The organism is Superficieibacter sp. 1612_C1, assembly GCF_015234305.1.
GTDB lineage: Bacteria > Pseudomonadota > Gammaproteobacteria > Enterobacterales > Enterobacteriaceae > Superficieibacter.
Genome location: NZ_JADGMI010000006.1, coordinates 323,932 through 438,433, shown reverse-complemented (window position 1 = coordinate 438,433; position 114,502 = coordinate 323,932). Strand labels below are relative to the sequence as shown.

The following is a 114,502-nucleotide window of genomic DNA, read 5'->3' as shown; positions in this document are numbered from 1 at the left end:
CTGACCGGAATTCACTTTATGTGTGTGAAGGACGGCGTAGTAAGGAGCTGCTACGCCGTAACGAAAGTAATAAAAAAGAGCTTATTTACTGAGCCATACTTCCATCTGCCGTATTTCTTCTTTCTAGGCGCTGATAATGCTTTCAGCCATCTTCCGCATTGCCGGTGATTTACCATAACGGAGTTCCGTTTCGGCCATGGCAATGGCTCCTTTGTGATGTTCAATCATGCTCCTGGCAAATGCCCTGTCTGCATCCGGGTCCTGTACGGCCTTTATCATTCCTTCGTGCATATTATTCATGCCGTCCATATAGGCCTCAGAAGACGGTGACATTCCGGCATGGTTTCCGTGTACTGCCTGCGCAGCCGTTGCCGGAAACACGACTGCGAGCATCAGCAATAAAATCATGTTACGCGGTTTCATACTCTCTTCCTTTATCGGAGTGCAGATTAGCGGCTATTTTCAGGTGCCTGTCTTTACCGGAAGAGCAGCCAGACAGGTTACTTACGCAACAGGCGCAGACCGTTTGCCACGACAAGCAGGCTTGCCCCCACATCCGCGAATACGGCCATCCACATGGTCCCCATACCTGCAATGGTCAGGGCCAGGAACACTGCCTTGATCCCAATAGCCATAACGATATTCTGAACCAGAATGTTATACGTCTGCCGGGAGAGTCGGACAAAAGCCGGAATTTTACGCAAATCATCATCCATGAGGGCCACATCGGCAGTCTCGATGGCGGTATCCGTGCCCATTGCACCCATGGCAAAGCCGATATCGGCGCGGGCCAGCGCCGGTGCATCATTGATGCCGTCGCCCACCATGCCGGTCGTGCCCTGCGCCGTAAATGTTTCTACAGCACGCAGTTTATCTTCCGGCAGTTGATCCCCCCGCGCCTCATCGATACCAACCTGACCGGCAATGGCCTGCGCAGTGTGCGCATTGTCTCCGGTCAGCATGAGCGTTTTAACACCCAGACTATGCAACTGACTTATCGCCTCGCGGCTGCTTTCCTTCACCGTATCAGCCACCGCAAACAGCCCTAGCACCTGATGAGTGTCACAGAGCATGATGACCGTTTTACCCCCGGTCTCCAGTTCCGTTAGTGCAGCCCTGACCGCTTCCGGACAGCGCACCGTTTCTTCAGCCAGCCTCAGATTGCCCAGACTGTAGGTTTGACCGTTGATGACGCCGCGCACGCCGCGGCCTGGCAGAGCCTCAAAGTTTTCCACTTCATAACGCTGAATGCCATCTGATGCCGCCGATACAGCCTGCGAAACCGGATGATCGGAGTAACCTGCCAGGCTCACAGCCAGACTGCGCCCCTCATCTTCTGCCACCCCGGTATAGATAATCGCATCCGTCTGTACCGGCTTACCGTGCGTCAGGGTGCCGGTCTTGTCGAGCGCCAGCCACTTCAGCTTTCGGCCTTCTTCAAGATAAACGCCGCCCTTGATCAATATCCCCCGGCGGGCTGCTGCCGTCAGGCCACTGACAATGGTCACTGGCGTGGAAATGACCAGCGCACAGGGGCAGGCGATAACCAGCATCACCAGCGCCTTGTAAATCCACTCCTGCCAGCTTTCACCTGCAATCAGCGGTGGGAGAACGGCAACTGCGACGGCAATAGCAAACACCACAGGGGTATAAATTTGTGCAAAGCGATCAACAAAGCGCTGCGTAGGGGCTTTTGCCCCCTGCGCTTCCTCCACGGCATGAATGATACGCGCCAGCGTGGTATTTCCGGCAGCGGCCGTTACACGGTACTCAAAGCCACCGGAGCCGTTGACCGTCCCGGCGAAGACCGGGTCACCTTCCCCTTTATCCACCGGCAGACTTTCGCCGGTAATAGGTGCCTGATTAATGGCGGTCCTGCCCCGGACCACCGTGCCGTCGAGAGCGATACGCTCGCCCGGTTTTACCCTGACCACGCTGTTAAGGGATACAGACCTGGCCTCAGTTTCTTTCCAGGAGCCGTCCGGTTGCTGAACCGTGGCCGTTTCAGGCGTCAGCTTCATCAGAGAGCCGATGGCATTGCGGGCGCGATCAAGAGATTTCGCTTCAATCAGTTCCGCAATCGTGAACAGCACCATTACCATGGCGGCTTCAGGCCACTGTCCGAGCGCCAGCGCCCCGGTGACGGCAATACTCATCAGGGCGTTGATATTCAGGTTGCCGTTGCGAAGAGCAATCCAGCCTTTTTTGTACGTGGACAGGCCACAGGCCGCAACGGCAGCCAGAGCAAGAGCCGCTTCCAGCCATTCCGGCATGCCCGCCCAGTGCATGGCTTCGGCGGCGATTGCCGCCACACCGGCAAGCGCGAGCGGCCACCAGTGTTTTTTCTTTTCCTCAGTGACCGCGTGCCGGCCATTACTGTCAGGAAGTTCAGGTTCAAAGCCCAGAGAACGAATGGCGGCCAGAACCGGCTCCAGCGTATCCGGTGCGTGAACCACCGTCAGTACACGCTGCATAAGATTGAAATCCAGTTCCTTGACGGCTGACATGCCGTCCAGCTTTTTACGGATCATGCCCTCTTCAACCGGGCAGTCCATCTGCATGATCCTGATACTGGTACGCACCCCGTCAGCGGTCACCTGCTGCGTCTGCAGCTCACCGAATGTGACAGGGGCAGGCGAGCAGCAGGAACCGCCGGTATTTTCCGCCTCACGGCCTGAGCAGCAGCTGCCTTCAGGCTGCATTGCTTTATCAATCGGTTCCGGGTCAAAACCCAGCGAGCGCACCGCCTGCAGAACCGGTTCCAGCGCCTGCGGTGTATGGGTCACGGTAAGCACCCTCTGTATCAGATTGAATTCAAGATTGCTGACGGCAGGTAATTTTGCCAGTTTTTTTCGGAGGAGCGTCTCCTCCGTCGGGCAGTCCATCTGCATGATGCGCAGACGCGTCTGAACGTCATCGTTGCGGGGAAGCTCTGCAACCGGTTCGGACATCTGGCTCAGGCCGTCCGTTGAGCAGCAGCTCCCGGTGCTGCAACAGGCCGGTGTGGTCTGAGTCGTTTTTGGTGGCATTTTCCCTGAAGCCTCAGTCGGGGCAGTGGCGGTATTTTTAACAGACGCCTCCTCTCCGGTTGCGGCTGATCCACATTTTTTATTACTGCAGCAGTCACTCATTTTTTTATCCCGTTCATAACGTATACTGGCATTAAAGACCCTGATGTAACTACAGGGTCAAGCTCAGAAGAGGTGTGATATGAAAATTGGTGAACTGGCCCGCCAGGCGGGATGTCCTGTAGAGACGGTACGTTATTATGAGCGAGAGGGGCTTCTGCAGGCCGCATTGCGGGACCAGACTAATAACTACCGCCATTACGATAGCGCACATCTCGAAAGGCTTATGTTTATCCGGCGCTGCCGGGCGCTCGATATGACCCATGAAGAAATCCGGGTGTTGCTGCAGGCGCGCAGCCAGCCAGACGCAGACTGCGGTACGGTTAATGCCCTGATAAATGAACATCTGAACCACGTTCAGGCCCGTATTCGTGAACTAAATATGCTGGAAAAACAACTATTTGAGCTCCACAGCCACTGCAATGCCAACCGGGCAACACGGGACTGCGGTATTCTGCGCGAACTGGAGCAGGCAGAAGAGCCTGAGGATATCGTGCCGGTTATCACTGCAGGTCATCTGGCCGGAAGCCACTCTTACTGATGCTGCTTTCTGCCATAAGTAGAACGGTTCACTAAAGAAACAGGCTTTTTTTGTGATGTTACTTCGTCATGCCCGACCATTAAGGCAGCTGAAAGTGTGCTGCCGTTAAAATCTGTGTGATATCGTTTAACCGCTATTCCCTCATTAAGCTGTACTGAAAAGCCTGTAAGCACGTCAAAACATATATGAATTTATAAATATAAAGTTGACCTTTCGTCTGCAGCAGACGAGACTTGTTGCTGTCCGCCACGAAGGAGAAATTATGCCGTCACTGCTGCCCCTGCAACTTTTTAAGAATCTTTCTGACGAAACCCGGCTCAGCCTGGTGCTGTTGTTGCGCGAAAAAGGGGAGCTTTGCGTCTGCGAGCTTGTATCTATCCTGAAAGAAACACAGCCAAAAATATCGCGGCACCTGGCCCTGCTCAGAGAGAGTGGACTGCTTATCGACAGGCGCGACGGCAAGTGGATCCATTACCGGTTATCGCCACACATGCCTGCGTGGGCAGCAGCGGTCATTGAGCAGGCATATCTGTGTCAGCGGGATGAAATTCTTCATCTCAGTCAGCAGGCTGAGCGTGATAACGCAACCACCAACGGCAAAGCTGTCTGCATGTAAAAATTTTATCTAAACACATTCGATTAAACGCATATATTTACAGGGTACAGTTAGCAGCCCGCTTCAACGGGCAGTTATAATTAAGAAGGAGAGGGTATGTTTCTGGCGGGTGCGATTTTTATTCTGACGCTGGTACTGGTTATCTGGCAGCCGAAAGGACTCAGTATTGGCTGGAGTGCCGTTATCGGCGCCGCGCTGGCGCTGCTGACCGGCGTAGTACAAATCGGGGATATTCCGGTGGTCTGGCAGATTGTCTGGAACGCCACGGCCACGTTTATTGCGGTCATCATTATCAGCCTGCTGCTCGATGAGTCCGGCTTTTTTGAATGGGCCGCGCTGCACGTTTCCCGCTGGGGAGGCGGCAGGGGCCGGCTGCTGTTCACGTATATCGTTCTGCTGGGTGCGGCAGTGGCGGCGCTGTTTGCCAATGACGGAGCCGCGCTAATTCTGACGCCGATCGTTATCGCCATGCTGCTGGCGCTGGGCTTCAGCCCCGGGGCCACGCTGGCGTTTGTGATGGCGGCCGGGTTTATCGCCGATACCTCCAGCCTGCCGCTCATCGTGTCAAACCTGGTCAACATCGTCACGGCAGACTTCTTTAAACTGGGTTTCAGCGAGTATGCCTCGGTGATGGTGCCGGTGAATATCGCGTCCGTGGCCGCCACGCTGGTGATGCTGCACCTGTTTTTCCGCAGGGACATCCCGGACACTTACGACCTGGCGAAGCTGAAGGCGCCGCGTGAGGCCATTCGCGATGCGCGTACCTTTAAAACCGGCTGGATTGTTCTCATCCTGCTGCTGATCGGCTTCTTTGCCCTCGAACCACTCGGCGTGCCGGTCAGCCTTGTGGCCGCGGTGGCGGCGTTTATTCTCTGGCTGGTAGCCCGGAAAGGCAATGTGATTGATACCGGAAAGGTACTGAAAGGTGCGCCCTGGCAGATCGTTATCTTCTCGCTGGGCATGTACCTGGTGGTATACGGACTACGCAATGCCGGGCTAACTGATTACCTTTCTGCCGCCCTGAACCGGTTTGCCGAGCATGGCGTCTGGGGCGCAACGCTCGGCACCGGCTTTCTGACGGCGGCGCTTTCATCAGTCATGAACAACATGCCTACCGTGCTGGTTGGCGCGCTCTCCATTGACGGCAGCACCGCTCAGGGCGTGGTGAAGGAGGCGATGATTTACGCCAACATCATCGGCTGCGACCTCGGTCCGAAAATCACCCCTATCGGTAGCCTCGCTACCCTGCTGTGGCTGCACGTCCTGGCACAGAAAAACATAACCGTCAGCTGGGGCTACTACTTCCGCGTGGGCATCGTGATGACCCTGCCGGTACTGTTTGTGACGCTGGCTGCGCTGGCCCTGCGCCTGTCTGTTTAACCTTAACCCCGGAGCTGTGCCTGTGCAGCGCCTTTATGGAGTAACGCTCATGACTGACATTACCATTTATCACAATCCGGCCTGCGGGACGTCCCGCAATACCCTGGCGCTTATCCGCAACAGCGGCACCGAGCCCACGGTGATTCTGTATCTGGAAACACCGCCGTCGCGCGACGAGCTGAAAAAGCTGATTACGGACATGGACATTAGCGTGCGTGCCCTGCTGCGTAAAAATACCGATCCCTACGAGCAGCTCGGCCTGGCTGAAGACCGGTTCAGCGATGAAGAACTGCTCGATGCGATGCTGGCTCATCCGATCCTCATTAATCGTCCGGTGGTGGTGACGCCGCTGGGAACGAAGCTCTGCCGCCCCTCCGAAGTGGTTCTGGGCATACTGCCGGACCCGCAGAAGGGAGCGTTTACCAAAGAGGACGGCGAAGCAGTCATTGATGAGCAAGGGAATCGCGTCAGCCACTGATGTTTCCCTTGGCTGTGACAGGGAAAATGTGAAAAAGCCGGCAGATGCCGGCTTTTTTATATGCTGCGCTGGTTTACCCGCTCAGAGAGCTGCGCAGCACTCTCCTTCCTTTCGCTGTAGCGGTCGGTGAGATAACCACTACGACCGCGCGTCAGCAGGGTGAACTTCATCAGTTCCTCCATGACGTCCACTATGCGGTCATAATACGGAGAAGGCTTCATGCGGCCGTCCTCATCAAACTCGGCCCAGGCTTTTGCAACGGATGACTGGTTCGGGATAGTGATCATCCGCATCCAGCGCCCAAGAATACGCATCTGGTTTACGGCGTTGAAAGACTGTGAGCCTCCGCTGACCTGCATGACAGCAAGGGTTTTCCCCTGCGAGGGCCGGACCGCCCCGGACGTCAGCGGTATCCAGTCAATCTGCGTCTTCATGATGCCGGTCATGGCACCGTGACGCTCAGGAGAGCACCAGACCATCCCTTCAGACCAGAGCACTAGCTGGCGCAGCTCTGCGACCTTCGGATGCGTCTCAGGTACATCATCCGGCAGCGGCAGGCCGGACGGATTGAATAACTTCACCTCCGCGCCCATGGCCGTCAGCAGCCGTGCGGCCTCTTCCGTGGTGAGTCGGCTGTAAGAGCGCTCCCGAAGCGAACCGTAGAGCATCAGTATGCGGGGCGGATGCGCCACCTCTTCGGCCTTTAATTTCTCTTCCGAAAGGGGCGTATCCAGGAGTGTCAGATCGATATTGTTCAGGGCATCATTCACGTTATTCACAATGGAGTCTCTTTATGGGAAATCTCGGTAGACAGGCTGCAGCTACTGCCACCGGCGCAGCACTCTTCAGTGAGAAAAGCCATCAGCTGCTCAAGCTGCGCATAGCAAGGTCTGCAGAACAAGGTACGACTCTGCCGTTCCTGGCTTATGAGTCCAGCGGACATCAGCGCTGAAAGATGATGGCTGAGCGTGGAGGCAGGAATCTCAAGGTGCTTCTGCAGTTCGCCAACCGGCAGGCCTTCATGACCAGCCCTGACCAGCTCCCGGTATATGCGGAGACGTGTCGGGTGGCCCAGTTCTCGAAGTGCGTTTGCTGCGGTGTGTAAATCCATGAGGCCTCCTTTAACTATATTTCCAGAATAATAGAAATATGGAAGCCGTCAAACATTTTTTTCGTGAAGGGTAGATGCTCCATGGTCCCGGTTCTGCACAACAGAGCCAGAATGACGCTGCCAGAGGACCACAGAAATCGCCGTAATGATCAGGGTCAGGATGAAGGAAAAAAGCAGCGTGCCGGGTATACCGTAGCGCTCCAGCAGTATGGCATACGCAGACGGAGCCAGTGCCGCGAGAAAAAATGCCGGCGACATCAGTATTCCTGTTTTGCGGGCGTACTGCTGCGGATCAAACAGCACAAGAGGAAGTACGGCCTTCACGATCGTATTCAGTCCGTTTACGGCCCCATAGCCCAGAACGAAAAAGGCTGTAGCCACAGGAGTAATGCTGCCTGCAAGGCCGGTCAGAAAACAGAGGGGAAGCAGGATACCGGTTATAAGGTTCAGGCGTATCGCGGAGATTCGTGCACCTGAAACTACACCCAGCAGACGGGCACCTAACTGCCCCACTCCCCACAGCATGCCAGCCAGAGCAGGCACGCCATAAGAGGCCAGTATCCGGGGAAAATGTGTGGACACGCCGGTGGAGACAAAGCTTATCAACGCTATCAGAGTGGCATACCACAGGCCGCTGATGAGTGCTTTTGTGTCCTCTGATGTTGCTGTTGCGTCAGCCGAATGGCCGGATCGCCCTGTTACGGGAAGTTTTACCCGACTGCCTGCCGGAACGGCAGTTAAAAAAAACAGGCTCAGCAGGCCCGCACAGCCATAAATGATGACGGCATGCCGCCAGTCGGTGACGTGAAGAAGCGCTGCGCCAGCAGGCCAGAAAGCGGCCGACGCGAGACCGCCCAGCAGGGTGACCAGAGAGATTGCCTTGCGAGCCTCTGCGCCTGCGGTTTCCACAAGCATGGCAAAAGCGGCGTCATACAGAGCAAGCCGCATGCCCGCGCCTGTCAGGATCCAGACGGCATCCCACGCTAATGTTGAATAGGTAAACGCCATCAGAAAACACCCGATGGTTATAGCCAAAGTTCCCGCCATCATCAGGGTGCGTCCACCGGTACGGGCCATTACGGGACCGATAAGCGGTGAAACCAGCCCCATAACGAGCATGGCAACGCTCAGGCCGGAGAATGTCTCACCGGAAGACCAGCCTGTTTCCGCCATGATGGCGGCTCCGAAGACACCCGGCATGTAGAACGTAATACCCCAGTTGATAAGCTGCGTCATGCCGATGCAGAAAATGGTGCGGCCTGTCAGATATCCTTGTGTCATTCTGTACTTTCCGGAAGCGTAGCGTCGCCATGCCCGAGCGTACGCTGCAGGATAACCGTATCGAGCCAGCGCCCATGCTTGAATCCTACAGACCTGAGGGTGCCAGTGATGCTGAAGCCTGCAGCGCGGTGAAGAGCAAGGGAGGCAGTATTTTCACTGTTCCCCACCACCGCTACAAGTTGCCGAAAACCACGGGCTTCTGCCCATCCTACTGCACGGGATAGCAGCATTTTTCCAATGCCCCGCCCCTGATACGTGGCATCAACATATACAGAGTCTTCCAGAGTAAAGCGATAGGCGCACCGTTCCCGGTATAGAGACAAATAGCAGTATCCTCGAACAATTCCTCCGTCAACCGCCACCAACCAGGGCAGTCCTGCTGCATGTACCTTTTTCAGCCGGGCTGCCATTTCAGCCTCACCCGGCGGTTCGGTTTCAAAAGTGGCGGTGCCGTGTAATACGTGATAAGCATAAATCTGTTGTATAGCGGGAATATGTCGTTCATCTGCTTCGGTTATTTCCATCAGTACAGCTCCCTTTCAGATCAGAAACAGAGACTAACCCGGATGAATCATTTCAGACAGGCAGCAGGGCTTATCAGCGTTATGAGGAAAACTTTGGCATGGCAACACTGAACCTCGATCATCTGGCTACCTTCAGGCTGGTCATCAGCCGGGGCAGTTTCTCGGGGGCGGCAGAAGTACTTGGCTTGTCGCAACCGGCAGTGAGCCTGCAGATAAGACAGCTGGAGCAGACGCTTAAGGTCAGGCTTATTGAGCGAACCAGCCGGGGAGTAAGACCAACGACTGCCGGTTTGACTCTCGCTGAACACTGCATGAAAATTGATGCGGTGGTAAGCGGAGCGGTTGAAGCGGTTTCCCTGCATTCAGACGAAATAACCGGCACCGTTACTGTCGGCACAGGCGCAACAGCCTGTATCCATCTGCTACCTCACTTACTGCAGCAACTTCGACAGACCCATCCCCTGCTGAAGGTGGATGTACGCACAGGCAATACTTCAGATATTGTACGGGGAGTGGAGGAAAACCGTATAGATATTGGTCTGGTAACGCTGCCGGCAGCCGGTAAATGCCTGAGTGTCAGCCCGCTGGGTACGGATGAGTTTGTTGTAATCATGGAAAAGGACACCTCGGAGCAGAGTGCAAAACCGCTGTCTCCTGATACCCTTTTGCCACTGCCGCTGATTGTATTTGAACCCGGAAGTGCCACACGCGATCTGATTGACGGATGGTTCAGCGATGCAGGGCATACTGTCAGCCCGGTTATGGAGCTTGGCAGTATTGAAGCCATTAAAAGGATGGTTCGTTCCGGCCTGGGTTACAGCATCGTTCCCCGTATGTCCGTTGCAAGTCATGAAGAAAGGCAGGGTCTCAGTCTTTACTCAGTAACGCCATCGCTTCACCGGACTCTGGGGACAGTGATGCGGGAGGATCGGATTGTCAGCAGGGGCATAAGTGAAGTACTGAACAGACTAAGTAAGATCTTTCCTGAATCAAAATAAATTTTTAACATGCCCTGACACAGAAAGTCCTGATAGCTGCTTGTTTTACGAGCTGTCGTTCCGCTATAAATTCAAATAAATCAATAGTCCATTATTTTAATGATATTTGTGTCGCCCCACGCTTCTTGCTTCGTCCGTAAAGTCAGACAATACTACTGTAAATACGTACAGCATTTTGACAGGGATTTTTGCTATGTTTCACGCCTTTGAGTTGATGCACCCGGCGGATAATCCGCCGCCCAGCTACAGGCCCCTTTTCCTGGAACGCGTACCCTGCGGTTTTCCCTCTCCTTGCCAGGACTATGCGGAGCAGGAACTCGACTTAAACGAATATCTAATAGCCCACAGGGCAAGCACCTTTTTCCTGCGCGCACAGGGCAACAGCATGCAGGATATAGGACTTTACGACGGCGATCTGCTGATAGTCGATCGGGCACTCAGGCCTGAGCACGGCGACGTGGTTATCGCTGTACTGTACGGCGAATTTACGGTCAAGCGCCTTCTTATTACCCAGAAAGGGCCGGTATTGCAGCCGATGAATCCCGCCTATCCTGTTATTATCCCAGACCCGGATACCCTGGAAATTTTCGGCGTAGTGGCGCACTTCGTGCACACTCCGCGCCGGAGAAACTGATATGTGCGGGTTATCTACACACGGCGGAGATCATGATGTCCATGTTCGGCCTGGCTGACGTTAATTCATTCTATGCCAGCTGCGAGACGCTGTTCCGCCCGGACCTGCGTGGCAGACCTGTGCTAGTGCTCAGCAACAACGACGGATGCGTCATTGCACGCTCCGCTGGCGCAAAAGCGCTTGGCATCAAAATGGGTGCGCCATGGTTTGAGGTAAAAACACAGGATTATCCGGAAAAGGTGCACGTGTTCAGCTCCAATTACGCGCTTTATCACAGCCTCAGCCAGAGAGTAATGACCGCGCTTGAAGAGATAACGCCACGCGTCGAGCAGTACAGCATTGATGAGATGTTTCTGGATCTCACCGGTATTGACGGCTGTGAGAACTTCGAAACTTTTGGCCGTCGCCTGCGTGCGCATGTCTTTACCACAACGGGTCTCACCGTCGGTATCGGCATGGGGCCGACCAAAACACTGGCAAAATCGGCCCAGTGGGCGGGCAAGGAGTGGAAGCAGTTTCGCGGCGTACTGGCGCTTACGCCAGGTAATCCGAAACGTACTGAAACCCTGCTGGCTAACCAGCCCGTTGAGGAAATATGGGGCGTGGGACGGCGTATCGGTAAACGACTCAACCTTATAGGCATCGAAACTGCTCTGCAGCTATCACGCGCGCGTCCGAAGTTCATTCGCGATAACTTTTCCGTGGTGCTGGAGCGCACCGTACGCGAGCTGAACGGTGAATCATGTATTCCGCTCGAAGAGCTGCCACCGGCAAAACAGCAGATTGTCTGTAGCCGCAGCTTCGGCGAGCGAATTACCTCAAAAGTCGCTATGCAGCAGGCGCTGTGTCAGTACGCTGCGCGCGCAGCGGAAAAACTGCGCGGGGAACGTCAGTACTGTCGCAACATCGGTGTGTTTATCCGGACGTCGCCACACGCAAACGGTGAGGTTTTTTACGGGAACAGCGCTGGTGAGAAACTGACGCTGCCAACACAGGACACGCGTGACATTATTGAATCTGCGATGCGATCACTTGACCGTATCTGGCTTGAGGGTCGAAGGTACATGAAAGCAGGTATCATGCTTGATAACTTCACTCCAAACGGTGTAAGCCAGCTCAATCTGTTTGAAGATAACCAGCCGCGGGCCAATAGCGCACAGCTGATGAAGGTACTGGATGATATCAACCAGTCCGGAATGGGAAATGTATGGTTTGCGGGCCAGGGCATTAATACCGAATGGAAAATGAAACGTGAAATGCTAAGCCCTGCTTGGACCACGCGCTGGTCTGACATACCTAAAGCGCGCGTGCTTTGAGTCGGTTACTAATTAAGCTGTTGAAATTGTATTCCACATAAATGCTGATATGTCAGACAGAGTGATGACTATTTTGCAGTTACTGACTCCGCGTGTGGAAATTTACAGTATCGATGAAGCTTTTTGTGATCTTACGGGTATGCGTAATCTGTTATCGCTTGAGGTGTTTGGCCATCAGATACGTGATCAGATTAAGCGAAGAACACATCTGACTGTGGGAGTGGGAATAGGCCCTACAAAAACGCTCGCCAAACTGGCTCAGTATGCAAGTAAGCGCTGGCCCGCAACGCGAGGTGTGGTAGATCTCAGTGACAGACAGCGTCAGCGTAAGTTAATGGCTTTAGTACCAGTTGAGGAGGTCTGGGGTATAGGACGGCGGCTGGGTAAAAAATTACAGTTTATGGGCATTAACAATGCACTTCAGCTGGCTGAGCTGTCGCCTTCATTCATTCGTAAACAGTTCTCAGTAGTTGTTGAGCGCACGGTCAGAGAGCTGAACGGTATTCCTTGCCTCGGTTTAGAAGAATTTACTGCCCCAAAAGAACAAATCATATGCTCCCGATCTTTTGGAGAAAAACCGTCGGACGAAGTCAGCCTGCATCAGGCCATTTGCGCTCATGCTGAACGTGCAGCAGAAAAACTCCGTGCAGAGCATCAATTTTGTAAACGGGTAGCAGTTTTCATCAGTACCAGCCCTTTCTCAGAAAATGAGGTGTTTTATAAGAATCAGGCGGTAACAGAGCTTGCTGTACCCGCTCAGGATTCACGGGATATCATTAACGCGGCTATAAAGGCATTTGATACGATATTTGTACCAGGGCACCGTTATCATCGTGCTGGCGTGATGCTCACTGATTTCCGAAGCGCTGCCGTATCTCAATTGACCCTTTTTGATGACTTTCAGCCTCATCGTAACAGCGAAGAGCTGATGACATTAATAGACAGCATTAACCATTCAGGCAAAGGCTCTGTTTGGTTTGCAGGGCAAGGTATTAAAGATGCATCTATGGGCTGGAAGATGCGCAGAGAAAGGCTTTCCCCCGCCTTCACGACTAAGCTAAGTGATATAATTAAAGTGAAGTGAGCTTCCTTTTTACGCCCAGCCATTTGGTATACCTCATCATTGACTTTCATTATACAATACGGCAGGGTTTTACAGTCTGTTACAATGTGACGGAATAGTAAGTCGTACTAAAGCTGTTATTTTCACGGTAAAAATAGGGAGAAAAAAGGAATATGAAGGGTCTATATACTATTTTAATACTACCTGTTCTCGTAACAGCTTGTAGTATGAATGATATAGCAACTACAAACCAGAAAATCAGTGATGGTGCCTCAGGAATAATGAATTCCCTGAGAGGTAACTCCTCAGGAAATGATGAGCAGCGTATGAAAGTATCTCCTTCAGAAAAAAAAGAATCGACCTCTAAAAGTTATACTGTACCAGTAGATGTTGATACTGCAGCAGCAAGAATTAAAAGGAAGTTTAAGTTTATCTCTAATGATGAACTGAGATCAATTAGAGAAAAAAATAACGATGGCGAATGGACTGCCAGCGCAATTACCGATAGTAATCAGGAATGGGATGCGATGACTGGAAGTTATTATAAAATGGGCTCAGATTGGGGCGACTATGATGATCACCTAACTATTGAGCTAGAAAAAAATGGGTCAGGTAGTCGTATTCATATAACGTACAGTTCTTCTTCAAAGCAAAGACTCGCAAGTAGCGGCTTGCAGGATTTAATGCAAAATATTAAGAATGTAGCTGAAGGGAAGTAACTAATTATTAAGGGTGTGGATATTGCTATATCCGCACTCATAAATCTATAAGGAGTAAGTGTGTTTAATCTCTTGTCCTATTTCCATAATAAATATAAAGGCCGAATTATAGAGTGTGACGAAACTCTGGATTACAGAGCCAACTTTGAGCATGCATTAAAATTTACAAAAGGGCTGGGCTTTAATGAAGGTTCAATAACGGATTTGAAGGATGGTGAATTGGATTATCATAATATGATGGCAAAAGTGTGTCATGAAGCAGAAGTGGATAGCTTCTCTTTTTCAGCAGGGCAATGTCTCAAGTGGTGTCATTTCCTTCAGCCATATTTTGAATCCGCACTTGGCTGTAAAATTTGGACGACAGTCGGTCAATTATGGAAGGGAGATAAATGGCTTTATAATCCCACATATGATGAATTTGAAAAATGGTCCAACAAGGGATTTCAGCCCGAAGATTTTTCTGAGACGCCTGCTCTAAATCTTCATGCCTGGTATACAACAGATACTGGTCATTTGATTGATATTTCATATCTGAGTACTCTTTCAAATGTATTTCCTGATTGCCATGAATATACTGGAGGTGTGCTGGTAGGTAAGCCAAATGATATTTTTCCTGGCTATCAATACGTACCTATAGTCGTTGGGCAAGGTATAGTAGAAAAAATTCAAAGCAAATCTTTTATACCTTTTCTTGCTAATGACGTTGAGGATCTAATGTCTGTTGGAATGGTGATATATGCAGACCCTAACAATGAATAATATAAGAAAGTTGACGATCATCTGAGGCGTTGCTAACATCACCAGTGCATTAGAAGTCGCTACGGCGACCATCCAAAACCCCTGTAACCTGAGAGGGGTGCCTTCGGGCGGTTACCAGCCAATGCTTCAGCGGTCTGAGAGAAGCGCCTTCGGGTGACTGCCAGCTAATGTCCCACATACCTGAGAGGGACGCCTTATGGCGGTAAACCCGTTTAACCTTTGAAAACGGGGGCCACTAATGTGGATAAGGTCACCGACCAAAAACTGGCCGGCTAACGCCTCAATGATTCACATCTTCCTGATGTTGAATTGTCATTAAAGGAGCTGAATCAGGCTCTGATCTTTCACTACGTTATGATTCTTGCCAGGGATACGCCCTGAGTTTCGTACGACTTTTGCATCGACGGATAAGGCCATTTGGCACATTTGGCCGCTTACGGAGTTGCATTAGGAGCACGAAGCTGCGCGGCGTCACTTGTGAAGTGGCGAAGACACTACCAAGTGACGCGCGCAGCGCATAACGTCTCAACCCACGTACGACGTGGTTTTCAACGTTTTACTACCATCTGACCAACATGTAGTCCGTGTTAGTACGGTATTAAACTCACTTTTACATCAACGTAAGCACGACGGAAGGCCGTCTGAACGTTCAATTATCAGTAAGGAGGAAATCGACTCGGTATCGATGGCGACACTACGAACAGTAGTGTTGGAGGCAGCTTGACGTAAGTCAGCTCTGCATAAGCAGCAAACAGATCAGAGATCTGGGGTGCCTCGCAAGAACTCAACAATTCGCCGCCCCGATGCACAGATACCAGTTGAGACGCAGGAAGCGCAAAAGCAACCGTGTCGTCGGGGATGAATTACTGGGGTACAGATCCGTCCGCTTATTTACAAGCCGAGGGACGTGTATCCCTGTGGAGATATAGGAATGTCCAGATTCAGTAAACAGCTGTGCAAACAACTTGTCACACTTGCTCGTCAGGGAAGGGGAAGTTATAAAACTGTGGCTGACCGCTCAAGAATTGCAGAACGTTTTTCTGAACGTCTGTCTGAACTGAATATTCAGATTAGGGACGTAAAACATATCAAAACTTCCCATATTGAAAAATATATTGAGAGCAGGAAGGCAGACAGTTTGTCTCTCAGGACGTTACAGAATGAGATGTCTGCTATCCGCTCTGTTTTATTATCAGCAGGAAGAAATAAACTGGCCGATCCCAATCATACCAGCCTGAGTAATCAGGCCCTGGGAATTTCTGGTGCTAACCGGGATGGCACTAAACTTCCTATTACAGATGAAAAACTTAATGCGGTTGTGAATTTTGCGCTTAAAAAAGATGAAGGTGTTGCGCTCGCGGTACAACTTTCAAGATACCTTGGATTGAGAACAGAAGAAACCGTGCAGTCCGCAAAGTCGTTAAAAACATGGAAGCAGTCATTGATTAACAATAATGAGCGTGTCCGTGTTGTTTTCGGGACTAAAGGCGGGCGGCCGAGAGAAACAACAGTTTTCAATCGTGAAAAAGTTTTATCAATTCTTGATAAGGCAATTCATTATGTCAGTGAACATAACGGAAAACTGATTGATAAACCTTCTCTGCATACTGCAATAGATCGTTACCGAAATATTGTACGAGAGGCAGGGATGAATGGTAAAAATGCCCCGCATAGTTTGCGTTACGCTTATTCACGTGATGCTGTAAATCATCATATTAAAAATGGAATGAGCCGCGACGAAGCTGAAGCATTAGTATCGATGGATTTGGGGCATGGAGATGGCCGTGGTCGTTATATTAAACAAGTTTATTTTCGCGGTGAAACAGAATAAGTTGTTTCTTTACTGAATTTTCAGGACGTAGCGCCACAGCTCATTCAGGGCTGTGGCTTTTCTAAATTTCAATCCGTATCTTTACATGCTCGAATAACTGTCATGCGTGAAACGCCGGCGAGCCTTGCCGTTTCATTTATTGATTTTCCGTTTTTCTTGCGAAGCGTTCTAATTAACTCATGTTTTTCCTTATCTGCTAGCCTCCCCCTGTATTTCCCTTTTTCCTTGGCGGCTGTAATTCCTTCCATCTGCCTTCTGCGACGATCTTCATAATCTTTACGGGCGATAGCAGCTAACATGTCCAGCATCATATTATTCACTGCCCGGAGCATACTATGAGTAAAGTCATAAGCTGATGGTGTGGACAGGGCAATGTGACTTGTAGGCAAATCAAGGCTTATTATTGAAAGCGATTTCTCATTAATCATCTTTTTTAAAGATTCCCAGCCATTATCATCCAGGCGTGAAAGCCGATCTACTTGTTCTATAAGTATCGCATCCCCTGGCTCTGTATCCTGAAGCAGTCTCATCAGTTCCGGTCGGTGCAATGCTGCGCCTGAAGCATTTTCAACATACCAGCCAGCAATGCGATGATTGTGTTGTTGAGCAAAGTCCTTGAGCCTCGATTTTGCACGCAGTGCATCCTGTTCCTGAGTTGAAGCACGAAGATATCCAAATATAAACAAAGTTCCTCCGGCAGTAACATTAAAATAGTCACATTCCAATCGGTATCATTTAAGTGGTAACTTATTTATATTCTACCAATAAACTGGATAGTATTTAATAGGTATACCCATTTGATACCCAGGTTGACATAATCACTATTTGCTCTGAAAATAGACAGGCTTACTTGTTGCTACATGCAACCAGCTAATGCTCCGGCAGTCTGAGAGGAGCGCCTTCGGGTGACTGCCAGCCAACGTTTTACCGGTCTGAGAGAAACACCTTCGGGTGACCGGAAAATCCTCGCAGCCTGAGAGAGGATACCTTCGGGTGGTAAATCCGTTTAACCTCTGGAAACGGATATTGAATCGCCATGGGTTTAACAGACACCTCAGAGTCATTTAAGATGGCTTAAAGAGAGGTGCCCATGAGCGGTAAGCGTTATCCCGAAGAGTTTAAAACTGAAGCAGTCAAACAGGTTGTTGATCGCGGTTATTCTGTTGCCAGCGTTGCAACACGTCTCGATATCACCACCCACAGCCTTTATGCCTGGATAAAGAAGTACGGTCCGGATTCTTCCACTAATAAAGAACAGTCAGATGCTCAGGCCGAGATCCGCCGTCTCCAGAAAGAGCTGAAACGGGTTACCGACGAACGGGACATATTAAAAAAAGCTGCGGCGTACTTCGCAAAGCTGTCCGACTGAGGTACGCCTTTATCCGTGACAACTCCTGTTGCTGGCCTGTTCGCCTGCTCTGTCGGGTGCTGGATGTTCATCCCAGTGGTTTTTACGCCTGGCTTCAGCAGCCGCATTCACAACGCCATCAGGCAGACCTGAGACTGACAGGACAGATTAAACAGTTCTGGCTGGAATTGGGATGCGTCTATGGTTATCGCAAAATCCATCTGGATCTGCGTGACAGCGGGCAACAGTGCGGAGTAAACAGAGTCTGGAGACTGATGAAACGTGTCGGAATAAAGGCTCAGGTCGGATACCGAAGCCCGCGGGCACGTAAAGGCGAGGCCAGTATCGTGTCACCCAACAGGCTCCAGCGACAGTTCAATCCGGATGCTCCTGATGAGCGTTGGGTAACGGACATAACCTACATCAGGACCCACGAAGGCTGGCTGTATCTTGCCGTTGTTGTTGATCTGTTCTCACGCAAAATTATCGGCTGGTCCATGCAATCCCGGATGACAAAGGACATTGTCCTGAACGCACTGCTGATGGCTGTATGGCGGCGTAATCCCGAAAAACAGGTGCTGGTTCATTCGGATCAGGGCAGTCAGTACACAAGCCATGAGTGGCAGTCGTTCCTGAAATCACACGGCCTGGAGGGTAGCATGAGCCGTCGCGGTAACTGCCATGATAATGCGGTTGCAGAAAGTTTTTTCCAGTTGTTGAAACGTGAACGGATAAAGAAAAAGATCTACGGAACGCGAGAAGAAGCCCGCAGTGATATTTTTGATTACATCGAAATGTTTTATAACAGTAAGCGTCGGCATGGTTCTAGCGAACAGATGTCACCGACAGAATATGAAAAACAGTATTATCAACGGCTCGGAAGTGTCTAGATTATCCGTGGCGATTCAGTACGTTATGTCACCAGAAATGAGACAGGTGAACCCGTTGTAAAAATGCCGGATGACGATGTGCTGAAGGAAGCAACTGAAAGCCTGGGGGTGTTGCCAGAGACTGGTATGGAAAGGGCTAAAGGCATTGTTCTGGTAGAAGGAAAGTCGGATGTCACTTTCCTGAGGCATGCGGCCAGTTCATTTAAACAATCAGGTGTGCTGCCAGCCTCTCTTGAGGACGTGAAAATTGTGCCAGTCCTCATAGGAGGATGCGGGAGCGTCAAACACTGGGTTACCTTAAATCTGGCCAACGATCTGGGGCTTCCCTGGTGCGTATTTCTGGACTCCGATATTGGGGGAGACCCTGCACAGGTTCTGTCCATTCAGAAACGTAAAAAAGAAGTGGAGGAAGCCGGTAAGGTATTCTTCGCCACGCGCAAACGTGAAATAGAGAACTATCTCTGCCCGGATCTGATCGAAGAAATTACCGGTGTAGCAGTCACGTTTACGGACACCTGTGACGCTAAAAAAATAATCGGCCGGGCTGTGGGAATGAAACCCGATAATGTGCTTGATAAATTCTGGCCCCAGATGACAGCGGAAAGAATAATCTCAAGATCAACCTATCATGACGGAACGCAGGAAAGAATTGAACTGATTGAGATCCTGAGCGACATTATTTCCATGACGAGATAATGTGTTAAAATAATCGCAGCTGCATATATTCCGGTCCACAGCAAAGGACCGGAGTATAGAATATAAAAAACCCGAAATTAATCGGGTTTTAATTATTTAACGTTTAACAGGATCCCGTGCCCGGGAGTGATTTAAAATTACGCTTATCATGGCGTTTTTGCAATCTTTATTTTTGACTGCCAAGCCATTTATTCATCTGCTCGATTTCACCTTTCTGAGCTTTAATGATGTCCTGCGCAAGCTTTCTCATTTCGGGATCTTTTCCGTATTTAAGCTCGGTCTCAGCCATTGCTATTGCTCCTTCATGGTGTGCGATCATACCTTTTGCAAAGGCCTTATCGGGATCGGGCTCATTAACGGCGGCCATCATTTTTTCATGCATGTCTTTCATGCCAGCCATATATTCCTGTGACGATGCCGATGAGTGCATATCTGACATTTTCATTTCCGAATGTTCGGCAGAAATTGCTGGCAGGGATAACATTAATATAACAAAAAGGGTGTTTTTGATTTTCATTTAATAAATCCTTTTCAGGTAGGTACCGGTTAATTGTAGCTGAGTCATATAAAAAAGCCCCCTGATGGGGGCAAAAATGTCACAACATATCCGGTTAAGGAATAATCTATCAAGGAAAGGGTAAAAAGCACGGATACTACAGTCGCATTCAGCCTACATTGATCATGCGGCGGTGCGCTTCGGCCATGGCCTGATGTGGGCCGGACTGACCGTTATTCATGAATTCATGGGCAACCGCTGCTCTTTCATGCTCATCCATCGCCGCGTAAGACGTTGAAGGGACGGTCGTGGATACTGTGTTATTTCCCATCATCTTCTGATGACTTTCCACCATTTTCTGGTGCGCATCTGCCGATCCGTTCGTCATGGTTTCATGAGCAATAATGGCCTGTTCATGCTGGTCCATACCGGTCATACGGGGAGCAGTCCCCTGGATCCCGACAGGAGCCGCAGCAGACTGCATCTGGTGAGCAGGGGCCTGTGCATTGTTGACGCGCTCATGGATATTCACGGTTTCAGTGGCCCAGGCCGAAGAAATTAAACCAAAGCCCAGCAAAGATGCTAATACGATATTTTTCATGATAACTCTCCATTTCTCAATTAATGATGTCCGGGGAAGTACAACCGGTGTTTTCAGTTTCATAACTTAAACAGGTTCGGCAGTTCTTATTTCTCCGGGAGATGGCTGGATATTCATTCCTGGCGTACTCTGACGCCGGGTATTGATGAAGCAATCCAGCCTTCCTGATAAGTTGCACTAATTATATCGAATGGCTTCTGTTTGCTGCATGACAGGCTAATGACATCTTTGTCATTTAAATCTTTATTCTCAGTGTTGGGGATCCGGAATCATTTTCTCCAGTCTGGGTACGGATAAAATAAAACGTGTCGAGCGTATATCCGATTCCACATGCACTCTTCCGTGATGTGCTTCCACGATTGACTTCACAATCGCAAGACCGATGCCGCTGCCTTCTCCTTTTCGTTGTCTGGACGGATCCACCCGATAAAAACGGTCAAACAGCCTTGATAAATGCTCTTCAGGGATTGGTTTCCCCGGATTTTCAATCACAAGGTCAAAAAAGCTCCCCTGTTTTCTTATTGAGACGGTGATTGCCTGTCCCTCAGGGGTATAACGCAGGGCATTGGATAACAGATTATTGATCGCTCTTCTAAACATTTGTGGATCTCCCTCGACCAGACAGGGCATCCCGTTAAATTTGAGCGTGATATTGCGTTCTTCGGCCCAGGCTTCGAAAAACTCGAAGACTTTCATGACTTCCGCTCTGAGGTCAAACATGACCCTGTCAGGTATCAGCTGATTATTATCTGCCTGTGCCAGGAACAGCATATCGCTGACCATTTTGGTCATCCGGTTATACTCTTCAAGACTGGAATAGAGGACATCCTCAAGTTCCCTCTGTGTTCGATCCTGACTCAGTGCGATTTCAGTCTGCGTCACCAGATTGGTGATGGGCGTTCTGATCTCATGCGCGATATCGGCAGAGAAATTGGCCTGGCGGGTAAAGACATCCTCAATCTTTCCAATCATATGATTGAACGAGATAACCAGTTGCTCCAGCTCAATGGGAACGCGTGTCGGTTCCAGTCGCGCATCAAGATTCTCGGAGGTGATGTTTTTAATGGCATTGCTGACATTACGAAGGGGCAGGTGCCCCTGACGGACAGCGATTCGAATGATCAGAACAATCAACAGGCTTATCACGACGGCAATCGCAATCAGGTTCTTTTTCAGCGCATCGAGGTAATGGAGATGGAAATTAATGGATAGGCCAGTCAGCATGACATAGTTCTGCTGTTTGCCCTGAAATATCGCCTGACCAGAGGAGGCGATAATCCTGTATGTTTCCATCTTCATTTCGGACCCGGTATCCATCGGTCCCGCAGGATCCTCCACCGTCCAGAGAAAGACATCCCGTGCGCGGCTGTGCTCGCTAAAATCTGCTGAATTCACTGCCGGGCGTAGTGCCGCCCCCTGAGCTGAGCTAAAGAGCACTTCACCCCTGGGATTGAGGAGCAAAAGGGCAACGTTGCGGTAGCTGGCAATTGATTCCTTTATTTTGCTTATTTTTTTATCATCCGGATCCACCGGGGACTGCAGTATACGGTTCAGTGTGGTGCTGATTTGTTGAAGATCGCTGACATCCTGCTCGGCAAAATGATTTTCAACAGAATGCAGCATAAACCAGGTGAAGGCGATAAAAGCCAGTATCGTGGACAGGCTGATAAAAAAGGTCAGCCGCAGAGCGAGTGAGAAAGGGCGTCTGGAAGGTTTGCTATGCATCCGGGACCTCCAGCATGTAGCCCACGCCCCGGACTGTCTGGATCAGCTTTGTCTCGTAATCGTTGTCTATTTTAGCGCGGAGTCGCTTTACTGCGACATCGATCGCATTAGTGTCGCTGTCAAAATTCATGTCCCAGACCTGAGAGGCAATCAGGGAGCGGGGAAGAACCTCTCCCTGATGGCGAATGAAGAATTCCAGCAGGCTGAACTCTTTACTGGTGAGCACAATGCGGTTTCCGGCGCGACTGACTTTTCTGGATACGAGATCAATCGAGAGGTCAGCCACCTTAAACTGGCTTTCCGTGATCATCGTGTTTCCCCGCCTCAGAAGGGTTCTCACCCGGGCGAGCAGTTCGGCAAACGCAAAGGGTTTAACCAGATAATCGTCCGCACCCAGTTCCAGTCCTTTGACCCTATGTTCGATCGTGCCGAGGGCTGTCAGCAGTAAGACCGGCATACCCTTTCCGGCAGTGCGCAGCATGCGGATGATATCCCAGCCGTTCACATCAGGTAGCATGATATCCAGAATGACTAAATCATACTCGGCTGTCATGGCGAGATGATATCCGGTAAGACCATTATCAGCGTGATCCACTACGAACCCTGCCTCTGTAAGCCCTTTGCTGAGATATTCACCTGTTTTAATTTCGTCTTCGACGATCAATATTTTCATCTTGCTCCCCGGCTGGCTGCTAATGTCATTCTATTGCGCCCACGATCGTTATCAACGGATTACAGCAAAAATGACAACATTGTCATTATCCTGTCACTCGGCAAACAGAGAGCGTTAGGTAAAGTACCCCTATCAATACTCTGGACTTCATTTGAACCATTTACCAGGTCTGCCTGGACGAGAAGCGTTATGTTCAAATTAAAATTACTCAGCATTAGCACGATATTCATCCTGGCAGGCTGCGTGTCGCTTGCGCCTGAATATCAGCGGCCCGCAGCACCGGTACCCCAGCAGTTTTCACTGTCCCATAACAGCCTGACGCCAGCGGTAAATGGCTATCAGGATACGGGCTGGCGTAACTTTTTTGTCGATCCCCAGGTTACCCGGTTGATCGGTGAAGCTCTGACTAATAACCGTGATTTGAGAATGGCTGCCCTGAAGGTTGAAGAGGCCCGAGCCCAGTTCAACGTCACGGATGCAGATCGTTACCCCCAGCTGAATGCCTCATCCGGGATAACATACAGCGGTGGTCTGAAAGGTGACAAGCCGACCACACAGGAGTACGACGCGAGACTGGAGCTCAGCTATGAGCTCGATTTTTTCGGCAAACTTAAGAACATGAGTGATGCTGACCGCCAGAACTACTTTGCCAGCGAAGAAGCCCGTCGGGCCGTACACATCCTGCTGGTCTCCAACGTTTCACAGAGCTATTTCAGCCAGCAACTGGCGTACGAACAACTCCGTATTGCGCGGGAAACGCTGAAAAATTATGAACAGTCCTATGCTTTCGTTGAGCAACAGCTCGTGACCGGGAGTACGAACGTTCTGGCACTTGAACAGGCGAGAGGACAAATCGAAAGTACCCGCGCCGAAATAGCCAAACGAGAAGGCGATCTGGCTCAGGCAAACAATGCCCTGCAACTGGTGCTGGGAACGTACCGCGCACTTCCGTCAGAAAAAGGGATGAAAGGCGGGGAGATCGCACCAGTAAAATTGCCACCAAATCTATCTTCACAAATTTTGCTGCAGCGACCGGATATTATGGAAGCGGAATATCAGCTGAAAGCGGCTGATGCCAATATTGGCGCAGCGCGAGCGGCCTTTTTCCCCTCCATTACCCTGACCAGTGGTCTTTCCGCAAGCAGTACGGAGCTGTCAAGCCTGTTTACGTCAGGAAGTGGAATGTGGAATTTTATCCCTAAAATTGAAATTCCTATTTTTAATGCTGGCAGGAATAAAGCCAATCTGAAGCTGGCTGAAATTCGCCAGCAACAATCGGTGGTTAATTACGAACAAAAAATTCAGTCAGCCTTTAAGGATGTTTCCGACACGCTTGCGCTGCGCGACAGCCTTAGCCAGCAACTTGAGTCACAGCAGCGTTATCTTGATTCACTTCAGATAACTCTCCAGCGTGCCAGAGGATTATATGCAAGTGGTGCTGTCAGTTACATCGAAGTGCTGGATGCAGAACGTTCCCTCTTCGCTACGCAGCAAACCATTCTCGATCTTACCTATTCCCGACAGGTTAACGAAATTAATCTGTTTACCGCGCTGGGTGGCGGTTGGGTAGAGTAAATTTATTTAATTAATCAGGAAATTAAAAATGCGTAATTCACTTAAAGCCGTTTTATTTGGTGCCTTCTCTGTCATGTTTTCTGCCGGTCTTCATGCTGAAACACATCAGCATGGCGATATGAATGCTGCCAGTGATGCTTCGGTACAGCAGGTTATCAAGGGCACCGGTGTCGTTAAAGACATTGATATGAATAGTAAAAAGATTACCATTTCGCACGAAGCAATCCCTGCTGTGGGCTGGCCTGCAATGACCATGCGCTTCACTTTTGTTAATGCAGACGACGCTATCAATGCCCTGAAAACCGGCAACCATGTCGATTTCTCGTTTATTCAGCAGGGCAATATCTCCTTACTCAAAAGCATTAACGTTACGCAATCCTGATTATCAGTCCGGAGCGAATACATCCAGTGCGCCTGAACATTCATTAAGGGATTACTGTGAATGAATGATCGGGCGCATATGCCAGGTGTTTTGATTTTTCAGCGAGAAATTGTATGGCTTCTTTAAAGATAAAATATGCTGCAATAATTATCAGCAGCCTCATAGCAGGAGGGCTGATATCGGTTACTGCCTGGCAGTATGTAAACTCATCACAAAAAACAGTACAAACCGAACAAAAGGCACCGGAGCGAAAGGTACTTTTCTGGTATGACCCGATGAAACCGGATACCAAATTTGATAAACCCGGAAAATCTCCCTTTATGGATATGGACCTGGTGCCAAAATATGCTGATGAAAGCGGCGATAAAAGCAGTGGCGGGATCCGTATCGATCCAACGCAGGTTCAGAATCTGGGATTAAAAACGCAAAAAGTCACGCGAGGAATGCTGAATTATTCTCAGACAATCCCGGCTAATGTCAGTTACAACGAGTATCAGTTTGTCATTGTGCAGGCGCGCTCTGACGGTTTCGTCGAAAAAGTGTATCCCCTGACGATTGGCGATCATGTGAAGAAAGGCACTCCGCTTATCGATATCACCATTCCTGAATGGGTTGAGGCACAAAGTGAGTTCCTGCTGTTATCCGGTACAGGCGGTACGTCAACCCAGATAAAAGGGGTTCTGGAGCGACTTCGTCTAGCTGGTATGCCGGAAGAGGATATTCAAAGGCTGCGTTCAACCCGCACAATCCAGACCCGTTTTACCATTAAAGCACCTATTGATGGTGTCATTACTGCGTTTGACCTGCGCACCGGAATGAATATTTCGAAAGATAAAGTAGTGGCTCAGATTCAGGGGATGGACCCGGTCTGGATCAGCGCTGCAGTGCCAGAATCTATCGCATATCTGCTGAAAGATACGTCGCAGTTTGAAATTTCGGTACCGGCTTATCCGGATAAAACATTCCATGTCGAAAAATGGAACATTCTTCCCAGCGTGGATCAGACAACCCGTACGCTTCAGGTCCGTCTCCAGGTTTCTAATAAGGATGAGTTTCTCAAGCCGGGCATGAATGCCTATCTGAAACTGAATACCAAGAGCCAGGAGATGCTGCTGATACCAAGCCAGGCCGTTATCGATACCGGCAAAGAACAGCGCGTGATTACTGTTGATGATGAAGGCAAGTTTGTGCCGAAACAGATCCACGTTCTGCATGAATCACAGCAACAGTCCGGCATTGGCTCCTGCCTGAATGAAGGCGATACCGTGGTGGTCAGTGGCCTGTTCCTCATTGACTCCGAAGCCAATATTACGGGCGCGCTGGAACGTATGCGCCACCCTGAAAAAACAGAAAACAGTATGCCAGCAATGTCTGAGCAGCCTGTAAATATGCATTCAGGGCACTGAGGAGACGACGATGATTGAATGGATTATCCGGCGCTCTGTCGCCAACCGTTTCCTGGTCATGATGGGCGCACTGTTTCTCAGCATCTGGGGCACATGGACGATAATTAACACGCCGGTCGATGCGCTGCCTGACCTGTCAGATGTGCAGGTCATTATTAAAACCAGCTATCCCGGACAGGCCCCGCAGATTGTAGAAAACCAGGTCACCTATCCGCTTACCACCACCATGCTGTCCGTACCTGGCGCAAAAACCGTGCGTGGCTTTTCACAGTTCGGTGATTCGTATGTGTATGTCATTTTTGAAGACGGCACCGATCTGTACTGGGCCCGTTCGCGCGTGCTGGAATACCTGAATCAGGTTCAGGGCAAACTGCCTGCGGGTGTGAGCTCTGAAATCGGCCCGGACGCCACGGGAGTGGGCTGGATATTTGAATATGCCCTTGTCGATCGCAACGGAAAACACGACCTTTCAGAACTGCGCTCTCTGCAGGACTGGTTCCTGAAATTTGAGCTGAAAACCATCCCGAACGTGGCTGAGGTCGCTTCGGTTGGCGGCGTGGTGAAACAGTACCAGATTCAGGTCAATCCGGTAAAACTGTCCCAGTACGGTATCAGCCTGCCCGAAGTGAAACAGGCACTTGAATCGTCTAACCAGGAGGCCGGTGGCTCATCCGTTGAAATGGCCGAAGCGGAGTATATGGTCCGTGCCAGCGGTTATCTTCAGAGCATTGATGATTTTAATAACATCGTCCTGAAAACAGGTGAGAACGGCGTGCCGGTTTATCTGCGGGATGTTGCCCGCGTGCAGACCGGGCCCGAAATGAGGCGTGGTATTGCCGAGCTGAACGGCCAGGGAGAAGTCGCTGGCGGCGTGGTGATCCTGCGGTCGGGTAAAAATGCGCGCGACGTTATCACGGCAGTGAGGGATAAACTGGAGACGCTGAAGGCCAGCCTGCCGGAAGGCGTTGAAATCGTGACCACCTACGATCGCAGCCAGTTAATCGACCGGGCGATTGATAACCTCAGTTCCAAACTTCTGGAAGAGTTTATCGTGGTGGCCATCGTCTGTGCTCTGTTCCTGTGGCACGTACGTTCTGCCCTGGTGGCGATTATCTCTCTGCCGCTTGGCCTGTGTATCGCCTTTATCGTCATGCACTTCCAGGGACTGAACGCCAATATCATGTCGCTGGGAGGGATAGCGATTGCCGTCGGTGCGATGGTGGATGCCGCCATTGTGATGATTGAAAATGCGCACAAACGGCTTGAGGAGTGGGATCATCAGCATCCGGGTGAGCAGATTGACAACGCCACCCGCTGGAAGGTGATTACCGACGCCTCCGTGGAAGTGGGACCCGCGTTGTTCATTAGCCTGCTGATCATCACCCTGTCCTTTATTCCTATCTTTACCCTGGAAGGGCAGGAAGGTCGTCTGTTTGGCCCGCTGGCATTCACGAAAACGTACTCCATGGCGGGAGCGGCCGCACTGGCCATCATCGTCATTCCTATTCTGATGGGATTCTGGATCCGGGGGAAAATTCCTGCCGAGACAAGTAACCCCCTGAACCGGGTGCTGATCAAAGCGTATCATCCTTTGCTGCTGCGGGTCCTCCACTGGCCAAAAACAACCCTGCTGGTTGCGGCCTTGTCCATTTTCACGGTTATCTGGCCACTGAGTCAGGTGGGCGGTGAATTTCTGCCGAAGATTAACGAGGGCGATCTGCTGTATATGCCGTCGACCTTGCCTGGCGTCTCTCCGGCAGAAGCTGCAGCGCTCCTGCAGACAACAGACAAGTTAATCAAAAGCGTTCCTGAAGTGGCTTCTGTATTTGGCAAGACCGGTAAAGCAGAGACCGCAACGGATTCCGCGCCGCTCGAAATGGTGGAAACCACGATCCAGCTCAAACCTGAGGATCAGTGGCGTCCCGGCATGACAATTGACAAGATTATTGATGAACTCGACAGGACAGTCCGTTTACCGGGTCTGGCAAACCTCTGGGTGCCGCCTATCCGTAACCGTATTGATATGCTCTCAACCGGGATCAAAAGCCCGATAGGTATCAAAGTGTCCGGGACTGTTCTGTCCGATATCGACGCGACGGCGCAGAGTATCGAGGCGGTAGCCAAAACCGTGCCTGGCGTGGTGTCTGTCCTGGCTGAGCGACTTGAGGGCGGGCGCTACATCGATATCGATATCAACCGGGAGAAAGCCTCCCGCTACGGGATGACGGTAGGTGATGTCCAGCTGTTCGTCTCTTCAGCAATCGGAGGTGCTATGGTGGGTGAGACGGTTGAAGGGGTGGCCCGGTACCCTATTAACATTCGCTACCCGCAGGATTACCGGAACAGTCCGCAGGCGCTGAAACAGATGCCGATCCTGACCCCGATGAAGCAGCAGATCACGCTGGGCGATGTCGCGGATATTAACGTCGTTTCTGGACCAACCATGCTGAAAACCGAAAATGCCCGGCCAGCCAGCTGGATTTATGTTGATGCCCGCGGCAGGGACATGGTGTCGGTGGTTAACGACATTAAGACGGCCATCAGCGAGAAAGTGAAACTGAGACCGGGAACCAGTGTGGCATTCTCCGGACAGTTTGAACTGCTTGAGCATGCCAACAAGAAACTGAAGCTGATGGTGCCGATGACGGTGATGATCATTTTCATCCTGTTGTATCTGGCATTCCGCCGGGTTGACGAAGCCCTGCTGATCCTGATGAGCCTGCCGTTCGCCCTGGTTGGCGGAATATGGTTCCTGTACTGGCAGGGCTTCCATATGTCAGTGGCGACCGGAACCGGGTTTATCGCCCTGGCCGGGGTGGCAGCAGAGTTTGGCGTGGTCATGCTGATGTATCTGCGTCATGCCATTGAAGCGCACCCGGAATTGTCCCGTAAAGAGACGTTCACACCGGAAGGTCTTGATGAAGCCCTCTATCATGGTGCCGTACTGCGTGTCCGGCCGAAAGCCATGACCGTGGCGGTGATCATTGCGGGTCTGCTGCCAATACTCTGGGGAACCGGCGCAGGTTCAGAAGTCATGAGCCGTATTGCTGCGCCAATGATTGGTGGGATGATCACGGCTCCGCTGCTGTCCCTGTTCATTATTCCTGCCGCCTACAAATTAATCTGGCTGCGCAGACATAAAAAAAGCGTGTCATAACCCTGAAAGGGCGCCCCCAGTGGGCGTCCTTCTGCACTGATTCACCCTGACGTCAGGGTTTATATCGATAATATACAGAGGTGAGTATGAAAAAAGTGGTTCTAATGGCCCTGGCTCTCGGCCTGTCACTGCCTGCAATGGCGAGTGAAAAAGTCATTGATATGTACAAATCTGAAAACTGTGGCTGTTGTTCCCTGTGGGGCAAAGCGATGGAAAAAGACGGGTTCGAAGTGCGAACTCACGTCATGAATGATCAGGCGCTGTCAGCCCTGAAAGAAAAGCATGCTGTTCCTGCTGGACTACGAAGTTGTCATACCGCGGTTGTAGGTAATTTGATCATTGAAGGCCATGTGCCTGCGGCAACGATACATAAGGCCATGCAGTCTGGTTCGGGTATATACGGTCTCGCCACCCCCGGTATGCCAGCAGGAAGTCCGGGAATGGAGATGGGGGCCCGAAAAGAGGCTTACGATGTTATCGCATTCTCACCGGAGGGCAGTAAAAAAGTCTTCCAGCGAATCGAATAGTCAGCGGAACGGCTGATAACGGGACGCCGGCAGCAGGCACTCTTATGCCGGCGGCATTCGTGGTAATCGCATCCATGACATATCCTGAAGACAGAAAATGCTTCAGATATGCATAAGGAGAGTTACTGTGAAAAATGACAATGCAGTGGAACATAACAACCAGACTGCTTCTGAGCAGACATCATCCCCGGACGAGAGTCACGCATTGCATAAGGTGAGAGATCCCGTGTGCGGGATGGTCATCCTGCCTGACAAGGCGCACAGCAGCATTCGATACCAGGACCATCAGCTTTATTTCTGCTCCGCCAGCTGTGAGAGCAAATTTAAAGCCCATCCCGATCATTATTTTACCGAAGATGCCAGTGAACATCACCATCACCACGACCACCATGAAGTCAGCCCTGATAAGATAAAACAGTCTCACCGCCAGGCGGAGAAAGAGATTTCTGAAGGTGTGTGGACATGTCCGATGCATCCGGAGATACGCCGTAGTGGTCCCGGAAGCTGTCCTGTCTGTGGAATGGCACTGGAGCCGCTCGTAGCTACGGCATCCACGGGGACGAGTGATGAACTTCGCGACATGACAAGACGCTTCTGGCTGGGGTTGTTGCTGGCGTTTCCGGTTCTGATACTCGAAATGGGTTCTCATCTGTTTCCCGCTTTGAGGAATACAGTACCGCCACAGTACAACACATGGCTGCAGTTACTTCTGGCCTCTCCTGTCGTTTTGTGGTGTGGCTGGCCATTCTTCGCCCGGGCCGGAATGTCGTTACGTAACCGCTCCCTGAATATGTTTACCCTTGTTGCAATGGGGACCGGCGTAGCCTGGGTTTACAGCGTCATTGCAACCGTCTTCCCCTCCTGGTTTCCTGCATCGTTCAGAAACATGGATGGCCTGGTGGCCATTTATTTTGAAGCCGCAGCTGTTATTACGGTGCTTGTTCTGCTGGGACAGGTCCTTGAATTGCGGGCAAGGGAACAAACCTCAGGTGCCATTACTGCGCTTCTTAACCTTGCCCCCAAAACCGCCAGGCGGCTGGATCAAGACGGTCATGAAACGGATATTAATGCGGAAGATGTCCTGCCTGGCGATAAGCTCCGCATCAGACCTGGAGAGAGTATTCCGGTCGACGGTATCGTGGTCGAAGGCAAAACAACCGTTGATGAATCGATGGTGACCGGGGAATCTATGCCTGTTACCAAAACGGAGGGTGACCCTGTCATCGGGGGGACCATTAATCAGACAGGTAGTCTTATCATCCGTGCAGAGAAAGTCGGTGATGAAACGATGCTCTCACGAATTGTTCAGATGGTCGCTGATGCACAGCGTTCGCGGGCCCCCATCCAGAGAATGGCTGACAGCGTTTCAGGCTGGTTTGTTCCTCTGGTGATACTTATCGCGGTTGTTGCTTTCATGATCTGGTCTGTCTGGGGGCCCGAGCCCAGGATGGCGCACGGTCTCATTGCGGCTGTGTCGGTCCTGATTATTGCCTGTCCCTGCGCGCTGGGGCTGGCCACGCCGATGTCGATAATGGTGGGGGTGGGCAAAGGAGCCCAGGCCGGGGTGTTAATCAAGAATGCCGAAGCCCTTGAGCGTCTTGAAAAAGTGGACACGCTGGTTGTCGACAAAACAGGCACGCTCACGGAAGGTTCGCCGACGGTGACAGGGATTATCAGTCTCAATCCGGGTGGGGAAACATCTCTTTTGCGTGTAACGGCCGCAGTGGAAAAAGGCTCGCAGCATCCGCTGGGTATGGCAGTAGTTAAAGCAGCACAGGAAAAGGGGATCGCAATACCCGCAGTCACTCATTTCAATGCGCCGTCGGGTAAAGGTGTCTCAGGCGATGTCGAAGGTCAACGGGTTGTTATTGGTAATGAACTGGCTATGCAGGAAAACAGTATCGTTATTGATAATCAAAAGGCCGTTGCGGATACGTTGCGGATGGAAGGCGCTACCGTTATCTATGTGGCCACAGACGGGCACCTTGCAGGCCTGATAGCTATCTCGGATCCCGTGAAAGCAACCACGCCGGATGCGCTTAAAGCTTTGCGTCAGGCGGGGATCCGCATCGTTATGCTCACCGGGGATAACCAGCTTACCGCTGAAGCAGTCGCACGGAAACTGGGAATAGATGAGGTTGAAGCCGGGATTCTGCCGGATGGCAAAAAAGCAGTGATAACCCGACTGAAAGCGTCTGGCCATGTGGTTGCGATGGCCGGAGACGGTGTGAATGATGCCCCGGCGCTGGCAGCGGCTGACGTGGGTATAGCCATGGGAACGGGTACAGATGTGGCAATTGAAAGTGCCGGAGTCACCCTTCTCAAAGGCGACTTGATGATACTGAACAGGGCCCGTCATCTGTCAGAAATCACCATGAAAAATATCCGACAGAATCTGTTTTTTGCATTTATCTACAACGCACTTGGCGTGCCTGTGGCTGCAGGTCTGCTTTATCCTGTGTATGGAATACTGCTGTCGCCAGTTATTGCGGCGGCGGCCATGGCTCTTTCCTCCGTCAGCGTCATTGTGAATGCGTTGCGTCTGAAAAGTGTCAGGCTCGGGAAATAACACTGAGTGAAGGGGCTGTTACGAACAGAAGGAGTCCAGTATGAAAAGTACCACCTATGCGCTTATTGCTGTCGCCGCGATCGCGGCATTTGCCCTCCTGCGCGAACACTGGTCACATGTGGCAGGTTACTGGCCATATCTGTTATTGCTGGTCTGCCCGCTAATGCATCTTTTCCACGGCCACGGAGGGCATGGAGATCATCAACATCAAGGAAGTGAAAACGATAAAAAAAATTAATCCGGCAGACGGGGCCGCGTCGCGGCCCCGTTATCAGTCCAGGTATCGTTCGTAGTCTCTGGCATGCGCAAAGGCATGCTGTTCAAGTTTGTTATCAGCGGGTGCCGCTGCCCGGAACGCCAGTGAGTTAACAGGATTGTTATTGATGACCAGCTCGTAATGCAGATGAGGACCGGATGAACGTCCGCTGTTACCGGATAAGGCAATAGCGTCTCCCCGGGTAACCCTGGCCCCTTTAGTAACGAGTATTTTATTGAGGTGGAGATAGCGAGTTTTAACACCGGCTTTTCCCGTTACTTCAACAAAATATCCCATGGTACTGTTGTATTCGGCCCGGGTGATTTTTCCGTCGATGACGCTGACTATTTTCGTGTTCATGGGCATGGAATAATCAATGCCATTATGGGGACTCACTTTTCCCGATACCGGGTTAAGTCTTGCAGGATTGAAAGGCGAACTGAGTCTTGCTGTGGCCGGTAACGGATAATCGAGACTGCCCTTCCCGGAAGTATCGGAAAGGTTATAGAACTTTTTATCTGATATACGATACGCCGTGTAATTAAATGAACCGGACGTAAATTTATAGGCCACGACACGTGATTTTCCCGCTTTCTTTTGCAGTACGAGTTTTAATGATTCATTTTTTTTCAAATGCCGCAGATTAAACCGGGAAGGCAAGGAGCGCTGAAGAGTAGCGATCTCGTTCGATTCCAGCCCCGAGCGGGTGGCTGAAAGGTAGGCATTTTCTTTTACGACATCGGTAGAATACATTTACTGGAATTCGCCGTTAGCATGAACACTGCGGCGTATGCTAGGGGTTTTCAGGAGGCGTGTCATCTGTCAGTTAATCGGGAGCACCGTTGATGGTCGTCATTTTTGTAACATATCTTGTTTCCCGTTTGCTCCTGAAGCTCTGGGAACTGTATGACCAGCCCGACGGTGATGATTAACGGGACTGAAACAGGTTACGGCAGAGCAATATGGGGCTCATGTCCTGCTACGTAACCCGTCAGTAAAGCCCTGCTGCGCACCTGACGCTAAGCACTAACCCGCCTGCAGTTACCTGGTCGAATACAGCCCGCGAAGCTTTCTTGCCTGCGTCTGATGTGCTTCCGCACCGGCATTATTGACCTGCTCATGCACGAGAGCGGCTTTTTCTCCGGCATTCAGTTCGTTAAAAGAAGAAGACGAGGTCTTTGAATTTGCATCACTGCCGGACAGCATTTTTTTATGTTCCTCAATCATTTTCTGATGCGCATAGGACGCGCTGTTGTTCATAAATGAATGAGCAACAATGGCCCTTTCATGTTCATTCATTTCAGAGAATGAGGGCGTGTTGTTTTTATTAACCCTGTCCGGTAAGTTTTCATGCGTCGAGGAATTCACATGACTGACGGCTGAGGCATTATTAACAAATCGATGTGCTTCATGGGCAATATCACTGGACTGAGCAAAAGCTGCCCCACAAAATAAAGCTGTAAACGCAGTGGTCGTGATTAATATATTCATGTGTAATTACCTTCTGAGGTACATAAAAGATGTCCTTATGATCATATATAAAAATAATCAACCTGTGGGGAAGATGACGTAAATGTAATACAGCTATGTACATTACACGATTGTAATGAATTTGTTTCTTAAGGTGTGCTAGATTCATTTCATTGTAGTGGATGAACCAGTAATTTAATTTAAATCGGTTCTCGAATTCTGTCAGTAACCATACTTTAAATAAGGGAATGCGCATGCTGTTGAAAACGTCTCGACGAACTTTCCTGAAGGGGTTAACCCTCTCTGGCGTAGCCGGAAGTCTTGGCGTATGGAGTTTCAATGCGCGTTCCAGTCTGAGCCTGCCAGTTGCCGCATCCCTGCAGGGTACTCAGTTTGACCTGACCATTGGTGAAACGGCCGTCAATATCACGGGCAGTGAGCGTCAGGCCAAAACAATCAATGGAGGCCTGCCGGGGCCCGTTCTTCGCTGGAAAGAAGGTGACACCATTACCCTGAAGGTCAAAAACCGTCTTAATGAACAGACGTCCATTCACTGGCACGGCATTATTCTTCCGGCCAATATGGATGGTGTTCCGGGGCTGAGTTTTATGGGCATAGAGCCTGATGATACCTACGTTTACACCTTTAAGGTTAAGCAGAACGGGACTTACTGGTACCACAGCCATTCCGGTCTGCAGGAACAGGAGGGGGTATACGGTGCCATTATCATCGATGCCAGGGAGCCAGAACCGTTTGCTTACGATCGTGAGCATGTGGTCATGTTGTCTGACTGGACCGATGAAAATCCTCACAGCCTGCTGAAAAAATTAAAAAAACAGTCGGATTACTACAATTTCAATAAACCAACCGTTGGCTCTTTTTTCCGCGACGTGAATACCAGGGGGCTGTCAGCCACCATTGCCGATCGGAAAATGTGGGCTGAAATGAAAATGAATCCGACTGACCTCGCGGATGTCAGTGGCTACACCTACACCTATCTCATGAACGGGCAGGCCCCGCTGAAAAACTGGACCGGACTGTTCCGTCCCGGTGAAAAGATACGCTTACGGTTTATCAACGGCTCGGCAATGACCTATTTCGATATCCGTATCCCCGGGCTGAAAATGACGGTCGTGGCTGCAGATGGCCAGTATGTAAACCCGGTTACCGTTGACGAATTCAGGATTGCCGTTGCCGAAACCTATGATGTCATTGTGGAGCCTCAGGGTGAGGCCTATACCATCTTCGCACAATCCATGGACAGGACCGGTTACGCTCGAGGGACACTGGCCACGAGAGAGGGGTTAAGTGCTGCCGTTCCCCCCCTCGATCCCCGTCCTCTGTTGACCATGGAAGACATGGGTATGGGGGGAATGGGACATGATATGGCAGGAATGGACCACAGCCAGATGGGAGGCATGGATAACAGCGGAGAGATGATGTCTATGGACGGTGCTGACCTTCCGGATAGCGGGACATCCTCCGCGCCCATGGATCACAGCAGCATGGCCGGTATGGATCATTCCCGGATGGCCGGAATGCCGGGTATGCAAAGTCATCCTGCGTCAGAAACGGATAACCCACTGGTTGATATGCAGGCGATGAGCGTCTCTCCGAAATTAAATGATCCGGGTATTGGTCTTCGAAATAACGGAAGAAAGGTTCTCACGTACGCGGATTTGAAAAGCCGCTTTGAGGATCCTGACGGACGTGAACCTGGCCGTACCATAGAACTGCATTTAACCGGCCACATGGAAAAGTTTGCCTGGTCATTTAACGGAATCAAGTTTTCAGATGCCGCACCGGTGCTGCTGAAATACGGTGAGCGGCTCAGGATCACGCTGATCAACGATACCATGATGACTCACCCCATTCACCTGCATGGTATGTGGAGCGATCTGGAAGATGAAAACGGTAATTTCATGGTTCGTAAACACACAATAGATGTTCCCCCTGGTACAAAACGCAGTTACAGAGTGACAGCAGATGCGCTTGGCCGCTGGGCGTATCACTGCCATTTGCTCTATCACATGGAAATGGGAATGTTTCGTGAAGTCCGGGTGGAGGAATGATGCGAATGAAGAGAAATTTGAAGGCCATACCTGTTCTGGTCGCCGGTTTGTTTACCTCACAGCTTTCTATTGCGGCGGGCTCCGTCTCTGCAGATCCCCACGCCGGGCACGACATGTCTGCCATGCAGATGCCAGCAGATGAGAATTTCACTGAGATGACGTCAATGGAGCCCATTGTAACTGAGAGCAGAACGCCAATTCCGCCTGTTACCGATGCCGACCGGAAGGCTGCATTCGGCAATTTACAGGGGCATGCGATTCACGACAGTGCGATTAATTATCTGGTTCTGCTGGATCAACTGGAATGGCAACGGTCGGATAACACCAACAATTTCAGCTGGAGTGTTAACAGCTGGATTGGAGGCGACACAGATCGGATTTGGCTAAAGAGTGAAGGTGAACGAAGCAATGGGGAAACGGAGGCGGCTGAAGCGCAGTTACTCTGGGGACATGCGGTTGGCCCATGGTGGGATTTGGTTGCGGGTGTCAGGCAGGATTTCAGACCTGCTTCTGCCCGGACCTGGGCTGCTGTCGGTTTTCAGGGGCTGGCACTCTATAATTTTGAGTCTGAAATTTCGGGTTTTGTCAGTAATGGCGGAAAAGCAGCCCTTCGTCTGGGAGGAGAATACGACGTTTTACTGACTAACCGGCTCATACTCCAGCCATCCTATGAGGTGAATTTCTACAGTCAGGATGATGAATCGCGGGGTCGCGGCAGGGGACTGACTGACACAGAGCTGGGGCTCCGGCTGCGCTATGAAATACGCCGTGAGTTTGCACCCTATATAGGCGTTTCCTGGAATCAACTTTACGGGAAAACATCCGATATGGCGAAAAGAGAAGGTGAGAAAGACCATCAGGTAGTATTCCTGGCGGGAGCCAGAATCTGGTTTTAACGCACTGATATAAAACACTCAACTAAACAGGTAAATAAAATGTCGATTTTAAATAAAGCCATTCTTACAGGTGGCCTCGTTATGGGCGTTGCTTTCTCTGCTATGGCCCATCCGGAATTAAAAAGCTCTGTGCCACAGGCTGATTCAGCCGTAGCGGCCCCGGAAAAGATTCAGCTTAATTTCTCGGAAAATCTGACCGTGAAATTCTCAGGTGCAAAATTAACGATGACGGGTATGAAAGGCATGTCATCACATTCTCCGATGCCGGTCGCGGCAAAAGTGGCGCCAGGCGCTGACCCTAAATCGATGGTCATTATTCCGCGAGAGCCTTTACCCGCTGGCACTTATCGTGTTGACTGGCGCGCGGTTTCTTCAGATACGCACCCTATTACCGGTAATTACACCTTTACAGTGAAGTAATATTATGAACGACCTGATTATGATTGTTATTCGTTTTCTTCTTTATCTGGATTTGATGGTAATATTTGGATTGCCATTTTTTCAGATATATGGAATAAGCGGTGTCAGACATGAAACCTATAACCTGACTAATTTCAGGTCGTTTATAACCTTTGCTGTTGTTACAGGCATCATTCTTACTGGCATTAATATGCTCCTGGTATCTAATGCCATGAGTGGAGTAACTGACCTCAGAGAATTATCCATCCATGTTATCGAGATGGTGATAGAAGAAACTGATGTGGGTATTAGCTGGATTGTCAGGCTCTGTGCCCTGTTTACCACACTCGGTGCTTTGTTCCTTTACACTAATAAGAGAGTATTGTCCTGCCTGCTGATGACGATGAGTGGGGGCGTGGCGCTGGCTACACTTGCCTGGGGAGGACACGCCGTTATGCATGACGGTCTGCATTACTATCTCCATTTACTGAGCGATCTGACCCATCTCGGCGCTGCAGGTGCCTGGACAGGTGCTCTGGTTGCATTTGCTATCCTGCTGATGCGCAGAAACGAGCATAATGCACAGAGCGTCATTGTGATATCTGACTCCCTGGCAAAATTTGCCACGGCAGGAACGGTGATTGTTGTAGCCCTGATCCTGAGTGCGCTGGTCAACTATCTGTATATTGCTGAGGGTAACTTAACTCCCTTATTCAACAGTTCCTGGGGGAGGATATTGCTTGCCAAGACGGCTCTGTTTGTTCTGATGCTTCTTCTGGCTGCAGCAAACCGGTTTCACCTGGGTCCCCGGCTTGAAGTTATGGTCAGGGAAGGGAATTATGATCGCAGCGTTGCCCTGATGCGAAACAGCATCCTGACAGAATTCGTTGTTGCGATTATCATTCTGGGCGCCGTAGCGTGGCTCGGAATGCTTGCTCCGTCTCAGGTCAGCTAGGGGACAGCCAAAGCTCATGCGTGAGATTTTTACTTTCATATCAGCGAGTTGACCATGCAGCGTATTTTAATCGTTGAAGACGAACAAAAAACAGGTCGTTACCTGCAGCAGGGACTGGTTGAGGAAGGCTATCAGGCCGATCTCTTTAATAATGGCCGCGATGGTCTCGGGGCCGCGTCGAAGGGACAGTATGATTTGATAATACTGGACGTGATGCTGCCTTTCCTCGACGGGTGGCAAATCATCAGCGCACTGAGGGAGTCCGGGCACGAAGAACCGGTCCTGTTTTTAACCGCAAAGGACAACGTGCGGGACAAAGTGAAAGGACTGGAGCTTGGCGCAGATGACTACCTGATTAAGCCCTTTGATTTTACGGAGCTGGTTGCACGTGTAAGAACCCTACTGCGCCGGGCACGCTCGCAGGCCGCAACAGTCTGCACCATCGCCGATATGACCGTTGATATGGTGCGCCGGACCGTGATCCGTTCGGGGAAGAAGATCCATCTCACCGGTAAAGAATACGTTCTGCTTGAGTTGCTGCTGCAACGCACCGGAGAAGTGTTACCCAGGAGTCTTATCTCGTCCCTGGTCTGGAACATGAATTTTGACAGTGATACGAATGTGATTGATGTCGCCGTGAGACGTCTGAGAAGTAAAATTGATGATGACTTTGAGCCAAAACTGATCCATACCGTTCGCGGTGCCGGATATGTCCTGGAGATCAGAGAAGAGTGAGGTTCAAAATTTCCCTGACCACACGCCTGAGCCTGATTTTTTCTGCGGTGATGCTTACGGTATGGTGGTTATCAAGTTTTATCCTGATTAGCACCCTTAATGGCTATTTCGATAATCAGGACCGCGATTTTCTGACAGGTAAACTTCAGCTCACCGAAGAGTTTCTTAAAACAGAGACGTTCAGGAACAAAACGGATATTAAGTCATTATCAGAAAAAATAAACGATGCGATGGTGGGGCACAATGGCTTATTCATTTCTATAAAAAACATGGAAAATGAAAAAATTGTTGAACTCTATGCCAAAAATTCTGTTGTTCCAGCGGTCCTGCTTAATAAGTCGGGTGATATTCTCGACTATATGATCCAGACGGAAGAAAATAACACCGTGTACCGCAGTATCTCGCGGCGGGTTGCCGTGACGCCGGAACAGGGTAAAAGCAAACATGTCATCATTACGGTTGCCACGGATACTGGGTATCACACCCTGTTTATGGACAAACTCAGTACCTGGCTGTTCTGGTTCAATATCGGTCTGGTCTTTATTTCTGTTTTTCTGGGCTGGCTGACCACACGTATTGGTCTGAAACCGCTACGGGAAATGACCAGTCTGGCTTCCTCCATGACCGTACACAGCCTGGATCAGCGTCTAAATCCCGATCTGGCTCCGCCGGAAATCTCTGAGACCATGCAGGAGTTCAATAATATGTTTGATCGCCTGGAGGGGGCATTCCGGAAACTGTCAGATTTCTCGTCTGACATCGCGCATGAGCTGCGCACACCAGTCAGTAATCTGATGATGCAGACGCAGTTTGCACTGGCTAAGGAAAGGGATGTTTCGCATTACCGCGAAATTTTATTCGCTAACCTGGAAGAACTGAAAAGGTTGTCACGAATGACCAGTGACATGCTTTTTCTGGCACGTTCAGAGCATGGTCTGCTGCGGCTGGATAAACATGATGTGGATCTGGCAGCCGAACTGAATGAATTACGTGAGTTGTTCGAGCCCCTGGCAGACGAAACAGGAAAGACAATCACGGTTGAAGGAGAGGGCGTTGTTGCCGGAGACAGCGATATGCTCCGACGTGCTTTCAGTAACCTGCTTTCCAATGCAATCAAGTATTCTCCCGATAACACCTGTACAGCGATACACCTTGAGCGTGACAGTGACTGTGTGAACGTGATGATTACGAATACGATATCCGGCCAGGTTCCCGCTAATCTGGAACGTTTGTTTGACCGGTTCTATCGCGCAGACTCATCAAGGTTCTACAACACGGAAGGCGCGGGGCTGGGATTATCAATTACAAGGTCGATCATTCATGCTCACGGCGGCGAGCTGTCAGCAGAACAGCAGGGGCGGGAAATTGTGTTCAGTGTGCGTCTGTTAATGGATTAATACCGTTATTCAGGAGAAACCCGGAAGGTGACAAAAATGTCATCGTTCAGTCACGCGATAAACAGAGGCGGTTTTTTATAATCAGCCATAAATCAGGACAGCGTGATAATTCAATCGCCCGGTTCCTAGCATGATGATCAACCAGCCCTGAGATCAAATGCTTTCTCTGTTATAAGCATTGATTGTTCGGGTATGAAAACACCGGAGACCCAACCATGAAAAAGATCCTTGTATCCTTTATTGCCATGATGGCTGTCGCTTCATCTGCCTGGGCTGCAGAGACAATGAACATGCATGACCAGGTAAATAATGCCCAGGCGCCTGCCCATCAGATGCAATCATCCGCTGAAAAAAGTGCAGTTCAGGGGGAGAGCATGAAAATGATGGATATGAGCGGTCACGATCAGGCCGCAATGTCCCATGAAATGATGCAAAACGGCAATTCTGCTGCCCATCAGGACATGGCTGAAATGCATAAAAAAATGATGAAATCCAAGCCAGCAGCTTCTAACGAAACAGCAAAATCATTTTCCGAAATGAACGAGCATGAGAAAGCCGCTGTTGTGCATGAGAAGGCGAATAATGGTCAATCTTCCGTTATTCATCAGCAGCAGGCTGAAAAGCATCGCAGCCAGATCACCCAGAATTAACCCGCAGCTCCACTTGTTAGACCCTCATTTGACGCCGAAGTCACTGGCTTACGCTCCCGTCCGGGAGCGTTTTTTTAACTCTCTCATAAATTTTCAACTGTCAAGGGAATGGCATTCATCTGACCAACGGGTGATGCTGCCAACTTACTGATTTAGTGTATGATGGTGTTTTTGAGGTGCTCCAGTGGCTTCTGTTTCTATCAGCTGTCCCTCCTGTTCAGCTACTGACGGGGTGGTGCGTAACGGCAAAAGCACTGCCGGAAATCAGCGCTATCTCTGCTCTCACTGCCGTAAAACATGGCAACTGCAGTTCACTTACACCGCTTCTCAACCCGGTACGCACCAGAAAATCATTGATATGGCCATGAATGGCGTTGGATGCCGGGCAACCGCCCGCATTATGGGCGTTGGCCTCAACACGATTTTCCGCCATTTAAAAAACTCAGGCCGCAGTCGGTAACCTCGCGCATACAGCCGGGCAGTGACGTCATCGTCTGCGCGGAAATGGACGAACAGTGGGGATACGTCGGGGCTAAATCGCGCCAGCGCTGGCTGTTTTACGCGTATGACAGGCTCCGGAAGACGGTTGTTGCGCACGTATTCGGTGAACGCACTATGGCGACGCTGGGGCGTCTTATGAGCCTGCTGTCACCCTTTGACGTGGTGATATGGATGACGGATGGCTGGCCGCTGTATGAATCCCGCCTGAAGGGAAAACTGCACGTAATCAGCAAGCGATATACGCAGCGAATTGAGCGGCATAACCTGAATCTGAGGCAGCACCTGGCACGGCTGGGACGGAAGTCGCTGTCGTTCTCAAAATCGGTGGAGCTGCATGACAAAGTCATCGGGCATTATGGAAGGTGCGAACAAGTTCCTGATATGAGATCATCATATTCATCCGGAGCGCATCCCAGAGGGACATCATGAGCCATCAACTCACCTTCGCCGATAGTGAATTCAGCACTAAGCGCCGTCAGACCCGAAAAGAGATTTTCCTCTCCCGCATGGAGCAGATTCTGCCATGGCAGAATATGACCGCTGTCATCGAGCCGTTTTATCCCAAGGCGGGCAATGGCCGACGGCCCTATCCGCTGGAGACCATGCTGCGTATTCACTGCATGCAGCATTGGTACAACCTGAGCGACGGTGCCATGGAAGATGCCCTGTACGAAATCGCCTCCATGCGCCTGTTTGCCCGATTATCCCTGGATAGCGCCCTGCCGGATCGCACCACCATCATGAATTTCCGCCACCTGCTCGAGCAGCATCAACTGGCCCGTCAATTGTTCAAGACCATCAATCGCTGGCTGGCCGAAGCAGGCGTCATGATGACCCAAGGCACTTTGGTGGATGCCACCATCATTGAGGCACCCAGCTCTACCAAGAACAAAGAGCAGCAACGCGATCCGGAGATGCATCAGACCAAGAAAGGCAATCAGTGGCACTTTGGCATGAAGGCCCACATTGGTGTCGATGCCAAGAGTGGCCTGACCCACAGCCTAGTCACCACCGCGGCCAACGAGCATGACCTCAATCAGCTGGGTAATCTGCTTCATGGAGAGGAGCAATTTGTCTCAGCCGATGCCGGCTACCAAGGAGCGCCACAGCGCGAGGAGCTGGCCGAGGTGGATGTGGACTGGCTGATCGCCGAGCGTCCCGGCAGGGTAAAAACCTTGAAGCAGCATCCGCGCAAGAACAAAACGGCCATCAACATCGAATACATGAAAGCCAGCATCCGTGCCAGGGGGGAGCACCCGTTTCGCATCATCAAGCGGCAGTTCGGCTTCGTGAAAGCCAGATACAAGGGGCTGCTGAAAAACGATAACCAACTGGCGATGTTATTCACCCTGGCCAACCTGTTTCGGGTGGACCAAATGATACGTCAGTGGGAGAGATCTCAGTAAAAACCGGAAATAACGCCAGAAATGGTGGAAAAAATAGCCTAAATAGGCTGATTCGATGTGTTTGCGGGAAAAAAATCGGCCCAGATCCGCGAAATTTTAATCAGCGAGTCAGCTTGGGAAGAAATGACCTGCTTATTCGCACCTTCCTTAGTTAGGATATAAGTCAGCGAAAATGTATAAATAATCTTAGCCGTAGGCTAGGGACTGTTATTAAAAAAAGTTAATGACAATATTGTGCCAGTTCGTCAGTTGACATGTTCACTATTTGCTCTGAAAATAGACAGGCTTACTTGTTGCTACATGCAACCAGCTAATGCTCCGGCAGTCTGAGAGGAGCGCCTTCGGGTGACTAGCAGCTAACGTTTCACCGGTCTGAGAGAAACACCTTCGGGTGACCGGAAAATCCTCGCAGCCTGAGAGAGGATACCTTCGGGTGGTAAATCCGTTTAACCTCTGGAAACGGATATCGCTGAACAGTGATTGAGGTCATTTCAACTTATCAGACAGTCAGAATGTTGTTTTTTCTGACTCCCCGACGGGAAACACTTCCCGGTCGGGCAGGTGTTTCCTTTTTTTATGGAGAAACACCATGTCTGTCATCTCTTTTGCGGTTTTCCCTGAACATCTCCTTACTCAGCTTCAGCAGTCTGCTGACGCAGCTGTCCGGAGATTGAAATCTTTCATTTATCTGCATCGCAACAGCAGCTGGTATGTCAACGGTTCGGGCAATTATGCCGTCCGTGCGCACATCACTTCTGTCAAAGACCAGGGCGTTAACGTCTTTCTTACCGTTCGTACAGGTTGCCACCGCGCCGAGTATGTTTTTCACCGCCTGCCGGTTTCCTTTCCTGAGGGAATAACAGGTCGTCGAAACGCATACCGCCATGCTTGCCGTCAGGCACAGCATCTGGCACACCTGCGCTACCGTTTTCTTTCCGGAGGGCATTCTCATGACTGAAGCACTGCACGATGTCACTTTCCGTATTCTGTCGATGTCTGAGACGCGACGGGATGTATGTCCCGCTCAGTATGGCCCCGTAAGTGGTGTTTTCATCCGGGCGAAATCCTCAGAGATAACGTCTCCTGTGGCGAACAGGTTTTTGTCGCACCGCTCGGTGATTGTGATCCGGCTGACCCCGAACTCTGTGTATGGTGTCAGTATTACGGATATTCTCCCCGGGTGGAGGCTGGCGACATACTGGATGGCGTGGCCGTTTCGGGCATAAATTCCGTAGATCCACTGTCGGTAGCTGCGTTGAAAAGCCTGCGCTTTAATCCTGAATATGTGTATCAGGAGCAATCTGATTCATATGCACTGAACTGATCGGTTGATGAACGCCGGTCAAAAAATGTTGTGGACCCTGACGGGGATATCTCTCCGTCGGAGGGAATATCCCGTTATTTACCTGAGGATATACCCATGCACACAGACGTTTATACGCTTAAAACTCCACTGGACACGCTCAGCTGGCTTTGCCTGCTTGAGAGTGAACTTCTGAGCATAAGGGCATTCCAGCGTCTCGATCTTCATACGGACCGGGATGAACCGAATGAACTGACGTTTCTGGAAGATTCCATCATTGGCACCGGCACAGCTTATGGCTGGTTTGTCTTTTTACTCGGGGAAGGCGATATTCCGCCTTTGCCTGATACGTCTAAAAATTTGCTCTTCACGCTGGACGAGCTGGGAAAAGAAATTAACCGGCCCTTCTGGGAGAAGGCCGTGGATGAAGGTATCCAGGATGCCCGGTGTGATCGGGCTATAGCGGCTCTCGAACGGATGTAACCAGCAGAAAGAACACACCCTGACGGGGATTTACTCCCGTCCGGGGGATAAATCCCCCCTTTTTTATTCGCGGAGGATTTATCGATGAAAAACCTGTTTTCTTCGCCGGCTTCCATGTCGGTTGTCTACACCATCGAGCACGTCAGCACGGTTCCGTTGCGACACTGGCATGCTTTCGTTCTGGCCGTCACAGAAACTTTCTGGCAACTGCCGGTGCGTCTGCGTCCGGGGAATACGTATCTGCCGTCGCTTAATCGCGCGGCTGACCTCTTTCCGGTTGCTGATGTCATGGCGTTTTGTGGCGACACAGGCGGCAGTGTCTGGCCGGTCAACATGACGATTGAGCGTGAGCGCAACCGCAATACGCTGAGTATCCAGGAGCTGGATTTTCAGCATCAGCCCTGCGATTTCTTTGCACGCATTGTGATGGTCCTGCTGCATAACCTGTGTCCGGGCAGCTTTCGGATACATTCTTCTGACGAAGGCCGCAGCTGGGCGTTACCGTTACGCTGGATTGAGCGACATCTCGGCCTGCCTGAGCAGCCGACGCTGACCGCGCCTCAGCCGGTACTGAAAACGCCGGTGCGTGGTGACGCGTTTGATTCCCTGCTGCTGCAGCTGCTCTGCGGTGGTGAGCGTGTGCTGAGCAACGACGACTGGAATGCGTTTACGGAGGCTGAATTTCAGCTGTATGAACTGAAGCGGGTCGCGGAAAAAACTGACGCGCTGTAAACAGTACTGACTTTAACCCCGTCGGGAGAGATCACTCCGGACGGGGCGGCTCTCCCGTTTTTAAAGGAGAGCCCCATGCTTTTTTTCGACAACAAAGACCTGACGAACGTCCTGCTGGCCGCCCGCATGCAGGGAGGTCAGCTTCACCTGGCAAAGGATGAGGGTGTTTATCTTATGCCGGCCACCGGTGCCTGGCAGGGCAACGATCCGGTGCCGCGTATTGCGTATGCCACAGGGTGTCACCCTCAGAAAAATGAGGACTGGTACGACACGGCACGCCTGCTTGCCGGCGGCGATGATTTCATTGAATCACTGTCGATAAGCGACGCGGTAGCCACCTCTGTACTGTCCGGCAGGACGGACCTGAGGATCCTGATTACCGACACACAGATACAGGTGCTCACCGCAGCGACTGACCGGGTGAAAGTCGCGCAGTACCGCCAGAAAACAGTCTTACGCTGCAGATGGATACGCCCTGGCTTCCGCCGTCAGGTGAGGTTGTCGGGGAAATTTCTGCGGTATTTGACTGCGAGGTGCGTCACAGCTACAGCGAGCCCGTGAGCGGGCTCAGCGGTTACGACTGCTATGACGGCGGCGAACATGTCGACGGACACAAAGGTGCGGCCGGCGCGTCTCAGCCCGGTCAGGTGCTTTATCTCGTCAGCGATGAGCCGGCGTTATCGACTCAGGAAGCAGCATCTTATCGTGAGGTCCGGGGGTAAAAGCCTGTTCCTCCGTTAACCCAGCCACGGCAATGCCGTGGCTTTTTACCCTCAGGGGACACGTCCCCTGGTCAGGGTGCGTGTTCCCTTTTTTTATGGAGAAGACGCATGCCTGGCATGATTAACCACGAAAAAGCCTTTGTTAAGTTGTTCAGTCAGACGGCCCGGTATCATCACCGGTTTAAAGTGTTTGAAGACTTCATCAGCTGCAGCGTCATCGCGCTGGAAAACCGGCTTCACTTCAGTGAAGCGCAGGAGCAAAAGTATCTGCGTATAGTCGGTGGATACGAAAAGGAGGACGTCACGCGCATGGCGCAGCTGCTGGCCCACGTTGTTAACGGGCTGGGTGAAGCGCCCGGGGACTTCCTTGGCCGCGTCTTTATGCAGCTGGAGCTGGGTGACAAATACAGGGGGCAGTTTTTCACGCCCTGGGACGTGGCCAGAATGATGGCGGCCATGCAGCTGGGCGACACTGAAGCGTTGTTCCGTGACAAACCCTTCATCACCCTGAGTGAACCTGCGTGCGGTGCCGGCTGCATGGTGCTGGCATTTGCTGATGTTCTGCAAAAGGCGGGGTGGCCACCGCACCGGTATCTGTGGGTATCCGCGACAGATATCGATCCGCTTGCGGCCGGAATGGCTTACATACAGCTGTCCCTGTGCGGGATTGCCGGCGAAGTGGTGGTAGGTAATACCCTGGCGAATGAACGACGCCGGATACTCTATACCCCCGGGCACTATCTCGGCGGCTGGCCTGTTCGTCTGGATCCACGGTACTTGCAGGCGGCATAATCACATCCACACGCTCCCGCCCGGGAGCGTTTTTTATTTCTGAAGCACGGTATCTGGTTTTTTATCGTAGTGAACTCTTCCCGCTGTCAGGCTGTTTTTTTTCACATCTGCTGCTGCGGGAGAACACAGTGACCTGGAAAACAACAGCCGAACAAAACGCCATCATCGAATGGAAGGGTAATCATCTTGTGGTAAATGCGTTTGCAGGCACAGGCAAAACCTCCACGTTAGTGAACTACGCTGAAGCCAACCCGGAAAGTAAGATGCTTTACCTTGCCTATAATCGCGCTGTGCGGGATGAGGCTGAACGCAAATTCCCCTATAACGTAGAGTGTAAAACGTCGCATCAGCTGGCATGGGCCCGTTTCGGCAGGCATTTCCGTGACCGGCTGACAGCCAGTCTGCGCATTACGGATGTGGCCCGCAAGCTCAATACCCGCCACTGGCCGCTGGCGCGGCTGGCGCTAAGCGGGCTGAACATGTTCCTCTGCAGTGCAGATACTGAGCCGGGGCTGATACATCTGCCGTCTGAGGATGATCGCCACGGTCTCGATGCCGGTAAAATTCTGGGGGCAATCCAAATCCTCTGGTATGAAATGAGCCGTACTGATTCAACCTTTCCCGTCACGCACGACACCTACCTTAAACTTTTCCAGCTTTCACATCCTGATTTATCAACACGCTGGGATACCATCCTTTTCGATGAGGCGCAGGACGCTAACCCGGTGACCAGTGCGTTTGTACTGAATCAGCCCTGCCGGGTCATCCTGGTCGGCGACCGCTACCAGCAGATTTACCGCTTTCGCGGGGCGGATAACGCGCTCAATGCCCCTCAGCTGGCGCAGGCAGACAAATTGTGGCTGACGGCGAGTTTTCGTTTTGGCCCTGAGGTCGCGCGTATGGCCAACATCCTGCTGGACCGTGCCGGTGAAGATAAACAGGTAACAGGCAACGGGGGGGAAGACAGTGTGGTGACCCGAATTCCGGAGGGAACTGAGCACATTGCTGTACTGAGCCGGACGGTATCCGGTGTGATTGGGAGTGCTTTAACGGCAAGTCTCATGGAGAAAAAGGTCTTCTGGGTCGGCGGGATTGAAGGCTACAAGACCGAAGAGCTTGAGGATCTGTACTGGTTCTCCGCCGATATGCCTGAAAAGATGCAGTCCCCGCGCTTCAGCCGGGACTACCGGGATTTTGACGAGTACTGCTCGATAGCCAAAGCCACGCAGGACGTGGAGATGAACCAGGCTATTCGCCTGCTCGATGACTTTTTCCCGCTCCCTCAAAAGCTGGCCATTATGCGCCGTCAGGTCGTCACTCATGAAAAAGAGGCTCAGGTCACGGTTTCAACCGCACACCGCAGCAAGGGGCTCGAATGGCCGGTGGTGATGCTGAGTGAGGATTTTACCGACATTACCGACCCGCTTCTTTCGCAGGATGAGCGGCAGGATGAGACCAACCTGCTGTACGTGGCTGTCACCCGGGCCAGAAGAACGCTCGTGCTTAACGAGTTGATGCGCTGGCTGAGCGATGAAGGCGGGAAAAACCGCGAGACGACGTACGAAACCGTACCGTCCGGAAATGGAGAGAGTGCCGACAGCCACGAAGAAACGGGAAAAACTTCTGAGAATGAGTAACTGGTTTTTTATGGTGAAGCGCGGGGAGTGTCACAACACTGGGCAGCCCTATACCAGGAGAAAATCATGCGCGACAGAATCAGGACTCTGAGGTTTCTGTTTTCAAAAGGTGAACCGGAACCAGCACGTCATGTATCCGCTTTCACACCTGCCGGCTACCACGCTCCGCGTACGGTCGATACGCTGTGCTGTAGCCCGTTGAGAAAAACCTGCCTGCAACAAATATGGGAAAACAGCTCACTTCCGGCGGATGTTTATCACCGGTTTTATATAACGCCACTGCATGGCTTACTGGCCAGGGTACAGGCAGGCGTGTCCGTTGTGATTGCAGAGGAACAGCAATCGTCAGAACCCCTTGAAAAGATAGAAGACCCCGCAAATGAAAAGGAACCGTCTGCAAAAGGAAACTCGGACTATTCTCAGGTTGCAATTGTTAACAAATGTGATGAAAGATCAGATTCCGTACCCGTAGCAGTCTCCGGTACTGACGTAGCGGAAGGAGAACAGTTTTTTGACTGGCTCCGGGAGGGACTCAATCGGGGAGATATTAGTTTTAATGGTAAAGCAGACAAAATCCATGTTATTGCCGGCTATGTCTTTTTACCCGTCCCCGGTATCTTTTTCGACTACCTTAAGGCCACTGGTTCGACTATTCAACGGGAAAGCATTCAGGCTTCTTTTGAGCGACTTAACCTGCATAAGCGTCGTGATAACAGGAGATTTTATTTTGCTCAGCTTTACGATACACCCGACAAGTCCGGGAGGTTCAAACGGGTAAAAGGCTACCTGGTGAAAAGCAGGCGGGTATACAGAAAGACCATCCCTCAGGACAGTCAGTTCATTTTGTTCCCCTGAGCACAACGTCGGTCTGACATCTGGTGCGTTACTGTTACTAAGAGAGGAATGGAAAAAATGAACGAAAATAGTGCTGACTGGCTCTGGCAGGAACTTATGGATGAGTACTTTTTCTGTAAATCGCTGCGCGAAGATACCGAGTGGAGTTATAAGAAGGTTGTTCGTGGTTTCAGGAAGCATATCGGGGAAGCCTGTCCGCCTTACGGCATAACCAGTCGCGATGTGCTTGAGTGGCGAAGGCATGTGCTCAAGAAGCAGTGCCTTTCTGCACATACCTGGAACAATAAGGTCAGCCATATGCGTGCCCTGTATAATTTTGCCATCACTTCTCAACTGACGAACTTAAGTAAAAATCCCTTCAATGGCGTATCGGTCAAACAGGACAAGAAGCGTAAAAAAACGCTAACAAAAAACCAGATGACAAAAATCTGGCTAACTATGCAGCAATTTGCTTCTGAGCCCAGAACCGAATCTAAATGCGCTCTGAGGCCAGTATGGTACTGGCTGACTGTCCTGGACACCTTGCGTTACACTGGTATGCGGCAAAATCAACTGCTCCATATACGTCTAAAAGATGTGTCTCTTGACGATGGGTGGATTGAATTAAGAGCGGAAGGCAGTAAAACGTACCGGGAATGGCGGGTTCCCGTTGTCAGTCATTTACGACCGAGACTGGAAGCATTGCTTCAGCGTGCAAGGGACTGCGGTGCCGGCAATAATGATGCGCTTTTTCACTATGAGCGGTTTGTCTCTTCGCCTGCAGAAAGGGCGTCTCTTTCGGAAAAACCATCGCTGCAACCGTTACGCTCTTTTTTTCGTAGACTGTCAAAAGAGTGCGGATTTGATGTTTCTCCCCACCGGTTCAGGCACACCCTTGCCACGACACTGATGAGCTCGCCTGAACGAAACCTGCAGCTGGTTAAGGGATTGCTGGGGCACCGCAACGTGAGTACAACAATGGAATATGTTGATATCAGTATGGATATTGTGAGCCAGGCGCTGGAAAAGGAAATGGCACTTTACACCGATAAGGCTGAAGAGATGTTTTACAATGGTTGACATTCAGTCACGTCATTGTAATTATTCACAGTGATCGAGAAAAGGGAGCCTGTGTCAGCAGGCTCCCTAATCGAGAGGGTAACTTCTTGATGTATGCTGATGTGAGGATCAACATCAACAAGTACCACTCCCGTTAAACGCCCGTCAGTTTTCTCACCTCTGACCAGCGTGCTTCGAATAGTGGTGCCCGGAGGCGGAATCGAACCACCGACACGGGGATTTTCAATCCCCTGCTCTACCGACTGAGCTATCCGGGCAACGGGGCGCATTAAACCGTAATCCCCCTGCGGCGTCAATGAAAATTATCAAATCCGCTGCGAACTGCACATTATGCCAGCACATTGGCGAGAATGCAGCCGCTTTCAGGCGAATAATGTTGTCCACAGCGCGGAGAGCGGCATGGAGATAATCAGCGCCGGGAGCATATTGGCGACGGCGAACATCTTAATGCCGCAAATGCGCAAGCCGGTGGCCAGCAACAGGACGCCGCCCACCGCGGAAAAATCGCCCATCATCGCGGGCGTAGTGAGCGGCAAAATGAGCGTGGCGCAGCTGGCAAGCAAAAGCTGGATCGCCAGCATGGGGACGGAGATAGCCGATACGGCAATCCCCAGCGAGGTGGCGAAAATCACTGCGGTGAAGAAATCGAGGAAAGATTTTGCGATCAGAATGCTCGAATCGCCCGTCATGCCTTCGTGCATCGCACCAAAAATACCGGTACCGCTGGCGCAGAACAGGATGATCAGCGCCACGAGGCTGTTGACAAAAGTCTCATGGGCACCGCTGGCCTGTAACTCGGGCTTTTTCTTCTGCGCTATTTTCCGCAGGCCGTTAATCGCACCGCTGATCCCTTTCTCTACATAGCAGATCTCGCCGATTAGCGTGCCGACCAGCGTCGCCAGCACCATCACTGGCAGGTTAACGCATTTTATCGTCAGTAAAATTCCTATACCCAGCGAGCACAACCCGAAGGCTGAAGGCATGGAAACGCGCACGCGTTCCGGCAGGCGATGGCTGAGAAGCGCACCCAGCGCGCCGCCGACCAGCACGGCGCTGGCATTGATAAAAGGTCCGATTAGCATACTGTATCCTCACAAACATATCGCTTAACTATGCGATGAAAGTGCATAGTCTCCCGGAGAGCTTAACCGTCATCTCCGGCTGGCGCGAAGCGTAAAATCGATAGCTCAGAGGGTAATATGTTAGCCAGACGGTTAAAAGAATTATTGCCTTACGTTGTCTTTTTAAGCTCGGCGGAGTGTTGCACCTGTCAGGGAAAGGTGCCATGATTGCGCGAATTTTCTCCATCTTCTTACGGGGCTGCCTGAGATGACATTACTGTCGCTACCTCGCCTGAGTCATCGCGTGCCGACGCGAGGGCTTCCCCGTGCCATCCCATCCGTTCGCCTGCTCACCATGCGGTGAGGTCAACGCACGCTCGCTGTAGGACAACAGTAAAATCAGACGCGATCTGTTTTTACTGATGTCTGGCGGTCGGAGCTGGTTACCAGTCAGACCCTGACGTTTCGTTGGATAAGGCCAGAGCCTTATCCGGAGTTTTTATTCTCCCGAAAGGGTTATTTACGCCTATGAACACAATGAAAATTGCCGCCAGCGCCGCGCTGGTCTCCACGCTCTCCACCTCACGTGATGTCGTGACGCTGGACAGTACCGATTTCACCGATGTGGCGGCAGTCGTCATTACTCCGGCAGACAGTCGCAGCGGCATTCTGGCGCTGTTAAAACGCACAGGCTTTCAACTGCCGGTATTTTTATTCTCTGAGGAAGACCAGCTTCCCGACGGCGTAGTGGCGGCGATTACCGGCAGCGCGCAGGAGTGGCTTGAGGTGGAAGCGGCGGCGTTACGCTACGAAGAAAATCTATTGCCGCCGTTCTTTGATACGCTCAGCCAGTACGTAGCGATGAATAACAGCACCTTTGCCTGTCCGGGCCACCAGCACGGCGCGTTTTTTAAAAAGCATCCCGCCGGGCGGCAGTTCTTTGACTTTTTTGGCGAGAACGTGTTTCGCGCCGATATGTGCAATGCGGACGTTAAGCTGGGCGATTTATTGATCCACGAAGGATCGGCTAAGCACGCGCAGAAATTTGCCGCCAAAGTGTTCCATGCGGACAAAACCTACTTTGTGCTTAACGGGACGTCGGCCGCGAACAAAGTAGTAACTAATGCGCTGTTGACTCGCGGCGATCTGGTGCTTTTCGACCGCAATAATCATAAGTCGAACCATCACGGCGCGCTGATCCAGGCAGGCGCAACGCCGGTGTATCTGGAAGCCGCGCGTAATCCGTTCGGCTTTATTGGTGGTATCGACGAGCGCTGTTTCAATGATGGCTACCTGCGTGAGCTGATCCGTGAAGTTGCGCCGGAAAAAGCCGACCAGCCGCGTCCGTTCCGTCTGGCGGTGATCCAGCTTGGTACCTACGACGGCACCATCTACAACGCGCGGCAGGTGGTCGATAAAATCGGCCATCTGTGTGATTACATCCTCTTTGACTCGGCGTGGGTCGGCTACGAGCAGTTTATCCCGATGATGGCCGAAACCTCGCCGCTGCTGTTGGAGCTGAATGAAAACGATCCAGGGATTTTTGTGACTCAGTCGGTTCATAAACAGCAAGCCGGATTCTCTCAGACCTCGCAAATCCACAAAAAAGATAACCATCTACGCGGCCAGGCGCGTTTTTGCCCGCATAAGCGCCTGAACAATGCGTTCATGCTGCACGCCTCGACCAGCCCGTTTTACCCGCTGTTCGCAGCGCTGGATGTGAATGCCAAAATCCACGAAGGGGAGAGCGGGCGTCGTCTGTGGGCGGAGTGCGTGGCGCTTGGCATCGAGGCAAGGAAAGCGATTATTGCGCAGTGTAAAATGCTCAGGCCCTTTATTCCGCCGGAAGTGGACGGGCGTGCATGGCAGGAACATCCCACGGAGGTGATTGCCAGCGAACGCCGCTTCTTTAGCTTCGAGCCGGGGGCCGTGTGGCACGGTTTTGAGGGCTACGCCCGTGAGCAGTATTTTGTCGATCCCTGTAAGCTGTTGCTCACCACGCCAGGTATTAATGCCGAAAATGGCGAGTATACCGGGTTTGGCGTGCCGGCGACTATTCTGGCGCACTATCTGCGCGAGAACGGGATCGTGCCGGAAAAATGCGATCTCAACTCGATACTGTTCCTGCTGACGCCTGCCGAAAGCGCGGAGAAAATGGCGCAGCTGGTGGCGATGCTGGCGCAGTTCGAACACCATATTGAAGACAACACGCCGCTGGCCGACGTCCTGCCGACCATCTATAACAAATACCCGGTGCGCTACCGCGACTATACGCTACGCGAGCTGTGCCAGGAGATGCACGATCTGTACGTCAGTTTTAACGTCAAAGATCTGCAAAAAGCGATGTTCCGCAAAGAGAGCCTGCCAACCGTGGCAATGGGCGCGCAGGAAGCGAACAGCGAGTTTATTCGTGGTAACGTCGAGCTGGTGCGTCTGAGCGAGGCCGAAGGGCGCATTGCGGCAGAAGGCGCGCTGCCGTACCCGCCGGGCGTACTGTGCGTGGTGCCCGGTGAAATCTGGGGCGGGGCGGTACAGCGTTATTTTCTGGCGCTGGAAGAGGGTGTTAATTTGCTGCCGGGCTTCTCGCCGGAATTGCAGGGCGTCTACAGCGAAACCGACGCTGACGGCATCAAACGGCTGTATGGCTACGTGCTGAAATAGCCTCCTGATGGAGCAGGTCTGATGCGGGCCTGCTCTTTTAACTGTTAATATTTACGTTTTGTAATTCGTAGCGGTCATGACGATAATGGATGATGCTGTACTCAAACGGCAGACCGTTATCAAGATAAGTTACCTGCTCAATTTCCATTATCGGATCGACGATATTTATCTCCAGGTTTTCCACTTCGAGCTGATTTGCCCGACAGGCGCGAATAACCTGATGTTGGCTCTGAATGCGGAAATGGGTTTCGACTTCAATATGCTGATAAATGGAGTCCATCAGATTATCAATACGAATACCGGGAATGATCTTGATGGGAATTTCGGTGTATTCAATACACCACGGCTGTTTATCGATATAGCGAACGCGGCTAAAGTGATAAACAAAATCCGTCTCCTCAAGATAGAGATTTTTTATGGTTTCAGGCTGTGGATGCGCCACGCAAAATTCGATGAGCTTTGACGATACGGCGTCGTCCTGATGCGCGGCGGTGAAGCCAAAGGGTTTTGATGCCGCAGGCGCGCTGGCGACCAGCGAGGCGGCACCTTTAACAAATGAACCGACGCCGCGGCGTTTTATGATTAAGCCATCGTTAACCAGCAAATCCATGGCTTTTTTTACGGTGATACGGCTGGCGCAGTATAAGTCGCCCAGCTCTTTTTCAAGCGGCAATTGCTGATTGATTCCATAATAACCAGTGATGATTTTATTTCTTAAATCATTAAAGATTATCTTATATTTCAGTGAATTGTCGCGCATCGGGTATTCTTCGTCCGTAAATCACTGCACTATACCATCAAACCGGCAGTAATCCAGCGCCGGGAGAGCTTCTCTCCCGGGGGACATCATTAGTAATCGAAGCCATTGTTATCGTGCAGCGCTTTAAACCAGTGACCGCTTTTTTTAACCAGTCGGCTGCCCGTTTGCAAATCAAGCGAAATCAATCCATACCGATTACGGTAAGCATTGGACCACGACCAGTTATCAATAAACGTCCAGACGTGATAGCCAAAACAGTGACTCCCTTCCGCGATGCCTTTATGTAGCCAGAAAAGATGATCGCGATAAAATTGAATGCGGTAGTCGTCGTTTAACTCGCCATTCACGATACGATTACGCTCATCTTTTACGCCGAAACCATTCTCGGACACCATCCACGGAGTATTGCCGTAGTTGTCGCGGATATTAAGGGCGATATCATAGAGGCCTTTCTCATATATCTCCCAGTTTTTATCTTCATTGATCCGGCTCCCTGGCATGGTGTAATTATCAAAATAATATTCCGGCGTAAAAGGTGCTTCGGGATTAGGCAGAGAATGGCGGGCACAAACTCGCCGTGGGTGATAGTAATTAACGCCAAGAAAATCCACGGTATTACGCTGGATGACAGCGCAGGCCTGCCCGAGGCCGGAAGGCATAAGATTGTGCTTTTCCAGCAGCGTAAGCAGTTCTGGCGGAAAGGTTCCTTTTACCGCCGGATCGAGAAACGAGCGGTTGAAAAACAGATCGGCGATCTCAGCCGCACGCAGGTCGGCCGGATGTTGGCTGCGCGGATACGAAGGCGTCAGGTTCAATACGATGCCAATTTTCCCGTCCTGTTCCTGCGCCCGGTACTGTTCAATCGCCAGCGCGCTGGCATACAGCGTATTAAATGCCACTCGCACCGCCGCCTGCGGATCGACCCGGTTAGGGTAATGAAAATTATATAAATAGCCGCCTTCTACATGCACAATCGGTTCATTGAAAGTGAACCAGTACTTTACTCTGTCCCCAAACAGGCGGAAGCTGCTGGCTGCATAACGGGCAAAATGATGTGCTACCTGCTCATTTTCAAAGCCGCCAATGTCCTGCATCGCCAGCGGCATATCGAAATGAAAAAGGTTAATAATGGGCGTGATCCCGTTTTCAATCAGCGCATCGATCATCGCATTATAAAAATCAACCGCCTGCGGATTAATGTCGCCAGTCCCTTCGGGATAAAGCCGCGACCAGCTTATTGAAGTACGAAATGAGTTATGCCCGGTCGCCACCAGCCGGGGAATATCCTCCTTCATATTCTGGTAGAACTGGGAAGTGTGCTCAGGTCCGACGCGGTTATGAAACCGCTCCGGCTCCAGCTCGAACCAGCGATCCCAGATATTTTTACCCTTGCCAAACTGCTGGCTTGCCCCTTCGGTTTGCGTGGCGGAAGCTGCGCTGCCCCACATAAAATGGTCAGGAAAAGTTAATTTCATCGTTGATTCCGTGAATATTATCGAACGTTTTCAAATGTCACCGTGCCGGGGTAATCGCAGCGCAGCGTATTATTAGCAAATGTCCAGCAATAGCGATTGCGGTTTTCATCCGCCAGCGTGCCGCTTCCCTGAGAAACATCGCCGTATCCCTTCAGCACCACAGGGATCGTGTTAAAGGTTTTCATCTGCGCTGTATTTTCTGCGAAGACCGGAATGATCGCCCCTTCGCGGATATAAATTGGAATGTCATCAAGGGTAATATCAACGCTGAGCACCCGTTGACCGTCAAACCAGCGTTTTTCATGCAGCGAGTACCAGCGGCCTGCGGGCAAATAAACGCTTCGCTGGCGCTGTCCTGGCTCCAGCACCGGAACAATCATAATGTTTTCGCCGAGCATAAACTGATCGTCAATCGCGTGGACAAAAGGATCGCGTTCAAATTCCAGCGCCAGATGACGCATGAGTGGCAGACCTTTGTCCTGTGCTTCGCAGCCGAGCGCCAGCAAATACGGCAGCCAGCGATAGCGAAGTTGACTGTAACGTCTGACGATATCAACTGCGCGTTGTCCGAAATGCCACGGCTCACGTGGGCTGACGCCATGATAGCGCGCCAGAGAACACAGCATCCCAACCTGCGACCAGCGGATGTAAAGTTCTGGATCGACGTTCTGCCCTTTGAAACCGGCGATGTCGCTGCTCCAGTAACACTCCCCGCTAAAGCCGACGCTCAGGCCGCCGCGCAAAGTGTGCTTCAGCCCTTCGAAGGTGGACTCCACATCGCCTGACCAGGTACCGGCAAAGCGCCCACAGCCGAGAAAGCCGGGCCGTTTCCAGACCAGCGCGGTGCCGTGAACCTCCTGGGTGGCCTCATAGCACACCTTCGCATACAGCCAGATATAAGCGTTATGCATATCCTTGCCGCTATAGCCGTTATAAAACAGCGCATCTTCAGGAATACGATCGGCGTAATCGGGCTTCAGCGCTTTCAGGCCACGGCGCAACAACGTGATCAGATGCGCTTTCCACCAGTTATAGGCCTGCGGATGAGTCAGATCGGGAATACCAATTTCACTGACGTTGCGCCGGTAAACGTGGGCTATATCGCCGTTTAGCGTTTTGACCAGATAGCCTTTTTCCAGCGCCTCGCGATAGATATCGGTGCCGGGCGGCAGGTAGGGGTTGATCCACACCGAGCAGGCGACATGCTCTTTTTCAAGATCGGCAAAAAAGGCTTCCGGTTGCGGAAAATGGGCATGACCCCACTCGAAGTCACAGCAATCGACCCAAAAATCTTTATACCAGTAGTGCTTGCCCCAGTTGACGTCCAGGTGCAGGACATCAAAGGGAAGCTGGTGTTCCTCAAGCTGCTTTTTAATGCCCAGCACCTCTTCCGCGCTCTGGTAAGCGCAGCGGCTGTACCAGACGCCCAGCGTCCACGGGGCGGGAAGATCGGGTTTGCCCTGCATTTCAGCCTGCCTCTGCACCAGCGCTTTTAATGAATCGCCGAAAAACAGATAGCCGCGCAGCAGGGCGCTTTCGCTCAGCGCGCTGGCGGATTCAAAACAAAAATGGCCGATTTCCCAGTGGGTGCGCCGGGCAGTCGCCAGCATAATGCCGTATCCGGCATCGCTCAGTAAAATCGGGTGCGCTTTATAGCTCAGATCCGTTGAGTTGGTGGCGCAGGCATCCATCACATAGCTGGTGACGCGAGACTGCGATTTTTCAACGGAACCAAATTTTTCACCCAGACCGTAGAAATGCTGACCGTTTTTCATCTCCCAGGATAAAAACGTGTCGGTCTGGCCCTGCGCGTTAATACGAATACCCAGCCCCGGCGTCACCGGCTGGCGTGAGACTTTCTTGCCCGACAGCGTGAAAAGCGTGTCTCCCCGCCGCACCTGCATTGAGAAAGGGGAGAGGGTGAGCGTCACGTTGAGTTCACCGCAGTGGAGTTGTGCCTGCTCGCTATTCTGTCGGACGGTTAACGCCTGTCGCGGCCATTCCGTCACCGGCAAATAAAACGCTGACATTTCATGGCTAACTGGTAGCGGACTAAACTCAAACGCCAGCGTGTCGTCAGCCAGCGCGGCCAGCGTTAAGCAGGCCGCCTTACCGCTGGTCAACGTTAACGTAATGTCGACGCTATGCTCTTTTTCAACGATTGCGGTCGCATCGGTGACATAATCGTAATGATAGCCATCGTGATAAAAAAGGCGGTCGCTATTCTGATAATCCCAGCCGTTGATAGCCCGGTTGATAATATGTTCTTCCATCATCGTTTTCTCTGTTATTCCGCGGCTTTTTCGTTAATCGAATTAGCAATTTTGACAAAGGGCATATAGATAGCGGTCATCACCACAATCACTAAAAGCTGATAAAGTCCCCCTGAAATTTGCCCGGAGAAAAGTATTCCGGAGATAACGGGCGGCACGGTCCACGGAACATTGTTGGTAATAATGGGGAGCAGACCCATGTTGGTCAGCAACACTGCGCCGAAGAATGGCAGTACCCAGCTCAGCACATAGGGAATAAACATCACCGGGTTTAAAATAATCGGCAGGCCAAAGTTAATCGGTTCGCTGATATTGAAAATGGCAGGAGCCAGCGCAATTTTTGCCGTGTTACGGTTCTCCATTCGCCGGGAGAAAAGGTAAACCGCAATGATTGGTGCAATCGTCATCCCACCGGATGACACAGTGGAAAAGTTAAAAAATAGCGTGGAATAGAGATGGTGCGCCACGCCCATAATATTTTCATTGTCGTTGATGGTCCATGTCAGCCCGAATATTGGCCCCCAGACGGAGGTTGCATGAATACCAAACCATTGCAGTAGCGGCCCGGTGGTGACCGCCACAATTGCGAAGAAGGGTGTCGATGCCACCGCCAGCGTCGGTTTTTGCAGCAGCGTTAATAAAATCTCAGGCACTGAAGAGTTGAACCAGGCATGCAGCACGGCGGCGATGACCACAAAAACAAGTAGGGTGAAACAGCCGGGGATCAATGATTCAAAACTGCGTGCGACCGCCGGAGGGACACTGTCAGGCATTTTGATCGTGTAATTCTTCTCCACCAGCCGGTTAAATATCCAGATGGTTAAACCTGAGACCAGCAGCCCGGTAAAAATACCTTCCTGTCCAATAAAACGGGTGTTGACGATACCGCTCAGCGTGACGACCTGCTGGTTTACATCGTTAGTGGTCAATTCCCACGGCAGGCAGATAAAGAACGCGGCGATGGCGTAAAACACGCAAACAATCGGTTCTTTATTTTTTGGAAAAAAACGCCGGGTGCCAAAAAAGGTAAAGCCGACAATAATCAGGATGGCGTTAATCGCCATGGTACCGTTAATAAAATAATTACAGTAATGCTGGAGCATGACCATTCTGGCTGCCATGCCGGACGCCATCCACGTCTCGTCACCGCCGTAAAAAAGCGCCCCGAGTTTTAATCCGGCATGACCAAATATAATACCGTTTGGGTCGAGGAAAACGGAGCTGATCATAATGGCGATACCGGCGATCATCAGCGGAACGCCGGTCATAATAAAAGTATCGCGTAGCGCCAGCAGCAGGCGATTGCCGGCAATTTTACTGATGCATTTTGTTAATCCGATCTGGACCGCGGATAAAGAGAGTATGGACATTAATGTAGCCTCATCCCTGGTAGATAAAAGAAATTACTCTTCCATTAATCCATCAATTCTGCTTTTCAGCCGTTCGCCGTTCATGCTGCCAAACTCCTGAATGCCTAACGTAAGTACAATTTTATCCGGGTAGTCTCTTTTAACATCTTCCAGTGCCCAGGCGATTTGCGGGCCCAGAATGATAATCTGCGTCTCTTCAGCCACATCGGGCAGGCTGGAGTAGTCGTAAGCCTCGACCTGATGGTGGATGCCTGCGGCTTCATAGGCGGCCTGGAGCTTTTTCGCCATCATGCTGGTAGACATGCCAGAGTTACAAAAAAGTGAAATGTTCATCTGTTATTCCCTTGGTATTAACAATTTATCTGCTATTAGCAGATTGCTTTGTGAACTAAAAATACCCCGCGATTTTTATATGTAAATATCAATACTAATAAAAGATATGTCTTTTGTGATCGTTATCCTGATTTGATCCTTCAGATTTTTTTTCTATTGAGAAGCTATGGCGGGTGGTGTAAATAATAAAAGCGTTCTGAATGCGTTTTATATATTTTGTGGGTGAATGATTTTTGCTGAATTATATAGCTGGAGGATATATGGCAATTGTATTATTCGACTGGGGCGGGACGTCAATAAAACACGGTATCTGGCAACAAGGGGCGTTAGTACAAACGGCATCAACGAAGACGCCAGCAAACTGGCCGGCAATGAAAAGCACGCTTCTGAATATTCTTCAGCAATATCAGCACATCTATACAGTTGAAGGCGTGTCTGTGAGCGCGCCGGGCAACGTTGACCCGGAGGCCGGCATTATTGGCGGCTTAAGCGCTATCCCCTACATTCATCACTTTGCGATTGTGGATGAACTGACCGCATTATTTGATCTGCCTGTTTGTATTGAAAACGATGCTAATGCCGCCGGGATGGCTGAAGCAGCGCTCGGCGCGGGCCAGGGGAAGTCACACGTATTATTTGTGATCGCGGGTTCCGGTATCGGCGGTGCTATCGTTAAAAATAACGTCCTGCAACGAGGAAGCCATAAATATGCCGGCGAGTTTGGCCTGATGACGCTGGACAGCGGAAAAACCTTCAGTGAGCTGGGCACCGCCGTGGCAATGGCAAAACGCTATAATCAGCGCGTCGCCGCCGCCAGCGCATTGAGCGGAGCAGAGGTCTTCCAGCTTGCGCGCGAGGGTGACGCGATTGCTCAACAGGAGGTCGAACAGTTTTATCACTGGATGGCGGTAGGGTTGCTTAATTTACAGGTCTGCTACGATCCTGACTGCATTATTATCGGCGGCGGCATCTCAGCCAATCAGGCCGTGTTTGCAGGTATTGAGCAGCGGTTGCGCACTCTGGTGAGCGAAAAAGAGCTACAGGAATTTATGCCGGAGATCTGTTTGTGTCAGTATGGCAATGAGGCCAATCTTATCGGAGCGGCGGTAAATTTCGAACAAAAAATGGCACGTGGATAAGCCTTGCCGGGCAATCCCTGGAGTACGGGACCGCCCGGCTAATGTCACTTCCTGCGATACACTTTTTGCGCGCTATTGACTTTATACAGATAGCGACGCGATTCCGCTGATGGATGGCGGGTGGTAATGGCCTGATAAAGATCGCCCGGCGACATGGTGTTGATGATCGTCGCCGCCTGGACTTTATCCGCCGAGAACATCCGCAGCACGCTGCCTGCGCCGCCGTTGTAGGCGGTGATAACCGCGTAGCGGCGCGAGGTCGGGTTGCTGATACCGGAAAGATAAACGTTGCTGAGCATCGCCAGATACGCGGTGCCGGTATCAATGTTATTGGCAGGATCAAACAGATAGCTGCGGTCCGGCGTGCCGCCTTTACCCTGCATACGGAAGACATCTTTCCCGGCACTATGCTGCACCACCTGCATCAAACCGAGCGCGTCGGAACGGCTGACCGCGTAGGGGTTGAAGGACGACTCGGTTTGCATGATGGCAAGGATTAACGACTCATCGACGTTATACTTGCGCGAAGCCTGACGAACCATACCGATATACTTATGCGCACGCTTATCAAGGTGGTTCGGCACCAGGTTAATAGTGACGCTGTAGACAATATGCAGGCCGTTATTGCGGCTTTTCATCCGGTTTTGCAGCAGGTAATCGGCAAAGCGCGCCGCGCGCCACTCCCAGCGGATCGGCTCGCCGTTATTATCGACAACCTGACCGTACAGGAACGGCTCTTTGGAGATCTGAATATCATCGGCATCAGAATAGAGGTCGATGGAGCCAGGATCTTCACCGATCAGCAGCGTCTGGATAATCGCCTGGCGCAGCCGTGCTGCCGGTTCAGTACCGGAAATGGTCTCAATGGTGATCGTACCTTCATCAAAGTTGATGTGGCTACGCGTCTGATACTGATCGGTATACTTAACATAGTCCTTTGGACCGGCGACCAGTACCTCTTTATATCCCCAGATATTCTCAATGTTATGAGCGAACTGGCCCATCAGGATATCAAAACTGTTGGTGTCCTTGACCCAGGCTTCGTTAAACGTCTCACCCTTCTTCGTTGAATCTGAACAGGAGATGAGTAACGGCGCAAGAAGGGCTAGCGCTAAATATTTTTTCATCATTCCGGGAGCGTGTGTTGTGTTGTTGTGAAGGGCGCGAAGCCCTTATTTTTTGTCTTCCGGCGTGTAGCCTTCGATATGTACGTCTTTGCCTTCAAACAGGAAGTTGATCATCTCCTGCTCCAGCAATTTACGGTGCTCCACATTCATCATGTTGAGCTTTTTCTCGTTGATCAGCATGGTCTGCTTCTGCTGCCACTGCGCCCAGGCTTCTTTCGAGATTTCGTTATAGATGCGTTTGCCGACCTCGCCCGGGTATAGCTGGAAATCCTGACCTTCAGCGTCACGTTGCAGGAAGGTACAAAAAATAGTTCTGCTCATAGGTAATCCTCGTTATCGGCCCGAGCGTTATGCGAGTGCTCCGGCGCGTAGCTGTTGTAACAGGCGCTCCACGGGTGCCGCCAGTCCAACTGACGGCGGTTGCGCTAAGTTATACCAGAGCGCGTTGCCTTCATCCATGCATGTATGCAAAGAGGACACGGGAAGCCACATTGGCACGATATCCAGATGGAAATGGCTGAAAGTATGGCGAAACGCCGTCATTTGGCGCAAATTATCGGCGCTAATCTGCCGTTGCGCCAGCCAGTCCCGCATTTCCTCTTCCGTAGTAAACTGCGGAAAACAAAATAATCCTCCCCACAAGCCGCTGGGCGGCCGCTGCGCCAGATAAACGTCATCGCCATGCTGCATTAACAGCAGATAGCCGGTGCGTTCCGGCAGCGTCTGCTTCGGCTTCTTGCCCGGATACTGCGCCCAGCTGTGCGTGGCATACGCCTCGCAGCCGATATTTAACGGACACAGTTCGCATTTCGGTTTTGAACGAGTGCAAACCATCGCCCCTAAATCCATCATCGCCTGATTAAACCGCTCAACGCCCTGTGCTGGCGTGACGTTTTCACTGACTGACCACAGGCGGCTCTCGACCTCTTTTTTACCTGGCCAGCCGGCAACAGCATAGCAGCGTGCCAGCACGCGTTTCACGTTACCGTCCAGAATCGGATAATGCTGACCCAGCGAGAGGGATAAAATCGCCCCGGCGGTGGAACGCCCGACGCCGGGCAGGGCGCAAACCGCTTCAAACGTCTGCGGAAATACCCCGCCGTGCAGCGTGGCGACCTGCTGAGCGGCTTTATGCAGGTTACGCGCGCGGGCGTAGTAACCCAGCCCGGTCCACAGATGCAGCACTTCATCAAGCGGAGCGTCGGCCAGATCCGTCACCGTCGGGAAGCGCGCCATAAAACGCTCAAAGTAAGGAATGACCGTAGTCACCTGGGTCTGTTGCAGCATGACTTCAGAGAGCCAGACCTTGTAGGGCGTCTTTTCAATTTGCCAGGGCAGGGTTTTACGCCCGTATTTGTCGTACCATTCCAGCACCCGGGCTGAAAATTGCGAGGCTTGTAGGGTCAAAGCGGGCTTCCGAATTTGCGCTATCAGGGGCACAGATTCCAGCACAGCCGCGCGAAGCTGTAAATCGGATCTTTGCTATGCTTGCATCCGGCAACTAACTTTGGATAATGCCCGTTTTCCCGACGACTCTCACAAGCAGATTACTTTTATGAATAACGACGTCATTTCACCGGAATTTGATGAAAACGGTCGCCCGCTGCGCCGTATTCGTAGCTTCGTCCGCCGCCAGGGACGCCTGACCAAAGGGCAGCAGCACGCGCTGGATCACTACTGGCCGGTGATGGGTGTTGAATTCTCAGACGCGCCGCTGGATTTTGCTGAACTGTTTGGCCGCGACGCGCCCGTGACGCTGGAAATCGGCTTCGGCATGGGAGCCTCGCTGGTCACGATGGCAAAAGCGAAGCCGGAGCAAAACTTTCTTGGTATTGAAGTGCACTCGCCGGGCGTCGGTGCCTGCCTCTCCTCCGCGCATGAAGAGGGCGTGGAGAACCTGCGCGTGATGTGTCACGACGCGGTGGAAGTGCTGCACAAAATGATCCCTGACAATTCTTTAACCATGGTGCAGCTCTTTTTCCCTGACCCGTGGCACAAAGCCCGTCATAATAAACGTCGTATCGTGCAGACCGAATTTGCGGAACTGGTTAAAAGTAAGCTGAAGCTGGGCGGCGTATTCCATATGGCGACCGACTGGGAAGCCTATGCGGAGCACATGCTGGAAGTGATGTCCGCGCTGGACGGGTATAAAAACCAGTCTGCCAGCAACGACTACGTACCGCGTCCGGACTCACGTCCGGTAACCAAATTTGAACAGCGTGGCCATCGTCTTGGTCACGGCGTATGGGACTTAATGTTCGAGAGGGTGAAATAATGGCAAAGCATCGTAGTCGTCGTCTGCGTAAAAAAATGCACATTGACGAGTTTCAGGAGTTAGGTTTTTCCGTCGCGTTCCGTTTCCCGGAGGGGACGACCGGAGAGCAGATCGATCAAACGGTTGATGACTTTATCAATGAGGTGATCGAGCCGAACAAACTGGCGTTCGACGGTAGCGGCTACCTCGGCTGGGAAGGGCTAATCTGCCGTCAGGAGATCGGTAAATGCACCGAAGACGATCAGGCCGCCGTGCGTAAATGGCTGGAAGAACACAAGCTCGAAGAGGTGCGCACCAGCGAACTTTTCGACGTCTGGTGGGACTAAGAAATATGGGGCTGGCATATGCTGGCCCGTTTTGTCTCTGAGGGAGTAAGTATGATGCGTAAAGCGCTGCTGGCAGCGGCATTGACGGTGACGGCCTTTGCCGCACAGGCAGACTACAAGTGTAGCGTCACGCCGCGCGACGACGTGATCCTCAACCCGCAAACGGTGCAGGTTAAAGGCGAGAATGGCAATTTAGTGATCGCGCCGGATGGCAGCGTCATGTTCAATGGCAAACAGTACAACCTGAGCGCCAGCCAGCGTGAGCAGGCCAAAGATTACCAGACCGATTTACGTAATGCCCTGCCGTGGATCGACGAGGGCGCGCGCAGTCGCGTTGAGAAAGGCCGAACTGCGCTGGATAAAATCATTACCCAGCAGGTCGGATCCGATAGCAAAATGCGCAATCGTCTGACCCAACTGGACGCGCAGCTTAAAGATCAACTGAACAAGATTATCGAGCATCGTAGCGACGGTCTGACCTTCCACTATCAGGCTATTGACCAGGTCCGTGCCAACGGCCAACAGCTGGTGAATCAGGCGATGGGCGGTATCTTGCAGGACAGCATTAACGAGATGGGCGCGCAGGCGGTGACCAAAGGCGGTAATCCACTGCAAAGCGTGCTCGGCAATCTGGGCGGCCTGCAAACTGCCGTGCAGAACGAGTGGAAAAATCAGGAAAAAGATTTCCAGCAGTTCGGTAAAGATGTTTGTCAGCGGGTGATTTCGCTGGAAGACAGCCGCAAAGCGCTGGTAAGTGGCCTGAAGTAAAGCACCCTGTTCGCTGCAACAAAAAATCCCCGAGACAGTGTCGGGGATTTTTTGTTTTATAATTCAGCATTACGCCCCGATAAACGCCCCCAGCGCGAGCACGCAGACCAGACCTACCACTGATTGTACTGTTACCAGCAAACTCCACGTGCGCAGGGTTTGCGGCACGGTGAGGCCGAAATACTCCTTAAACAGCCAGAACGCGCCGTCACTCACATGCGAGAAAATCATCGCGCCAGTGGTTGTGGACAGCACCAGCAGAGCGACGTTGGTGTGCGGATTCGCCGCCAGCAGTGCGGCGACAATGCCGCAGGAGGCGGAAACCGCCACGGTGCCAGAGCCCAGCGCGATACGAAAAACTACCGCAATAAGCCAGGCGAACAGCAGCGGCGGAATTGACCACTCGGTTGCCAGATGACTGATAATATCGCTCAGGCCAATGGTATTGAGCATATCCTTCAGACCGCCGCCGCCGCCAATAATCAGCAGCAGGCCGACGATTGGCACAATGCTCTTTTTACAGATGGCGAGGATCTCTTCTGCCGCTAAGCCGGTGGCGCGCCCGAGGAACAGCATTGCGTAAATCAGCGCCAGGCCGAGGGTAACAATCGGGTTGCCGATGGCCTGAAATATTTCCTGAATCAGCCCGGTTTTCGGCACGAAATTGATGCCAATTGTACCGATAATCATCAGAAATGGTGCGATAAGCACGGTGGTCAGCGCCACGCCCAGCGAAGGCTGGCGAGTGACGTTCTTTGCTTTACCTGAACCGTGAGCCGGGCCGGTTAAATCAAGCGGCGTGCCGACATCCATATGATTACGCATCAGGCGTGGGAAAAGATAAGCGCCGACCAGAAGCACAGGAATGCTGATAATTACCCCGTACAGCGTCGTTTCGCCGATATTGGCGTTATACGCTGTTGCCGCGATAATGGTTGCCGGTCCAGGAGGCAACAGGGCGTGCGCCGTCATTAAACCGGCACACATAGGGATAGCGACTGCCAGCACAGACACGTTCAGGCGCTTCATGATCGAAAATACCAGCGGCACCATGAGGACGAACGTAACCTCAAAGAGATTCGGCAGACCGATGATAAGTGAAACCAGCCCTACGCTTAGCGGCATCCATATGCGTTTTCTGTTACCGATAATAATATCGGCAATTTTGTCGCCGCCGCCAGACTGAACCAACAGGCCGCCCAGCATCGCTCCCAGGCCGATGACCACCCCGGTAACACCGAGTTGTCCGCCAAAACCGTGGGTAAAGGTCTTCACCGACTTCGCCACGCCCATGCCATTAACCATCCCCAGAAACAGAGAGGAAATAAGCAAAGCGAAAAAGGGATGCAGTTTTAATTTAGTAATAAGAATAATAAGCAGGCCAATTGAAACGACTCCGCTTATTACCACAAACGAGGTTGTGTCCACAGAATTTCTCCTTAAAAACCATACCAGCCCATAAATTAATTAAGAGAATGCCCTGCGGATGCATGGTTATATAAACCGATGCCCGCATGTTTTAAAATGTAAAATGGTCATTTATGCATAAATGACCAGGATACCTTTACTATTTATATTTGTGGGTAGTCATTGCCATTTGAGTCGCCACGGAAATCGCTCTTTCTGTTGCCAGCGTTTTTGCCACGCCTTTACCGGCAATATCAAATGCGGTGCCGTGCTCCGGCGTAGTAATAGCATAAGGAAGACCACCTGCTACCGTGACGCCAACGTCAAAGGCATGCAATTTAGTTGCTATTTGTCCCTGATCGTGGAAAAGCGTTACCACCGCATCATATTCATGATTAAACGCGTGTATGAATATCGTGTCACCGGGGACAGGGCCATAAATATCCATGCCTTTAGCCTGATATTCCTCAATCACTGGCATCAACACGTCAATTTCTTCCCGGCCACAGGTGCCGCCATCGCCGGCATGCGGATTCAGCGCCGCCACGGCAATGCGCGGACGATCATATCCGGCCATTTTTAAGGTGTCGTAACAAAGCTGAATGGAGCGGCCAACATTTTCTGGCGTAATGTAGTTAACGACATCGCGGAACGGAACGTGTCCAGTAACGCGGAAAACCCACAGGTCGTCCAGCACGTTCAGCAGGCCGCGCGGACGATTCAGGCAATCAAGCTGCTCCGCAAACAGGTAATGCTCATCTTCAACATGCCAGCCGCCTTTCTTAAATGCTTCTTTGTTCAGCGGAGCAAAAACAAAACCATCGATTTTTCTGTTTTTTAACAGCGTCATACAGCTCACCAGCGACTCGCCGGTAGCGTGACCTGAGACGGTATCAATCGTCCCCATTACCAGGTTTTCAGGATTGTAGTTTTTTAGATCGATCAGCGGAACGGTGCCATTTTCCCAGGTCGCCTCCGTCGGATCGGTGATGGTTTCCCATGTGAAACTGACACCAGCAATCTTTTGACCGAGCGCCAGTACCCGCGCATCGCCAATTAAAATAGGGCGGCAATATTTACAGGCAGTCCCGTCGGCGATCACTTTCGCCACCAGTTCAGGCCCAATACCAGCGGCCTCGCCTAAAAAAATACCCAGTACAGGTTTTTGCTCCATTTATCACCTCAGAATATATTTTTGCGTTTCGAAAGACGTGCTTAGTTCATCTATCGTTCAACCAGTTAAACTTGACGGCGCGCACAAACCACCGCTAACAAAATAGTTTGTTAGCGAAATGGTTATTATTGCCACTGATATTATATCGACACTGTTTCCACCATCAGGAATAGCGTGCGATAAAAGCTGCTATAGCCTCACAGATTTTTATCTTGCGTACTGAAGATAATATTTTAACAAACATTCTCTCCAGGAATGATCAACGTAGATTACCTGTGCATACCGGGCTTCTCTTCCTGATTAACAGCCAGAATCAGGCGGAGAGATATCTTTAAATTTACCGTTATTAATTTTTCTTCCTGTTCTGTATATAGAACAAATGTTCTGTGAAAAGAATTATTTGCCTATTTAAAAGGGGAAGCAATAGCTATCTTTGCGAAGGATTGTAACGATTAATGTTTATGTGATCTGCCTCACCTTGTATATTTATTGTTAATCTATTTACATTCGCGATATTAATTTAATGTGTGGTGAATGGATTTTTATAAATAATTTGTATGGTGAATGATAAGCGCTGTCTGATGCAGGATTTTTGCAGGACGCAATCGCAAAAATATAAAAAATGAGGCCCTTTTATCTATTAACGTTAGAATGTTGCCTGCCATCCCTCACGATAAAAGGACTTTGTCATGAAATACCCTCTGGCCATTGGCCTGACGCTGCTTCTCCTCTCCGCTGGCTACGCGCTGGCAGATCCCTCGCCACCTTCCGATGACACGCTAAAAAAGCAGTTCAGCGAGCAATATCAGGGCATGATCCATCTGGACAGCGTCTCGCTGCGCCCGCTGAATAGCCTCGGCAACCAGAGCACCTGGTCGGCGGAGGGTGACGTCTCTTCGACGCAGGATTTATACGCCACCGTCGGCATGGCGGCAGACTATCGGCTGGTGGAAAAGACCTGGACGAAGGGTAAGCCGGTTAAATTCTCGGCGATGGTCACCGCGACGGGAACAAAAGACTCCGGCTGGACGACAGAGTTCTTCTCCATGCAGACGGCGGCGAAGAATGCCGGCGTTCCGCTGGATGATGTTAACGATAAAACAAAGTATCTGGTGATTAACGACAGCAATTTTTATGCGCGCCTGGCAACGATCGAAGCCAGCTATAGCGAACAAAAAAAGACGCTACAGGGCATGGAGAGCCAACAGAAAGCGCTGGAAAAAGAGATTGCTGAACTTGATGACCAGATAAAGCGCTCCTGGGGAACGGACGCTAACGGCAAGCCGCTGAGACGTGGTGACGTGCAGCAGGCCATGCTGGAGGAGATGTACCGGGCTGACCGGAAAAACGATCCGCTCACCTTTGAAAATCATTACTACAAAACAATCTATGAACCGGCGCTCGCCGCCTGTCAGCAGAAGCCGGACTGCGACGCCGAACCATTGCGTAAAGCGCGTGATATCGCGCTGGAAGAGCAGAAGCGCGATTATTCCCGTCAGCACAAGCTGAGAAGCGAAAAAATCAAAGAAGAGATGGCGGCAAGAGATGAGAAGGTGAGGCCGCTGTATGCGAAACAGGGCGAACTGCGCACGCAACTGATGAAACTTGATACCAGCAGCAGCGAGCTGGAGAGCGGCTATACGCGCTGGCAGCAGGATATTACCGATCTGCGCCGACGCGGGGTAATTAAATAATCCCGGTCGGCGCGGTAAAGAAGATTAATCCGCGAGGAACAGTTCCAGCAGCGAGTTGAGGAACAGCTTGCCGTGTTCGGTGATCTGCCAGTGCGACTCGCTCTCGGTCAGATAGCCCTGCGCCAGCGCCTCATCAATCTGTGAACGAACGGCGGCTTCCGTCAGCCCGGTGTAGCACGCAAACTCGGCGCGTGGCGCAGGCTCCAGCAGGCGGAAGCGGTTCATAAAGAACTCAAACGGTTTATCCGCCTGCTCAACGTCGCGCTGGCTTTCCAGATAGCGCCCCTGCATATAGCCGCGCGGATGGCGCGTTTTGGTGGTGCGTAAAATGCGCCTGTCCGGGAAGGTGACTTTACCGTGCGCGCCGCAGCCGATGCCAAGGTAGTCGCCAAAGCGCCAGTAATTGAGGTTGTGCTGACACTGATAGCCCGGCTTCGCATAGGCCGACGTTTCATACTGCTGATAGCCCGCGGCGCTCAACAACTGATGACCCTGCTCGAAAATATCCCATAGCGCATCGTCATCCGGCAGCACCGGCGGGCGAGAGCCAAACAGGGTGTTCGGTTCGATGGTCAACTGATACCACGACAGGTGCGGCGGGTTCAGCGCGATGGCCTGGCGCAAATCATCCAGCGCCTCGTCCAGCGACTGATCCGGCAGGCCGTGCATCAGGTCAAGGTTAAAGCTGCGCAGCCCAAGCCCCGCCGCCAGTCGTGCGGCGCGTTTGGCCTCTTCCGGGCCGTGAATGCGCCCTAAGCGCTGTAACTTCGGTTCGCTAAAACTCTGCACGCCGATGGAGATACGGTTAATACCCGCACGCTGATACTCCACGAAGCGGTCTGCTTCCACCGTGCCCGGATTGGCTTCCATGGTGATTTCTGCATCGGCTGCCAGCGGCAGACGCGCACGCACACCGTCCAGTAGCGCCTGCATCGCCGGGCCAGACAGCAGGCTTGGCGTGCCACCGCCGATAAAAATGGTCGTAATCTCACGTCCCTGCGCGTAAGCGACGTCGCCGTCCAGATCGCTCAGCAGATGCTGAACGTAATCATCGTGCGGCACGTCGCCCTTTAGCGCGTGCGAGTTGAAATCGCAGTACGGGCATTTCTGCACGCACCACGGAATATGAATATACAGACTCAGAGGCGGTAAATTAGCGATCACGCAGGGCGTCCAGTAACAGTTTCAGCGCCTGCCCGCGATGGGAAATGGCGCTCTTCTCTTCGCGGGTCAGTTCGGCTGCCGTTTTGCCTTCAGAAGGCACGAAGAAAATGGGGTCGTAGCCGAAACCGCCTGCGCCCGCTGGCTGGCGGGCAATCACGCCGGACCAGCTGCCGTGGCATACCAGCGGCGTCGGATCGTCGGCATGTCGCAGATACACCAGCACGCAGTGGAACTGCGCCTGACGCTGGTCGTCCGGGATATCGTTCAGTTCTTCCAGCAGCTTCTCCAGATTCTGCTGGTCAGTAGCATCCACGCCGGAATAGCGCGCGGAATAAATCCCCGGCGCGCCGCCCAGCGCGTCAACCGCCAGCCCGGAATCGTCGGCAATGGCGGGCAGGCCAGTGACCTGCGCGGCGTGGCGTGCTTTCAGGATCGCGTTTTCGATAAACGTCAGGCCCGTCTCTTCCGCGGACTCCACGCCGAGATCGGTTTGCGCGACGATATCAAGACCAAAATCGCTCAGCAGCGAGGCGAGTTCACGCACTTTACCGGCATTACCGGTCGCGAGGACAACTTTTTGCATAGGACATTTACTCTGTTAGCGCCGCGACTTCCGTCGGGATCTGTTGCGGATGAATAATTTTAACCTGTTTATGACGGCCCAGTTCGCCCTTTTCAATCACCACCTGGCTTTTCGCCACGCGAAACTGTTTGGCAAGAAATTTAACCAAATGGGCGTTAGCCTGACCGTCAACCGGCGGGGCGGTGATGGCGACTTTTACCTCGTCGCCATGCAGACCCACAATGCTGTCGCGGCTGGCTTTCGGCTGAATATAGAGCCGCAAAACCAGACCGTCTGAGCAGGTGATAACGGCACTCATAGTGCCATCCACAGCCCCGGCAACAGCATGTTACCCGTGCTTTGCAGTAATTCGGCGATACCCATATTAATCATGTACAGCAGCAGGACGAGGATCATCGGCGAGAAATCGATACCGCCCATCGAAGGCAAAAGCTTGCGAATCGGGCGCAGCAGCGGATCGGCCAGTTGCATCAGCACAAACTCCACCGGACTACGGCCCTGACTCACCCAGCTCATGATCGCCATTAGCAGCAGTACCCAGAAAATCATCAGACCAATGGTTTTCAGCAGAATAAGGACGGCGGCAATCCAGATAATTGGCTGGAAGGTGACCACCATAAACAGCACGATGGCTTTGATAACGCACAAAATAAACGCCAGCAGCAGCGAGGCGCTGTCAACAGGCCCCATCGACGGAATAAAGCGGCGTAACGGTCCGACGACCGGTTGGGTGATCTTGACGATAAACTGCGAAAAAGGATTATAGAAATCGCAGCGTGCCCACTGCATCCAGACGCGTAGCAGTAGCACCATCGTATACAGTTCAATGACTGTTGAGAGCAGGAAAGTCAACGTCTTCATGGCGTTCCTCAGTTTTCCTTATTTTTTTGTGTAGTCGCGTGCACCGAAAATCGCGGTGCCGATGCGTACCATGGTGCTACCTGCCGCAATGGCAGCATCCATATCATCTGACATGCCCAGCGACAGGGTATCTACCGTGGGATAGCGTGTTTTTAGCCGTGTAAATGCTACAGCCATTTGGCCTGCTACCGCAAACTGCCTTACATAATCTGACTCTGGCGCGGGGATCGCCATTAATCCGCGCAGCGTCACGCCCTTTAACTCAACAATGGCATCCGCCAGCGCGTCGATTTCCGCCAGAGAAACGCCTGACTTACTCTCTTCATCGCTGATATTCACCTGAATCAAGACGTTAAGCGGCGGCAGATGCGCCGGACGCTGTTCGCTCAGACGGCTGGCGATGCGCAAGCGATCGACCGTATGACACCAGTCAAAATGCTCCGCCACCAGACGGCTTTTGTTGGACTGCAACGGCCCGATAAAGTGCCACTGCAACCCTTCCACGCCCCCTTCGCGAAAGTGGAGGATTTTTTCCACGCCTTCCTGCACATAATTTTCACCAAAGGCCCGCTGTCCGACAGCGATGGCTTCTGCGACGGCGCTCGCAGGCTTGGTTTTACTGACTGCAAGCAACGTAACTTCTTCTGAAGCACGGCCGCAACGCGATGCAGCGGCGGAGATTTTATCCCTGACCTGTGCCAGGTTATGCGCAATGTCGTTCATTTTCAGAGGATGATGGTATGGATATGGAAGAAATCGTGACCCTTAGTGTAAAGCATAACGTCTCGGATCTACACCTGTGCAACGCCTGGCCGCCACGCTGGCGACGGTCAGGGAAACTGGAACCTGCGCCTTTTGCGCCCATTGACGTTGAAAAAGTGCTTAATGACTGTCTGGATGAGGCGCAGATGGCGCAGCTCACTCGCGGGCAGGTGGATTTCGCCATCACGTTGCCGGACCAGCAGCGGCTGCGTGCCAGCGCTTTTATTCATCGTCAGGGCGCGTCGCTTGCGCTTCGATTGCTCCCCACTGAAACGCCGCACCTCGCCGACCTGCGTGTTCCCGCCGCGCTGCCGGAGTTATTAAATGAAGAGAGCGGGCTGATTCTGGTGACCGGGGCAACCGGAAGCGGTAAATCGACCACCCTGGCGGCGATGGTTGATCACCTGAATCACCATCTGGACGGGCATATTTTGACGCTGGAAGATCCGATTGAGTTTGTCCATTGCAGTCAGCGCTGCCTGATCCAGCAGCGGGAAGTGGGTCGCCATACCGACTCTTTTGCTGCGGCGCTGCGCGCGGCATTGCGTGAAGATCCGGACGTCATTCTGCTCGGTGAGCTACGCGACAGCGAAACCATCCGTCTGGCGTTGACCGCCGCAGAAACCGGGCATCTGGTGCTGGCGACGCTGCATACGCGCGGAGCAGCTCAGGCGGTAGAAAGGCTGGTCGATGTCTTTCCCGCTCAGGAGAAAGAGCAGGTGCGCAGCCAGCTTGCCGGAAGCCTGTGCGCGGTGGTGGCGCAAAAGCTTCAGTGCAGCCCGCAAAATACGCGGGTGGCGCTGTTTGAACTGCTGGTGAATACGCCCGCCGTCGCTAATCTGATCCGCGAGGGCAAAACGCACCAGCTACCCGGCGTGATGCAAACCGGGCAGCAGATGGGGATGCAGACCTTTACGCAAAGTTACCAGCAACGGGTAGCGGCCGGGCTGCTTTAGCGGACATTCAGTGAATAGATCGCCGGTAACGCGCCCGCGGTGGCAAGGATTTCCAGGCGGATCTCCTGTACTTCACGTGGCGAGCTTAACGAGTGATGGCAGACCGAGTGATGATTATCCGTAACTTCCGCCAGCAGGGCGTCATCCGCCCACAGGCGGTAGTGGGTCACGCAATGCGGCGTCACCGCGTGATAGTGCCCCATCTGCACGGTTTCCATGGCGTTATCAAAGTCGTTATCCTGCACCAGCGTCAGGCTATTAAGGGTTATCGGCTGCGGCCAGCGCCAGCGCACGACCGGGTTGGCATCCTCTACGGCGGGCACCCACGCATTACTCTGCTGTTCAGGGCGCAGGCGGCCATTAAGCAGGTTTTGCGCGCTGAAGCAGCGTAGCGGTGTGGCAAAACGCAGGGCGGGCATTATCTGATGCGGACGGCGGCCCGGTAGCCAGAAATCAAATTCATCCACACCATAGTCGCCGTCGACCACCTGGCGCGTATGTTTCGCTACTCTGGCATTCAGGCTGTTAAATACGGTCATCAGGCCGGGGAGATGGCGGTCGGTCAGGGCGATCTCCACGCCGGGTTGGGCGGCAAACGCGATAAACAGGTACTGGTCGCGATCGCTTTGCCAGCTGAAATTGCAGCGGTAATCGCGCTCGCCGTCGATCTGTAATTCGCAGGAGGCGTGGTGTATTTCCGGCGTAAAGTTACCGGCGCGCTCGCTACCGAGAAGCTCAACGGTAAGCGGCTGGGGATGAGCGCCGCGCAGCGTAAAGGTTAATTCGGGAAGCGTCTCTCCGGCGTTAATCGGCACCAGCAGCGCCATCCGTTCCGCCAGCGAATGCCACTGGCCGTTAGCCGGTAATGCGCTCAGCTCCAGCTCGCTGCTGACCCGCACGCTTGCGCCCTGCGCCGGATCGCTGAGCCACTGGCGCGGAATATAAAAGCCGCTGGCCTGAAGCTGCTGCTGAAGCGTGCCGATGCGGTCGTGCTGCGCCAGTTCGCGCGGCGTCAGTTGCTGCGTCTGGCACAGGGCGGCAGCCTGACCCACCACCTCGCCCAGCAGGCCGCAGGTACACATCACGCGGGCGCTGCCAAAGGCAACGTGGGACGCGGAAATCAGGCGGCCGGTCAGGAACAGGTTGTCCAGCGAGCGGCTGTACAGGCTGCGCCAGGGGATCGTGTAGGTGCCTTTACTGTGAAACTGACGGCAGCCATCGTGGGTGCTGTATACGCCATCGGCGGGATGGAGATCAATAGACCAGCCGCCGTAGCCTACCGCATCATAATGATCGCGCTGCTCGATAATATCCTGCTGGCTCAGCAGGTGATCGCCAACAAAGCGGCGGCTCTCCCGTTTGCCGGGGATCACGCCCACCCAGTCAATCGTCATGTTTTCCGCCTCGGGAAACTCGCCGGAGTTTTTAATATGATCCCAGACGCCCCAGACGATCTTCCACAGCTCCCATTTGATCTCTTCGCTTGCATGAACCGTGTCCAGTCGGCCTCCCCATTCCAGCCACCACAGGTCGCAGCCGTTAAGGGTGGAGGTCAGCCGCTTATAGCGCGGGATAGTGGTGATATCCTTAAGCGCGAAAGAGGGCGGGACGAAGTTCACCGGCGCAGTGGTCTGACGGGTATAAAAGTAGATAGAGTGGCCCAGCTTATGCCCGAAATTATCGCCCGGTGCCATTTTTTCGCCGAGTTCATCTATGTCCTCCGCGCCTTCGCGAAACTCTGCGCCAGCCAGATAACCGAGCACACCGTCGCCGGTAGCGTCGCAAAACTGTGCAGCGCTTACCTCATAAAAGGTTTCATTAATGGGGTTAAAGGCGCTGACGCTGGTGACGCGCCGGGCCTCTTTTTGTACGGCAGAGATGGCGGTATTCAGCAACAGGGTCAGACCCGGCTGGCGCTGCGCGATGTCCAGCAGCAGCAGATCGAACATCACCGGATTACCTTCCTTGTTGCGCCACAGGTTCTCTTCAAGGATCTCGCCCATGATCCCGCCTTCACGCGCCCAGCGATTATTATTGCCCATATGCGAGGTGGCACCGTTAGCCCACAGGCGTACTTCGCTGGACGCGTTCCCTCCCAGCACCGGACGATCCTGAATCAGGATCACGTCGATACCCGCACGGGCAGCGGCAAGCGCAGCGCACAGCCCCGCCAGCCCGCCGCCTGCGACCAGCAGGTCGGTGCGCAAATGCTGCGTGGGGAAGGCTCTGCTGTCGGTCTGGTTAAAGATTTTCATGGTCTTGTATCCTTCTCAACTGGCGCTAGAATCTGTAGTTTGCTTAAGCCCGACGCGGACCATCACTGCTATGTCATCTCAACCGAATCAAAGCCTGATTGACGGCATTCGCTGTCTGCAATATCTGGTATCCAGCGGCCGCGCCATTGGCTGCCGCGAACTGGCACGTCTTATGGGCATTAACACGACCCGCGTAAATCGTCTGCTGATGACCATGGCGTCCATCGGGCTGACGAGACAGGATGAACAGCGGCGCTATCTGCCGGGGCCGGGCATTCATGCGCTGGCAGCGCAGGCGATACGCGGTTCAGCTCTCTTTTCTCAGGCGCTGCCCATTCTTGAGCGTCATGCCCCACGCGATATCGTGGTCGCCATGGGGGTTCTGTGGGAGGATCAGGTGATCTACATTTATCACTCTGAACCCGGCCATCAGATCAGTCAGGCGCTGGCGGGGTTTCATATGCTGCCCGCGTGGCAGTCGGTGATCGGCATGAGCCTGCTGGCGGCCGAATCCGACGACGAACTCACTAAACGCTTTTCCGCCGAGCAGTGGCAGCAGCTGGCCCCGCACCTCCGGCAGCAGCGAGAGCAGGGGAGCGTCATCTGGCACCACCAGGATGGTGAAGTCTCTATCGCTCAGCCGCTGGGCGCGCATTCTGCTGCGCTGGCCTTCGCCGGAATGTGGCAGCCGGACGCTGAAACCATTGCGGCACGCCACCTTGAACTGCAAACGCTGGCAGCGCAGTTAATCGCTTTCTGATTTGTTTCTTTTATAGAAACACTCGTGGTTTTGCAATAGCAGATCCTAAAAACGTGACCCGGATCGAGAGCCTGCCGCCGATGCCGATTAGCCCTCGTCCATCAGGCTGGCTTATTCCCCTTCAGACCCGGTGATAGGATTGCCTCAGGAATTCGCTTAAATCATGAGATGACCTTTGCGAGGCGAGGGAAGCGTCCGTGACGTTAATGGCGAGACAATCTACGTTTAAAGGAGAATCAGGATGTTTCAGCAGGATAATGGATTAAGTGCATCGCAGCAGATGGTTATTATTACATGCCCTTCCGTACAATCCCGGTCTTTTGCCAGTTATCTGACCGAAACGCTTTCTGTTCCCGTCCGTTTGCAGAATATAAACAAGCCGTTAGATCAGCGTTTGCCTGATGGCAGTATCGTATTATTCGATGTTGCCGTGTCGAATAAAAAATTAACCGGCATCTGGTGTGATATTTTGCAGACCCAAACCGATGATTTGCGCGTTATCATTTTAAATAGTGCCCAGCAACACACGCTTTTTGACATGGCGCGCTGGCCCACGCTGTGCGGGATATTTAGCTATGATGATAGTCAGGAAAATATTCTTGCGGGTATTAAGGCGATAGTAAACGGCGAGGTGTCTGAATTGCCCGGTACTATCCAGGCATACACGGACGAGCGGGATAGCGATCGTTACGAGAATATTTCGCTTACCGAACGCGAATATGAAATTCTCAATGAATTACGCTGCGGCGCGTCGAACGTGGATATCGCTCGCGCGCTGTTTATCAGCGAAAATACCGTACGCACGCATTTATATAATATTTTCCGTAAGCTCAACGTTAAAAACAGAACGCAGGCGGTAAGCTGGACAAATGCTTCCCTGCGTGACCAGTCAACCCGGACCGCACAGGGTGCATTTAACTAAAAACCCTGTTCGAAGTAACTCTCCAGGATAATCACCGCCGAGGCAGAATCGACGCTGCCTTTATTCAGCGCGCGAAAGCCACCGTGTTCGAACAGGCCAGCGCGCGCTTCTACGGTACTTAACCGTTCATCGTGCAGCGTCACCGTCACGCCGAATCTGCCGTGGATCCGGTTCGCAAATTTACGCGCCCGCGCTGTTAGCGGCTGCTCGGTGCCGTCCATATTCAGCGGCAGGCCAACAATCACCGTGTCAGGCTGCCACTCTTTAAGCAGACGTTCGATGAGCGTCCAGTCGGGTGTACCGTCCTGGGCTTTAATCGCGTTAAGCGGACGGGCGGTACCGGTAATGCGCTGACCAATCGCCACGCCAATACTTTTGGTGCCGAAATCAAAGGCGAGAAGGGTTCCACTCATCAGGCGTGTCCCGCCACGCCAGGCATGGTGTGGATATCAATACCAATCAGCTTTGCCGCTTCGCGCCAGCGATCGGCAATCGGCGTTTTAAACAGAATATTGAGATCCGCAGGCGCGGTCAGCCAGGCGTTATCCAGCAGCTCCTGCTCAAGCTGGCCTTTCTCCCAAGAGGAATAGCCCAGTGCGACCAGCACATCGACAGGCTGATCGTGAGTACCCAGCGTTTCCAGCACGTCCCGCGAGGTGGTGATGACGGTGTTATCGGAGATGCGAATACTGGAGGAGAAAGACGCGGGTGGCGTATGCAGGATAAAACCGCGATCTTCCGCCAGCGGGCCGCCAAGCAGGACTGGTTTATCCAGACGAATCGCCGGATCGCGCGGTTCAGGCGTAATCTTCAGTTTTTCCAGAACGCCTTCCACCTGCAAATTTTCCAGGGGCTTATTAATAATAATCCCCATCGCCCCCTCGTCGTTATATTCGCAGACATAGACCACAGAACGACGGAAGAGAGGATCCTGGAGCGCAGGCATGGCAATCAGAAAGTGATGCTGTAAATTCATTGTCAGAGGTTCGGTTTCCTGGTTCAAAAAAGCAACAACGCTCAGTATGCGGGGAAAGTACCACGCTGTCACTAGCCAGTGGAGGAAGAGCAGCGGGTTCCCTCCCGCGATAAGGTGTTGCAAGGGCGGCGGTTTATTTCATCCGCCCGCAACGCAAATTACTTCGCCAGACGTTTTTCGATGGCGTCCATCAGCATACCGGTAATCGAGACCGGGAACTGCGCTTCGATTTCGCGAATACAGGTCGGGCTGGTGACGTTCACTTCGGTCAGGCGGTCGCCGATGATATCAAGGCCGACAAAAATCAGCCCTTTGGCTTTCAGCAACGGACCCACGCGGCGGGCAATTTCCCAGTCGCTGTCGGTCAGCGGACGCGGTTCACCACGGCCACCCGCAGCGAGGTTGCCACGCGTTTCACCGCCCTGCGGAATGCGTGCCAGGCAGTAGGGGACCGGCTCGCCATCTACCACCAGTACGCGTTTGTCACCATCAACAATGGCCGGAATATAATTCTGTGCCATGCAGTAGCGGGTCCCGTGCTCGGTCAGCGTTTCGGTGATCACGCCAAGGTTGGGATCGCCTTCCTTCACGCGGAAAATAGACGCGCCGCCCATGCCGTCCAGCGGTTTTAAAATGATATCAGTATGCTTCTGCCAGAATGCTTTCAACTGCGCTTTGCTGCGAGTCACCAGCGTATCCGGCGTCAGGTCGGAGAACCAGGCGGTGTAAAGCTTTTCGTTACAGTCGCGCAGACTCTGCGGCTTATTAACGATCAGCGTGCCTTGTTCTTCCGCGCGTTCAAGGATGTAGGTGGAGTAGATAAACTCGGTATCAAACGGCGGATCTTTGCGCATCAGGATGACATCGAGATCGGCAAGCTGGAGATCCTGTTCGCCGCTGAATTCATACCATTTGTCGTAGTTCTGCTCAACGCTGAGCAGACGCGTGCGTGCGCGGGCTTCGCCGTTGATCAGATAGAGATCGGACATCTCCATATAATGAAGCTCATAGCCGCGACGCTGTGCTTCCAGCAGCATAGCGAAGCTGGAGTCTTTCTTGATGTTAATGTTTGCGATGGGGTCCATCACGATGCCGAGCTTAATCATTCTTGTTCTCCGTTAGCCCAGGTCGCCAAAACGCACCTGTAAGGCGGTAATGGCGGTGAGCGCAGTGGTCTCAGTGCGCAGAACGCGAGGTCCCAGCAGAATATCAGTAAACTGGTATTGTGCGGTCATAGCAATTTCGTCGGCGGAGAGTCCGCCCTCTGGTCCAATAAGCAGGCGTACCCGCTCAACCGGCAGCGGCAGCGTGTTAATGCTGGCGCTGGCGCGCGGATGCAGATTCAGTTTCAGCCCCTCATCCGGCTCGGCGCACCAGGCTTCGAGATCCATCGCCGGACGAATCTCCGGGATCTGATTACGACCGCACTGTTCACAGGCAGCAATAGCGATTTTCTGCCACTGCTGGATCTTCTTGTTCAGACGTTCAGCATCCAGTTTAACGCCGCAGCGCTCAGAAAAAAGTGGCGTAATGAGGCTTACACCCAGTTCGATCGATTTCTGGATAGTAAATTCCATTTTTTCGCCGCGTGACATCACCTGTCCCAGATGAATATGCAGCGGTGATTCACGATTGTCGGCTTCGCGACTTTGCACGTTAACGATGACGTTTTTCTTATCGGCGCGGGTAATTTCAGCGTCAAACACCTGGTTGCTGCCGTCAAAAAGCTGCACGGGCTGACCGGCGGTCATGCGCAGTACGCGACCAACATGGTTCGCGGCGTCGTCGCTGAGCGCGACGTCCTGGCCCACGCTTAGCGGGGCAGGGTGATAAATGCGGGGTTTACGCATAAAGCTAACAGTCCAGTAATGATAATACCCGCTAGTGTAGGTTAGCTCTTTTGCGCCTGGCAAGCGCGCTGGACATAAGGGTTGTGATTCCCCTGCACGCGCGCAATACGTTCGTCGCGCTCGCATTCCCATTTTGTCACCGGGTAGAGTTTATCCCAGACTGTAAAGAGCTGAGTCTGCTGGCGTGAAAGGCTGAGTTTATACTGGTCACGCATATAAAAGTTGATCCGGGCAATCGCGCCGCGAGCGCGTGCGGGTGGTTCGGCAAGTTTGTTTTTGAAATCGACCTTCATGGCGCACTGCCCATACTGACCTTCGCCGCCATTCCACTGGCTATACATAAAGTTGCCGCGATCGCCGTTTACTTCACCGACTGCCGGTTGCAGGTTATGCATATCACTTTCCATCTTGCGATAGACGGGATCTTTAGTGCAGTTTTTCCGCCCGCCGTCCTGCCAGCACTGGCGCTGATGACCGAACTGCCACGCTGGCACCACATGTTCCCACTCCACGCGGCTGGCGCGATTGGCATTTTTACGCACTTTATAGCCACAGGCTTCCAGATCGATAACGCCTTTCTTCCCTTGCCAGTGAATCGGGCAGCCGCAGTAAAAATCACCGGGAACGTCAGCGTTAACGTTGACACCCGCAGCTTTCGCCTGGGCGAAGCTGGTGATCTCTTTGGCGTGGAGTGGATTCACCAGTAAAGGAAGCAAAAGGAACAGGGAAAAACGACAGGTACGGTACATCGTGAACTCCATCTCAATAAGAGCACGCAACGTAACGAAAGCAGTTGTCAGATGCAATCAGGCAGAACAGAAAATTTCCGGATCGCGCTTAATTTATGCGTCGGCCACCAGCAGTTCGCCGCAGTGGACGCAGCGGTAGGTCGCTTCACCGCGTACCACCCGATTATGTCGGCGCACGGTAAGCTGATGCTGCTGGCACTGGCAGCGGTAAGGGAAGGTGTTGCGGCGCACTGATTCCAGTTCGAACTGATGGGTACGGCGGGCGGGAACACCAAGCACGCTTTCCATCATCCATTTCCACTCTTTGCCATGCGGCGCGACGCGGCCAAAATGTTTCCATGTCAGCAAATGCGCCAGCTCGTGCGGTACGACTTCATCGATAAACGCCTGCTGATTTTCCTGCAACAGCACCGGGTTGAGGCGAATTTCATAGCTGTCGAGCCAGGCGGTGCCCGCCGTCGTGCCACGCTGTTGATAGACCAGCTTCGGCTCCGGATAGTGACGATCCAGCTTGTGATTGGCGAGGGCGAGTTTTTCCCGCAGGCTGCGCATAACGGCTTGCTGGAGGGCGATAGGGAGACGGGAGGTTTTCATAACGCCAGAGGATAAAACGGCGGGGAAGGGAGTGCAATAAGAAGCTTCCTCCCTGGCGGGAGGAAGCATCAGGGCTTAGTTATGCGCGCCAATATCGCGCAGCTTACGGCCTTTCATCAGGTTACGTTCGATGTGCTCCAGCGAGACGTGTTTGGTTTCCGGCACCAGCCACAGGGTCAGCAGGATAAACAGCACGTTCAGACCCGCGTACACCCAGAAGGTATTGGCGTTGCCCAGCGTATTGAGCATGGTCAGGAACGTTGCGCCGACGATCATGTTGGCGATCCAGTTGGTTGCCGTCGAGCAGGTGATGCCAAAATCGCGGCCTTTCAGCGGCTGGATTTCAGAACACAGTACCCAAATCAGCGGACCGGCGCTCATCGCAAAACCAATGATAAACATCAGCAGCATGGCGATAGCGAAGTACTGCGCAGACGGCGAGTGAATACCGATATGCATCATCGTACCCAGGATCCCCATGCCCACGGCCATTACCAGGAAGCCCAGCGTCAGCGTCGGTTTACGGCCCCAGCGGTCCACCAGACCGATAGCGATGAAGGTCGCCAGCACGTTGGTCAAACCAACGATAACCGTGCCCCACATCTGCTCATTGGTATTGGTATACCCAGCCAGTTCAAAGATTTTCGGTGCGTAATACATAATGACGTTCATGCCGGTGAACTGTTGCATCACCTGTAGCAGCACGCCAAGAAACACCGCACGGCGGAAGTTGCTGTTCTCTTTAAACAGCGCCCAGCCGCTCTGTTTTACCTTCAGGCTTTCGCGGATCTCTTCCAGTTCATTTTTTGCTTCGGCGCTGGTATCACGCAGGCGCATCAGCACGCGTTCGGCATCGTGGAAGCGGCGTTTAGCCGCAAACCAGCGCGGGCTGTCCGGCAGGAAGAAGACACCAATCAGCAGCAGGATCGCCGGGATGATGATTACACCCAGCATCCAGCGCCATGCGCCGCTGTAGCTGAACGCGGTATCAGAGAGATAAGCCCCTAAAATCCCGATGGTGATCATCAGTTGGTACATGGAAATCATGCTGCCGCGAATTTTTTCCGGCGCGATCTCTGAAAGATAGAGCGGCGCGGTATAGGAAGCGACGCCCACCGCCAGGCCCAGCAGAACGCGGGAGATAATCAGCACTTCCACGTTTGGCGCAGCGGCAGAGAACAGCGAGCCGAGCACAAACAGTATCGCGCCAATCATCAGGCTTTTTTTACGTCCGAGACGGAAGGAGAGCCAGCCGCTGCCGACCGCACCCACTGCCGCGCCGAACATCATGGAACTCACCACCCATTCCTGGGTATGTGCGCTGATCTGGAATTCATTGGTGATAAAAGGTAATGCGCCTGCGATCACACCAATATCAAGGCCAAAAAGCAGTCCGGCCAGAGCGGCAAGGAAACAGACAAAAAAAGTCATCGCCTTGTTAGAACGCCCATGTTTTTTATTGTCAGGCATGGTGCCCTCCAGTTGTGGTATCAAATTTATTTGACCTGAATAGTAGGTCAGTACGCCGCTAAAATATGTGAGATCAATCACATCAGTGTAATCGGTTACATAAGTGTCAAGAATGGTAAGTTTACAACCGGTTGAAACTATAGTCTTTATGTTGGGATTTGTAGCGTCTGTAGAGGCGATTTCAGATTAAACCGAAATGAAATGTAACGAATGGCAAAATTTGCACAGACAGCAAAAAAACGCCCTAAGTTGTCAGCCAAAATGAGGTGTAATCGGTTTCATTATACGGCTATGACAAGCCTGATCAGTATAGAACGCCTGCTGAAAAAGGCAGGTTATTCAACCCGAGAAAAGAAAAAAGCCAGCGCAAGGCTGGCTTTGTAGAAGAGGGGGATAGCCGATTATTTCAGGCCAGCCGCATCGCGCAGCAGCTGTGCTTTATCGGTTTTTTCCCACGGGAAATGTTCACGACCAAAGTGACCGTAAGCCGCGGTCTCTTTATAGATCGGGTGCAGCAGATCCAGCATCTGAATCAGGCCATACGGACGCAGGTCGAAGAACTCGCGCACCAGCAGCGTTAACTGTTCGGTAGCGATTTTTTCGGTGCCGAAGGTTTCCACCATGATGGAGGTCGGTTCTGCCACGCCAATGGCGTAGGAGACCTGAATTTCACAGCGATCCGCAAGACCTGCGGCAACGATGTTTTTCGCCACGTAGCGTGCCGCGTAAGCCGCTGAACGGTCCACTTTAGACGGGTCTTTACCGGAGAATGCGCCGCCGCCGTGACGAGCCATGCCGCCGTAAGTATCGACGATGATTTTACGCCCGGTCAGGCCGCAATCGCCCATCGGGCCGCCGATAACAAAACGTCCGGTCGGGTTGATGAAGAATTTGGTCGCGCTGTTCAGCCATTCGGTCGGCAGCACCGGCTTGATGATCTCTTCCATCACCGCTTCTTGCAGCGATTTCTGATCGATATCTTCCGCATGCTGTGTAGACAGAACAACAGCGTCGATGCCGACGATTTTGCCGCTGTCATACTGGAAGGTGACCTGGCTTTTCGCATCCGGGCGCAGCCACGGCAGGGTGCCGTTTTTACGTACTTCAGCCTGACGCTGTACCAGACGGTGTGCGTAGGTGATTGGCGCTGGCATCAGCACGTCGGTTTCGTTGGTGGCGTAGCCAAACATCAGGCCCTGGTCGCCCGCGCCCTGTTCCAGCGGATCGGCACGGTCAACGCCCTGGTTAATGTCCGGGGATTGTTTGCCAATCGCGCTCAGCACGGCGCAGGAGTTCGCATCAAAGCCCATGTCGGAATGCACATAGCCAATTTCGCGGACCGTCTTACGGGTGATCTCTTCGATATCCACCCATGCGCTGGTGGTGATTTCACCACCCACTAAAACCATGCCGGTTTTTACGTAGGTTTCACAGGCGACGCGTGCTTTCGGATCCTGTTCGAGGATCGCATCCAGCACGGCATCAGAGATTTGGTCAGCGATTTTGTCAGGATGCCCTTCTGAAACGGACTCAGACGTAAAAAGGTGTTTTGCCATGTTTAATTTCACCCAAGGAGAAGTCGGTTTGCTCAAACTGCTATGCGGAGTAGCCATGGTGGATATCTCTACCAGGACGTGCAGGTTTATGGCACTGGCAGTCTGAGTGTTAATCTGTATAGATGGATTAACATCTGGACGGCTATTTTAGGTCAGTTCTTCACCCGATTTCCAGTTTTTTTTGAGTTATGTCGCATTATCGGGCAAACGTGATGAAAAGGTATTGTGGTTGCGTTGGCATAACGCTGATTTATGTTTTGCTTTTCATGGATAATCCAGGTATAAAACGCCGCGCGCGGCTTATATAAAAAGCGCACGACGAATCTGTTCGTGTCGCCACTTCCAGCCGGGTTAAAACTTTAGCTTTGGCTTGTCGCTGACTGAACCGGTTGGCGTGGAGGTGATACGAAACAATGAACCATTGGACGCCGTTCGCGCAGCCGCACCGTTCTGGTGTGCGCTTATTTTCCGCCATCTGCATCTCATCCAGGCAAACCTGCCGATGTTCCACCCATCTCGGTGCTTCTCAGGATTCAAGGGCTGGTCACTGTCTCTGAAATCTGAACAAGGGCGCTCTTGTTGAACAAGAGTTTTCTCGTGGTTTCTCCGAACCGTCATACCTAAGTTCGGGTACGTGTTTTACAATGATATGAACAAGAAACCGGTCGCGCAGTCGGCGCTTCAGTATTTTCTGCTGGAGAATCAGACTGTTTATGGGTTGTTATCGCGCCTTTGGGCTGCGATAGTAGTTTGCTGTTTTACACTTTCGACACAATTTGAGGTTCGCTATGTCTGACGACATTTCATCTTCGCCTTCGTCAGCAGGCGAACAAGGTGTACTACGTTCTATGCAGGAGGTTGCGATGAGCTCCCAGGAAGCCAGCAAGATGCTGCGCACATACAATATTGCCTGGTGGGGTAATAACTACTATGACGTTAACGAGCTGGGCCACATCAGCGTGTGTCCGGACCCTGACGTCCCGGAAGCGCGCGTTGACCTCGCTAAACTGGTGAAAGCCCGTGAAGCGCAGGGGCAGCGTCTGCCCGCACTGTTCTGCTTTCCGCAGATCCTGCAACATCGTCTGCGTTCTATTAACGCTGCGTTCAAGCGTGCGCGTGAATCCTACGGCTACAACGGCGATTACTTCCTCGTTTACCCGATTAAGGTCAACCAACACCGTCGCGTTATTGAGTCGCTGATCCACTCCGGTGAACCGCTGGGGCTGGAAGCGGGTTCTAAAGCCGAGCTGATGGCGGTGCTGGCGCACGCCGGGATGACCCGCAGCGTGATCGTCTGTAACGGCTACAAAGACCGTGAATACATTCGTCTGGCGCTGATTGGCGAGAAGATGGGCCACAAGGTCTATCTGGTCATCGAGAAGATGTCGGAAATCGCCATCGTGCTGGATGAGGCTGAACGTCTGAACGTGATCCCGCGCCTGGGCGTGCGTGCGCGTCTGGCGTCGCAGGGTTCCGGCAAGTGGCAGTCCTCCGGTGGTGAAAAATCCAAGTTCGGTCTGGCGGCGACGCAGGTGCTGCAACTGGTGGAAACCCTGCGCGAAGCCGGGCGTCTGGACAGTCTGCAACTGCTGCACTTCCATCTCGGTTCCCAGATGGCGAATATCCGCGATATCGCCACGGGCGTGCGTGAATCGTCGCGCTTCTATGTTGAACTGCATAAGCTGGGCGTGAACATCCAGTGCTTCGATGTTGGCGGCGGTCTGGGCGTGGACTATGAAGGGACGCGCTCGCAGTCCGACTGTTCGGTGAACTACGGTCTGAACGAATATGCTAACAACATTATCTGGGCCATCGGCGACGCCTGCGAAGAGCACGGTCTGCCACACCCGACGGTGATCACCGAGTCGGGTCGTGCCGTTACCGCGCATCACACGGTGCTGGTTTCCAACATCATCGGCGTGGAGCGTAACGAATACACCGTTCCCACGGCACCGACGGAAGATGCGCCGCGCGCGCTGCAAAGCATGTGGGAGACCTGGCAGGAGATGCATGAGCCAGGCACCCGCCGCTCGCTGCGCGAATGGCTGCACGACAGCCAGATGGATCTGCACGATATTCACATCGGTTACTCATCCGGCACGTTCAGTCTTCAGGAGCGCGCCTGGGCCGAGCAGCTTTACCTGAGTATGTGCCATGAGGTGCAAAAGCAGCTTGATCCAAGCAACCGCGCGCACCGTCCTATCATCGACGAATTGCAGGAGCGGATGGCGGACAAGATGTACGTCAACTTCTCGCTGTTCCAGTCGATGCCGGATGCGTGGGGGATCGATCAGCTGTTCCCGGTGCTGCCGCTGGAAGGGCTGGATCAGGTGCCGGAACGTCGTGCGGTGCTGCTGGATATCACCTGTGACTCCGATGGCGCTATCGATCACTATATCGACGGCGACGGCATTGCCACTACTATGCCGATGCCGGAGTACGATCCGGAGAACCCGCCGATGCTGGGCTTCTTTATGGTCGGCGCGTATCAGGAGATCCTCGGCAACATGCATAACCTGTTCGGCGATACCGAAGCGGTTGACGTGTTTGTCTTCCCGGATGGCAGCGTAGAAGTGGAGCTGTCTGATGAAGGGGATACGGTGGCGGATATGCTGCAATACGTGCAGCTCGATCCGAATACCCTGCTGACGCATTTCCGCGATCAGGTGAAACAGACCGATCTGGATGCAGCTCTACAGCAGCAGTTCCTCGAAGAGTTTGAGGCGGGGCTGTACGGGTACACGTATCTGGAAGACGAGTAATCGCCGGTGCCCGGCGAGGCGAAGCGGCCATCCGGGCGCGACATTTTACCGGGGCTGCTTTGCTATACTCACTTGAACCCGGTTGAATTAACGGCGATAATTCGCGTCAACAAGCACTATACGAATCAATCCCTTTCTCGTCGGGTTTAACGACGCGGAAGGGATTTTTTTTCATATTTTTTTACTGTATCGACTCTGCATGAGGTCAGAACATGAGCACTTTAGGTCATCAATACGATAATTCCCTGGTGTCTAACGCCTTCGGTTTCCTGCGTCTGCCGCTGAATTTCCAGCCGTATGACAGCGATGCCGACTGGGTGATTACCGGCGTTCCGTTTGATATGGCAACGTCAGGTCGTGCAGGAAGCCGTCATGGACCGGGCGCGATCCGTCAGGTTTCCACCAATCTGGCGTGGGAACACTGCCGTTTCCCGTGGAACTTCGATATGCGTGAACGCCTGAACGTGGTTGACTGTGGCGATCTGGTGTATGCCTTCGGTGACGCGCGCGAAATGAGCGAAAAATTGCAGGCCCATGCGGAGCAACTGCTGGCAGCGGGTAAACGTATGCTCTCTTTCGGCGGCGACCACTTTGTCACGCTGCCGCTGCTGCGTGCCCATGCGAAGCACTTTGGTAAAATGGCGCTGGTGCATTTTGATGCCCACACTGATACCTACTCTAACGGCTGCGAATTCGACCACGGCACCATGTTCTACACCGCGCCGAAAGAAGGGCTGATTGACCCGAACCACTCCGTGCAGATTGGTATTCGCACTGAATTTGATAAAGATAACGGGTTTACCGTGCTCGACGCCTGCCAGGTGAACGATCGCACGGTTGACGACATTATTGCGCAGGTGAAACAGATCGTGGCCGATATGCCGGTTTATCTGACCTTTGATATCGACTGCCTGGACCCGGCATTTGCACCGGGGACGGGGACGCCGGTGATTGGCGGCCTGACTACCGATCGCGCTATCAAACTGGTGCGTGGTCTGAAAGACCTGAACATCGTGGGGATGGATCTGGTGGAAGTGGCTCCGGCGTACGACCAGTCTGAAATCACCGCGCTGGCGGCAGCGACCCTGGCGCTGGAAATGCTGTACATTCAGGCAGCGAAGAAAGGCGAGTAAAAGTGTTGTGCCGGGTGACATTGTTTACCCGGCATAGCGCGGTGGTATGACGCTCATGCGGAGGGTGCTTTGCCCGGTGGCGCTTCGCTTACGCGGGCCTACGAGGTGGGCTGGCGTTCAGGCGGAGGGTGTTTTTACCCGGTGGCGCTTCGCTTACGCGGGCCTACGGGGTGGGCTGGCGTTCAGGCGGAGGGTGGTTTGCCCGGTGGCGCTTCGCTTACGCGGGCCTACGTGGCTGGCGCTCAGGTGGTGAGTGTTTTGCCTGGTGACGCAGGTTTGTTAATGGGTGTAACTGTCTGATATATCGGGTTTTGTAGGCCGGGTAAGGCGAAGCCGCCACCCGGCATTATTGCGCCAGACTCAACAAGCTCCGGCTCAACTTTACTTAATCCCGTCCGCCGCCATGCGGTCGCGAATATGCTGGGCGCGCGCTTCGGAGGCCGGGTGATCGTCAAACATAGAGCTTTGACGGCCCGCTTCCAGTTTTGCCAGTTTCTCAAAGCTGGTGGCCAGACCCGCCGGGCTGATGCCGCGTTTGCGCAACAGATCGTAGGAGTAATCATCCGCTTCCGATTCCTGGCGCTGGGAGAACTGCGAGTTCACCAGTTTTTCCCCTAAATCGCCCAGCTGCGACTGTGACAGGCTACCCACGACGCCGCCCGCGGAGACCGCTGCACCACGTACGGCGTTGGTGCCGAGCGCAACTTGCATCCCTTTTTTCACGTGCCCCAACGCAACGTGACCCATCTCATGACCGATGACCGCTTCTACTTCATTATCATTCATCATATCCATAAGGCCGCTATACACGCGGATACAGCCGTTAGCCATCGCAAAGGCGTTCACGTCTTTGGTCTGATAGACCTTATAGTTCACCGGCTGGCCGTTGATATTGTCCCCGAGGGCGTTGGCGATAGTGGCCAGACGTTTGCTGTATTCACTACTGGAAGGCGCTATTGACGCCTTGCCGTCCATCTCTTTACAGGCTTCGTCGCTAAGCTCCTTCACCTGAGCATCGCTGAGGGTATACGCCTGGAACGCCTCTGCGCCAGAACTTAAAAAACCGTTAGAGTCCATATTCTGACAGCCGGTCAGAGCGGTGGCGATCCCAAAGGCAAGCAAGGCTGAACGCATTTTCATTTAATCTCTTCCGCACAAGTAAAATATTTATTTTGATAATGTTCTGGTTTCAAACGAACCAGTGCCTGGCGTAAGTATAAAGAAAAGAACAACACCCGAGCGAGGAGATTGCGCAACCTGCGAGCGCGATCCGGAGATTTCTGAATTCATAAAAGGATGCTCCATGTACATGGCTTGTCGCTTGGGTTACATTGTTGGCACTTTTTTCCGGCGTAGCCCAAAACGCGCTGTCGTCAAGTCGTTGCGGGCATAGCCTTCATTTATCCGATCTGGAGTCAAAATGTCCTCACGTAAAGAGCTTGCCAATGCTATTCGTGCGCTGAGCATGGATGCTGTACAGAAAGCCAAATCCGGCCACCCCGGTGCCCCTATGGGCATGGCAGACATTGCCGAAGTCCTGTGGCGCGATTTCCTGAACCATAATCCGCAGAACCCGTCCTGGGCTGACCGCGACCGCTTCGTGCTGTCCAACGGCCACGGCTCCATGCTGATGTACAGCCTGCTGCACCTCACCGGTTATGATCTGCCGATTGATGAACTGAAAAACTTCCGCCAGCTGCACTCTAAAACCCCAGGCCACCCGGAAGTGGGCTACACCGCAGGCGTCGAAACCACTACCGGCCCCCTGGGCCAGGGTATTGCTAACGCGGTGGGTATGGCGATTGCCGAGAAAACGCTGGCAGCGCAGTTTAACCGTCCGGGCCACGACATCGTTGACCACTTCACCTATGCGTTCATGGGTGATGGCTGCATGATGGAAGGTATCTCTCACGAGGTCTGCTCTCTGGCCGGTACTCTGAAGCTGGGTAAACTGGTTGCCTTCTATGACGACAACGGTATCTCTATCGACGGCCACATTGAAGGCTGGTTCACCGACGACACCGCGAAGCGTTTTGAAGCCTACGGCTGGCACGTGGTACGTGGCGTTGACGGTCACGATGCTGAATCCATTAAGCGTGCGGTTGAAGAAGCACGTGCCGTTACTGACAAACCGTCACTGCTGCTGTGCAAAACCATCATTGGTTTTGGTTCGCCGAACAAACAGGGCACTCATGACTCCCACGGTGCGCCGCTGGGCGATGCTGAAATCGCATTGACCCGCGAGCAGCTGGGCTGGAAACACGCGCCGTTTGAAATCCCGTCTGAGATCTACGCGCAGTGGGATGCCAAAGAAATGGGCCAGGCCAAAGAGTCTGCCTGGAACGAGAAATTTGCTGCCTACGCTAAAGCCTTCCCGCAGGAAGCCGCTGAGTTCACTCGTCGTATGAAAGGTGAAATGCCGGCTGATTTCGATGCCAAAGCCAGTGAATTTATCGCTAAGCTACAGGCGAATCCGTCCAAAATCGCCAGCCGTAAAGCGTCGCAGAATGCCATTGAAGCCTTCGGTCCGTTACTGCCGGAATTCCTCGGCGGCTCCGCTGACCTGGCACCGTCTAACCTGACTATCTGGTCCGGTTCTAAAGCAATCAACGAAGATACCGCCGGTAACTACATCCACTACGGCGTGCGCGAGTTCGGTATGACCGCTATCGCCAACGGTATCTCCCTGCACGGCGGCTTCCTGCCGTACACCTCCACCTTCCTGATGTTCGTCGAATATGCGCGTAACGCGGTGCGTATGGCAGCGCTGATGAAACAGCGTCAGGTGATGGTCTACACCCACGACTCCATCGGTCTGGGCGAAGACGGCCCGACCCACCAGCCGGTAGAGCAGGTCGCTTCCCTGCGCGTGACCCCGAACATGTCCACATGGCGTCCGTGTGACCAGGTGGAATCTGCGGTGGCGTGGAAATATGGCGTAGAGCGTCAGGACGGCCCGACCGCGCTGATCCTCTCCCGTCAGAACCTGGCGCAGCAGGAGCGTACTGAAGCGCAGCTGGCGAATATCGCCCGCGGCGGTTACGTGCTGAAAGACTGCGACGGTCAGCCGCAGCTGATCTTCATCGCCACCGGTTCTGAAGTTGAGCTGGCGGTTGCCGCTTACGAAAAACTGACTGCTGAAGGCGTGAAGGCGCGCGTGGTTTCCATGCCGTCCACCGACGCATTTGACAAGCAGGATGCGGCTTACCGTGAATCCGTACTGCCGAAAGCGGTCTCTGCACGCGTGGCTATCGAAGCGGGCATTGCGGACTACTGGTTCAAATACGTGGGCCTGAACGGCGCTATCGTCGGCATGACCACCTTTGGTGAATCTGCCCCGGCTGAACTGCTGTTTGAAGAGTTTGGCTTCACCGTTGATAACGTGCTGGCGCAGGCAAAAGCGCTGCTGTAATCGCGTTTACACCAGAAACGGGCCGCGAAAGCGGCCCTTTTTTATGCGTGAGATCACTAAACGAAATCATGGCAAGTCTATAAATGTGATCTACATTGCAAATATTATTTTTATGTTTGTCCTTTATTTGCATGTGAAATCACATTTATTCGGTTGCTATTTTTTATCTATTTGAATTTATTGGTTTTAAAAACCAGGGTTACAAGATCGCCGCCCGAGTGGCCTCATTGATTTCGTTGAGTTCAACGAGTATTTTATTTTCACCGTAGAACGGTATCCGATAATAAAATAAGGGGCGCATTATGCGGCTAAGGGATTATTTCCCCGATGGGGCTATTGAAGTAAAAGAGGCAGCAAAAGACTGGCAGCAAGCCATCGATTTTTCGATGGATGCATTACTCAGACATCAATATATTAATTCTGAATACATTCAGGCGATAAAAGACTCAACGCTCAGTAATGGGCCTTATTATATTCTGGCTCCGGGCGTGGCAATGCCACATGCCAGACCAGAATGTGGTGCTTCTAAAACAGGACTGTCATTAATCTTACTTAAGCAGCCAGTGCATTTTGACGACAATAATGAACCCGTTAAATTGCTGATTGGTCTGGCTGCTGCGCAAGCTGATTCGCATATCGGCGCTATTCAGGCACTCAGTGAATTACTGTGTGAGGATGAAACCCTGGAGTTAATGTTAAGCGCTAATAATGCAACGCAACTCGAGGATATTATCGCTCTCGCGTAATTCTATTCTCCTTTACAGGATATTATCATGGAAAATAAGTCTGCTCGTGCAAAGGTCCAGGCTTTTGGGGGCTTTTTGACCGCAATGGTCATCCCGAATATCGGGGCCTTTATTGCCTGGGGTTTTATCACTGCATTATTTATCCCGACCGGCTGGATGCCTAATGAGCATTTTGCCAAAATTGTCGGCCCGATGATTACCTATTTGCTGCCGGTGATGATCGGCTCTACCGGCGGCAGTCTGATTGGCGGTAAGCGCGGGGCGGTGATGGGCGGTATCGGCACCATCGGCGTTATCGTGGGTGCTGAAATTCCGATGTTCCTCGGCTCAATGATCATGGGGCCGCTGGGCGGTCTGGTCATCAAATATATCGATAAAGCGCTGGAGAAACGCATCCCCGCTGGCTTCGAAATGGTGATTAACAACTTCTCGCTGGGTATCGCCGGTATGGTGCTGTGCCTGCTGGGATTTGAAATCATCGGCCCGGCGGTCATCGTTGCCAATAACTTTGTTAAAGAGTGTATTGAGGCGCTGGTGCATGCGGGCTATTTGCCGCTGCTGTCGGTTATCAATGAACCGGCGAAGATCCTCTTTTTGAACAACGCCATCGACCAGGGCGTCTACTATCCGCTGGGAATGCAGCAGGCGTCGGTAGATGGTAAATCCATCTTCTTTATGGTGGCCTCTAACCCCGGTCCCGGTCTGGGTTTACTGCTGGCGTTCACCTTCTTCGGCAAAGGAATGAGTAAACGTTCCGCGCCAGGGGCGATGATTATCCACTTCCTCGGCGGGATCCATGAACTTTATTTCCCGTATGTACTGATGAAGCCGCTGACCATTATTGCGATGATTGCGGGCGGGATGTCCGGTACGTGGATCTTCAATTTGCTGGATGGCGGCCTGGTGGCGGGTCCAAGCCCAGGTTCTATCTTCGCGTACCTGGCGCTGACGCCGAAAGGCTCTTTCCTGGCCACCATCGCCGGGGGCACGGCAGGCGCTCTCGTTTCCTTCGTCATCACCTCGTTAATCCTGAAGATGGAAAAAACGGCGGAAACGGAGTCTGAAGATGAGTTTGCCCAGTCGGCAAGCGCGGTGAAAGCGATGAAACAGGAAGGCGCATTTTCTCTGAGCCGCGTGAAGTTTATCGCCTTTGTCTGCGACGCCGGGATGGGATCGAGTGCCATGGGGGCAACCACTTTCCGTAAACGTCTTGAGAAAGCCGGATTGAGTATTGAGGTCAAACACTTTGCCATCGAAAACACGCCGGAAGCGGCTGATATGGTGGTGACTCATTCCAGTCTTGAAGGGCGAGTGAAACGCGTTACGAATAAGCCGCTGGTGTTGATCAATAACTATATCGGCGACCCACAACTCGACACATTATTTAATCAGTTAACCGCTGAACATAAAAACTGATCGCAGAGGTAAAAATGAAAACGAAAGTTGCTGCTATTTATGGCAAGCGGGATGTCCGCATCCGCGAATTCGACTTGCCTGAAATTACCGATAATGAACTGCTGGTCAGCGTGATTTCCGACAGTGTCTGTTTATCAACGTGGAAAGCCGCATTACTCGGCAGCGATCATAAACGTGTGCCGGACGACCTGGAAAACCATCCGGCGATCACCGGCCATGAATGCGCAGGTATTATTGTTGAAGTCGGTAAAAATTTGACCGGTAAATATAAAAAGGGCCAGCGCTTTGTTCTGCAACCGGCGATGGGCTTGCCGAGCGGTTATTCCGCAGGTTATAGCTATGAATATTTTGGCGGTAACGCCACTTATATGATTATCCCTGAAATCGCGATTAATCTCGGCTGCGTGCTCCCGTATCACGGCTCTTATTTTGCCGCCGCCTCGCTGGCGGAACCGCTGTGCTGCATTATTGGCGCATATCACGCCAACTATCACACCACGCAATATGTTTATAAGCACCGGATGGGCGTGAAGCCGGGTGGCAATATTGCGCTGCTGGCCTGCGCCGGGCCGATGGGCATTGGCGCGATTGATTACGCGATTAACGGCGGCGTTAATCCGGCAAAAGTCGTGGTGGTCGATATCGACGAAAAACGGCTGGCGCAGGTGCAAAAACTGCTGCCGGTTGAGCTGGCCGCCAGCAAAGGTATTGAGCTGATTTATGTGAATACCACAGGCGTCAACGATCCGGTACAGGCGCTGCGTGCGCTGACCGACGATGCGGGCTTTGACGATATCTTTGTCTATGCCGCCGTGCCTGCGGTCGTGGAACTGGCCGACGAACTGCTGGCGGAAGATGGCTGCCTGAACTTCTTTGCCGGGCCAACGGACAAAAACTTCAAAGTGCCGTTTAACTTCTATAACGTGCATTACAACAGTACCCACGTGGTTGGCACCTCCGGCGGCTCCACGGATGACATGAAAGAGGCGATTGCCCTGAGTGCGTCCGGCCAGCTTCAGCCCTCCTTTATGGTCACCCATATCGGCGGACTGGATGCGGTGCCGGAGACGGTGCTTAATCTGCCGGATATTCCGGGCGGCAAAAAGCTGATTTATAACGGTGTCACCATGCCGCTGACGGCAATTGCTGATTTTGCTGAGAAGGGCAAAACCGACCCGCTATTTAAAGCGCTGGCTGAACTGGTGGAAGAGACCCACGGCATCTGGAACGAGAAGGCAGAAAAATATCTGCTGGCGCAGTTTGGCGTCGATATCGGGGAGGCTGCGGAATGATTTCACTGGCGTGGCCGCTCTTTCGCATTACGGAACAGGCGGCGCTTGCCGCCTGGCCGCAAACCGGATGTGGCGACAAGAACAAAATTGATGGGCTGGCGGTGACGGCGATGCGCCGGGCGCTGAATGACATCGCCATGCAGGGGCGTATTGTTATCGGTGAGGGAGAAATCGACCGCGCACCGATGCTCTATATTGGCGAAGAAGTGGGCACCGGTTGTGGTCCTGCGGTGGATATCGCCGTCGATCCCATTGAAGGCACGCGCATGGTGGCGATGGGACAAAGTAATGCGCTGGCGGTGATGGCCTTTGCGCCGCAGGGCAGTTTGCTACACGCCCCGGATATGTACATGAAAAAGCTGGTGGTAAACCAGCGGGCGCGTGGAGCGATTAACCTGGCGTTATCGCTTGAAGAAAATCTGCGTAATGTCGCTCTCGCCCTGGGCAAACCGCTTGAGGCGCTGCGGATGGTGACACTGGATAAGCCACGGCTTAAACCGGCCATTCAGGCGGCAACCCGGTTGGGCGTGAAGGTTTTTGCGCTGGCCGACGGTGACGTCGCGGCCAGCGTGATGACCTGCCAGCATGATAATCCTTTTGACGTGATGTACACCATCGGCGGTGCGCCGGAAGGGGTCATCTCCGCCTGCGCCGTTAAAGCGCTTGACGGGGATATGCAGGCTGAATTAATTGATTTCAGCCAGGCAAAAGGGGAGACGCAGGAGCATTGTCAGATTGCCGAAGATGAACGTCGTCGCTGCGCCATGATGGGCGTTGAGGTGAATCGGATCTACACGCTTGATGAACTGGTGAAAAGTGACGATATCCTCTTCTGCGCCACGGGCGTAACGGATGGCGATCTGCTTAAAGGCATTCACCAGTACAGCGGCAAGGTGCATACGCAAACATTGCTTATCAATGGCGCTGACCGAACGTGTAATATAATAGACTCCCTACACTCCAGGTGATCTATCGAGAGACGAATGACGACGCTGACAGAAGATGATGTGCTTGAGCAGCTAAACGATCAGGATGATTTACGCTCTTTTATGGAAACTGCGAACGACATTTTGCTGCGGGCCATCAGGCAGTTTCTGCCGTCGTTATTCGTTAACAATGATGATGAAATCGTCGAATATGCCGTAAAACCATTGCTGGCGCAGAGCGGGCCGCTGGATGATATTGATGTTGCCCTACGCCTGATATTTGCTCTCGGAAAAATGGATAAGTGGCTGTATGCCGATATTACCCATTTCTCGCAGTTCGGCCATTATCTGTCAACACAGGCGCAGTTGCCGGGTTATGCGGATGAGCTAACCTGGGATTTTATCAGCAACATAAACAGTATTACCGATAATGCGATGTTATATAACGCGCTGAAAGCGATGAAATTTGCCGATTTTGCCGTCTATTCAGAAACGCGATACGTCGCGATGCTCAAAACGGCGCTGGTGCTGGCGGTAACGACGATAGTAAAGGAATTAACGCCGTGAAAATATCTCTGATGGTTAACGGGCTACGGACAGAAGTTGATTACGCAGAAAGTGAAATTGAGACCGTCCATAAACCGTTGCTGCACCGCCTGGAGAAGTTAAGATCTGTCTCACCTTATCCCCGCACGATTATTTTTCTCAGCGCCCCGCCGGGGACGGGAAAATCCACCTTAACGACCTTCTGGGAAACGCTCTCCCGCCAGGATCCGACGCTACCAGCGATCCAGACGCTGCCGATGGATGGCTTTCATCACTACAATCGCTGGCTGGATGAAACGGGCTTGCGGCCATTCAAAGGCGCGCCGGAAACCTTCGATGTGGAAAAGCTGGCGCAGAATCTGCGGCAGATCCGCGAAGATGAGGGACGCTGGCCGCAATACGACCGGCAGAAACACGATCCCGAGGAAGCGGCGATTGAGGTTACTGCGCCCATCGTCATCGTTGAGGGAAACTGGCTGCTACTGGACGACGGTCGCTGGCGGGCGCTGCGAGAGTTCTGTGATTTTTCGATCTTTATCAAGGCACCGCCGGACGTGCTCCGTCAGCGGCTTATTAACCGCAAAATCGCCGGTGGCTTGTCGGCACAAGAGGCGCAGGCGTTTTACCTGCGCACCGATGGTCCAAACGTGGATCGCGTGCTGGCTGACAGCCTGCCCGCCGATCTTACGCTGGAAATGACGGCGGAAGGTGGCTATCGCTGTTAACCAGCACGCCCTGTTGCAGACGCACGACGCGCGGGAAGTGGCGGCGGGTAAAGTCTGCATCGTGGCTGATAGCCAGTACCGTGGTTCCGCGCTGGCGACAGGCGGCAAGCCAGCCCTCAAAAATGCCCAGCCAGTGTTCATCGAAATCACGGCTGGGTTCGTCCAGCAGAATGAGCGGTGGAGCCAGCGCCTCCAGCGAGGCCACCGCCACCATTCGCCGCTGGGCGATATGTAAATCCAGCGGATGCGCCTGCGCCACATCGGCTAAACCACACAGCGTCAGCGCGGCGTCAGTGCGTTGCGCGATCTCCTGCGCAGGCCGCTTTTGCAGGCGCAGGCCAAATTCGACCTCTTTAACCACCTGGCTATGAAAAATCTGGTTTTCGGCTTCCTGAAACAGCACGCCAATCGCGGCGGCACGCTGCTGATTTTTCATGTGTGCCAGCGGCGTGCCGCGAAACGTCACGGAACCCGAGCCGGGCGTTAACAGGCCAGCCATCAGCCGCAGCAGCGTCGATTTACCGGCACCGTTATCGCCCGTCAGCGCCAGCCACTCGCCCTGCGTAATGTGGAGCGACAGCGCGCGCAGGCAGTCATCGTCTGCGCCGGGCCAGCGATAAAAAACGTTTGTGAGTGTTAACATACCTGTACCAGTTCGCCGTCGCGTAGCTGCCAGCCATGCTGACAATAATCAAGGAACGGTGTGCTTTTGCGTTCCAGAAGAATGACCAGCGCCTGCCGTTCAGCCGCCCAGCGTTGCAGGCGCGTAAGCAATGCGTGCGTGGTCTGCGCGGTCAGGCGGCTAAAGGCTTCGTCCAGCAGCAGAATCCGCGGCCGCATGGCCAGCGCGCAGGCGATCACTACCCGCTGCGCTTCTCCGCCAGAGAGCGCCACGGGGTGCCGGTAACGTAATGGCTGACAGTCGGTGAGCGTTAACGCCGCATCAATCCGCGCCATAATGTCCGCTTCGCCCAGGCAAAGATTCTCCGGGCCAAAGGCCACCTCCTCTTCAACGCTGAAGGTGCAGCCGGAGAATTGCAGATAAGGGGACTGCTGAACCAGCTGAATATGTTGCGCACGCTCAGCCAGCAACATCTGCCCCACCTCAATGCCGAGTAAAGAGGCGCGACCTTCTCCGCCATTATCAGGCATCATAAACTCAGGGAACCAGCATCCCGCCAGCAATTGCGCCAGTGAACTTTTACCGCTGCCGTTACCGCCGGTAATCAGCACCATTCCCGGTTGGTCATAATGCCAGTTGAGCAGGCGAGTATGGCGTTCCCCGTGCAACGGCCGAAAATAGAAGTTTTCTAAGGTAATAAAGTCCAAAACTTTACTCCTGCTTCTGCCACGATGAGCGCGACCATTCCGTAACGGAACAGCGTTTGAAGGCGACTGTCTTTGGGGGCCCACAGCGTCGTGCGCCGGGGATGCAGGCGAAACGCGCGCATATCCAGTGCCGTACCGCGCACGGCTAAATTATTCAGGGCGCTATGCGTCAGGGGAATAACCAGCGAGGGCATGGCCCGCAGGCGCTGATACCAGCGGCCATCCAGCGGTACGCCCCGCGCACGTTGCGCTTCGTGGATGGTGGCTAACTGTTGTTTAAGCTGTTCAATCACCAGCAGTGGCCCGGCGAACAGATAAGCCAGGCCTGGCGGCAGGCGAGAGGCAAACAGCGCGCGAATAAACTGGCGAATGGGCACGTATTGCATCCAGAACTGCGCGGTGGAGACGATAGCCATAATGCGCAGCCACAGCGTGATGGCATGCGCCCAACGGCTCGGGTCGCGTGGCTGACCGCTTAGCCAGGCGGTGAACCAGCCGCCGTGGACCAGCCACAAACCCGCACCCAACGAGAGCATCAGCCACGCGACATAGCCAAACCGATGTCGGGTCGCGCGAAACAGAAGTAGCGCAATAACGGTCGCCGCGCTGTACCCCGTGAGTATCGGACCCGCAGGCAGCAGCAGCGTCGTACTGGCCGCCAGCGCCCACAAGGTCAGCGACGTAAAAGGATGCATTTAGCGAACGGCCGCCGTATGTGGAAAGTGACGCATCGTGCGTTGCGGAAGCTGGCGCAGGAGCACCCAGACGATGATCGCGGTGAGTATTTTATCTATCAGATTCGCGCCCAGCACCGTGATGGCGACGGATTCAAGCAGATTCTGCCCCATAGAGTGCATCCACGCGACGAACAAATCCGCGCCGCTGCCGGTCACGCCGCCAAACAGCCATGTGCGCAGCGGCACGGCCACCACCGTCACGGCCAGCGTGATAATAACGCCACTGACGATCACTTTAGGCAGGGTACGGAACCAGCCCGCCCGTGCCAGCCCGCCCGCGACCAGGCCGATGACCATGGCGACCGGCGCAAACGCGGCGGCGATAGGATCGGTCAACAGCCCCCAGAGCAGGTTAGTCAGCAGCCCGGTTAACATGCCGATCCACGGACCGAGCAGCACCGCGCTGATGAGCGTACCAATAGAATCAAGGAAAATGGGCAGCTTCAACATGCTGACCAGTTGACCGCCAATCATATTGATAGCGATGCAGATAACGATTAATACCAGAGAGAGACTGGAAAAACGGCGCTGGGCCATGAAAACCTCTTATCAGTGTCTTTATTTACGTGGCGTGACGACCAGTTCGTCATAGCCGGAAACGGGGCAGGGCTGGCGACTGAATGAGAGCGACGTTAGCTCGCCAATCACCAGTTCAAGCGTGGTACGCACGGTGCAGCCCGGCATCATATGTCCACCCAGCATGGCACCGTCAGGATCGGAGACGGCAAGGTGTAAATGTTCGCCGGTCAACTCCAGCGTGCCGTTCAGCGAAATCACTTCAAAGGTGCCGGTAAGCCGGGTCGTTCCCTCGCGGCCCGCATAGCGTAGCGCCACATCGCTCAGGCTACCGGTACAGCCCGCAATCCAGCCGGCGTGAATATGATTTTTTTTAACGAAAGCGTGTAGCCCGGCAAAAACTTCCTGGCCAGGCAGGAAGCGAAGGGCGTAGAAGCGTGCGCCATCAGGGGAGATTGAATGTTCCATTGTGAGATAACTCCGGGACCCGGACGTGCGGCGGATCTTATGCGTGTGAATCGGCTCGGTCTCTGATTTAAATCAGTAAATGTGACCGTGGACAAACAAATAATCCCGCTATGCTTATGCGCCATTCCACACAGGGAATAAATGCCTCCGCAACGCTGAGCGAAATGTGACGCAGATCAGATAAATGGTCGAACCCCGGCGGCAATAATTCCTTTTATTCCACATTTCCCTTATTCTAGCTGAACCGTTTCAGTCGATTAAATGTTCGACAATTAACCAATCAGTCGCAGTTTGTGACAGGCAAGGTTTCCCTTAACGTGTAGCTGCATTACTCTGTCAGCTTCACGGAATCAGGGTGTTTTGCAGGAGATCTATGACCGTACGCGTAGCGATTAATGGCTTCGGTCGCATCGGGCGTAACGTGGTTCGTGCGTTATATGAATCCGGGCGTCGGGCGGAAATCACCGTGGTGGCAATCAATGAACTGGCGGACGCCGCAGGCATCGCGCACTTATTGAAATATGACACCAGCCACGGACGCTTTGCCTGGGAGGTTCGCCAGGAGCGGGAACAGCTTTTCGTCGGCGATGATGCTATCCGTCTTCTCCATGAACGCACTATCGACGCCCTGCCGTGGCGTGAGCTTGGCGTGGATGTTGTGCTGGACTGTACCGGCGTGTACGGCAATCGCCAACATGGTGAGGCCCATCTGGCCGCTGGCGCGAAGAAAGTCCTTTTTTCTCACCCCGGCAGTAACGATCTTGACGCTACCGTGGTCTACGGCGTCAATCATGACGCCCTGCAAGCCGAACACCGCATTGTTTCCAACGCCTCCTGCACCACAAACTGTATAATTCCCGTTATTAAACTGCTGGATGATGCCTTTGCCATTGAGTCAGGCACGGTCACGACGATCCACTCTGCGATGCACGATCAACAGGTGATTGACGCGTACCACCCTGACCTCAGGCGCACGCGTGCGGCCAGTCAGTCTATTATTCCGGTTGATACTAAGCTGGCTGCGGGCATCGCCCGTATCCTGCCGCAGTTTGATGACTGTTTTGAAGCTATTGCCGTGCGCGTACCGACGATTAACGTGACGGCTATTGACCTTAGCGTTACCGTGAAGCAGCCGGTAAAAGCGTGTGAAGTCAACCTGTTGCTGCAAAAAGCAGCGCAGGGAGCATTTCATGGTATAGTTGACTATACGGAATTACCGTTGGTCTCAACTGATTTTAACCACGATCCGCACAGTGCCATTGTCGACGGCACGCAAACGCGGGTGAGTGGGGCGCACCTGATTAAGACACTCGTCTGGTGCGATAATGAATGGGGCTTTGCTAACCGAATGCTCGACACGACGTTAGCGATGGCAGCTATTGGTTTCAGGTAGGGCGCTTGTTGCGCCTGCAAAACTTTAAGAATCAACGAGAGGATTCACCATGTCTGTAATTAAGATGACCGATCTGGATCTTGCTGGTAAACGCGTTTTTATCCGTGCGGATCTGAACGTACCAGTTAAAGACGGGAAAGTAACCAGCGACGCGCGTATCCGTGCTTCTCTGCCGACTATCGAACTGGCCCTGAAACAGGGTGCTAAAGTGATGGTCACTTCTCACCTGGGTCGTCCTACCGAAGGCGAGTACAATGAAGAATTCTCTCTGCTGCCGGTAGTTAACTATCTGAAAGACAAACTCTCCAGCCCGGTTCGCCTGGTAAAAGATTACCTGGACGGCGTAGAAGTCGCTGAAGGTGAGCTGGTCGTTCTGGAAAACGTTCGCTTTAACAAAGGCGAGAAAAAAGACGACGAAGCACTGTCTAAAAAATACGCCGCACTGTGCGACGTATTCGTAATGGATGCGTTCGGTACTGCGCACCGCGCGCAGGCTTCCACTCACGGTATCGGCAAATTTGCTGACGTCGCCTGTGCGGGTCCGCTGCTGGCTGATGAACTGGACGCGCTGGGTAAAGCACTGAAAGAACCGGCTCGCCCGATGGTCGCTATCGTTGGTGGTTCTAAAGTTTCTACCAAACTGACCGTTCTGGACTCCCTGTCTAAAATCGCTGACCAGCTAATTGTGGGTGGCGGTATTGCTAACACCTTCGTTGCCGCTCAGGGTCATAACGTGGGTAAATCCCTGTATGAAGCCGATCTGGTTGATGAAGCCAAACGTCTGCTGACCACTTGCGATATCCCGGTTCCAACGGACGTTCGCGTAGCAACTGAGTTCTCTGAAACTGCTACTGCAACCCTGAAATCTGTTAACGACATCAAAGATGACGAGCAGATCCTCGACCTGGGCGATGCTTCCGCTGAGAAACTGGCTGAAATTCTGAAAAATGCCAAAACTATCCTGTGGAACGGCCCGGTTGGCGTATTTGAGTTCGCTAACTTCCGTAAAGGCACTGAAGTCATCGCTAATGCGATTGCTGACAGCGAAGCGTTCTCTATCGCAGGCGGCGGCGACACTCTGGCGGCTATCGATCTGTTCGGTATCGCTGACAAAATCTCCTATATCTCTACTGGCGGCGGCGCGTTCCTCGAATTCGTGGAAGGTAAAGTGCTGCCAGCAGTTGCCATGCTCGAAGAGCGTGCGAAGAAGTAATCGTTACTACGGGCAGGGTTTCCTGCCCGCTGTTTTCTGGCCGTGCTGACACTCAGCATGGCAGATATTTTTCTCAGGCCCGACGATACAGGACTACGTAACATGTCTAAAATTTTTGATTTCGTAAAACCAGGCGTAATTACTGGTGATGACGTACAGAAAGTCTTCCAGGTAGCAAAAGAAAACAACTTTGCTCTGCCGGCCGTTAACTGTGTAGGTACAGACTCTATCAACGCCGTTCTGGAAGCCGCTGCTAAAGTTAAAGCACCGGTCATCGTCCAGTTCTCTAACGGTGGTGCTCAGTTCATCGCGGGTAAAGGCGTGAAAACCGACGTTCCGCAGGGTGCTGCAATCCTTGGCGCGATCTCTGGCGCGCATCACGTACATCAGATGGCTGAGCACTATGGCGTGCCGGTTATTCTGCATACCGACCACTGCGCGAAAAAACTGCTGCCGTGGATCGACGGTCTGCTGGACGCGGGTGAAAAACACTTCGCGGCTACCGGCAAACCGCTGTTCTCTTCCCACATGATCGACCTGTCTGAAGAGTCTCTGGAAGAAAACATCGAGCTGTGCTCCAAATACCTGACCCGCATGGCTAAAATCGACATGACGCTGGAGCTGGAACTGGGCTGCACCGGCGGTGAAGAAGATGGTGTGGATAACAGCCACATGGACGCTTCCGCACTGTACACCCAGCCGGAAGACGTTGATTACGCGTACACCGAGCTGAGCAAAATCAGCCCGCGTTTCACCATCGCGGCGTCCTTCGGTAACGTACACGGCGTGTACAAGCCGGGTAACGTTAAACTGACCCCGACTATCCTGCGCGACTCTCAGGAATATGTTTCTAAGAAACACAACCTGCCGCACAACAGCCTGAACTTCGTCTTCCACGGCGGTTCCGGTTCTACTGCTCAGGAAATCAAAGACTCCGTCAGCTACGGCGTAGTGAAAATGAACATCGATACCGATACCCAATGGGCAACCTGGGAAGGTGTTCTGAACTACTACAAAACGAACGAAGAGTATCTGCAAGGTCAGTTGGGCAACCCGAAAGGCGCTGACCAGCCGAACAAAAAATACTACGATCCGCGTGCGTGGCTGCGTGCCGCTCAGTCAACGATGATTGCCCGTCTGGAACAGGCTTTCAAAGAGCTGAACGCGGTAGACGTTCTGTAATTACGACGTTAATCAGCATTATTCAAAGGCCCGCGTAAGCGGGCTTTTTTATGGTTGATGGTAAACCGTTCGTAGGCAGCGGGACGACCCCCTTTGCCGGCCCGCGCGCCGGTTTCTGTTGCGTATTCAACATACTAACCGCAGGGTTTTGTGATCAACTTGGCATTTTCTCCGCTTTGTGTTTACCCTTTATTAACTTACTTTTCTCCGTTGGGGATGACTGACTTTTTCTTTTTGGGTAACTATAAGGATGGCTGAATGGAAGATTTGAACGTTGTGGACAGCATTAACAACGCCGGCTCGTGGCTGGTAAACAATCAGGCGCTGCTGCTGAGCTATGTGGTTAACATTGTTGCCGCTATTGCCATTATCATCGTTGGGGTGATCGTCGCGCGCGTTGTTTCAAAGGCCGTTGATCGCCTGATGATCTCGCGTCATATCGACGCTACCGTCGCCGACTTTCTTTCTGCGCTGGTACGCTATGGCATCATCGGCTTTACGCTCATTGCTGCCCTTGGGCGTGTCGGAGTTCAGACCGCCTCGGTGATCGCGGTGCTCGGTGCTGCCGGTCTGGCCGTCGGTCTGGCTTTGCAAGGCTCGCTCTCTAACCTCGCCGCAGGTGTGCTGCTGGTGATCTTCCGCCATTTCCGTTCTGGTGAATACGTGGATTTAGGCGGCGTGGCCGGAACCGTGCTGCACGTGCAAATTTTCTCCACCACGCTGCGTTCGGCGGATGGCCGCTATGTGGTGATCCCGAATGGTAAAATCATTTCCGGGAACATCATTAACTACTCGCGTGAACCGGTGCGTCGTAACGAGCTGGTCATCGGCGTCTCCTACGATGCAGATATCGATCAGGTGAGAAAAATCCTGACCGATATTATCGAATCCGATGAGCGTATTCTGAAAGATCGCGAAATGACGGTGCGTATGAACGAGCTGGCCGCTTCCCAGGTGAATTTTGTGATCCGCATCTGGAGTCAGAGCAGCGATCTGCAAAACGTGTTCTGGGATGTGCTGGAGCGTATTAAGCGCGAGTTTGATGCGCAGGGCATTGAGTTCCCGTATCAGCAGATGGATGTGAACCTCAAGCGGGTGAAAAAGGAAAAAGAAGTCGACTTAGTGAAGCATTAAGCGGCGGTAGATGTTGTCGCCCCGATCATAAATGATGGGGCGACCACGGGTTTAACGGCGGGTTTCCTCAAGCAGTGCGCTCACTTTTTGCATTACCTCTCCGGCATTATTAACCCCTTCGCTTTTCTGCTTCTCTACCCACTGCGCCTGAACCTGCGGGTAGTTGATAGCGTTCTGCCACGCGGTAAGCTCTTCCTTGTTCAGATAGCGAACGTGCGCGCCTTCCTGCTTCAGCGTTTTGACCATTGCCGTCAGATTATTATCCAGTGCCGCGCCCAGTGCCTGTTGGGTTGTTGTCGCCGCACGTTGAACAGCCTGTCGATCGCGCGCTTCAAGGCTTTCCCACGTTTTTTTGTTCATCGTTAACAGATAGACATGGCCCAGCCACAGGGAAGGTGAGAGCAGAATATTCGGTGCGGCGCGTTCGGCGTGGATATCGTAGCCGCTGTCCAGGTTAACCATCAGCCCGTCCAGACGGCCGTCCTGTAGCGCGGAGGCGATGCCGTTATTCCACGGCAATGTTACGGTTTTTGCGCCGGTATTATGTAAATAAGCCTGATGCCAGAAGCTGGCCGTGCGCCAGGTAGTGCCCTGTAAATCGGTTAACGACGTCAGGGGTTTGGCCGTAAAAAAGCCCACCGGATAACCGAGGAAAAATTGCAGATTGACCAGATTGTTGCGCTCCAGTTCAGCGTTAAATTCCGGCATATCGTGATAAACGCGACGGAAAAACTCGACCTGTTGCGCACCGTGATCCGGACCGATAACAAAACTCTTAAAAATTTGATGCAGCGGCAGCTGTTTAGCCGTGTACTCCGGCACCACAATGCCCATATCGGCTTTGCTGCCGTTGCTGATGGTCGCCAGCGCGTCGTAGCTAATCGACGTTTCGCCATTCCAGTGTGCTTCTACTTTGAGACGTCCCTGCGACTCTTTTTCTATTGCCGCAAAGAATACATCGTTGATAAGCCGGGTGCGCATGCCGCCATAGGGTTCATGGTCGGTATAGCGCAGCACTTTTGGGGCTGCCATGGCGGGCAGCGTGAGAAAAAGTAGCCCGAGTAATGCGGAGCGAAAAAGAGGCGAGAACATATCAAATCCTTTGAAGTGAAACGTGATGCTGAGAGTGTACGCTTGCCGCCCCGAATTGCGCGTGAAAGCGCCTTTATAAATTCTGAAAATGGAGTTGCCCTGTTTCATGTTATTAATGAAATTTATGGATGATTAAAATTTTCAATTTCCGCTAATAAAAACGCTGAGATATAGTCTGCGGTAAAGCAATCAGTATGGGAATATCAACGTGTTATCTTATTATTTTCAGGGGCTTATCCTTGGCTCGGCAATGATCCTGCCTCTCGGCCCGCAAAACGCTTTCGTGATGAACCAGGGCATTCGTCGCCAGTATCACATCATGATCGCCTTTCTGTGCGCGATGAGCGACATGGCGCTGATCTGCGCGGGCGTATTTGGCGGCAGCGCGCTGCTGATGCAGTCGCCCTGGCTACTGGCCGTTGTCACCTGGGGCGGGGTGGCATTCCTGCTGTGGTATGGTTTCGGCGCGCTGAAGACGGCGTTGAGCAGCAACCTTGAGCTTGCCAGCGCGGAGGTCATGAAGCAGGGAAGATGGAAGATTATCGCCACTATGCTGGCGGTCACCTGGCTGAATCCGCACGTCTATCTGGACACCTTCGTGGTGCTGGGCAGTCTCGGCGGACAGCTGGAAAGCGTACCGCGGCGCTGGTTTGCTGCGGGCACGGTCAGCGCCTCGTTTCTGTGGTTTTTCGGCCTGGCCCTGCTGGCCGCATGGCTGGCTCCTCGCCTGCGCACGGCAAAAGCCCAGCGCATCATTAATATCGTGGTAGGCTGCGTGATGTGGTTTATCGCTTTTCAGCTGGCGAAAGAAGGGGTGAACCATATTCAGGCGCTGTTTAACTAAGCGTTGTCTGATGGACATTCTGCGGGCAGAGGCTAAGCTTGCTGGCATGTGCTCTCTTTGTGGGTGCTTAATGCAAATGGAGGTTCGACAGTGAAGTTTAACGTGATGGCCCTGGCGGCACTGGTGAGTTTAGGCGCAATGACGGCCTCGGCAAATGAATTGCCGAATGGTCCGCACATTGTCACTTCAGGGACGGCCAGCGTGGATGCCGTACCGGATATCGCCACCCTGGCGATTGAAGTGAATATCGCGGCGAAAGATGCGGCGTCGGCGAAGAAACAAGCTGACGATCGTGTTGCGCAATATCTTACTTTCCTCGATCAGAACGGCGTTGCTAAAAAAGACATTCGCTCTGCCAATTTGCGTACCCAGCCTGATTATGATTATCAGAACGGGAAAAGCATCCTGAAAGGCTATCAGGCGGTAAGAACGGTTGAAGTCACGCTGCGCGAACTGGATAAGCTTAACGCGCTGCTGGATGGCGCGCTGAAAGCCGGCCTGAACGAAATTCGTTCCGTGTCGCTGGGCGTGGCAAAACCTGAAGCGTATAAAGATCAGGCGCGTAAAGCGGCGATTGATGATGCGGTTCGACAAGCTCAGGAGCTGGCCTCCGGCTTTAAAGGAACGCTGGGTCCTGTGTACAGCGTGCGCTATCACGTCTCCAACTATCAGCCAAGCCCGATGGTGCGGATGATGAAAGCGGATGCAGCTTCAACAACCGCGCAGGAGAGCTACGAGCAGGCTACCATCCAGTTTGACGACCAGGTTGATGTGGTGTTTGAGCTGGAACCGGCACAGGGAGATACCCGAGCCACGACAACGCCTGAGACGCCGGAAAAAGCACAGTAACGCAAAATCTGCCCCTCCTGCCTGCAAGAGGGGCGTTTGCTTAAACCTGGCGCAGCACCCGATGCCCGTGCTCCAGCAGGGCATCGGTCACTTTACGCATCATCCGGCTTTCTGGCGCAAAACGGTGCCAGTAGAGCATCCGGCGTTGATACAGACCTGGCGTCAGGTCAATCAGCTCGCCGTTTTCCAGCTCTCTCTCAATTTGCAAGTGCGGGATCATACAACAGGTGGTGCCCTGACGCGCCAGCTGCACGAAGGCTTCCGACGAGTTAACGATATGGCAGGGTACGCTGCCCGGCGGCAGGTCGAAATTTTGCTGAAGAAAAGCCTGATGCATATCGTCGAGATGATCGAAGGCGACGGCAGGGGCTTTCAGCAGGGCCGAGCGGGTGACGCCGTTGGGAAAGTAGCGTGCCGCAAACTCTTTTGAAGCCACGAACAAATAATCCAGCGCGCCAAGCGGATCAACCAGGCAACTCGGCAGCGCCTGCGGCTGGATACTCACCGCACCGACCACTTCACCACGGCGTAAACGTTCCTGCGTCCGGGTTTCGTCTTCCACTTGTAAATTCAGGCGAATGGGTGAGTCTACCAGCACCGGGGCCAGCGCGGGCAGCAGCCAGGTTGCCAGACTGTCGGCGTTGACCGCCAGCGACAGCAGCAGCGGCGTTGAGCCGGTTTGTTCATCGCCCAGCCATTCATCTTCCAGCATTTCAACCTGGCGCAGCAGCGCCAGCAGTTTTTGTCCCTGTTCCGTTGGCCGTGGTGGTACGGTACGCACCAGCAGCGGCTGCCCAAACATATTTTCCAGCTGTTTAATGCGCTGTGAGACGGCGGACTGGGTAATACATAGCTTCTGCGCAGCGCGTTCAAATCCGCGTTCACGAATGACCGCATCCAGCGCCTGTAACGTTCTGTAGTCCGGACGTTTCATGAATCTGTGTGGCTCCCTAATGGTTTTCTATCCAGCACTATGACATAAATTTGCCATAGATACAGACGAAATTATGTGCACGGTTCTGTGACGCGGGTCGCAGGGACATCCCTGGTCCTTATGTTCTATAATGCGCGCAGGATAATCACTCCACAGGTAAAATTATGACGCAGGATGAACTGAAAAAAGCAGTAGGCTGGGCCGCCCTTCAGTATGTCGTACCGGGCACCATTGTCGGGGTTGGGACGGGGTCCACCGCCGCCCATTTTATTGATGCGCTGGGTACCATGAAGGGACAGATTGAGGGCGCGGTGTCCAGCTCCGACGCCTCCACCGCCAAACTCAAAAGCCTTGGCATCACGGTATTTGATCTTAATGAAGTTGATCGTCTGGGCATCTACGTTGATGGTGCCGATGAGATCAACGGTCAAATGCAGATGATTAAAGGCGGCGGCGCGGCGCTGACCCGCGAAAAGATCATTGCCTCGGTCGCAGATAAGTTTATCTGTATCGCGGATGCCTCAAAGCAGGTTGATATCCTTGGCGAATTCCCGCTGCCGGTGGAAGTGATCCCGATGGCACGTAGCGCCGTGGCGCGTGAACTGGTCAAACTGGGCGGTCGTCCGGAATACCGTCAGGGCGTGTTGACCGACAACGGCAATGTGATCCTTGACGTTCATGGTATGGAAATCATCGATCCGATCGCCACTGAAAATGCCATTAACGGCATTCCGGGCGTTGTCACCGTGGGGCTGTTTGCCAACCGTGGCGCGGATGTTGCACTGATTGGCACCGCCGATGGCGTCAAAACCATCGTGAAATGATCTGACGGGGGAGAGCCTCCCCCGTTTAAAAAAATTCCGATCGCCAAATTTGGTGACATGTGTCACGTTTTAACGCTCGTGCTGACGTTTCTTCCCGCGTAATCTTTCACCGCCAGCATTTTATGCTGCCATTTTCCCCTGAATGATATTCCCTCAAGTAGACGACGCAAACGTTCATATTGCCGCGATAGTTTTTTTTGATATGTTGCTTAGAGGGAGTTGTGTTTAGCTCAATATCAGTTAAGACAAAGACAGGGTCGGGAAATGGCAAAGGTATCACTGGAAAAAGACAAAATTAAGTTTCTGCTGGTTGAAGGTGTGCACCAGAAAGCGCTGGATAGCCTGCGTGCGGCAGGTTATACCAACATTGAATATCACAAAGGCGCGCTGAGCACCGAACAGCTGAAGGAGTCGATCCGTGACGCCCATTTCATCGGCCTGCGTTCCCGTACTAATCTGACGGAAGAGGTGTTTGCTGCGGCTGAAAAGCTGGTTGCGGTAGGCTGCTTCTGCATCGGCACCAATCAGGTCGATCTCAACGCGGCGGCAAAACGCGGCGTCCCGGTGTTCAACGCGCCGTTCTCCAATACCCGTTCGGTGGCCGAACTGGTGATCGGCGAACTGCTGCTGCTGCTGCGCGGTATTCCGGAAGCGAACGCCAAAGCGCACCGTGGAGTCTGGAACAAGCTGGCGGCAGGCTCTTATGAAGCGCGTGGCAAAAAACTGGGCATCATTGGTTACGGCCACATCGGCACGCAGCTCGGCATTCTGGCGGAATCGCTGGGGATGTACGTCTACTTCTACGATATCGAAAACAAACTGCCGCTGGGCAATGCGACTCAGGTTCAGCATCTTTCCGACCTGCTCAATATGAGCGATGTGGTCAGCCTGCACGTGCCGGAAAACGCCTCCACCAAAAATATGATGGGCCCGGAACAGCTGGCGCTGATGAAGCCGGGTTCACTGCTGATCAACGCCGCGCGCGGCACGGTAGTCGATATTCCTGCGCTGTGCGATGCGCTGTCGCGTAAACATCTGGCCGGTGCCGCGATCGATGTCTTCCCGACCGAACCTGCGACCAACGCCGATCCGTTCACCTCACCGCTGTGCGAGTTTGATAACGTGATACTGACCCCGCACATTGGCGGCTCCACGCAGGAAGCGCAGGAGAATATCGGTCTCGAAGTGGCAGGCAAGCTGGCCAAATACTCCGACAATGGTTCAACGCTTTCTGCGGTCAACTTCCCGGAAGTCTCGCTGCCACTGCACGGCGGTCGCCGTCTGCTGCACATCCATGAAAACCGTCCAGGCGTGCTGACCGCCATTAACCAGATCTTCGCCGCGCAGGGCATCAACATTGCCGCCCAGTTCTTACAGACGTCGCCGATGATGGGCTATGTGGTTATTGATATCGAAGCGGAAGAAGATGTGGCGCAGCGCGCGCTGCAAAGCATGAAGGCGATTCCGGGGACCATTCGCGCCCGCTTGCTGTACTGAGTCCTGGCCCTCTCCCCAGGAGAGAGGGAGAAGTCCCGTGCCCGAACATGCCTGCGGAGTAAAGACGCACGCCGATCTCCCCCCTCTCCCTCAGGGAGAGGGCAGGGGTGAGGGGGGGTCACCACTCCCAGAGCACAGACGGCGTGACCACCGCAGGCAGCGGAATATCCCACTCCTCCACTGGCAGCGCCTCCACGCGCTGACAATCATGCGCGTAGCCCACTGGCTGTAAGCGATACTGCTGCCAGTTCTGTAAGGTCCGATCGTAAAATCCGCCGCCCATCCCCAGCCGTTGCCCCTGACCGTCAAACGCGACCAGCGGCGTGACCAGCACGTCAAGCTGCGCCAGTGGCAGCACATCACGCACGTCCAGCTTCGGCTCATGGATTTTCAGACGATTCACCACCAGCTCGCTCTGCGGATGGTAGTGCAGAAACAGCAAATTACCGGGACTAAAAGGATGCAACACCGGAAGATAAACCCGCTTGCCCGCGCGCCAGAGTTGTTCAATCAGCGGACGGGTATCGAGCTCGCCATCAAAGGAGAGAAACAGCGCCACGGTATGCGCCATCACGACCGGCGGATACGCCATCATGCGGGCGGCGGCCTGTTGTGCGAGATGCGTTTGTTGGTCAACAGAAAGGGTGCGGCGAAGCTGCCTGATATGGCGGCGAATGTCCTGACGCTGGAGTGACGTAACGGTAAGTTCAGTCATGGTAGTAAAAGAAGGGGAATCTCCGAGATGCCGCCGCAGGCTGTAACCCTTGAACCCTTGGTTCAAGGTGAATGTGTCGTCACAGTTTTAAGGCTTCTCGGACGAACCGAGCATGCTCACCAACCGTGGAGCGCCACATTCTGTTGGTATGAAATATCGGCTCAGGGGACTGGCCCGCTTGCAAACATCTCAGAGAAATTTTGTCTTCACGATGACTCTACCATAGTCGATCGCAAAGTGTTATTCAAACTTTGGCCCCGATCTCTCGGATATGCGACCTTGCTCAAGTAATGCCTGTTCAATGGTCTGTTGCAGCATCCGAATACGTTGCTCCATGCTGGCAGCGTAGTCGCGGGTTTTTGCCTTTTCCTGAGTTAACTCATAGCTGATGTTCAACGCGGCGATGAAAACCAGCTGCTCAGTATTTGTGACTCTAGTGCGTTCTTTCAGATCTTGCAACCGCTGATTCAGATCGTCCGCAGCCTGATTCAGGGCATCCCTTTGTTCAGGCGGGCAATTCACGCGTAGTGAACGGCCAAAAATATGGATATCGACGGGTTGTGCAGACATGCCACCTTCCTGCTGAATTGACTGCGCGGCCTTCGTACCCGAATCCGGGGCTGGCGAAGGGGCGACACTATAGCTACCCTGGCGTGCAGATACAAGCCCTTTTCTGGTATCACCAGGGTCCAAAGTGGTAGCATAACATGAATCTTCCCCCAACGATGACGAATGCGCATGTCTATAAAGAATGAAATGCCTGGTTACAACG

At 52.8% G+C, this 114,502-nt stretch carries 112 protein-coding genes, 1 tRNA gene, 1 other RNA gene and 2 pseudogenes (1 of these 116 cut by a window edge); 66 read left to right on the top strand and 50 right to left on the bottom strand.

Annotated features, from left to right (window positions below):
- Positions 1–123: 123 nt before the first annotated feature.
- Together INT84_RS21220 and INT84_RS21215 are read right to left on the bottom strand one after the other, a co-directional pair.
- The gene (locus INT84_RS21220; protein ID WP_006785988.1) at positions 124–423 is read right to left on the bottom strand and encodes a DUF305 domain-containing protein; all 300 of its coding nucleotides are present in this window, start codon (positions 421–423) and stop codon (positions 124–126) included.
- 77 nt (positions 424–500) lie between these two features.
- Positions 501–2,951: a heavy metal translocating P-type ATPase gene (locus tag INT84_RS21215; protein ID WP_006785989.1), complete on the bottom strand. Its 2,451-nt coding sequence runs from the start codon at positions 2,949–2,951 to the stop codon at positions 501–503.
- A gap of 259 nt (positions 2,952–3,210) precedes the next feature.
- On the opposite strand from INT84_RS21215, the gene cadR reads away from it, so the two are divergent.
- The 4 genes from cadR (at position 3,211) to arsC (ending at position 6,143) form a co-directional block, all read left to right on the top strand.
- Positions 3,211–3,669 (top strand): Cd(II)/Pb(II)-responsive transcriptional regulator, encoded by a 459-nt coding sequence (cadR, locus tag INT84_RS21210; protein WP_006785990.1) that lies wholly within the window; start codon positions 3,211–3,213, stop codon positions 3,667–3,669.
- Between the two features lie 262 nt (positions 3,670–3,931).
- Positions 3,932–4,285 carry a metalloregulator ArsR/SmtB family transcription factor gene (locus tag INT84_RS21205; protein ID WP_006785991.1) on the top strand — a complete coding sequence of 118 codons (354 nt, stop codon included), beginning with the start codon at positions 3,932–3,934 and terminating at the stop codon, positions 4,283–4,285.
- A gap of 96 nt (positions 4,286–4,381) precedes the next feature.
- Positions 4,382–5,665: an arsenic transporter gene (locus INT84_RS21200; protein ID WP_006785992.1), complete on the top strand. Its 1,284-nt coding sequence runs from the start codon at positions 4,382–4,384 to the stop codon at positions 5,663–5,665.
- 49 nt (positions 5,666–5,714) lie between these two features.
- Positions 5,715–6,143 carry a glutaredoxin-dependent arsenate reductase gene (arsC, locus tag INT84_RS21195; RefSeq protein ID WP_006785993.1) on the top strand — a complete coding sequence of 143 codons (429 nt, stop codon included), beginning with the start codon at positions 5,715–5,717 and terminating at the stop codon, positions 6,141–6,143.
- Between the two features lie 56 nt (positions 6,144–6,199).
- Here the strand turns inward: arsC and arsH are convergent, their stop codons facing one another.
- From arsH to INT84_RS21175, 4 genes are read right to left on the bottom strand one after another with little or no spacing between them, the layout of a single operon-like run.
- Positions 6,200–6,922, bottom strand: a complete 723-nt coding sequence (arsH, locus tag INT84_RS21190) for an arsenical resistance protein ArsH (RefSeq protein ID WP_006785995.1) — start codon at positions 6,920–6,922, stop codon at positions 6,200–6,202.
- Complete coding sequence (locus tag INT84_RS21185; RefSeq protein WP_006785996.1) at positions 6,919–7,254, bottom strand: helix-turn-helix transcriptional regulator; 336 nt, start codon at positions 7,252–7,254, stop codon at positions 6,919–6,921. Before INT84_RS21185 ends, arsH begins: the two co-directional genes overlap by 4 nt.
- A gap of 48 nt (positions 7,255–7,302) precedes the next feature.
- Complete coding sequence (locus INT84_RS21180) at positions 7,303–8,535, bottom strand: MFS transporter (protein ID WP_023202698.1); 1,233 nt, start codon at positions 8,533–8,535, stop codon at positions 7,303–7,305.
- Positions 8,532–9,059 (bottom strand): GNAT family N-acetyltransferase, encoded by a 528-nt coding sequence (locus INT84_RS21175; protein ID WP_020899215.1) that lies wholly within the window; start codon positions 9,057–9,059, stop codon positions 8,532–8,534. The genes INT84_RS21180 and INT84_RS21175 overlap by 4 nt, the downstream gene beginning before the upstream one ends.
- Positions 9,060–9,157: 98 nt before the next feature.
- On the opposite strand from INT84_RS21175, the gene INT84_RS21170 reads away from it, so the two are divergent.
- The 7 genes from INT84_RS21170 to INT84_RS21140 all read left to right on the top strand — a co-directional run bounded on the left by INT84_RS21170 (position 9,158) and on the right by INT84_RS21140 (position 16,379).
- Positions 9,158–10,057: a LysR family transcriptional regulator gene (locus tag INT84_RS21170; protein WP_006786000.1), complete on the top strand. Its 900-nt coding sequence runs from the start codon at positions 9,158–9,160 to the stop codon at positions 10,055–10,057.
- A 193-nt stretch (positions 10,058–10,250) separates the two neighbouring features.
- Entirely contained in the window at positions 10,251–10,691 is a 441-nt protein-coding gene (umuD, locus tag INT84_RS21165; RefSeq protein ID WP_006786002.1) for a translesion error-prone DNA polymerase V autoproteolytic subunit, read from the top strand.
- Between the two features lie 41 nt (positions 10,692–10,732).
- Positions 10,733–12,007: a translesion error-prone DNA polymerase V subunit UmuC gene (umuC, locus tag INT84_RS21160; RefSeq protein ID WP_194208384.1), complete on the top strand. Its 1,275-nt coding sequence runs from the start codon at positions 10,733–10,735 to the stop codon at positions 12,005–12,007.
- Between the two features lie 25 nt (positions 12,008–12,032).
- Positions 12,033–13,091 carry a translesion error-prone DNA polymerase V subunit UmuC gene (gene umuC / locus INT84_RS21155; RefSeq protein ID WP_308302662.1) on the top strand — a complete coding sequence of 353 codons (1,059 nt, stop codon included), beginning with the start codon at positions 12,033–12,035 and terminating at the stop codon, positions 13,089–13,091.
- A gap of 206 nt (positions 13,092–13,297) precedes the next feature.
- Complete coding sequence (locus INT84_RS21150) at positions 13,298–13,789, top strand: hypothetical protein (RefSeq protein ID WP_023888462.1); 492 nt, start codon at positions 13,298–13,300, stop codon at positions 13,787–13,789.
- Positions 13,790–13,849: 60 nt separating this feature from the next.
- Entirely contained in the window at positions 13,850–14,548 is a 699-nt protein-coding gene (locus tag INT84_RS21145; protein ID WP_020899212.1) for a hypothetical protein, read from the top strand.
- Positions 14,549–15,479: 931 nt separating this feature from the next.
- Positions 15,480–16,379, top strand: a complete 900-nt coding sequence (locus INT84_RS21140) for an integrase domain-containing protein (protein WP_006786007.1) — start codon at positions 15,480–15,482, stop codon at positions 16,377–16,379.
- Positions 16,380–16,447: 68 nt separating this feature from the next.
- Here the strand turns inward: INT84_RS21140 and INT84_RS21135 are convergent, their stop codons facing one another.
- Positions 16,448–17,065 (bottom strand): recombinase family protein, encoded by a 618-nt coding sequence (locus tag INT84_RS21135; RefSeq protein ID WP_020899211.1) that lies wholly within the window; start codon positions 17,063–17,065, stop codon positions 16,448–16,450.
- A 404-nt stretch (positions 17,066–17,469) separates the two neighbouring features.
- Between INT84_RS21135 and INT84_RS21130 the strand changes: the two genes are divergently transcribed.
- A protein-coding gene (locus INT84_RS21130; RefSeq protein WP_087464944.1) for an IS3 family transposase occupies positions 17,470–18,617 on the top strand; the annotation gives its coding sequence in 2 pieces (ribosomal slippage) (positions 17,470–17,719 and positions 17,719–18,617; 1,149 coding nt in all).
- A gap of 12 nt (positions 18,618–18,629) precedes the next feature.
- Positions 18,630–19,313 (top strand): annotated as a pseudogene (locus INT84_RS21125) (TOPRIM nucleotidyl transferase/hydrolase domain-containing protein); the annotation flags it as partial.
- 166 nt (positions 19,314–19,479) lie between these two features.
- Here INT84_RS21125 and INT84_RS21120 read toward each other — a convergent pair.
- The 4 genes from INT84_RS21120 to silR form a co-directional block, all read right to left on the bottom strand.
- Positions 19,480–19,830 (bottom strand): DUF305 domain-containing protein, encoded by a 351-nt coding sequence (locus INT84_RS21120; RefSeq protein ID WP_006785879.1) that lies wholly within the window; start codon positions 19,828–19,830, stop codon positions 19,480–19,482.
- A gap of 148 nt (positions 19,831–19,978) precedes the next feature.
- A complete protein-coding gene (gene silE, locus INT84_RS21115) occupies positions 19,979–20,410 on the bottom strand; it encodes a silver-binding protein SilE (protein WP_006785880.1) in 432 nt (143 codons plus the stop codon).
- A gap of 249 nt (positions 20,411–20,659) precedes the next feature.
- On the bottom strand, positions 20,660–22,135 hold the full coding sequence (gene silS / locus INT84_RS21110) for a copper/silver sensor histidine kinase SilS (RefSeq protein WP_000555738.1): 1,476 nt from the start codon (positions 22,133–22,135) through the stop codon (positions 20,660–20,662).
- Complete coding sequence (gene silR, locus INT84_RS21105) at positions 22,128–22,808, bottom strand: copper/silver response regulator transcription factor SilR (RefSeq protein WP_000697968.1); 681 nt, start codon at positions 22,806–22,808, stop codon at positions 22,128–22,130. Before silR ends, silS begins: the two co-directional genes overlap by 8 nt.
- A gap of 189 nt (positions 22,809–22,997) precedes the next feature.
- On the opposite strand from silR, the gene silC reads away from it, so the two are divergent.
- From silC to INT84_RS21070, 7 genes are all read left to right on the top strand, one after another.
- Positions 22,998–24,383: a Cu(+)/Ag(+) efflux RND transporter outer membrane channel SilC gene (gene silC / locus INT84_RS21100; RefSeq protein ID WP_000475503.1), complete on the top strand. Its 1,386-nt coding sequence runs from the start codon at positions 22,998–23,000 to the stop codon at positions 24,381–24,383.
- Positions 24,384–24,411: 28 nt separating this feature from the next.
- On the top strand, positions 24,412–24,765 hold the full coding sequence (cusF, locus tag INT84_RS21095; protein WP_001246153.1) for a cation efflux system protein CusF: 354 nt from the start codon (positions 24,412–24,414) through the stop codon (positions 24,763–24,765).
- A gap of 113 nt (positions 24,766–24,878) precedes the next feature.
- On the top strand, positions 24,879–26,171 hold the full coding sequence (silB, locus tag INT84_RS21090) for a Cu(+)/Ag(+) efflux RND transporter periplasmic adaptor subunit SilB (protein ID WP_194208357.1): 1,293 nt from the start codon (positions 24,879–24,881) through the stop codon (positions 26,169–26,171).
- A 10-nt stretch (positions 26,172–26,181) separates the two neighbouring features.
- Positions 26,182–29,328 carry a Cu(+)/Ag(+) efflux RND transporter permease subunit SilA gene (gene silA / locus INT84_RS21085; protein ID WP_000574021.1) on the top strand — a complete coding sequence of 1,049 codons (3,147 nt, stop codon included), beginning with the start codon at positions 26,182–26,184 and terminating at the stop codon, positions 29,326–29,328.
- Between the two features lie 86 nt (positions 29,329–29,414).
- The gene (locus tag INT84_RS21080) at positions 29,415–29,855 is read left to right on the top strand and encodes a DUF411 domain-containing protein (protein ID WP_002436620.1); all 441 of its coding nucleotides are present in this window, start codon (positions 29,415–29,417) and stop codon (positions 29,853–29,855) included.
- A 97-nt stretch (positions 29,856–29,952) separates the two neighbouring features.
- Entirely contained in the window at positions 29,953–32,424 is a 2,472-nt protein-coding gene (gene silP / locus INT84_RS21075) for an Ag(+)-translocating P-type ATPase SilP (protein ID WP_129244003.1), read from the top strand.
- Positions 32,425–32,464: 40 nt separating this feature from the next.
- The gene (locus INT84_RS21070; protein ID WP_000843497.1) at positions 32,465–32,662 is read left to right on the top strand and encodes a DUF2933 domain-containing protein; all 198 of its coding nucleotides are present in this window, start codon (positions 32,465–32,467) and stop codon (positions 32,660–32,662) included.
- Positions 32,663–32,695: 33 nt separating this feature from the next.
- On the opposite strand, the gene INT84_RS21065 is transcribed toward INT84_RS21070, so the two are convergent.
- Positions 32,696–33,433 carry a peptidoglycan DD-metalloendopeptidase family protein gene (locus tag INT84_RS21065; RefSeq protein WP_004118669.1) on the bottom strand — a complete coding sequence of 246 codons (738 nt, stop codon included), beginning with the start codon at positions 33,431–33,433 and terminating at the stop codon, positions 32,696–32,698.
- A gap of 288 nt (positions 33,434–33,721) precedes the next feature.
- Positions 33,722–34,171, bottom strand: coding sequence for a copper resistance protein (locus INT84_RS21060; RefSeq protein WP_001023257.1), 450 nt, complete (start codon positions 34,169–34,171; stop codon positions 33,722–33,724).
- Between the two features lie 233 nt (positions 34,172–34,404).
- On the opposite strand from INT84_RS21060, the gene pcoA reads away from it, so the two are divergent.
- From pcoA to INT84_RS20970, 18 genes and pseudogenes are all read left to right on the top strand, one after another.
- The gene (gene pcoA, locus INT84_RS21055) at positions 34,405–36,222 is read left to right on the top strand and encodes a multicopper oxidase PcoA (RefSeq protein ID WP_000925242.1); all 1,818 of its coding nucleotides are present in this window, start codon (positions 34,405–34,407) and stop codon (positions 36,220–36,222) included.
- Between the two features lie 5 nt (positions 36,223–36,227).
- Complete coding sequence (gene pcoB, locus INT84_RS21050) at positions 36,228–37,118, top strand: copper resistance outer membrane transporter PcoB (protein ID WP_006785895.1); 891 nt, start codon at positions 36,228–36,230, stop codon at positions 37,116–37,118.
- A 39-nt stretch (positions 37,119–37,157) separates the two neighbouring features.
- On the top strand, positions 37,158–37,538 hold the full coding sequence (pcoC, locus tag INT84_RS21045; protein WP_000025662.1) for a copper resistance system metallochaperone PcoC: 381 nt from the start codon (positions 37,158–37,160) through the stop codon (positions 37,536–37,538).
- 55 nt (positions 37,539–37,593) lie between these two features.
- Positions 37,594–38,472: a copper resistance inner membrane protein PcoD gene (pcoD, locus tag INT84_RS21040; protein ID WP_229692861.1), complete on the top strand. Its 879-nt coding sequence runs from the start codon at positions 37,594–37,596 to the stop codon at positions 38,470–38,472.
- Between the two features lie 54 nt (positions 38,473–38,526).
- A complete protein-coding gene (gene pcoR / locus INT84_RS21035) occupies positions 38,527–39,207 on the top strand; it encodes a copper response regulator transcription factor PcoR (protein WP_001188930.1) in 681 nt (226 codons plus the stop codon).
- Positions 39,204–40,604 (top strand): copper resistance membrane spanning protein PcoS, encoded by a 1,401-nt coding sequence (pcoS, locus tag INT84_RS21030; RefSeq protein ID WP_006785898.1) that lies wholly within the window; start codon positions 39,204–39,206, stop codon positions 40,602–40,604. The genes pcoR and pcoS overlap by 4 nt, the downstream gene beginning before the upstream one ends.
- A 215-nt stretch (positions 40,605–40,819) precedes the next feature.
- The gene (pcoE, locus tag INT84_RS21025) at positions 40,820–41,254 is read left to right on the top strand and encodes a copper resistance system metallochaperone PcoE (protein WP_004388336.1); all 435 of its coding nucleotides are present in this window, start codon (positions 40,820–40,822) and stop codon (positions 41,252–41,254) included.
- A 184-nt stretch (positions 41,255–41,438) separates the two neighbouring features.
- Positions 41,439–42,184 (top strand): IS1-like element IS1B family transposase gene (locus INT84_RS21020; RefSeq protein ID WP_370529690.1). Its coding sequence is split into 2 segments (ribosomal slippage): positions 41,439–41,688 and positions 41,688–42,184, totalling 747 coding nucleotides; the frame shifts between segments, so codons are not numbered across the junction.
- Positions 42,181–43,161, top strand: a complete 981-nt coding sequence (locus INT84_RS21015; protein ID WP_020899206.1) for an IS5-like element ISKpn26 family transposase — start codon at positions 42,181–42,183, stop codon at positions 43,159–43,161. The genes INT84_RS21020 and INT84_RS21015 overlap by 4 nt, the downstream gene beginning before the upstream one ends.
- Positions 43,162–43,750: 589 nt before the next feature.
- Entirely contained in the window at positions 43,751–44,119 is a 369-nt protein-coding gene (locus INT84_RS21010) for a hypothetical protein (protein ID WP_154283625.1), read from the top strand.
- A 462-nt stretch (positions 44,120–44,581) separates the two neighbouring features.
- Positions 44,582–44,947 carry a hypothetical protein gene (locus INT84_RS21005; RefSeq protein ID WP_006781400.1) on the top strand — a complete coding sequence of 122 codons (366 nt, stop codon included), beginning with the start codon at positions 44,582–44,584 and terminating at the stop codon, positions 44,945–44,947.
- 84 nt (positions 44,948–45,031) lie between these two features.
- Complete coding sequence (locus INT84_RS21000) at positions 45,032–45,679, top strand: hypothetical protein (RefSeq protein ID WP_006781402.1); 648 nt, start codon at positions 45,032–45,034, stop codon at positions 45,677–45,679.
- 75 nt (positions 45,680–45,754) lie between these two features.
- Positions 45,755–46,240: a DUF3085 domain-containing protein gene (locus tag INT84_RS20995; protein WP_228066377.1), complete on the top strand. Its 486-nt coding sequence runs from the start codon at positions 45,755–45,757 to the stop codon at positions 46,238–46,240.
- A pseudogene (locus INT84_RS20990) lies at positions 46,126–46,401 on the top strand (hypothetical protein); the annotation flags it as partial. The gene INT84_RS20995 and the pseudogene INT84_RS20990, both read left to right, overlap by 115 nt.
- A gap of 108 nt (positions 46,402–46,509) precedes the next feature.
- Positions 46,510–47,193 carry an N-6 DNA methylase gene (locus INT84_RS20985; protein WP_006781411.1) on the top strand — a complete coding sequence of 228 codons (684 nt, stop codon included), beginning with the start codon at positions 46,510–46,512 and terminating at the stop codon, positions 47,191–47,193.
- 128 nt (positions 47,194–47,321) lie between these two features.
- Positions 47,322–48,830 (top strand): UvrD-helicase domain-containing protein, encoded by a 1,509-nt coding sequence (locus INT84_RS20980; RefSeq protein WP_006781413.1) that lies wholly within the window; start codon positions 47,322–47,324, stop codon positions 48,828–48,830.
- A gap of 66 nt (positions 48,831–48,896) precedes the next feature.
- Complete coding sequence (locus INT84_RS20975) at positions 48,897–49,685, top strand: conjugal transfer nickase/helicase domain-containing protein (RefSeq protein WP_194208356.1); 789 nt, start codon at positions 48,897–48,899, stop codon at positions 49,683–49,685.
- Between the two features lie 57 nt (positions 49,686–49,742).
- Positions 49,743–50,744 carry a site-specific integrase gene (locus tag INT84_RS20970; RefSeq protein WP_006781417.1) on the top strand — a complete coding sequence of 334 codons (1,002 nt, stop codon included), beginning with the start codon at positions 49,743–49,745 and terminating at the stop codon, positions 50,742–50,744.
- 181 nt (positions 50,745–50,925) lie between these two features.
- Here INT84_RS20970 and INT84_RS20965 read toward each other — a convergent pair.
- Positions 50,926–51,001: transfer RNA gene (locus tag INT84_RS20965), tRNA-Phe, on the bottom strand.
- Positions 51,002–51,106: 105 nt separating this feature from the next.
- A complete protein-coding gene (locus tag INT84_RS20960; RefSeq protein ID WP_194208355.1) occupies positions 51,107–51,826 on the bottom strand; it encodes a DUF554 domain-containing protein in 720 nt (239 codons plus the stop codon).
- A 507-nt stretch (positions 51,827–52,333) separates the two neighbouring features.
- Here INT84_RS20960 and INT84_RS20955 point away from each other — a divergent pair.
- Entirely contained in the window at positions 52,334–54,466 is a 2,133-nt protein-coding gene (locus tag INT84_RS20955; protein ID WP_194208354.1) for an ornithine decarboxylase, read from the top strand.
- Positions 54,467–54,503: 37 nt separating this feature from the next.
- Here INT84_RS20955 and INT84_RS20950 read toward each other — a convergent pair whose 3' ends face one another.
- The 5 genes from INT84_RS20950 to INT84_RS20930 form a co-directional block, all read right to left on the bottom strand.
- Complete coding sequence (locus INT84_RS20950) at positions 54,504–55,226, bottom strand: GntR family transcriptional regulator (protein WP_194208353.1); 723 nt, start codon at positions 55,224–55,226, stop codon at positions 54,504–54,506.
- 89 nt (positions 55,227–55,315) lie between these two features.
- A complete protein-coding gene (locus tag INT84_RS20945) occupies positions 55,316–56,701 on the bottom strand; it encodes a glycoside hydrolase family 1 protein (protein WP_194208352.1) in 1,386 nt (461 codons plus the stop codon).
- 17 nt (positions 56,702–56,718) lie between these two features.
- Entirely contained in the window at positions 56,719–58,977 is a 2,259-nt protein-coding gene (locus tag INT84_RS20940; protein ID WP_228066376.1) for an alpha-xylosidase, read from the bottom strand.
- Between the two features lie 11 nt (positions 58,978–58,988).
- The gene (locus INT84_RS20935; protein WP_194208351.1) at positions 58,989–60,344 is read right to left on the bottom strand and encodes a PTS sugar transporter subunit IIC; all 1,356 of its coding nucleotides are present in this window, start codon (positions 60,342–60,344) and stop codon (positions 58,989–58,991) included.
- A 33-nt stretch (positions 60,345–60,377) separates the two neighbouring features.
- Entirely contained in the window at positions 60,378–60,677 is a 300-nt protein-coding gene (locus tag INT84_RS20930; protein WP_194208350.1) for a PTS sugar transporter subunit IIB, read from the bottom strand.
- Positions 60,678–60,937: 260 nt separating this feature from the next.
- Between INT84_RS20930 and INT84_RS20925 the strand changes: the two genes are divergently transcribed.
- Positions 60,938–61,816, top strand: a complete 879-nt coding sequence (locus INT84_RS20925; RefSeq protein WP_194208349.1) for an ROK family protein — start codon at positions 60,938–60,940, stop codon at positions 61,814–61,816.
- Positions 61,817–61,860: 44 nt separating this feature from the next.
- Here the strand turns inward: INT84_RS20925 and mltC are convergent, their stop codons facing one another.
- From mltC to mutY, 3 genes are read right to left on the bottom strand one after another with little or no spacing between them, the layout of a single operon-like run.
- The gene (mltC, locus tag INT84_RS20920) at positions 61,861–62,943 is read right to left on the bottom strand and encodes a membrane-bound lytic murein transglycosylase MltC (protein WP_194208382.1); all 1,083 of its coding nucleotides are present in this window, start codon (positions 62,941–62,943) and stop codon (positions 61,861–61,863) included.
- Between the two features lie 45 nt (positions 62,944–62,988).
- The gene (locus tag INT84_RS20915) at positions 62,989–63,264 is read right to left on the bottom strand and encodes an oxidative damage protection protein (protein WP_176917298.1); all 276 of its coding nucleotides are present in this window, start codon (positions 63,262–63,264) and stop codon (positions 62,989–62,991) included.
- A gap of 27 nt (positions 63,265–63,291) precedes the next feature.
- The gene (gene mutY, locus INT84_RS20910; protein ID WP_194208348.1) at positions 63,292–64,350 is read right to left on the bottom strand and encodes an A/G-specific adenine glycosylase; all 1,059 of its coding nucleotides are present in this window, start codon (positions 64,348–64,350) and stop codon (positions 63,292–63,294) included.
- A gap of 148 nt (positions 64,351–64,498) precedes the next feature.
- Here mutY and trmB point away from each other — a divergent pair, with 148 nt between their 5' ends.
- From trmB to INT84_RS20895, 3 genes are read left to right on the top strand one after another with little or no spacing between them, the layout of a single operon-like run.
- A complete protein-coding gene (gene trmB, locus INT84_RS20905; protein ID WP_194208347.1) occupies positions 64,499–65,218 on the top strand; it encodes a tRNA (guanosine(46)-N7)-methyltransferase TrmB in 720 nt (239 codons plus the stop codon).
- Entirely contained in the window at positions 65,218–65,544 is a 327-nt protein-coding gene (locus INT84_RS20900; RefSeq protein WP_176917301.1) for a YggL family protein, read from the top strand. The genes trmB and INT84_RS20900 overlap by 1 nt, the downstream gene beginning before the upstream one ends.
- 51 nt (positions 65,545–65,595) lie before the next feature.
- Entirely contained in the window at positions 65,596–66,312 is a 717-nt protein-coding gene (locus tag INT84_RS20895) for a DUF2884 domain-containing protein (RefSeq protein WP_194208346.1), read from the top strand.
- Positions 66,313–66,381: 69 nt separating this feature from the next.
- Here the strand turns inward: INT84_RS20895 and INT84_RS20890 are convergent, their stop codons facing one another.
- Positions 66,382–67,740: a gluconate:H+ symporter gene (locus INT84_RS20890; RefSeq protein ID WP_370529688.1), complete on the bottom strand. Its 1,359-nt coding sequence runs from the start codon at positions 67,738–67,740 to the stop codon at positions 66,382–66,384.
- A 139-nt stretch (positions 67,741–67,879) separates the two neighbouring features.
- Positions 67,880–68,893 carry a PdxA family protein gene (locus INT84_RS20885; protein ID WP_194208345.1) on the bottom strand — a complete coding sequence of 338 codons (1,014 nt, stop codon included), beginning with the start codon at positions 68,891–68,893 and terminating at the stop codon, positions 67,880–67,882.
- Positions 68,894–69,582: 689 nt separating this feature from the next.
- Between INT84_RS20885 and INT84_RS20880 the strand changes: the two genes are divergently transcribed.
- A complete protein-coding gene (locus INT84_RS20880) occupies positions 69,583–70,587 on the top strand; it encodes a DUF1202 family protein (protein WP_194208344.1) in 1,005 nt (334 codons plus the stop codon).
- Between the two features lie 24 nt (positions 70,588–70,611).
- Here INT84_RS20880 and hemW read toward each other — a convergent pair whose 3' ends face one another.
- Genes hemW through INT84_RS20855 form a run of 5 tightly spaced genes read right to left on the bottom strand, consistent with a single transcriptional unit; the run spans position 70,612 to position 73,918 of the window.
- Positions 70,612–71,748 (bottom strand): radical SAM family heme chaperone HemW, encoded by a 1,137-nt coding sequence (hemW, locus tag INT84_RS20875; RefSeq protein WP_194208380.1) that lies wholly within the window; start codon positions 71,746–71,748, stop codon positions 70,612–70,614.
- Positions 71,741–72,334, bottom strand: a complete 594-nt coding sequence (locus INT84_RS20870) for an XTP/dITP diphosphatase (RefSeq protein ID WP_194208343.1) — start codon at positions 72,332–72,334, stop codon at positions 71,741–71,743. Before INT84_RS20870 ends, hemW begins: the two co-directional genes overlap by 8 nt.
- Before the next feature lie 7 nt (positions 72,335–72,341).
- Complete coding sequence (yggU, locus tag INT84_RS20865) at positions 72,342–72,632, bottom strand: DUF167 family protein YggU (protein WP_176917306.1); 291 nt, start codon at positions 72,630–72,632, stop codon at positions 72,342–72,344.
- Positions 72,629–73,195 carry a YggT family protein gene (locus INT84_RS20860; protein ID WP_194208342.1) on the bottom strand — a complete coding sequence of 189 codons (567 nt, stop codon included), beginning with the start codon at positions 73,193–73,195 and terminating at the stop codon, positions 72,629–72,631. The genes yggU and INT84_RS20860 overlap by 4 nt, the downstream gene beginning before the upstream one ends.
- A gap of 18 nt (positions 73,196–73,213) precedes the next feature.
- Positions 73,214–73,918 carry a YggS family pyridoxal phosphate-dependent enzyme gene (locus INT84_RS20855; RefSeq protein WP_194208341.1) on the bottom strand — a complete coding sequence of 235 codons (705 nt, stop codon included), beginning with the start codon at positions 73,916–73,918 and terminating at the stop codon, positions 73,214–73,216.
- Between the two features lie 17 nt (positions 73,919–73,935).
- On the opposite strand from INT84_RS20855, the gene INT84_RS20850 reads away from it, so the two are divergent.
- Positions 73,936–74,913, top strand: coding sequence for a type IV pilus twitching motility protein PilT (locus INT84_RS20850; protein WP_194208340.1), 978 nt, complete (start codon positions 73,936–73,938; stop codon positions 74,911–74,913).
- On the opposite strand, the gene INT84_RS20845 is transcribed toward INT84_RS20850, so the two are convergent.
- Positions 74,910–77,168 (bottom strand): FAD-dependent oxidoreductase, encoded by a 2,259-nt coding sequence (locus INT84_RS20845; RefSeq protein WP_194208339.1) that lies wholly within the window; start codon positions 77,166–77,168, stop codon positions 74,910–74,912. The two genes, INT84_RS20850 and INT84_RS20845, sit on opposite strands and share 4 nt — an antisense overlap.
- Positions 77,169–77,238: 70 nt before the next feature.
- On the opposite strand from INT84_RS20845, the gene INT84_RS20840 reads away from it, so the two are divergent.
- Complete coding sequence (locus INT84_RS20840; RefSeq protein WP_176917311.1) at positions 77,239–77,928, top strand: IclR family transcriptional regulator; 690 nt, start codon at positions 77,239–77,241, stop codon at positions 77,926–77,928.
- Positions 77,929–78,169: 241 nt separating this feature from the next.
- Positions 78,170–78,850, top strand: a complete 681-nt coding sequence (locus INT84_RS20835) for a LuxR C-terminal-related transcriptional regulator (RefSeq protein ID WP_194208338.1) — start codon at positions 78,170–78,172, stop codon at positions 78,848–78,850.
- Here the strand turns inward: INT84_RS20835 and ruvX are convergent.
- The 8 genes from ruvX to metK all read right to left on the bottom strand — a co-directional run bounded on the left by ruvX (position 78,847) and on the right by metK (position 86,045).
- Positions 78,847–79,263, bottom strand: coding sequence for a Holliday junction resolvase RuvX (ruvX, locus tag INT84_RS20830; RefSeq protein WP_194208337.1), 417 nt, complete (start codon positions 79,261–79,263; stop codon positions 78,847–78,849). The two genes, INT84_RS20835 and ruvX, sit on opposite strands and share 4 nt — an antisense overlap.
- Positions 79,263–79,826: a YqgE/AlgH family protein gene (locus INT84_RS20825; RefSeq protein WP_176917313.1), complete on the bottom strand. Its 564-nt coding sequence runs from the start codon at positions 79,824–79,826 to the stop codon at positions 79,263–79,265. Before INT84_RS20825 ends, ruvX begins: the two co-directional genes overlap by 1 nt.
- A gap of 158 nt (positions 79,827–79,984) precedes the next feature.
- Positions 79,985–80,932, bottom strand: coding sequence for a glutathione synthase (gshB, locus tag INT84_RS20820; protein WP_176917314.1), 948 nt, complete (start codon positions 80,930–80,932; stop codon positions 79,985–79,987).
- 12 nt (positions 80,933–80,944) lie between these two features.
- Complete coding sequence (gene rsmE / locus INT84_RS20815) at positions 80,945–81,676, bottom strand: 16S rRNA (uracil(1498)-N(3))-methyltransferase (protein WP_176917315.1); 732 nt, start codon at positions 81,674–81,676, stop codon at positions 80,945–80,947.
- A 41-nt stretch (positions 81,677–81,717) separates the two neighbouring features.
- Positions 81,718–82,425 (bottom strand): deoxyribonuclease I, encoded by a 708-nt coding sequence (gene endA, locus INT84_RS20810; protein WP_194208336.1) that lies wholly within the window; start codon positions 82,423–82,425, stop codon positions 81,718–81,720.
- Between the two features lie 93 nt (positions 82,426–82,518).
- A complete protein-coding gene (locus INT84_RS20805) occupies positions 82,519–83,019 on the bottom strand; it encodes a SprT family zinc-dependent metalloprotease (protein WP_194208335.1) in 501 nt (166 codons plus the stop codon).
- Positions 83,020–83,094: 75 nt separating this feature from the next.
- Complete coding sequence (gene galP / locus INT84_RS20800) at positions 83,095–84,489, bottom strand: galactose/proton symporter (protein WP_194208334.1); 1,395 nt, start codon at positions 84,487–84,489, stop codon at positions 83,095–83,097.
- A 401-nt stretch (positions 84,490–84,890) separates the two neighbouring features.
- Complete coding sequence (gene metK, locus INT84_RS20795; protein WP_194208333.1) at positions 84,891–86,045, bottom strand: methionine adenosyltransferase; 1,155 nt, start codon at positions 86,043–86,045, stop codon at positions 84,891–84,893.
- Positions 86,046–86,694: 649 nt separating this feature from the next.
- Here metK and yqgB point away from each other — a divergent pair.
- From yqgB to speB, 3 genes are all read left to right on the top strand, one after another.
- Positions 86,695–86,841 (top strand): acid stress response protein YqgB, encoded by a 147-nt coding sequence (gene yqgB, locus INT84_RS20790; RefSeq protein ID WP_176917320.1) that lies wholly within the window; start codon positions 86,695–86,697, stop codon positions 86,839–86,841.
- Positions 86,834–88,807, top strand: a complete 1,974-nt coding sequence (gene speA, locus INT84_RS20785; RefSeq protein ID WP_194208332.1) for a biosynthetic arginine decarboxylase — start codon at positions 86,834–86,836, stop codon at positions 88,805–88,807. The genes yqgB and speA overlap by 8 nt, the downstream gene beginning before the upstream one ends.
- Positions 88,808–89,019: 212 nt before the next feature.
- Entirely contained in the window at positions 89,020–89,940 is a 921-nt protein-coding gene (gene speB, locus INT84_RS20780; protein ID WP_194208331.1) for an agmatinase, read from the top strand.
- Between the two features lie 381 nt (positions 89,941–90,321).
- Here the strand turns inward: speB and INT84_RS20775 are convergent, their stop codons facing one another.
- Positions 90,322–91,080: a M48 family metallopeptidase gene (locus INT84_RS20775; protein ID WP_194208330.1), complete on the bottom strand. Its 759-nt coding sequence runs from the start codon at positions 91,078–91,080 to the stop codon at positions 90,322–90,324.
- Positions 91,081–91,360: 280 nt separating this feature from the next.
- Between INT84_RS20775 and tkt the strand changes: the two genes are divergently transcribed.
- From tkt to INT84_RS20740, 7 genes are all read left to right on the top strand, one after another.
- Positions 91,361–93,352, top strand: coding sequence for a transketolase (gene tkt, locus INT84_RS20770; RefSeq protein WP_194208329.1), 1,992 nt, complete (start codon positions 91,361–91,363; stop codon positions 93,350–93,352).
- Positions 93,353–93,654: 302 nt separating this feature from the next.
- Positions 93,655–94,098 (top strand): PTS mannitol transporter subunit IIA, encoded by a 444-nt coding sequence (gene cmtB, locus INT84_RS20765; protein ID WP_194208328.1) that lies wholly within the window; start codon positions 93,655–93,657, stop codon positions 94,096–94,098.
- Positions 94,099–94,125: 27 nt separating this feature from the next.
- On the top strand, positions 94,126–95,514 hold the full coding sequence (locus INT84_RS20760) for a PTS mannitol transporter subunit IICB (protein ID WP_194208327.1): 1,389 nt from the start codon (positions 94,126–94,128) through the stop codon (positions 95,512–95,514).
- 14 nt (positions 95,515–95,528) lie between these two features.
- Positions 95,529–96,806, top strand: coding sequence for a zinc-binding dehydrogenase (locus INT84_RS20755; RefSeq protein WP_194208326.1), 1,278 nt, complete (start codon positions 95,529–95,531; stop codon positions 96,804–96,806).
- Entirely contained in the window at positions 96,803–97,774 is a 972-nt protein-coding gene (gene glpX / locus INT84_RS20750) for a class II fructose-bisphosphatase (protein ID WP_194208325.1), read from the top strand. Before INT84_RS20755 ends, glpX begins: the two co-directional genes overlap by 4 nt.
- 15 nt (positions 97,775–97,789) lie before the next feature.
- Positions 97,790–98,299, top strand: a complete 510-nt coding sequence (locus INT84_RS20745) for an MltR family transcriptional regulator (protein ID WP_194208324.1) — start codon at positions 97,790–97,792, stop codon at positions 98,297–98,299.
- Entirely contained in the window at positions 98,296–99,003 is a 708-nt protein-coding gene (locus INT84_RS20740) for a nucleoside/nucleotide kinase family protein (RefSeq protein ID WP_194208323.1), read from the top strand. The genes INT84_RS20745 and INT84_RS20740 overlap by 4 nt, the downstream gene beginning before the upstream one ends.
- On the opposite strand, the gene INT84_RS20735 is transcribed toward INT84_RS20740, so the two are convergent.
- Genes INT84_RS20735 through INT84_RS20715 form a run of 5 tightly spaced genes read right to left on the bottom strand, consistent with a single transcriptional unit; the run spans position 98,963 to position 102,053 of the window.
- Complete coding sequence (locus tag INT84_RS20735) at positions 98,963–99,646, bottom strand: ABC transporter ATP-binding protein (RefSeq protein ID WP_194208322.1); 684 nt, start codon at positions 99,644–99,646, stop codon at positions 98,963–98,965. The genes INT84_RS20740 and INT84_RS20735 overlap by 41 nt on opposite strands.
- Positions 99,640–100,332, bottom strand: coding sequence for an ABC transporter ATP-binding protein (locus INT84_RS20730; RefSeq protein WP_370529687.1), 693 nt, complete (start codon positions 100,330–100,332; stop codon positions 99,640–99,642). Before INT84_RS20730 ends, INT84_RS20735 begins: the two co-directional genes overlap by 7 nt.
- A complete protein-coding gene (locus INT84_RS20725; protein WP_194208321.1) occupies positions 100,314–101,027 on the bottom strand; it encodes an energy-coupling factor transporter transmembrane component T in 714 nt (237 codons plus the stop codon). The genes INT84_RS20730 and INT84_RS20725 overlap by 19 nt, the downstream gene beginning before the upstream one ends.
- The gene (locus tag INT84_RS20720; protein WP_194208320.1) at positions 101,028–101,606 is read right to left on the bottom strand and encodes an ECF transporter S component; all 579 of its coding nucleotides are present in this window, start codon (positions 101,604–101,606) and stop codon (positions 101,028–101,030) included.
- Between the two features lie 21 nt (positions 101,607–101,627).
- Positions 101,628–102,053 (bottom strand): PPC domain-containing DNA-binding protein, encoded by a 426-nt coding sequence (locus INT84_RS20715; RefSeq protein ID WP_194208319.1) that lies wholly within the window; start codon positions 102,051–102,053, stop codon positions 101,628–101,630.
- Positions 102,054–102,426: 373 nt separating this feature from the next.
- Here INT84_RS20715 and epd point away from each other — a divergent pair, with 373 nt between their 5' ends.
- The 4 genes from epd (at position 102,427) to mscS (ending at position 106,975) form a co-directional block, all read left to right on the top strand.
- Positions 102,427–103,446 (top strand): erythrose-4-phosphate dehydrogenase, encoded by a 1,020-nt coding sequence (gene epd / locus INT84_RS20710; RefSeq protein ID WP_176917333.1) that lies wholly within the window; start codon positions 102,427–102,429, stop codon positions 103,444–103,446.
- Positions 103,447–103,495: 49 nt separating this feature from the next.
- Entirely contained in the window at positions 103,496–104,659 is a 1,164-nt protein-coding gene (gene pgk / locus INT84_RS20705; RefSeq protein ID WP_194208318.1) for a phosphoglycerate kinase, read from the top strand.
- 102 nt (positions 104,660–104,761) lie between these two features.
- Entirely contained in the window at positions 104,762–105,841 is a 1,080-nt protein-coding gene (gene fbaA, locus INT84_RS20700) for a class II fructose-bisphosphate aldolase (protein ID WP_194208317.1), read from the top strand.
- A 258-nt stretch (positions 105,842–106,099) separates the two neighbouring features.
- Positions 106,100–106,975, top strand: a complete 876-nt coding sequence (mscS, locus tag INT84_RS20695; protein WP_194208316.1) for a small-conductance mechanosensitive channel MscS — start codon at positions 106,100–106,102, stop codon at positions 106,973–106,975.
- 51 nt (positions 106,976–107,026) lie between these two features.
- Here the strand turns inward: mscS and dctP are convergent, their stop codons facing one another.
- Positions 107,027–108,007, bottom strand: coding sequence for a TRAP transporter substrate-binding protein DctP (dctP, locus tag INT84_RS20690; RefSeq protein WP_370529694.1), 981 nt, complete (start codon positions 108,005–108,007; stop codon positions 107,027–107,029).
- Between the two features lie 268 nt (positions 108,008–108,275).
- Here dctP and argO point away from each other — a divergent pair, with 268 nt between their 5' ends.
- Positions 108,276–108,911 (top strand): arginine exporter ArgO, encoded by a 636-nt coding sequence (gene argO, locus INT84_RS20685; protein WP_176917338.1) that lies wholly within the window; start codon positions 108,276–108,278, stop codon positions 108,909–108,911.
- A gap of 90 nt (positions 108,912–109,001) precedes the next feature.
- The gene (locus tag INT84_RS20680) at positions 109,002–109,760 is read left to right on the top strand and encodes an oxidative stress defense protein (RefSeq protein ID WP_194208314.1); all 759 of its coding nucleotides are present in this window, start codon (positions 109,002–109,004) and stop codon (positions 109,758–109,760) included.
- A gap of 40 nt (positions 109,761–109,800) precedes the next feature.
- Here the strand turns inward: INT84_RS20680 and argP are convergent, their stop codons facing one another.
- Positions 109,801–110,694, bottom strand: a complete 894-nt coding sequence (gene argP, locus INT84_RS20675) for a DNA-binding transcriptional regulator ArgP (RefSeq protein WP_194208313.1) — start codon at positions 110,692–110,694, stop codon at positions 109,801–109,803.
- A 164-nt stretch (positions 110,695–110,858) separates the two neighbouring features.
- Between argP and rpiA the strand changes: the two genes are divergently transcribed.
- Positions 110,859–111,518, top strand: coding sequence for a ribose-5-phosphate isomerase RpiA (gene rpiA, locus INT84_RS20670; RefSeq protein WP_194208312.1), 660 nt, complete (start codon positions 110,859–110,861; stop codon positions 111,516–111,518).
- 264 nt (positions 111,519–111,782) lie between these two features.
- Positions 111,783–113,015, top strand: a complete 1,233-nt coding sequence (gene serA / locus INT84_RS20665; protein WP_194208311.1) for a phosphoglycerate dehydrogenase — start codon at positions 111,783–111,785, stop codon at positions 113,013–113,015.
- A 118-nt stretch (positions 113,016–113,133) separates the two neighbouring features.
- On the opposite strand, the gene INT84_RS20660 is transcribed toward serA, so the two are convergent.
- The 3 genes from INT84_RS20660 to zapA form a co-directional block, all read right to left on the bottom strand.
- Positions 113,134–113,730, bottom strand: coding sequence for a 5-formyltetrahydrofolate cyclo-ligase (locus tag INT84_RS20660; protein ID WP_194208310.1), 597 nt, complete (start codon positions 113,728–113,730; stop codon positions 113,134–113,136).
- A gap of 15 nt (positions 113,731–113,745) precedes the next feature.
- Positions 113,746–113,929: non-coding RNA, 6S RNA (ssrS, locus tag INT84_RS20655), on the bottom strand.
- Between the two features lie 41 nt (positions 113,930–113,970).
- Entirely contained in the window at positions 113,971–114,300 is a 330-nt protein-coding gene (gene zapA, locus INT84_RS20650) for a cell division protein ZapA (protein ID WP_049838699.1), read from the bottom strand.
- 168 nt (positions 114,301–114,468) lie between these two features.
- Between zapA and INT84_RS20645 the strand changes: the two genes are divergently transcribed.
- Positions 114,469–114,502 carry the 5' end (the start) of a YecA family protein gene (locus tag INT84_RS20645; RefSeq protein ID WP_194208309.1) on the top strand. 545 nt of this gene lie beyond the right edge of the window, so 34 of the gene's 579 nt are visible here — the first part of the coding sequence; its start codon is at positions 114,469–114,471; the stop codon falls past the right edge of the window.

What these genes read in the sequence shown, in the direction of transcription:
- INT84_RS21220 (WP_006785988.1), bottom strand. Translation starts at nt 423, where the DNA reads ATGAAACCGCGTAACATGATTTTATTGCTGATGCTCGCAGTCGTGTTT.
- INT84_RS21215 (WP_006785989.1), bottom strand. Translation starts at nt 2,951, where the DNA reads ATGTCCGAACCGGTTGCAGAGCTTCCCCGCAACGATGACGTTCAGACG.
- cadR (WP_006785990.1), top strand. Translation starts at nt 3,211, where the DNA reads ATGAAAATTGGTGAACTGGCCCGCCAGGCGGGATGTCCTGTAGAGACG.
- INT84_RS21205 (WP_006785991.1), top strand. Translation starts at nt 3,932, where the DNA reads ATGCCGTCACTGCTGCCCCTGCAACTTTTTAAGAATCTTTCTGACGAA.
- INT84_RS21200 (WP_006785992.1), top strand. Translation starts at nt 4,382, where the DNA reads ATGTTTCTGGCGGGTGCGATTTTTATTCTGACGCTGGTACTGGTTATC.
- arsC (WP_006785993.1), top strand. Translation starts at nt 5,715, where the DNA reads ATGACTGACATTACCATTTATCACAATCCGGCCTGCGGGACGTCCCGC.
- INT84_RS21185 (WP_006785996.1), bottom strand. Translation starts at nt 7,254, where the DNA reads ATGGATTTACACACCGCAGCAAACGCACTTCGAGAACTGGGCCACCCG.
- INT84_RS21180 (WP_023202698.1), bottom strand. Translation starts at nt 8,535, where the DNA reads ATGACACAAGGATATCTGACAGGCCGCACCATTTTCTGCATCGGCATG.
- INT84_RS21175 (WP_020899215.1), bottom strand. Translation starts at nt 9,059, where the DNA reads ATGGAAATAACCGAAGCAGATGAACGACATATTCCCGCTATACAACAG.
- INT84_RS21170 (WP_006786000.1), top strand. Translation starts at nt 9,158, where the DNA reads ATGGCAACACTGAACCTCGATCATCTGGCTACCTTCAGGCTGGTCATC.
- umuD (WP_006786002.1), top strand. Translation starts at nt 10,251, where the DNA reads ATGTTTCACGCCTTTGAGTTGATGCACCCGGCGGATAATCCGCCGCCC.
- umuC (WP_194208384.1), top strand. Translation starts at nt 10,733, where the DNA reads ATGTTCGGCCTGGCTGACGTTAATTCATTCTATGCCAGCTGCGAGACG.
- INT84_RS21150 (WP_023888462.1), top strand. Translation starts at nt 13,298, where the DNA reads ATGAATGATATAGCAACTACAAACCAGAAAATCAGTGATGGTGCCTCA.
- INT84_RS21140 (WP_006786007.1), top strand. Translation starts at nt 15,480, where the DNA reads ATGTCCAGATTCAGTAAACAGCTGTGCAAACAACTTGTCACACTTGCT.
- INT84_RS21120 (WP_006785879.1), bottom strand. Translation starts at nt 19,830, where the DNA reads ATGAAAATCAAAAACACCCTTTTTGTTATATTAATGTTATCCCTGCCA.
- silE (WP_006785880.1), bottom strand. Translation starts at nt 20,410, where the DNA reads ATGAAAAATATCGTATTAGCATCTTTGCTGGGCTTTGGTTTAATTTCT.
- silS (WP_000555738.1), bottom strand. Translation starts at nt 22,135, where the DNA reads ATGCATAGCAAACCTTCCAGACGCCCTTTCTCACTCGCTCTGCGGCTG.
- silR (WP_000697968.1), bottom strand. Translation starts at nt 22,808, where the DNA reads ATGAAAATATTGATCGTCGAAGACGAAATTAAAACAGGTGAATATCTC.
- silC (WP_000475503.1), top strand. Translation starts at nt 22,998, where the DNA reads ATGTTCAAATTAAAATTACTCAGCATTAGCACGATATTCATCCTGGCA.
- cusF (WP_001246153.1), top strand. Translation starts at nt 24,412, where the DNA reads ATGCGTAATTCACTTAAAGCCGTTTTATTTGGTGCCTTCTCTGTCATG.
- silB (WP_194208357.1), top strand. Translation starts at nt 24,879, where the DNA reads ATGGCTTCTTTAAAGATAAAATATGCTGCAATAATTATCAGCAGCCTC.
- silA (WP_000574021.1), top strand. Translation starts at nt 26,182, where the DNA reads ATGATTGAATGGATTATCCGGCGCTCTGTCGCCAACCGTTTCCTGGTC.
- INT84_RS21080 (WP_002436620.1), top strand. Translation starts at nt 29,415, where the DNA reads ATGAAAAAAGTGGTTCTAATGGCCCTGGCTCTCGGCCTGTCACTGCCT.
- silP (WP_129244003.1), top strand. Translation starts at nt 29,953, where the DNA reads ATGCTTCAGATATGCATAAGGAGAGTTACTGTGAAAAATGACAATGCA.
- INT84_RS21070 (WP_000843497.1), top strand. Translation starts at nt 32,465, where the DNA reads ATGAAAAGTACCACCTATGCGCTTATTGCTGTCGCCGCGATCGCGGCA.
- INT84_RS21065 (WP_004118669.1), bottom strand. Translation starts at nt 33,433, where the DNA reads ATGTATTCTACCGATGTCGTAAAAGAAAATGCCTACCTTTCAGCCACC.
- INT84_RS21060 (WP_001023257.1), bottom strand. Translation starts at nt 34,171, where the DNA reads ATGAATATATTAATCACGACCACTGCGTTTACAGCTTTATTTTGTGGG.
- pcoA (WP_000925242.1), top strand. Translation starts at nt 34,405, where the DNA reads ATGCTGTTGAAAACGTCTCGACGAACTTTCCTGAAGGGGTTAACCCTC.
- pcoB (WP_006785895.1), top strand. Translation starts at nt 36,228, where the DNA reads ATGAAGAGAAATTTGAAGGCCATACCTGTTCTGGTCGCCGGTTTGTTT.
- pcoC (WP_000025662.1), top strand. Translation starts at nt 37,158, where the DNA reads ATGTCGATTTTAAATAAAGCCATTCTTACAGGTGGCCTCGTTATGGGC.
- pcoD (WP_229692861.1), top strand. Translation starts at nt 37,594, where the DNA reads ATGGTAATATTTGGATTGCCATTTTTTCAGATATATGGAATAAGCGGT.
- pcoR (WP_001188930.1), top strand. Translation starts at nt 38,527, where the DNA reads ATGCAGCGTATTTTAATCGTTGAAGACGAACAAAAAACAGGTCGTTAC.
- pcoE (WP_004388336.1), top strand. Translation starts at nt 40,820, where the DNA reads ATGAAAAAGATCCTTGTATCCTTTATTGCCATGATGGCTGTCGCTTCA.
- INT84_RS21015 (WP_020899206.1), top strand. Translation starts at nt 42,181, where the DNA reads ATGAGCCATCAACTCACCTTCGCCGATAGTGAATTCAGCACTAAGCGC.
- INT84_RS21010 (WP_154283625.1), top strand. Translation starts at nt 43,751, where the DNA reads ATGTCTGTCATCTCTTTTGCGGTTTTCCCTGAACATCTCCTTACTCAG.
- INT84_RS21005 (WP_006781400.1), top strand. Translation starts at nt 44,582, where the DNA reads ATGCACACAGACGTTTATACGCTTAAAACTCCACTGGACACGCTCAGC.
- INT84_RS21000 (WP_006781402.1), top strand. Translation starts at nt 45,032, where the DNA reads ATGAAAAACCTGTTTTCTTCGCCGGCTTCCATGTCGGTTGTCTACACC.
- INT84_RS20995 (WP_228066377.1), top strand. Translation starts at nt 45,755, where the DNA reads ATGCTTTTTTTCGACAACAAAGACCTGACGAACGTCCTGCTGGCCGCC.
- INT84_RS20985 (WP_006781411.1), top strand. Translation starts at nt 46,510, where the DNA reads ATGCCTGGCATGATTAACCACGAAAAAGCCTTTGTTAAGTTGTTCAGT.
- INT84_RS20975 (WP_194208356.1), top strand. Translation starts at nt 48,897, where the DNA reads ATGCGCGACAGAATCAGGACTCTGAGGTTTCTGTTTTCAAAAGGTGAA.
- INT84_RS20970 (WP_006781417.1), top strand. Translation starts at nt 49,743, where the DNA reads ATGAACGAAAATAGTGCTGACTGGCTCTGGCAGGAACTTATGGATGAG.
- INT84_RS20960 (WP_194208355.1), bottom strand. Translation starts at nt 51,826, where the DNA reads ATGCTAATCGGACCTTTTATCAATGCCAGCGCCGTGCTGGTCGGCGGC.
- INT84_RS20955 (WP_194208354.1), top strand. Translation starts at nt 52,334, where the DNA reads ATGAACACAATGAAAATTGCCGCCAGCGCCGCGCTGGTCTCCACGCTC.
- INT84_RS20950 (WP_194208353.1), bottom strand. Translation starts at nt 55,226, where the DNA reads ATGCGCGACAATTCACTGAAATATAAGATAATCTTTAATGATTTAAGA.
- INT84_RS20945 (WP_194208352.1), bottom strand. Translation starts at nt 56,701, where the DNA reads ATGAAATTAACTTTTCCTGACCATTTTATGTGGGGCAGCGCAGCTTCC.
- INT84_RS20940 (WP_228066376.1), bottom strand. Translation starts at nt 58,977, where the DNA reads ATGATGGAAGAACATATTATCAACCGGGCTATCAACGGCTGGGATTAT.
- INT84_RS20935 (WP_194208351.1), bottom strand. Translation starts at nt 60,344, where the DNA reads ATGTCCATACTCTCTTTATCCGCGGTCCAGATCGGATTAACAAAATGC.
- INT84_RS20930 (WP_194208350.1), bottom strand. Translation starts at nt 60,677, where the DNA reads ATGAACATTTCACTTTTTTGTAACTCTGGCATGTCTACCAGCATGATG.
- INT84_RS20925 (WP_194208349.1), top strand. Translation starts at nt 60,938, where the DNA reads ATGGCAATTGTATTATTCGACTGGGGCGGGACGTCAATAAAACACGGT.
- mltC (WP_194208382.1), bottom strand. Translation starts at nt 62,943, where the DNA reads ATGAAAAAATATTTAGCGCTAGCCCTTCTTGCGCCGTTACTCATCTCC.
- INT84_RS20915 (WP_176917298.1), bottom strand. Translation starts at nt 63,264, where the DNA reads ATGAGCAGAACTATTTTTTGTACCTTCCTGCAACGTGACGCTGAAGGT.
- trmB (WP_194208347.1), top strand. Translation starts at nt 64,499, where the DNA reads ATGAATAACGACGTCATTTCACCGGAATTTGATGAAAACGGTCGCCCG.
- INT84_RS20900 (WP_176917301.1), top strand. Translation starts at nt 65,218, where the DNA reads ATGGCAAAGCATCGTAGTCGTCGTCTGCGTAAAAAAATGCACATTGAC.
- INT84_RS20895 (WP_194208346.1), top strand. Translation starts at nt 65,596, where the DNA reads ATGATGCGTAAAGCGCTGCTGGCAGCGGCATTGACGGTGACGGCCTTT.
- INT84_RS20885 (WP_194208345.1), bottom strand. Translation starts at nt 68,893, where the DNA reads ATGGAGCAAAAACCTGTACTGGGTATTTTTTTAGGCGAGGCCGCTGGT.
- INT84_RS20880 (WP_194208344.1), top strand. Translation starts at nt 69,583, where the DNA reads ATGAAATACCCTCTGGCCATTGGCCTGACGCTGCTTCTCCTCTCCGCT.
- INT84_RS20870 (WP_194208343.1), bottom strand. Translation starts at nt 72,334, where the DNA reads ATGCAAAAAGTTGTCCTCGCGACCGGTAATGCCGGTAAAGTGCGTGAA.
- yggU (WP_176917306.1), bottom strand. Translation starts at nt 72,632, where the DNA reads ATGAGTGCCGTTATCACCTGCTCAGACGGTCTGGTTTTGCGGCTCTAT.
- INT84_RS20860 (WP_194208342.1), bottom strand. Translation starts at nt 73,195, where the DNA reads ATGAAGACGTTGACTTTCCTGCTCTCAACAGTCATTGAACTGTATACG.
- INT84_RS20855 (WP_194208341.1), bottom strand. Translation starts at nt 73,918, where the DNA reads ATGAACGACATTGCGCATAACCTGGCACAGGTCAGGGATAAAATCTCC.
- INT84_RS20850 (WP_194208340.1), top strand. Translation starts at nt 73,936, where the DNA reads ATGGATATGGAAGAAATCGTGACCCTTAGTGTAAAGCATAACGTCTCG.
- INT84_RS20845 (WP_194208339.1), bottom strand. Translation starts at nt 77,168, where the DNA reads ATGAAAATCTTTAACCAGACCGACAGCAGAGCCTTCCCCACGCAGCAT.
- INT84_RS20840 (WP_176917311.1), top strand. Translation starts at nt 77,239, where the DNA reads ATGTCATCTCAACCGAATCAAAGCCTGATTGACGGCATTCGCTGTCTG.
- INT84_RS20835 (WP_194208338.1), top strand. Translation starts at nt 78,170, where the DNA reads ATGTTTCAGCAGGATAATGGATTAAGTGCATCGCAGCAGATGGTTATT.
- ruvX (WP_194208337.1), bottom strand. Translation starts at nt 79,263, where the DNA reads ATGAGTGGAACCCTTCTCGCCTTTGATTTCGGCACCAAAAGTATTGGC.
- INT84_RS20825 (WP_176917313.1), bottom strand. Translation starts at nt 79,826, where the DNA reads ATGAATTTACAGCATCACTTTCTGATTGCCATGCCTGCGCTCCAGGAT.
- gshB (WP_176917314.1), bottom strand. Translation starts at nt 80,932, where the DNA reads ATGATTAAGCTCGGCATCGTGATGGACCCCATCGCAAACATTAACATC.
- rsmE (WP_176917315.1), bottom strand. Translation starts at nt 81,676, where the DNA reads ATGCGTAAACCCCGCATTTATCACCCTGCCCCGCTAAGCGTGGGCCAG.
- endA (WP_194208336.1), bottom strand. Translation starts at nt 82,425, where the DNA reads ATGTACCGTACCTGTCGTTTTTCCCTGTTCCTTTTGCTTCCTTTACTG.
- INT84_RS20805 (WP_194208335.1), bottom strand. Translation starts at nt 83,019, where the DNA reads ATGAAAACCTCCCGTCTCCCTATCGCCCTCCAGCAAGCCGTTATGCGC.
- galP (WP_194208334.1), bottom strand. Translation starts at nt 84,489, where the DNA reads ATGCCTGACAATAAAAAACATGGGCGTTCTAACAAGGCGATGACTTTT.
- metK (WP_194208333.1), bottom strand. Translation starts at nt 86,045, where the DNA reads ATGGCAAAACACCTTTTTACGTCTGAGTCCGTTTCAGAAGGGCATCCT.
- yqgB (WP_176917320.1), top strand. Translation starts at nt 86,695, where the DNA reads ATGAACAAGAAACCGGTCGCGCAGTCGGCGCTTCAGTATTTTCTGCTG.
- speA (WP_194208332.1), top strand. Translation starts at nt 86,834, where the DNA reads ATGTCTGACGACATTTCATCTTCGCCTTCGTCAGCAGGCGAACAAGGT.
- speB (WP_194208331.1), top strand. Translation starts at nt 89,020, where the DNA reads ATGAGCACTTTAGGTCATCAATACGATAATTCCCTGGTGTCTAACGCC.
- INT84_RS20775 (WP_194208330.1), bottom strand. Translation starts at nt 91,080, where the DNA reads ATGAAAATGCGTTCAGCCTTGCTTGCCTTTGGGATCGCCACCGCTCTG.
- tkt (WP_194208329.1), top strand. Translation starts at nt 91,361, where the DNA reads ATGTCCTCACGTAAAGAGCTTGCCAATGCTATTCGTGCGCTGAGCATG.
- cmtB (WP_194208328.1), top strand. Translation starts at nt 93,655, where the DNA reads ATGCGGCTAAGGGATTATTTCCCCGATGGGGCTATTGAAGTAAAAGAG.
- INT84_RS20760 (WP_194208327.1), top strand. Translation starts at nt 94,126, where the DNA reads ATGGAAAATAAGTCTGCTCGTGCAAAGGTCCAGGCTTTTGGGGGCTTT.
- INT84_RS20755 (WP_194208326.1), top strand. Translation starts at nt 95,529, where the DNA reads ATGAAAACGAAAGTTGCTGCTATTTATGGCAAGCGGGATGTCCGCATC.
- glpX (WP_194208325.1), top strand. Translation starts at nt 96,803, where the DNA reads ATGATTTCACTGGCGTGGCCGCTCTTTCGCATTACGGAACAGGCGGCG.
- INT84_RS20745 (WP_194208324.1), top strand. Translation starts at nt 97,790, where the DNA reads ATGACGACGCTGACAGAAGATGATGTGCTTGAGCAGCTAAACGATCAG.
- INT84_RS20735 (WP_194208322.1), bottom strand. Translation starts at nt 99,646, where the DNA reads ATGTTAACACTCACAAACGTTTTTTATCGCTGGCCCGGCGCAGACGAT.
- INT84_RS20725 (WP_194208321.1), bottom strand. Translation starts at nt 101,027, where the DNA reads ATGCATCCTTTTACGTCGCTGACCTTGTGGGCGCTGGCGGCCAGTACG.
- INT84_RS20720 (WP_194208320.1), bottom strand. Translation starts at nt 101,606, where the DNA reads ATGGCCCAGCGCCGTTTTTCCAGTCTCTCTCTGGTATTAATCGTTATC.
- INT84_RS20715 (WP_194208319.1), bottom strand. Translation starts at nt 102,053, where the DNA reads ATGGAACATTCAATCTCCCCTGATGGCGCACGCTTCTACGCCCTTCGC.
- epd (WP_176917333.1), top strand. Translation starts at nt 102,427, where the DNA reads ATGACCGTACGCGTAGCGATTAATGGCTTCGGTCGCATCGGGCGTAAC.
- pgk (WP_194208318.1), top strand. Translation starts at nt 103,496, where the DNA reads ATGTCTGTAATTAAGATGACCGATCTGGATCTTGCTGGTAAACGCGTT.
- fbaA (WP_194208317.1), top strand. Translation starts at nt 104,762, where the DNA reads ATGTCTAAAATTTTTGATTTCGTAAAACCAGGCGTAATTACTGGTGAT.
- mscS (WP_194208316.1), top strand. Translation starts at nt 106,100, where the DNA reads ATGGAAGATTTGAACGTTGTGGACAGCATTAACAACGCCGGCTCGTGG.
- dctP (WP_370529694.1), bottom strand. Translation starts at nt 108,007, where the DNA reads ATGGCAGCCCCAAAAGTGCTGCGCTATACCGACCATGAACCCTATGGC.
- argP (WP_194208313.1), bottom strand. Translation starts at nt 110,694, where the DNA reads ATGAAACGTCCGGACTACAGAACGTTACAGGCGCTGGATGCGGTCATT.
- rpiA (WP_194208312.1), top strand. Translation starts at nt 110,859, where the DNA reads ATGACGCAGGATGAACTGAAAAAAGCAGTAGGCTGGGCCGCCCTTCAG.
- serA (WP_194208311.1), top strand. Translation starts at nt 111,783, where the DNA reads ATGGCAAAGGTATCACTGGAAAAAGACAAAATTAAGTTTCTGCTGGTT.
- INT84_RS20660 (WP_194208310.1), bottom strand. Translation starts at nt 113,730, where the DNA reads ATGACTGAACTTACCGTTACGTCACTCCAGCGTCAGGACATTCGCCGC.
- zapA (WP_049838699.1), bottom strand. Translation starts at nt 114,300, where the DNA reads ATGTCTGCACAACCCGTCGATATCCATATTTTTGGCCGTTCACTACGC.